We start from the raw sequence: 115,343 nt of genomic DNA on the forward strand, positions 1-115,343 counted from the left end.
CGAGTTCTTCGAGACGCTGACGTTGATCCAGACCGGCCGCATGGAACGCGTGCCGGTGATCCTGTTCGGCAAGGCGTTCTGGCAGCGCGCGATCGACCTCGATTTCCTGGCCGAACAAGGCACCATCACGCCCGGCGACCAGGATATCATCGACTTTGTCGACACCGCCGACGAGGCCTGGGGGATCATCAGCCGCTTCTACAAGTTGGGGGAGTAGGGGAACCGGGAATTGAGGAACTGAAGAATTGAGGAAAAGGAGGTCCGGATCGGTCTTCCTTTCACCAGTTCTTCAATTCTTCAGCTCCTCAATTCCTCCACCCCCTCCACTATCCCCGTCAGAAACGTCGCCAGATCGTCGGTGACGAAATCGACGTCGTCCTCATTGGCCGGATCGCGTTCCCAGATTTCGGCAAAGGTCGGCTCGAAATTGCGCGGCACCACCAGCACCGTGGTCATGCCCAGTGATTTCGGCACCTCGAGGTTGCGGGCGAGATCCTCGAACATCACCGCATTGTGTCCGGTGACGGCGTGCAGTTCGGCAAACTTCTCATAGGTCTGCCGCGACGGCTTCGGCGTCAGTCCGGCGGCGACGATATCGAAAATGTCGTCGAAATGGTCGAGTATGCCGAGCTGGCGCGCGGTGCGCTCGGCGTGCCTGCGGTCGCCATTGGTGAAGATGAACTTGCGGCCGGGCAGCTGGCGGATAGCGGTGCCCAGCACCGGATCCGGCACCAGCCACGAATAGTCGATATCATGCACCTTTTCGAGAAAATCGTCGGGGTCGATGCCGTGACGCGTCATCAGCCCGTTCAGCGTCGTGCCATATTCGAGATAGAGTTCCTTCTGCAGCTTGCGCGCTTCCTCGCGCGGCAGCGTGAGCAGTTCTCCGACATAGGCCGTCATCTTGACGTCGATCTGCGAAAACAGATTCGAATGGTGCGGATAAAGCGTGTTGTCGAGGTCGAACACCCAGTCGGTGACATGGGCGAAGCGGGCGGGATCGGGCAGCGTGGTCATGGCGTCCTTATGGCATGAAATATCTGCCGTTCGAACCCCTTTCTGATGTAGAGCTTATCCACAACCTATGTGCATCTAGAGTTGTAAAAATGGGCTCACCATTCAAATTTTAGCCATCACGGAAAGGTGGCCTTCAGGGCTTGCTGGCACAGAGACGGTTCAGTGGGAGCCAGCGATGAGTCGCATAGTCTTAAAGTCCGCCGCGGTCGCATTCGGCTCGGTAGCCATCTCGCTTTTGCTGACGCTGATCATCGTTCCCGCCATGGGTTTTCCGGTCGACCGCACTGTCTGGCTGACATCGACGGTGTGCCCGCTGGCGCTCGCCTGGATCGCCTGCGCCAGCACCTTCTGGCAGAGCGACCGACTGAAAAACGCGCATCGCGATCTCGCCCGCGCGCATGCCCAGCTCGCCGCCGCGCATCGGCGCCTGTCGGCGAAGGCGAGCCGCGACGACATGACCGGCATGCTCAACCGCGAGAGCTTCTTTGCCGCGTTGGACGGCTCGCGGCGCAAATCCGATCGCGGCGCGCTGCTGATCATCGACGCCGACCATTTCAAGGCGATCAACGACAGTTTCGGCCATCTGACCGGCGATGACGCACTGGTGTTGATCGCCAGCGCCATCGAGCGCGGCGTCCGCAGCGGCGACGTGCTCGGCCGCATTGGCGGTGAGGAGTTCGGCGCCTTCCTGGTCGGCGCTACGGAAGCCGAAGCCCGGCGCGTGGCCGAGCGCATCCGCCGTGAAGTCGAGCTGGTCCGCTTTCGTCCGGTCGACGAGCGCACGGTGCCGCTGACCGTCTCGATCGGCGGCATCACCTGTGCGCAAGATGCCGATGTCTCGGACCTGATGCGCGCCGCCGACCGCCGGCTCTACGAGGCCAAGCACCGCGGCCGCAATTTGTCGATCCTCGACCGGGACATTTCCGAAGCTGCCTAGGTGTTGGTGGGGCTGTTAACGGTTCGCCAACATTGTTTCCACGCAACTGCGCCGTTTACCGGGTTGTAACTCGTTTACAGGCAAGGCTTGGCACGGGAATGGCATGTCTGGCCGGTACCTGTGCCGTTCAGGGAACGCCATGCGTGGATCGAAGCCCCCATCCAGAGACGTGTCATGAGTTTCTTCATCAGGAAAATGTCGCGCCGCACCATCGTGCAGGCGCTGATTGCGATGCCGGCGCTACAGCTTTTTCGCAAGCTGCCTGACAGCGACCGCCCCCCGGCCGATCCCGACGAGATCGTCGTGGTCAATGGCTGGATCCTGAAGCGGAGCGACCTGGCATGATATTCGACAGCTATGAGGCGTTTCGAGCCTCGGATTTCAAGCCCAAGGTCTGCATTCTCGGCTCCGGGCCGGCCGGCACCACCATTGCCAGAAAGCTCGGCGCCGCCGGCATTCCGGTCGTGGTGCTGGAGGCCGGCGCACGCGAATTCAGCGACGAGTCGCAGGATTTCTACCGCGGCTCCACGGTCGGCGATCAATATTTCGATCTCGACATCACCCGGCTGCGCTTCATGGGCGGGTCGTCGAACCACTGGGCCGGCTGGTGCCGCGTGCTCGACAAGCAGGACTTTGAGCCCAAGGCATGGGCGCCGGACACCGGCTGGCCAATCGCCCGGACCGACATCGAGCCCTATCTGTCCGAGCTGCACGACATACTCGAGCTTCCCGACTTCAAGCCCGATGTGCCGATTTCAGACGACATACGCTGGGTGCAGCTGATCAAGAGCCCGGCCGTGCGCTTTGGCGAGAAATTCTCCGACGAGCTCGACAAGAGCAAGAACATAGCGCTCGTGCTCAACACCTATGCCACCGAACTTGCCGGGGACGGCAAACGAGTGACCGGCGCCAGGCTGTGGTCGAACGGCAAGGATGCCGGCGCCTTCAGCGCCGATTATTTCATCGTCTGCGCCGGCGGGCTGGAGAATTCGCGGCTGCTTCTATGGTCGAACCAGCGCTCGAATGGCGGCGTGGTGCCGAACGCCACGGCACTTGGCCGCTACTGGATGGAGCACCCGACCTTCGAGGGCGGCAATGCCATCCTGGCCGATTACAGCGAGTTCGAGGTCGATGCCGTCAACGAGGCGTTCTTCTCGCCGACGCTCGCCGCCATGGAGCGGCTGCAGATCATGAATTTCGGCATACGCCTGATCGAGACGCCCTATGCCGGCGTCAAGAGCCTGATTGCCGACCTTGCCTGCACCGCGCCCGAGGCCGCCGAATGGGTCGCCTACCAGCTCAGCCAGAACCTGCGCTGCGCCGCCCAGCTCTACGTCGCCTGGGAACAGGCGCCGCTGGCCTCGAACCATATCGAATTGTCGAAGACCGATGTCGACCGTGCCGGCGTGCCGCGCATCGAGCTGCACTGGAAGAAGTCGCCGTTGGAGCGCCGCACCATCCTCGAGGGGCTCAAGCTGTTCGGAACGACGCTGATCGAGAAGGACCTCGGCCGCGTCCGCATCATGGACTGGCTGACCAATGGCGAGGACTACCCGACGGATGAGGAACTGGCCGGCCACCACCACATGGGCGGCACGCGCATGGGCACCGATGTGAGCAAAAGCGTGGTCGACGCCAACTGCAAGGTGCACGGCATGGACAATCTCTATGTCGGCGGCTCGTCGGTGTTCTGCACGTCGGGCGAATGCAACCCGACGACGACGATCACCGCACTTGCCTGCCGGCTAGGCGACCATCTGACCAAAGTAATCACGGTGTGACGAAGTCATCCACGGTGTGACGAAGTCATTACCGTCTGATTGTCAAAAAAGCGAACGGCGCGACAGGATTGCTGCCGGCGCTACCCATGCCTTGGTGTCGAAACCCTCGAAATCAGCGCCAACGAGATCTCCGTCCTCCTTTGTGGGGAGGGATTAAGGGTGGGGGTAGGTGCCGCGCAAACCCTTTAGGATTTGCTAAACCGTCGCTGGATCCAGCGCCGGCTGCCCCTTGCGGCGGGCGATGATCGCCTTGAAATCGGCGGTCCGGAACGCATCGCGCAACACGTCGAAGGACGGCAGCACGAAATAGGCGCGCTGGAACTTGTCGATCTCGTAGCCGGTGCGCATCACCGTTTCGAGGTCGAAGGGCACGTGGTGCGCGTCCGGGCTCGCGACGGCGAACTGCAATTCGGTGAACGACGACATCAGCCCGGCACCGAAAGCTTTCCGCTTCTGGCCCTCCTCCTGTATCAGCCCGTATTCGGCGGTGTACCAGTAGAGCCGGGTGATCATCTCGTCACCGCCCAGTGCAATCACGCTCTCGGCCTTTTCGCCATACATCTGCATGAAGTCGGCAAACACCGGCTGTGTCAGGATGGGCACATGGCCGAAGAAGTCGTGGAACATGTCGGGTTCGACGATGTAGTCGAGCTCGTCCTTGGTGCGCAGCCAGTTGGTCACCGGAAAGCGCCGGTTGGCGAGATGGTCGAAGAAGGGCGCGGCCGGGATGAGGCCAGGCACGGCGACGATTTCCCAGCCGGTCAGCTTGCGCAGCTTGTCTGAGACCGCGCCGAAATCCGGGATCTTGTCGAGCAGGCCGAGTGCGGCGATCCCATCGAGATAGGAATGGTGCGCCAGCTTCTGCGTCAGCTTGGTCTGCCGGTCGCACAACGTGCGCCACACCGCCTGTTCGTCGGCGCTGTAGTTGTAGCCCTGCGCCACGGTGAAGTCGGAACGGCACACTGAATAGTCGCCACGCAGGCCTTGCGCCGCGCAATCACGGGCATATTCGGCAACGCTCATCGTCGTCATGGTTCTTCTCCCCTGATCGTGACACTTGAATCTGTCCGCAGAGTCTAGCGGCGGCCGGCGAGGCAATTCAGCTTTGATGATGGCTTGGGTCCATGATTTGAGGTAAAAATCACCAAGCAGAAGCTGAAAGAGAGTGAAAATGCCTCAGTTCGACGATTTCGAGATCAAGATGCTGGATGTTCTTCAGCGCGATGGACGCAAGCCCGTGTCCGAACTGGCGCAGGAGATCGGCCTGTCGACGACGCCTTGCGCCCGCCGCTTCGAGGCGCTGCAGGAGGCCGGCATCATCAAGGGCTTTGCCGCCGTGCTCAACCGCCGCGCCGTCGGCCTGATGGTCGAGGTGTTCATCCAGGTGCGCCTCACCAGCCACAGCGACGGTTCGCCCGAAACCTTCATCGCCGCCGTGCAACGCATGGACGAAGTGTCGTCATGCTGGACGATGACCGGCGACCACGATTTCCTGCTGCACGTCATGGTGCCGTCGGTCGACGAACTCAACGCCTTCGTCATGCACCGCCTGATGCGCCTTGCCGGCGTGCGCGACGTTCACACCCAGCTGGTGCTGCAGAACATCAAGGGCCCGGGCCACGTGCCGCTCGCCCACCTCAGGCGGTAGGACACGCATCGCCATTTCTGCGGAAAAGCTGCACGCAAACTGCTGAACGGAGCCCAAATGCGAAACTGAAACGCCGGCTACGCCATGCGGACCGTCGCTCAAAGGTCCGTCATGAACATCGTGCTGATCAATCCGCCGCACACCGCCATCGGCAGCCGCGTGCCCGATGACCATCTGCCACCGCTCGGCCTGCTGGCACTGGGCGGCCCGCTTATCGACGCCGGCCATAAAGTCCGGCTGGTCGATGCCGAATTCGGGCCGATGCCGTTGGAAACGCTGGTGCGCGATGCGCTCAGCGGCCAGCCCGATTGCATCCTGATCGGCCACTCCGGCTCGACCTCGGCGCATCCCACCGCGCTCGCGATCGCCCGCATGGTCAAGGCGCTCGAGCCGGCGACGCTGGTGATCTATGGCGGCGTGTTCCCGACCTATCACTGGCGCGACGATGCGCTGGTACACGCAAATGGGCCGCCGCGTGTGGTTCCGCGAGGTCTGGGGTTTTCTGGCCCGCGACCGCCGCCTCAAGGATGGTCAGACGCTGGCTGAGTTCTGGGGCGCGCCGCAGGATGCCGATGAGGAATCCATGGTCGTCATGCGCCCGTCGCGCAAGCCGGCCGAAGCGGCTGTCGCGATCTCGGCCGGCCCCTGACAGGCTCGCTGCCATTCGTAGATAATACCGCATGCGTATTGACATACGCAGCGTATGTATCCACCTCATGCATACGGGACGTATGTGAGTACCCGGACAATGGAGAGAAAATGACCAAACGTGACGCAATCTTTCCTGCCGGCCGGCAGGCTCTCTATGAGATCAATCGCTATTCTGCTGCAATACGATCGGGCGATCTTTTGTTCGTCTCGGGCCAGGTCGGCAGCCGCGAGGACGGGTCGCCCGAACCTGTCTTCGAAAAGCAGGTCCAGCTTGCCTTCGATAATCTCGCGGCAGTGCTGAAAGCAACGGGCGCCACGTTCGACGATATAGTCGACGTGACCACCTTCCACACCGATCCGCCAACGCAATGGCCCGTGATCGATGCCGTTCGGCTGAAGGTGTTCGGTGAACCGCCCTACACCAATTGGACGGCGGTCGGCGTCAACTGGTTAGCCGGCTTCGACTTCGAGATAAAGGTCATCGCGCGCCTGCCCCAGCCTGCCTAAGGGCTGGCCAGCCGACCAACTGGCCGCCAAGCCAGTTGCCGATCAGGGCACGATTAGCGTGCCGGCGCCGTGTTCGGTGAACAATTCCAGCAGCACCGCATGCGGCGTCTTGCCGTTGAGGATGACGACGCCTTCGACGCCGCGCTCGATCGCCTCGATGCAGGTCTCGACTTTGGGGATCATGCCGCCCGACACCGTGCCGTCCTTGATCAGCGCCTTGGCTTCGGCCACCGTCAGCTCGTCGATCAGCTTCTTGTTCTTGTCGAGCACGCCGGGCACGTCGGTCAGGAACAAAAGGCGCGTCGCCTGGCAGGCGCCGGCGATGGCGCCGGCGAAGGTGTCGGCATTGATGTTGTAGGTATGGCCATCGCGGCCGGGCGCCACCGGCGCCAGCACCGGGATCATTTCGGAGCGCGCCAGCAGGTCGAGCAGGGTGCGGTCGACTTCGACCGGTTCGCCGACGAAACCGAGATCGAGCACACGCTCAATGTTGGAATCCGGGTCGATCATGGTCTTGCGAGCCTTTTCGGCGAACACCATGTTGCCGTCCTTGCCGCACAGGCCGATCGCCCATTCGCCCTCGGCGTTGATCAGCGCGACGATCTCCTTGTTGATCGAACCGGCCAGCACCATCTCGACGATTTCGACCGTCTTCTGATCCGTGACGCGCAGTCCGCCTTCGAACTTGGATTCGATGCCCATCTTGGCCAGCATGGCGCCGATCTGCGGCCCGCCGCCATGGACGACGATCGGGTTGACGCCGGACTGCTTCAGCAGCGCGATGTCACGGGCGAAAGCCTTGCCGAGCTCGATATCGCCCATGGCATGACCGCCATATTTCACCACCACCGTCTTGTGCTCGTAGCGCTGCATATAGGGCAGGGCCCGCGAGAGCAGGGCGGCCTGCATTTCGGCGGTGGCGGTGATCTCCGTCATCGGCATGGTTCCCTGGATGCGGGTAAGGACGGCGGCGTCTTAGCGGGAATTGGCCCAGGCCGCAAACAGCTTTGCTATCACGATGATGAAATCTGCCGGATCAGGCCGGCACCTTGAGCGGCGCCCGCCGCGTCAGCCACCCGGAAACCTTCTCCATCTGCGCGGCAAGCGACAAAAGCGTCCTGCTCGTCGCCGGGGCGGCCGACGGCCTGGATGCCAAGCGGCAGGCCGGCATCGGTGACATGGACCGGCAGCGCGATCGACGGCTGGCCGCTGACATTCTGGATCGCCGGCCGGTGGGTGAACCACAGGCTCTTGTCCATCAATTGCCCAAACAGGGATCTGATCTCCAAGAGACGGGTCAGATGCAATTTGTCGAGCAGGTTTTCGATGAGCTCGTCGGCCCCCTTCGGGCCCATGGCGCCTCAGGCAAGCGGCGGATGCACAATGATCGGGTTGCCTCGGCGCGCGCGCTCGCAGCATCGACAAGGTCCGGCGGCGAGATTCGCCTCTATGCACCAGCTCCGCCAAGCCGGTCGCATCGTTCTCCCACAGCATCCGTTCGGCCGACATTGCTGTTCCCCTTTCTGCGGGAGGCTAACGACAGCCGATTTCCTTGGCACCGACCGGCGATTACTGGCGATCGGGCGCGGACATCGTTTGCGTGGACAACAAGATTTCTGCCTTTGCAAATAAATTGTGATCGCTTAGCTTGTCCGTATGACGCCGCAGGATATCTCCACCCTGATTGTCCGGACCTCGATGAAGGATCGGACTGCGTTCGATCTGCTTTACCGGCAAACCAGTGCGAAACTTTTCGGCGTGTGCCTTCGTGTATTGAAGGATCGCGGAGATGCGGAAGAAGCGCTGCAAGAGGTCTTCGTCAAAGTGTGGACGAAGGCGGATCGTTTCGCTGTTTCTGATCTCAGCCCAATCTCCTGGCTGGTGGCCATAGCACGCAATCATGCGATTGATCGCATCCGGTCGCGACGCAAGCCTGCTGCCGATATCGATGCCGCGCTCGACGTGGCTGACCCCGGTCCGGGGCCAGAGGCTATGGTTGTTGCGGGCGGTGAATCCGAGCGCATCTATCAGTGCCTTGAAGAGTTGGAACAAGACCGGGCGCAAGCCGTTCGGGGTGCTTATTTGAACGGCGAAAGTTACGCCGAGCTCGCGGAACGTCACAAGGTTCCGCTCAACACGATGCGGACATGGCTGCGCCGCAGCCTGTTGAAACTTAGAGAATGTCTGGAAAGATGACCCTGGCAGAAGAAAATGGACCGGAACGTGGAGGCGACGACCTGCTCGCAGCCGAATACGTTCTCGGCGTGCTGCCGGCGGATGAGCGCCAGATAGCCTCCGGACGCATCGACGCGGAGACCGGCTTTGCCCGTCTCGTCGATTCCTGGGAAGTAAACCTCTCGCCGATGGCTGCCGCTTATGCTGAGGTAGAGCCGCCGGCCACCATCAAGCCGGCTATCGATCGCCGGCTGTTCTCCTCCACCGCGGCGTCGATGACGGCCCCGAGCGGCAGCCTGTGGTCCAGCCTTAGCTTCTGGCGCGGCCTCACCGCAGCGGCTCTCGCGGCCCTGGTGCTCTATGTCGCCGTGCCTTACGTCAGGTCGCCGGTCGTCGTGCCGCAGGAGCGCCTCGTCGCCTCGCTGGCTGCCGAAGGCAGCGATGTCAAATACCTTGTCGTCTACGACGCTTCCCGCCGCGATGTCGGCCTGTCGCTGGTTTCGGGCGAACGCGCCGCCGGCAAGGACTTCGAACTGTGGATGATCGAAGGCAAGAATGCTCCGGTCTCGATGGGCGTCATCCCCGCCGGCCAGGTCGCCCATATCCCGGTTACCCCGGCCGTGCAGCAGAAGCTGGCGCAAGGCGCCGTGCTTGCTGTCAGCGTCGAGCCGACGGGCGGTTCGACGACGGGACAGCCGACCGGACCGGTCGTTGCCGCGGGCGACCTGAAGGGCATCTGATAAATCGTAAGATCATGACGTGACAATGAAGACAGCGGAAGTACATCTTCCGCTGTTTTCGTTTTGGATACGCTGCTGGAGATTACGGATTCGATCTCCGGAGATAATTCGGCGACAAAATAAAGGATAAATTTTTCCCGGCGCGCGGAAACTCAGGCAGTTCTATTCCGTATCTCCTCATGTTCCCGAAAGAGGAAACAATAACCCCGAGGAGTTCGAACACTATGCGTAGAATCGCCACCCTTTTGCTCGCCGGTACCATTGCCGTCTCCGCCCTCGCCACAATCGCCTATGCCGAGAATCCGATGGTTGGCGGCGCCGCCATGTACGCCAACAAGAACATCGTTGAGAACGCCGTCAATTCGAAGGATCACACGACACTGGTCGCCGCCGTCAAGGCTGCCGGCCTGGTCGAGACACTGCAGGGCGCCGGCCCGTTCACCGTGTTCGCGCCGACCAATGAGGCCTTCGCCGCGCTTCCGGCTGGCACGGTCGAGTCGCTGCTCAAGCCCGAGAACAAGGACAAGCTCACCAAGATCCTGACCTGCCATGTCATCGGCGCCAAGGCGATGGGCGCCGATGTCGCCTCGATGGCCAAGGCCGATGGCGGCACCCACAAGGTCAAGACGGTCGGCGGCTGCGAGCTGTCGCTCAAGGCTGATGGCGGCAAGGTCACCGTGACCGACGAGAACGGCAATGTCGCCAATGTGACGATCGCCGACGTCGAGCAGTCGAACGGCGTCATCCACGTCATCGACAAGGTCCTGCTGCCGAAGATGTAACAAAGCCCCTGCCGCCGACGAACAGGCGGTAAGCTCCTGCAGATTGCGCGGCCCCGCCCCCGTGGGCCGAGCAAACGACCGAGCGCTCCATCCCGTCCGCAACAAGCGCGGAGCCGGTGTGGAGCGTTCGTTTGCAGGACAACCGTCACCGGCTTTTGATTTTCCAGTGGCGGCCAAATTTGGCAAAACAACCCGCAGGAGGATTTCTGTCATGAACCGTCGAGATTTGCTTTTGAGCGGCGCCGCCCTCGCTGCCGTGGCCGGCGCGGCGGCAACGTTGCGCATGGGCGGGCCCGCTAAGGCTGCCGAAACCTTCGAGGTCACCAAGACCGACACCGAATGGCACGCCATCCTGTCCGACGAAGCCTTCAACGTGCTGCGCAAGGAAGGCACCGAGTATCCCGGCACCAGCCCGCTGCTGAACGAGCATCGCAAGGGCATTTTCGCCTGCGCCGGTTGCGACCTGCCGGTCTACCCCTCAGACACCAAGTTCGAGTCCGGCACCGGCTGGCCGAGCTTCTGGCAGGAGATTGCCAACGCCGTCGGCAAGACCGAGGACCGTTCGCTGGGCATGACCCGCACCGAGGTCCATTGCCGCCGCTGCGGCGGTCATCTCGGCCATGTCTTCGATGACGGTCCCGCACCCACCGGCCTGCGCCATTGCATCAACGGCGTTGCGCTCAGCTTCAAGCCGGCCACTGCCTGACCGTTCGGCGTCTTTAGCGGGGTGGGGATTTGGAGCCGGCGTGACGACCGCCTCTTATCTCTTGAACTGGGGCGAAAACAGTCAACTTCAAGAATTGGCAGACGGCTTTTTATGCGTAGATTCCGCAGCCCCAACGAGAGGGCCAGAACCTATGCAACCAACCAAAGCACGGGCTCGCGACGGCGAGCCCAAATCGAGCGCCAAATCGACCGACGGTGTTGATGCGGACCGGCCGCGAATATCCCATTCCGTGGTGATCACCGGCGGCGGCCCGACCGGGTTGATGCTGGGCGGCGAGCTTTCCCTGGCCGGCATCGATGTCGCCATCGTCGAGCGGCGCGAGAACCAGGACCTCGCCGGCGCGCGCTCGGGCGGCCTGCATTCGCGCACCATCGAGATCTTCGACCAGCGCGGCATTGCCGATCGGTTCCTGTCGCAAGGCCAGACCGCACAGGTCGCAGGCTTCGCCGGCGTTTCGCTTGATATCAGCGACTTCCCCACCCGCCACAATTACGGGCTGGCGCTGTGGCAAAAGCACACAGAGCGCATCCTTGCCTGCTGGGTCGATGAACTTGGCGTCACGGTCTACCGTGGCCGCGAGGTGACAGGCTTCGTGCAGGATGGCGGCGGCGTCGATGTCGCGCTGAGCGATGGCGGGTCGCTTCGTGCCGATTATCTCGTCGGCTGCGACGGCGGCAGAAGCCTCGTGCGCAAGGCGGGGGGCATAGAGTTCCCCGGTTCCGAGCCGACAACCAGCAATTTGATCGCCGAGATCGAGGTAACAGAAGAGCCGCAATGGGGTATCCACCGCGATGCCATCGGAATTCACGGCCTCAGCAGACTGGAAGACGATACGGTACGGGTGCTGGTGACCGAGCGCGAGGTCGGGGCTGGCGGCGAGCCAACTTTGCGCGATCTCAGCGAGGCGCTCATTGCCGTCTACGGCACCGATTATGGCGTCCACAATCCGACATCGCTGGCCCGCTTCACCGACATGACCCGGCAGGCAGCCGCATACCGCAAGGGGCGGGTGCTGCTGGCCGGCGACGCCGCGCATGTGCATCCACCGGACGGTGGACAGGGGCTGCAGACCGGCGTGCAGGACGCGGTCAATCTGGGCTGGAAACTTGCCCAGGTGGTCAGGAAAACTGCGCCCGAAAGCCTGCTCGACAGCTACCAGGCAGAGCGCCACCCGATTGCCGCGCGTGTGATGAAAAACACCATGGCGTCGGTCGTGCTCCGTCGCGAAGACGAGCGCACCAAAGCGCTGCGCGATACAGTGTCGGAACTTCTCGGCATGGAAGAACCGCGCAAGCGTTTTGCCGGCATGTTATCCGGCCTGGACATCCACTACGATCTTGGCGAGGGGCATCCGCTGCTGGGGCGTCGCATGCCGGATCTCGACCTCGTCACCGCTGCCGGTCCGCTGCCGGTTTTCGCCCTGCTGCACGACGCTCGGCCGCTGCTGCTTAATCTTGGTGAGCCCGGCGCTTTTGGTATCGGCCCGTGGGTGGAGCGGATTCAGCTGGTCGACGCCAGCTACGATGGCGCATGGGAGCTTCCGGTGCTGGGGGCAGTCGAAGCCCCACGCGCAGTGCTGGTCCGGCCTGACGGTTATGTGGCCTGGGTCGGCGGCCCTGAAGCAGCCGGGCTAACCGACTCGCTGACCAAATGGTTTGGGCCGCCTGCCGCAGCATAGCGCGCCGGGTGTTCGACCAAGGAGCTTGATAACGATCGATGCTTAAGCGTGACCCCGGAAATCGGGGGTGATTTCCGGGGTCACACACGAGGGCGCCAGGCGGGGGGTCCGGCGCGCTCAATGGCCTCCGCCACCGCTGCCCGCGGGCGGCGCCGGCTTGGCGATGACCAGGGTGAAGACCGCCATGGTCGCGAACAGCACGGTCAGCATGGTGAACACATCCATGAACGACAGCAGCGACGCCTGCTGCTGGACCATGCCCGACAGTTTGGAGATCGCCGCCTTGGTGGCGTCGAGGCCGGGAGTCTGCTGGAAGTCGAGCGTCATGTTCTGCAGCTTGGTCTGCGCCGCCGCACTGCCCCATTCCACATGCTCGGCCAGCCTGGCGTAGTGGAAGGCGCTGCGATCGATCAGCACGGTGTTGATGACGGCAAGGCCGACCGCACCGCCGAGGTTGCGGGTCAGGTTGAACAGGCCCGACGCGTTCTTCAGCCGGTCCGGCGGCAAGGTGCCGAGCGCAATGTTGTTGATCGGCACCATGCACAGCATCATCGAGCTGCCGCGCAGGATCTGCGGGATCAGCAATTCCCAGAAATCCCAGTCGGCGGTCAGATGCGTCATCCACCATGTGCCGGCAGCGAAGCCGAACAGCCCGATCATCATCATGATGCGCAAATCCATCTTGCTCGACAGGATGCCGGAAATCGGCGCAGTGACGAACATCGCCAGGCCACTGACGAACAGGGCTTCGCCGATCATCAAGGAATCGTAGCCGCGGATGCGTCCGAGGAACACCGGGTAGAGATAGGTCAGACCGTACAGGCCGATGCCTATGACGAAGGAGAACAGCGAACCGAAGGCGAAATTGACGTTGGTGAAGGCCCTGAGATCGACGATAGGCTCCTCGGCGGTGAAGGCACGCCAGAAGAACAGCGCCGCACCGACAACCATGATGATGGCGCAGATGAACACGGCCTGTTCCTGCAGCCAGTCATGGTTCGGACCTTCCTCGAGCACATATTCCATGCAGCCGAGAAACGCCGCCATGCCGGCAAGGCCCCACCAGTCGAACTTGCTGAACAGGCCGAGATTGGGCTTGTCGAAATCGATCAGGGTCCAGGTCGTGACCGTCACCAGAATGCCTGGAATGACATTGATGAGGAACAGCCAGTGCCACGACATGGCATGGCTGATATAGCCGCCGACGGTCGGGCCGATGGTCGGCGCCAGCGTCGCCACCAGGCCGATCATCGGCGACACCATGGCGCGGCGCGACGGCGGGAAGATGGTGAAGGCGGCGGCGAAAACGCTCGGGATCATGCCGCCGCCGATAAAGCCCTGGATGGCGCGGTAGACGATCATCTGGTCGATGTTGGTGGCGGTCGCGGCCAGCGCGCTGGCCGCCGTGAAGCCGGCCGCGGCGCCTGCAAACAGCACGCGCGTCGACAGCATCCGGCTGAGGAAGCCCGACAGCGGGATCATCACCACTTCGGCGATCAGATAGGCGGTCTGCACCCATGGGATTTCATCGGAACTGGCGCTGAGGCCGGCCTGGATCTCGGCCAGCGAGGCTGAGACGATCTGGATGTCGAGGATCGCCATGAACATGCCGAACACCATCGCCAGGAAGGCGATGAGGCGGCGCGTCGAGATGGTCGTCGGTACCGCCGGCATGGCAGGCACCGGCGCCCCTCCTGCTGTTATGGTTGCGGTTGCCATGGCATTGCTCCCGGCGTTCGCTCAGTTCGCCGCGGCCGGAGCCGTGCGGCTGTCGACGGCGACAACGACGCTCAGGCCGGCGCGCAGCCTGCCTGCCTTCAGCACATCGGCCGGAACGTCGATGCGAACCGGGATGCGCTGCACCACCTTGGTGAAGTTGCCGGTGGCATTTTCCGGCGGCAGCAGCGAGAACACCGCACCCGAAGCCGGCGCCAGCGACGACACCGTGCCTTCGAAATCATGGCCGTCCGTGGCGTCGACCGAGACCCGCACCTTCTCGCCGGGCACCAGCTTGGCCAGCTGCGTCTCCTTGAAGTTGGCAACGATGTAGAGCTTGTCCAGCGGCACCACGACGGCGAGCTTCTGGCCGGGGCTGACGAGGTCGCCCTGCTCGACCGAGCGGTTGCCGACGACGCCGTCATAAGGCGCCTTGAGCACGGTGAAGGACAGATCGCGCGCGGCCTTGTCGCGGTTCAGCCGCAGCGAAGCCAGCGTGCTGGCCGATTCGGCGCGCTGCGCTTCGAACACGCCGATATTGGCCTGTGCGGCTGCAATCTGCGCGTCGGCGCCGACAAGGGCTGCATTGGCCTGGTCGAGAGCGGTCTGGGCGTCGTCCAGTTGCGCCTGCGTGCCGACATGCGTCTTGACCAGTTGCGCGGCGCGCTGCTGGGCACGAGCGGCATTGTCGGCTGCCGCCTGGTCGGCGACCTTCTGCGCCTGCGCCTGTTGCAGCGAAGCGTGCGCCGCCTTGGTCTGCGCGTCGATACGGTCGAGCGTCTTGGCCAGCGTGGCGATCTGCGCCTCCGCCTGGGCAACGGCTATTCTGTAGTCGCCGTCGTCGATCGTCAGCAGCGGATCGCCGGCCTTGACCTGCTGGTTCTCCGAGACCTTGACTTGATCGACATAGCCGGAAATCTTCGGCGAGACGAACGACATGTCGGCCTGGACATAGGCATCGTCGGTCGAGATCAGGAACCGGCCGTCGGTCCAGTAATCATAGCCATACCAGGCGCCGGCGCTGAGCAGAGCGAGGCCGACGATCGGCAGCATGAACGAGCGAGCCGACCGCTTCTTCTTGGCCGGCACCTCGGCCAAAACTTCGGCGGCAGGCTTGATGGGCGCTTCCGGCGCTTCGATAACCGGCGAGACCTTCGCGTTGGGAAAGGGGCGGACTTCGGCGGTGGTTGGCGTGTTCGAGGACATGATATCTCGCTACCGTAGCTACATAAGGAAAATGTGTTATACTGAACCGTTCGGTTCGATGCGAACGTTGACATAGCGCTAAAGCAGGCCCATATCAAGAGCAATCGAACCGCTCGGTTCGAATTATTTCGCGAGGTGTGACTTTAATGGCCGACACGTTACCCGACGTCGAAAATGATCGGTGCGATGTGCTGGATAGTGCGCGTCGCGGCCGCCCGGCGGCGGGCCAGGATCCGGTCAAGCGCAGCCAGATCATCGAGGGCGCGCGGCGCGTGTTCATCGACAAGGGCTTCGAAGCGGCGTCGATGAACGACATTACCCGCGAGGCCGGCGTCTCCAAGGGCACGATCTATGTCTACTTCGCCAACAAGGAAGAGCTGTTCGAGGCGCTGATCGAGGAAGAGCGCGGCACCATCTTCAAGAACATGTACGACATGCTCGACCGCGCCGACGATCTGCGCCAGACGCTGGTGAAATTCGGCAAGGTGCTGTCGATGAAGATCACCTCGGCCAAGGTCATCCAGGCGCAACGCACCGTGATCGGCGCCTCCGACAGGATACCGGACATGGGCGCGCGGTTTTACGAACGTGGCCCCAAACGCGGCCACGACAAGGTGGTCAAGTTCCTCAATGCAGCCATCGAACGCGGCCTGCTCAAGATCGATGATGTCGATCTTGCCGCCTATCAATTCACCGAACTGTGCCTCGCCGGCCTGTTTCGCCAGTGCATCTTCGCCTACCGCACCACGGCGCCGAGCCAGGATGAAATCGACCACATCGTGCGGTCGGGCGTCAGCCTGTTCCTGAAGTCCTACGGCACCGAAAAGCTTGCCGAGGAAGAAAGCCACTAGATGATCGCCGTGGAGGCGAAGGGAAAGGCCTAGCTGGTTTGCTCAGCCGCCATTGGCGGCCAGCACGATCGCCGCGCGCAGTTCGTCCAGACCCTCGCCCTTTTCCGACGACGTGGCGAGCACGAACGGAAACGCCGCCGGTCGCTTCTTGATCTTCAGTAATGTCTCTTCGATCACCCGCGGCACGCCGGCGGCCTTGATCTTGTCGGTCTTGGTCAGCACGATCTGGTAGGACACCGCCGCCTTGTCGAGCAGCGACAGCACCTCGTCGTCCTTGGCTTTGATGCCATGCCGGGAATCGATCAGTACATAGACCCGCTTCAGCGTCACGCGGCCCTTGAGATAATCGAAGACCAGCTTGGTCCAGTCGTCCACCTTTTCCTTCGGCGCGCTGGCATAGCCGTAGCCCGGCATGTCGACCAGCGCCATTGGCGGCAGGTCGGCGCCTTCGCCGGAAAACCCGCCCGGCACGAAATAGTTGAGCTCCTGCGTGCGCCCCGGCGTGTTGGAGGTGCGCGCCAGCCCGTTATGGCCGACGAGCGCATTGATCAGCGACGACTTGCCGACATTGGAGCGGCCGGCAAAGGCGATCTCAGGCGGCCCCTCCGGCGGCAGGAACTTCATCGCCGGCACGCCGCGGATGAAGATCCACCCCTTGGTGAACAGGTCGGTGCCGATGACGGTGTTGCCCAGCGCGTTCAAATTGCTGCCTCCAGCCTCGAAATATCGGCGCCCCGGATGGCGTTGAGGTTGCGGCCGATCTTGTCCACCGGCCAATTCCACCACGCCACAGCCAGCAACCGCCGCACCGTCCTGTCGTCGAAACGCATCTTCACCACCTTTGCCGCATTGCCGGCGACGATCGCATAGGCCGGCACGTCATGCGTCACCACCGATTTCGCCGCCACGATGGCGCCATTGCCGACCGACACGCCGGGCATGATCACCGCATCCATGCCGATCCATACATCATTGCCGACCACCGTGTCGCCGCGCACTTCCTGCGACCACGTCTTCGGGTCGAAGCCTTGCTCCCAGCCATGACCGAAAATGTTGAACGGATAGGTGGAAAAGCCGGACATGGCATGGTTGGCGCCGTTCATGATGAAGCGCGCGCCCTCCGCGATGGCGCAGAACTTGCCGATGATCAGCTTGTCGCCGATGAAGGGATAATGATGCAGCACGCATCGCTCGGCGAATTTGTCCGGTCCGTCAGGATCGTCATAGTAGGTGAACTCGCCGATCTCGATATTCGGCGCGGTGACCAGGGGCTTGAGGAAGCCGACGCGGGTGTGCATCGGGATGGGGTGTTTGATGTCTGGGTTGGGTCCGTCCATGGCGAGATCCGTCGAGAGTGGCGCAAATTAAAGCCGCCATTCTAGATGGCGTGATCCGCCCTATAGCACCAATCGCCCGATGAGCGAGCCCTGCTGGGCTTCGATGTTCACTTGGTGCCGCGGCAGATCGCGATCAGGTCGACCGCAGCGCCGTCGGCTAAGGCGCCCTGAAACGAAAAACGGGGCCCTGCGAAGGACAAGCAGGACCCCGTGGTGGCGAAGGCGGCTTCAAAAGAATGGCACCTCGCCGTGAGGTGGGGAAGGCAGACCGAGAAAGCCAGTCGCAGCCCGCCGTCATCCGCCGTTCCCTAAAACCGTTACTTCGGCAACAGCACCTTGTTGACGACGTGGATGACGCCGTTCGACTGGTTGACGTCGGCGACCGTCACCTTGGCGGCGCCGCCGGACTCGTCGACGATGTAGAGCGAGCCGCCCTTGACCTCGGCGATCAGCGTGTCGCCGCTAACGGTCTTCATCTCATACTTGCCGCCCATCGCCTTGGCCTTGGTCATCATCTCCTTGGCCGAGATCTTGCCGGCCACGACATGGGCGGTCAGGATCTTGGTCAGCTTGTCCTTGTTTTCGGGCTTCACCAGCGTGGCGACGGTGCCGGCCGGCAGTTTCTTGAAGGCGGAATCGGTCGGCGCAAACACCGTGAAGGGTCCCGCGCTTTCCAGCGTGTCGACCAGGCCGGCGGCCTTGACGGCGGCAACCAGCGTCTTGTGGATCGGCGAGTTGAGGGCGTTCTCGACGATGTTCTTGGAGGTCAGCATCGCAGCGCCGCCAACGGCGGGATTGGCGAGCGTATAGGCCGTCGTAGCTGCGAGGCCCGATAGAGCCAGGCCGGCGGAAAAGCATAATGCCTTGAGGATGGACTTTGCCATTGGAGAACCCTTCTGGTGCGACAATTGTTGATTCGATTGTCGGGAAGAGTTACGCGGCAATTGCGGGAAAGTTTCGGTGAGTAAAAAATGATAATGATAACAAATACTTAAAGGCGAATGCCCATTCCACGCGCCGCATCCCCGCGGTGGACATGACGGGGTCACGGATCCAAAACAATGGTCTTCGGATTAGGGCTGATCGGTGTTGATCGGCCTTGGCGGTACAAGCAGCAGCCACGCCGGTTGCACGCCGCAAGTTTCGCGCCTCACGGGAACGTGATGCGCGCCTCGTCCACAAAAACACCGGACGAGCCGGGGCTTTGATTGCCACGCCTTTTATTCAGCCGGCGAGGGTTTCTTTCGGAACAATGCCGTCAGATTGTCCCACAATTCGATCTTGGCGCCCTGGCGCTTCATGATCACGCCCTGCTGCAGGATCGACAGCGTGTTGTTCCAGGCCCAGTAGATGACGAGGCCGGCCGGGAAGCTGCCCATCATGAAGGTGAAGATCACCGGCATCCAGGTGAAGATCTGCGCCTGCGTCGGATCCGGCGGCGTCGGGTTCATGCGCATCTGCAGGAACATGGTGATGCCCATGACCACCGCCCAGGCGCCCATATGCGGCAGGAATGCCGGTGGCGCGAAGGGCAGCAGGCCGAACAGGTTGAAGACCGAGGTCGGATCGGGCGCGGCCAAATCCTGGATCCAGCCGAAGAACGGCGCGTGCCGCATCTCGATGGTGATGTAGAGCACCTTGTAGAGCGAGAAGAACACCGGGATCTGCAGCGCCACCGGCCAGCAGCCGGCGAGCGGATTGATCTTCTCGGTCTTGTACAGCTCCATCATCGCCTGTTGCTGCTTCATCTTGTCGTCCGCGTATTTCTCGCGGATCTCGAGCATCTTGGGCTGCACCTTCTTCATGTTCGCCATCGACGCATAGGATTTGTTGGCGAGCGGGAAGAAGAGGGTTTTGACGACGACGGTGGTGGCAAGGATGGCCAGACCGAAATTGCCGAAGAATTTGTACAGCGTGTCGATCAGGTAGAACATCGGCTTGGTGATCCAGATGAACCACCCCCAATCGATCAGCCGGTCGAACAGCCTGATCTGCCGGTCCTGGGCGTAGGCGTTGATCTTGTTGACTTCCTTGGCGCCGGCGAAGATCTCGGTCTCGACCGTCGCCGACTGCCCGGCGGCAATGGTGATCGGGTCGGTGAGGAAGTCCGACTGGTAGCGCGGGCGACCATTGTCGTAATAGGCATAGTGCGGCTGGAACGGCTGCTTCTCGGTCGGCACCAGGGTGACCGCCCAGTATTTGTCGGTGATGCCAAGCCAGCCATCGGTCGATTTGCTCGGCGTATACAGCTTGTTCTTCTCGATGTCGGCGTATTTGTGCTCCTGCAGGCCTTCCGTGCCGGTGACGCCGATCAGGCCTTCATGCAGCACATAGGAGCTGGCAATGGCTGGCTTGTCGAAACGGATGACGCGGCCGTAATTGGACAGCGTGACGGGGGCCGAGCCTGAATTCTGCACCGCATCGGAAACGGTGAACATGTAGTCGCCGTCGACGGAGATCGTGCGCTTGAAGGTCAGGCCCTTGTCGTTGGTGAAGGTCAGCGTCACTGGCGTCGCCGGCGTCAGCGTCGCATTGCCGTCGACGCTCCAGACCGTTTCCGGGCCCGGCACCGTGCCGGTCGTGTCGCTGCCGACAAAGCCGATCTCGGCATAATAGCCGGTGGGCAGCGCCTGCGGATTGAGCAGCTGGATCTGCGGCGATGTCTTGTCGACCGTCTCGGTGTAGTGCTTGAGCTTTAGGTCGTCGAGGCGGGCGCCGGTGAGGTTGATCGAGCCCGACAGGCTCGGCGTGTCGATGTTGACGCGGGCCGTCTTGGCCACTTCCTGCGCGCGGCCTTCCGGCGTCGTGACATAGGTGCCGGGCGCGTTTGGAATGGCGCCGGGCGCTGCGGGCGCCGGCGTGCCGCCGGGGTTGGCGGCCTCGGCCGCCTTCTTCTGCTCCGCCGCCCGCTGCTCTTCGATGCGGGCCGCCTCGCGCTGCTGTTCGCTGCGCGGCAGCACATAGAAATATTGCCACAGCCCGAGGATCAGCACCGACAAGACGATGGTGATGTAGAAGTTCCGGTTGTTTTCCATCGAAAGCCCTTGGCCTATCGTGTTCCGCTGAGACGGCGGGAGAGTTCGGCCTTCAACTGGCCGAACGGAATGGTGAGCACGTCTTCACGCCCGACGATGACATAGTCATTGCCGGGCGCCATGTCACTTGCGGCATGGGTGCGCACGGCTTCTTTCAGCCGCCGCCTGACGCGGTTGCGGACAACCGCATTGCCGACCTTCTTGGTGACGGTGAAGCCGACGCGCGGCGGCAGGCCGTCATTGCGATCGAGAACTTCAACGAGAAAAAGCCGCCCGCGCCGCTTTTCACCGCGGCGGACGGCCAGGAATTCCGCACGTTTCAGAAGCCGCTTGGGGTTTGGTCCCACTGGCTTGCCGGTTGCGGGCAACGATCTCGTCTTCCGTTCAGGCGCTGAGCCGCTTGCGGCCGCGGTTGCGGCGAGCTGCGACGACGCCGCGACCACCCTTGGTGGCCATGCGAGCACGGAAACCGTGCCGGCGTTTGCGGACGAGTTTGGACGGTTGGTAGGTACGCTTCATTTGTTTTAATACCGCGGGGTGCGGCCCTTCTTGATTCTGTCACTGTGTAACAGGAGCTTTGCCGGGCCGGCATTGGCGCGATCGAAACCGCGCCGGGACGAATGGCCCGAGCGTGAGCGGCTTATAGAAAGAAGGGTTTTGGGAGTCAATCCAGCGCGAACTATGAGTTCGTCGCAGCGCGAACGCCAGTTCGTCGCAGCGCGAAAACCCAGTTCGAGGCGATCTTTATTGCTGGTACCATTGTCCAACGAAGGATGAAATTGGCAAAAAAGCCGCAATCGCCTAATCTCAACCGATCAAGCGTTTGTGAAGACAGGCCTTAATGAGCGAAGTTGCATCAGCGGATGAAGGGAGCGGCCCGTCGACAGCCGATGCCAGCCCGGCGACCGTTCGCCCGGTTGCGAGCCGTTCGGTGCCCAATCGTTCAGTGCCCTTGGCGCGCGGCCTGTCGACCAAGCTGCTCTTGCTCACCATTGTCTTCGTGCTCCTGGCCGAAGTCCTCATTTTCCTGCCCTGGATCGCCAGCTACCGCCTGGCCTGGCTGAAGGAGAGGCTAAGCACCGCTGCCGCGGTGTCGATCGTGCTGGTGCAGGGCGAGCCCAATTCGCTCTCCCGCGCCGCCCAGAACGACGTGCTGATGGCAATCGGCGCCAAGGCGATCGCGGTGCGCGACGGCGGCGTGTCGCGCCTGCTGGTGGTGGCCGAGATGCCGCCGCAGGTCGACGAGCATATCGATATCGCCAATGTCGGCATGATCAAGGGCATGACCGGGGCGCTGGATACGCTGTTCTTCGGCGGCAAGCGCATGCTGCGGGTGTTCGGCCCGGTCGGCGACAGCGACAAGGAATTCGAGCTGATCATGCCCGACTATTCCCTGCGCAACGCCATGCTGCGCTATTCGCGCAACGTCGCCTTCGTCTCGCTGCTGATCTCGCTGTTCACCGCAATGCTGGTCTATGCCGCGATCGACCTGATCATGATCGGCCCGATCCGCACCATGACGCGCTCGATGCTGTCCTTTTCCGAGGCGCCCGACGATCCAGGGCGCATCATCCACCCGGCCGCCCGTGCCGACGAGATCGGCGTTGCCGAGCGCGAACTGTCGCAGATGCAGGAACGGCTGCAAAAGATGCTGTCGGAGCAGAAGCACCTTGCCGACCTTGGCCTCGCCGTCTCCAAGATCAACCACGACATGCGCAACATCCTGGCCTCGGCGCAGCTGATGTCGGACCGCTTGCGCCTGGTCAAGGACCCGACGGTGCAGGCCTTCGCGCCAAAGCTGTTGCGCGCGCTCGACCGAGCCGTTTCCTATTCCGAAGGCGTGCTCCACTATGGTCGCACGCAGGAGCCGGCGCCCTCACGCCGCCGCTTGCGGCTGCGCCAGCTGGTCGACGACGTCCACGGCCTGCTCGACATCGAGGACGGCATCGAGTTCGTCAATGCCGTCGAGCTCGCTTTCGAGGTCGATGCCGATTCCGACCAGCTGTTTCGCGTGCTCACCAATCTCTGTCGCAACGCGGTCCAGGCGATGGCGGCCGACGCCGAGAGCGCGCTGGTGCGCCGGCTCGCCGTATCGGCCGAGCGCATAGGCAGCGTAAGCCGCATCATTGTCACCGACACCGGTCCCGGCCTGCCGGCGAAGGCTCGAGAAAATCTGTTCGCGGCGTTTCGCGGCTCGGCCCGCAGCGGCGGCACCGGCCTTGGCCTGGCCATCGCGCACGAACTGATCCGCGCCCATGGCGGCACGGTGGAGCTGGTCGAATCGATCGGCGGACGCACCACCTTCGCCGTCACCATCCCCGACCAGCCGGTCCGCCTCGACCAGGCCCGCAGCGGCCTGCGCCGCCCGGCCTGAGCTGTATTTGATATTCAGCCGAAGCCGGACTGAGCTGAATCTCAGCACACCTTGATCGGCACCGTCGAAAGCAGCTGCGACAAAACTTTTGCCGGATTGGCTTGCTTTTCGGAAATTCAGTCGCTAGGGAACACGTCTTGTCGCGGCCGGTCGTCAGGATCGGTTAGCGGGGCTATGTAAAGCATGGCCTGTTGCGCGCCCGTAGCTCAGCTGGATAGAGCACCAGACTACGAATCTGGGGGTCAGGAGTTCGAATCTCTTCGGGCGCGCCACTCTTCAAGCAAGTGCTTGATATCGCTTAAAGCGTTGATTTTACTGCTATCTGATCCGCACGCGTGCTACTTTCGCGTGCTACATTCGGGGTGTAAAATGGCGCGCATGAAATACATCCAACGTCGCGCGAACCGGTTCGAATTCCGATTCGCTCTGCCTGACGACATAGCCGGTCGGCCATTCCCGATGCCTTGGCCGGAAGCTATCGAATGGTGCGTGAACCGCAGGTCTGGCCGATTTAAGAACGAGCTGGTCAAATCGTTGCGAACCAACGATCAGCGAACAGCCGAACGAGCCGCCCTTCCTTTGATCGAAGAAGCCCACCGTCTCGTCGATCTTGCCAGGAAATCAATTACCGACGGGCCGCCAGCAGAGATCGCGCCCGCCACGATCGATGCGCTTGCAGCTGCTCACACCGCGAGGCTGATGAGGAACGACGATGCATTGCGCAGGAAGGGTCTTGGACTCGATCTCGACACCGGTGCTTTTTCGCCGGATGGAGCCGGGATGACTGACGGTGACATTGCGGCGTATCGGGCAATCGTATCCTCGCTTGACAAGTTGTCGCGTGATGAAGTTGCAAAAATGCGCGGCAGTGAAGCGATCCACGGGATCATCAATAAGTCGGTCGAGGACGCCGGGATAGTCCTCCACCCGGATGATCCCGCCTGGCGGCAGCTTGAGCTAGCGTTCATCAAGGCCCAGAGGAAGGCCGTGCAAGCTATTACGGCACGGCTAAACGGAGAGGAGATCGCATGCCCTGACCTCCCCACGACTAAAGCTCTGCCACTAACGGCCGCTCTAGCGAACTGGTCACAGTCGAACAGTCGGTCGGCTCGGAAGCCACGTCAGGATTCGATCAACGAAGCGACGCGGGCCGGGCAGAGGTTCGTCGAGCTGCATGGTGACCTCGACGTCGGCAAGATCACCAAAACGCACACTCGTGAATTTCGCGACGCGCTCGCTCGCGTGCCGAAGCGACTGCCACACAAGCTGGCGAAGATGCGGTTGCCCGAATTGCTGAAGAATGATCTCAGCGCCTACGAGCCAAGGGACGCTCAGACCATCAACAAGAGCCTGAATCTTCTCGCCGGTTCTGACCAAGGCTGAGAAGGACGGACACTTCGATGCCGCCTCGGGGTGGTCCAATCCGTTCTATGTAACCTTCGATGTATCAACGATGGAAAAGGGCCATTACGAGCCATTCAGCGTCGACGAGTTGAACAAGCTATTTTCTTCAGCGGTCTTCGTCGAAGGGAAGCGTCAACTCGGCGGCAAGGGCGAAGCCGCTTTTTGGTTCCCGGTCATTGCACTTTACGCCGGCGCGCGGCGATCTGAGATTGCGCAGCTCAGGCTCGGTGACATTCGTACCGGTGGCACCGGCATTGCTTTCATCGACTTCAATGACGACGGCGATGATCAGAACCTGAAGACTACGAGCTCGGCTCGGTCAGTGCCGATCCATCGCGACCTCATCGCCGCTGGTTTACTCGACTATGTCGCTGAACGAGCGAAGAAGGCAAAGGCTGACGATCCGCTTTGGGTCGAGTTCAGTTCGCCAATCGGACCAAAGGCAAAGTTGTGGTCGAAGTGGTTTGGCCGCTACTTGGGTGAGTACGCCGTCGACAGCCCGTCGAAAACATTTCACTCGTTCCGGCATACCTTCAAACGAGCTTGCCGCGAGGCCGGAATTTCCGAGGAAGTCCACCACGCGTTCACTGGCCATGCTGGTGGTGGCGTCGGCCGCAGCTATGGACGAATGCGCCGGAGCGATGGAGTTATGGATCGTGGCATCTCGCTTGAGCGGCTGCAGGCTGAGATCGATCGGGTTACTTATGATGGACTGGTGTTGCCGCCCTGGAAAAGCCACTCGTGACGTATGTACCAATTGGCCACAGATGCCTCTTCTACAGAATGGCAGCAATGGGCCGGAAGCATTAGGTCCGCTTGTGGTGCAGGGAAGAACGATTGCGGACGTCGATGCAGAGCAGCTAGCCCTTTTCCCTGGCGTCATTCTCAGCAGAATCTAAATTTGGACGCTCAATCCTTTGCGTCTCAACATTGTAGACGCGAACGTGCCCTTCGAGGCCTTTGAACTGGCGAGTACCGAGGTCAACGATCGGCGTGTTGCCAGGCAAATGGCGCGCCACGGAATAATCGATAAGGATTTGTCGATCTTCAGCGGACGAACACAGCCTCGATGCCAAGTTCACGACATTGCCAATTGCGGTGTAGTCAGCGCGGGCCTCATAGCCAATTCGACCCACCGTTGCCCACCCCATAGCGAGCCCCATGCCGAAGCCAATCTCATAACCACGCTGCCGCCACCCAGATATGAGCTCTTGTGTGGAATCCTGCATGTCGACAGCCATTTTTACGGCATGAAGCGCCGGCTCTTTACATGGAACCGGGGCGTTGATGAGAATCATCAATCCATCCGCCGAAAAACTGGTCAGCGTTGCTTCATACTTGGTGATGATCGCGCCGAGCGCCTCATAGTACTCACGCAGGACCTGCATGAGGTTCTCAGGCTCAGCGTGCGCTGAAAATGCAGTAAAGCCACGCAAGTCGCTAAAAACAGCGACTACTTCTGCGCGCTGTCCAGCGAGCATTCGCTCGTCACCGGCCTTTTCTACGAGTTCCGCAACCTGTGGTGCAAGGAAGCGCTTCAACCGCATCAGTCGCTCCGCGCGGTCGCGCGATGTGGCAAGTTCCTGCGCCATTTGGTTGAACCGAGCAGCCAACCGCTCAAGCTCGTCTCCGGTGGAGATGTTGATCCGGTGATCGAACTGTCCAGCACCGATCTTGAGAGCGCCCTCCTCCAACAGGAGGATAGGGCCGCTCATCCGTCTGGCAAGCCAATATGCGAGCACCGCCGCAAGGACTGTGGCGAGGAACAACAACCCGCCGGTCCGCCACAATGAAGCGTATAGAGGTGCAAAAGCCTCTGCCTGCGACTGCTCGACAATTACCGTCCAGCCGGCCGCGGTAATCGGCGCGCCAGCGGTCACAACGCGTTCATTCTCGGCGTTGCGGCTTGCAATCGCAGTGCCGCCTGCGGCAGCGATAGCATCCTGCAATTCGCGCAGGGCCAACGCTGCTTTCTCGTCGGCACCCTGCATCACTTTGCTGATCGCGGGGTGAGCTAGAGGCGGCCGGACTGGTCGATGACAAATCCCTGGCCGCTGCGGCCCACGCGGATTTCGGAAACGATGAGCCAGATAGGCTTCAGACTGATTTCGGCGATGACCGAGTTGGCAACGACTAAATTGTCGTAACTGGCCATCGCCATGGTTATGGAGGGTTCGGAACCCGGGTGATAAATGACTGGGCCGTACCAGACCTTCGCCGTCCTGACGCCCACGACAGCGGGATCGCCTGAGCGATCCGCCCCGCTTTCTGTCCTGTTTTTGCCAGTGCGGGAGATGTGCAGTCGCTCCGCGCCAGTACCGTCGACAATACTGATGCTGAGGATTCCCGGGGCCTGGTGCATCGCACGTACAGCAAGAAGCCGGAGCTGTTGCACGCTGGCCATATTCGACCCTTCCGGGGGGATCGTCGAGCCGAGCGCAAGCTGCATGCTGCCAAGAAAGCTCTCAATTTCGTCGGCCGCCGATGTTGCCTCGGACTGCAGCAGGGCACTGAGGATCGCATGCTCGTCGACATAGCTGAACCAAGTGTTGCTGATGCTACCGGCGGCCATCGGAAAAATGGCCGCCGCGAACAAGACTAGGAAATACTTCTGAAATAGCGATCGACGCATGCATGCGGCTTTGAGATTGGAGGAAGGTCTCCCACGTGATGCGACCCGACCATAGGTCGCGACAGCTCAGTCCCAGAAAGGTAACCTAAATTATTGCATCTTGGTATGGGCTGAGCCGTTCCCACTCATGGTCGCGTCTCGTGCCTTCCACGGAGGTCGGATAAAGGAATGTTTCCCGGATCGGGGAGAGTCGCAATCACGACCCTCAGCTTGATGGTGTCCGCTTTAGGGCAATGACGAACTTTGCCTGTTAGGCCGAGATGAGGCGCATTGCTGACCGGTAGATTTTTTGAGCCGAAAGCTGATCGACTGGTTGTAGAACAAGGTGCAGAGAAGCTGGCACTCCGCCTGCGACCCCATCTCGGACGCATCCCCTATCTGCAATAGCTCCGAAAGCCTGCGCTCAGGTGCATTGGCAAGGTGCCGCGCTGCGTCGCAAACGGGCGTTGCAGGTCACAAACTTGACGCTGGGCTGGCCAAAGCCGACACTGAGCAGAGAAAAAACAGGAGCACCTCAGTGGGAGGGCCCGACTCCGACTCTGAGATCACGATCAGCTCGCTCCGATCCGAGTTGACAGCGGCGCGCGAAGAAAATCAGGTACGCACCGCGGAGGTCGCCAATCTCCTTGAACAGCAGAATGCGACGAGTGCTATCCTCAGGGTGATCGCCGCGTCGCCGACCAACATCCAACCGGTACTGCAGACGCTAGTCGACTCGGCTATACGCCTGGCCGGGGCGGACATGGGCGCAATCACGTTGCGCGTTGGCGATACGCTGCGGTTCATGGCAGGCGGCGGGCAGGCTGCTGAGCTGCATGCATACGAACGGGCCAACCCACATGTCGTGGGACGAGCGACGTTCCAGGGCCGCGCCGCGCTGGAGGGATTGACGATCCATGTGGCGGACGCGCTTGAAGACCCGGAATACGAAAGGCCTGAAGCCGCAATCATCGGCAGTTTCCGCGGAGTACTTTCAGTCCCGCTGAAGCGGGGTCAGGAGACCATCGGCGTATTCGGCTTGGCGCGGCGGACGATCGGGCTATTTTCACCGCGTCAAGTCGAGCTGGTCGAGAGCTTCGCCGACCAGGCTGTAATCGCGATCGAAAATGCCCGGCTGATCGAGAAAGTCGAGGGGCACAATCGTGAACTGGCTGAGTCGCTGGACCAGCAGACGGCGACGGCCGAAGTGTTGAAGACGATCAGCAGTTCGGTGTTCGATCTCAATTCCGTGCTGCATACGCTTGTGAAGTCCGCGTCCGACCTCTGTCATTCCGGGATGGGCTACATCTATCTGCGCCAGGGCGACGTGTTGCAGCCGACGGTACAGATCGGATGGAGCCAAGAATTCCAGGACCACATGAACAAGCTCCCGGTCACGCCGGGCCGGGGCAGCATCGCCGCCCGCGTTGCCCAGAGCGGGTCAGTAGAGCAGATTGCCGACGTTCTCCACGATCCGGAGTATACCAACATCGAAGGCCAGCGGCTCGGCGGCTTCCGTACCCTGCTGGGCGTTCCGCTGATGCGGGACGGCGCAGTGACCGGGGTCTTCGTCCTCGCCCGCTCGTCGGTCTCGCCGTTCAGTACGCGCGAAATCGAACTGGTGCAGACATTTTCGGATCAGGCGGTCATCGCCATCGAGAACGTGCGGCTATTCGAAGAGGTCGGGTCGCGTGGCCGCGAACTGGCCGACGCGCTAGAGAAGCAGACAGCGACCGGCGCAATATTGCAAGTGATCGCCGGGTCTCCTACGGACATTCAGCCTGTGCTTGACGCCGTCGCTGAAAGTGCCGCTCGGCTGTGCGACGCCTATGACGCAACGATCTATCTGCTGCGCTCCGACAGGCTGGCTGTGGGAGCGCATCACGGACCGATTCCGATTGACAGTGCTGGCTTGCCAGTCGCGCGCGACGTCGTTACCGGCCGCGCCGTATTGGATCGGGTTGCGGTCCACGTGCACGACTTGACCATCTCTGGAGAGGAGTTTGCAACTGGCCGAATGATGGCTCAACGTCTTGGTTTTCGCGCGATTCTCGCCACTCCGCTGTTGCAGGAAGGAAAAGCAATCGGAGCGCTTATGATCCGGCGCATCGAGGCGCGACCCTTTAGCGACAGCCAAATTGGCCTGCTCAAAACTTTCGCCAACCAGGCCGTCATCGCAATCGGCAATGTGCGGCTCTTCGAAGAGTTGCAAGCTCGCACCGCCGAACTTGGCGAAGCATTACAGCAGCAGACCGCGACCGCGGATGTGCTAAAGGTCATAAGCCGCTCCGCATTCGACCTGCAGAGCGTCCTGCAGACACTTATCGATTCTGCGGTGAGGCTCTGCGGTGCGAAAACGTCTGGCATCTTTATGCGCGAAGGCGATGTCTTCCGGCTTGCGGCTGGCTACGACCAAACCCCGGAGTATCGCGCGTATGAAGAGGCGAATCCGAGTCCGATCAACCGACAATCCTGGGTCGGCCGAACAGCACTCGACAAGGCAGTGGTCCATATTCCGGATGTTACCAAGGACACCGAACATGGCCTTCCCGGAGCTCCGCGACTCGGAGGTTATTCGGCTGTGCTCTGTGTACCGCTCATGCGCGAAGGATCGGTAATTGGCGTCTTCGCAATGACGCGACCTGAACCCGGTCCCTTCACCGATAGTCAGATCGAACTTGTCCAGACCTTTGCCGACCAGGCGGTGATCGCCATCGAGAATGTGCGCCTGTTTCAAGAGGTACAGGCACGCACGGCGGAACTGAGCGAGTCACTGCAGCAGCAAACGGCGACTGCGGATGTGCTGAAGGCGATCAGCCGCTCGACGTTCGACCTGCAGGCGGTGCTCGATACGCTGACGCAATCGGCCGCACAGCTTTGCGAGGCGGATATGGCGGGGATCACCCGGCAGGGGGCGGAAGGCTTTTACTACGCCACCAACTACAATCTCTCGTCGGATTGGCAGGAGTACGTGAAGGACAAGCGCCTGGCGCCCGGACGCGGCACCGTGGTCGGGCGGGCATTGCTCGACCGCAAGATCGTGCATGTGGCCGATGTCCTGGCCGATCCGGAATACACGTTCCTGGAATCGACCAGCAAGGTTTGGTTCCGGACGGTGCTGGGTGTGCCGTTGATGCGCGAGGGAAATCCGATCGGCGTGCTCGTGCTGGCTCGTCAGGAAGTCCAACCTTTCACCGAGAAACAAATCGATCTGATCCAGACCTTCGCCGACCAGGCCGTAATCGCCATCGAAAATGCTCGCCTGTTCGAAGAAGTGGAGGCGCGCACGGCGGAATTGAGCGAGTCATTGCAGCAGCAGACGGCGACGGCCGATGTGCTCAAGGTCATCAGCCGCTCAGCCTTCAATCTAGGGGCCGTTCTCGACACGTTGATCGCTTCCGCCTGCCGACTCTGCAATGCCGAAATGGGCCTCATATTTCTGTCACGCGATGGGTCCTTCTCTCCCGAGGCGAGCCACGGCACACCCCCCGGATACTTGGAGTTCATGCGAACCCATCCGATCAAACCGGGACGCGAGACGTTCACGGGACGGGCGGCGCTGACCAAGGCAGTGGTGAACGTCGACGACGCGCTTAATGATAAGGAATTCACGTTTTCCGAAGCCCGCGACCGCGCCGGCTATCGTGCTATGCTTGCCGTGCCGTTGTTGCGGCAGGGCGAAGTGATCGGCGTCTTCGCCATGCCCCGTCGCACGCCAGGCGCGTTCAGCGAAAAGCAGGTCGAACTCGTGCAAACGTTCGCCGACCAGGCCGTAATTGCGATCGAGAACGTCCGCCTTTTCGAGGAGGTGCAGCAGCGGACACGGGAGGCCACAGAGGCGCTGGAGTACCAGACGGCGACTAGCGATGTGCTTAGCGTTATCAGCCGCTCGCCCACCGATGGGCAGCCAGTGTTTAATATGATCGCGCAAAGCGCCGCCCGTCTATGCGAAGCGCAGTTCTGCTTTGTCTACAGATTTGACGGCGAGCTTCTGCATTTCGTCGCGCATCACGGCATCACCGAAGAAAGCGTTGAGATCGTGCGCAACACCTTTCCCGTGGCACCTACTCGCGGCAGCGCTGCCGAACGGGCAATTTTATATCTTGACGTGGCGCAGATCCCGGACCTCACCTTGGATAGTGAATTCACGCATCGCGCCGCGGCGGCTTTTTCGGGCCTGCGCAGTGCTGTCGCCGTGCCGATGCTGCGTGACGGCCTGGCCATCGGTTGCATAGCAGTCGGGCGTGCTGAGACGGGCTTTCTTGCCTCTAAGCAAGTCGAACTTCTGAAGACCTTCGCCGACCAGGCCGTGATCGCCATCGAAAATGTCCGCCTGTTTGATGAGGTCAAGGCGCGGACCGCGGAGCTAAGCGAGTCGCTTCAGCAGCAGACAGCGACAGCAGACGTGCTCAAGGTCATCAGCCGGTCGGCCTTCGATCTGCAGAACGTCCTTGACACCCTGGCAGAGTCCGCCGCGCACCTCTGCGACGCGGACATTGCCGATTTCTATCGTCTGGTCGACGACGGATTTCAGTGGACCACGACCTTCAGCCGAGATCCGGAAGCGGCCCCTGCCCATACCAAGATCATGCGCCGGCCGGGGCGCGAATCGGTGTCAGGGCGCGTTCTGCTGGAACAGAAAACCGTTCACGTACCGGATTTCGAAGCCGATCCCGAGTTCACCTTCACCGACGTGGCGCGGCAGCGCGGCGTTCGCTGCATTCTCGGCGTTCCGCTCCTGCGCGGCACGGAGCTGATGGGGTTGCTTCTGGTCATGCGCAAGGCGCCCGGGCCGTTCTCGCCAAAGCAGATTGAGCTAGTCGAGACTTTCGCCGATCAGGCTGTCATCGCCATCGAGAACGCGCGGCTGTTCGAGGAGGTGCAGACGCGCACGGCGGAATTGAGCGAGTCGCTGCAGCAGCAGACGGCGACGGCCGACGTGCTGAAGGCGATCAGCCGCTCTACGTTCGACCTGCAGCCGGTTCTCGACACGCTGGTGGAATCAGCGGCCAAGCTGTGCGACGCGGACACGAGCGTCATCTTCAAACGCGACGGCGATCTCTACCGGTGGTCGGCCGAGTACGGCAATTTGCCTGAAGCCGCGGTTTTCGCCAAAGCCAATCCCTTTGCCCCTAGTCGCGACAGCATCACTGGAAGGGTGGCCCTCGAAGCCCGTGCCGTCCACGTGTCGGACGTGCTCGCCGACCCGGACTACGGGGCAACGCAGCTTCAGAAGCTCGGCGGCTACCGGACCATTTTATGCGTTCCGATCTTGCGCGAAGGCGCGCCGGTCGGCGTATTCGCGCTGACGCGGTCACAGGTACGGGACTTCACGCCGAGGCAGATCGAGCTCGTCGAGACGTTTGCCGACCAGTCCGGCATAGCGATCGAGAACGTCCGGCTGTTCGACGAGGTGCAGGCGCGTACCCGCGAATTGTCACGCTCGCTCGAAGATCTGAGGACCGCGCAGGACCGCCTTGTGCAAACGGAGAAGCTCGCCTCACTCGGCCAGTTGACCGCCGGTATCGCCCACGAGATCAAGAATCCGCTCAACTTCGTCAACAACTTCTCAGCGCTCTCCGGCGAACTCATCGATGATTTGAGCAGTGTGCTGGCCGGCGCGCCTTTGGAGGCATCCGTGCGCGAAGAGGTTGCCGAGCTGACAGGCATGCTCAAGAGCAATCTCGACAAGGTGGTCCAGCACGGCAAGCGGGCCGATTCCATCGTCAGGAACATGCTGTTGCATTCGCGCGCGGGTTCAGGAGATCATCGTCCGATCGATATCAATGCCGTCGTGGAGGAGAGCCTGAACCTTGCCTATCACGGGGCGCGCGCCGAAAAGCCAGGATTCAACATCACGCTGACGCGGAATTTCGACCCGCAGGCGGGGGATGTCGATCTCTACCCGCAGGAGATCACGCGGGTGCTTCTCAACCTCATCTCCAACGGCTTTTATGCAACGGCCAGGCAGAGCGCGGCGACGAATGGCACGGGCTATGAGCCGACGCTCTCCGCTATGACCAGAAGTCTCGGCGACCGTGTCGAAATCAGGATCCGCGACAACGGCATCGGCATTTCGCCGGAGGTGAAGGAGAAGATGTTCAATCCATTCTTCACGACCAAGCCAGCCGGCGAGGGCACCGGGCTCGGCCTGTCGCTCAGCCACGACATCGTCGTCAAACAGCATGCCGGCACGATCGACGTCGACAGCCAGCCAGGCGAGTTCACCGAGTTCCGGATTGTGCTGCCGCGCGCTGCCGCCTCGCTCGCAAAATCGGGAGGTGAAGCATGAGCCTCCTCATTCTGGTTGTCGACGACGAGCCCGACGTCGAGCCGTTATTTCGTCAGCAGTTCCGCCGCGACATCCGAGCCAGCCGCTTCACCATGGAGTTCGCGCAATCGGCGGTCGATGCGTTGGAGCAGATCGACCACGCCGAAGGGGTGACATTGATCCTGGTGCTGTCTGACATCAACATGCCCGGCATGAGCGGGCTCGAGCTGCTGCCGAAGATTAAGGTGCTGCGGCCCGACGTCCCGGTTATCATGATCACCGCCTATGGCGACGCCGAAACCAAGCGCAAGGCGTTGGAGAACGGCGCCGAAGCGCTGCTGACCAAGCCGATCGACTTTGCGACGCTCAGGCAACAGATCGAAACGCGGCTGGGAATGGTGGCGTGACGGCGCGCATCCTCGTGGTCGACGACGAGCCCGATCTCGAGGTCTTGATCGTCCAGAAGTTCCGGCGTCAGATCCGCGACGGCGCGGTCATTTTTCTCTTCGCCAGCGATGGTGTGGACGCCCTGTCCGTCATCGACGGCAACAGCGACATTGACATGGTGCTGTGCGACATCAACATGCCACGTATGGACGGCCTGTCGCTGCTGGAGAAGCTGCAGAAGGCCGAGGGGCAGCAGCTTTCGACCGTCATCGTCTCCGCTTACGGTGACATGGCCAACATCCGCACCGCGATGAACCGAGGCGCCTTCGACTTCATCACTAAGCCGATCGACTTTGCCGACCTCGAGACCACGATCGCCAAGACCTTGAAGCATCGCGAGGTGCTGCACGAGGCGCATCGGCGGCAAGCGGTCGCGGAGCGCGCGCATGCATCGCTGTCGCGCTACTTCTCGCCCAATCTGGCCGAGCGGCTGGCCGGCGACGCCGACGGGTTGGCGCTAGCCGGACAGTGGCGCGAGGTCGCCTCGCTGTTCACCGACATTACCAGCTTCACCACGCTGGTGGAAACGATCGACCCTGCCACGCTAGGCGCGCTCCTCAACGACTATTTGGCCGGCATGACAGACGTCGTGTTCGCGCATGAAGGCACCGTCGCCAAGATCGTCGGTGATGCGCTGCATGTCTTGTTCGGCGCGCCTGGCGAGCAGCAGGACCATGCGGCGCGCGCGGTTACCTGCGCGCTCGAGCTCGACGCGCTGTCGCAATCGTTCCGCAATAGCTGGCGCGACAAGGGCGTCGCGGTCGGTACGACCCGCATCGGCGTCCATGCAGGTCCGGCGCTGGTCGGAAATTTCGGCGGAGGCCGCTTTTTCGACTACACGGCTTATGGCGACACCATCAATATCGCGGCGCGGCTGGAAAGCGCCAACAAGCAGTTGGGCACGCGTATCTGCGTCAGCGGGAGCGCGGCTGCAAGGGTCGACGGCTTCCGGGGACGGCCGGTCGGCGATCTGATGCTGCGCGGCAGGGCCGAGGCGCTACGCGCGTTCGAGCCTTTGTCGTCAAAGCAGTATGATGATCCTTCGACGGCGAGCTATCTTGAAGCGTTCGGCAGATTGGAGGCCGGAGATGCAAACGCGCTTACCGCTTTCGCCGCGCAGATCGGGAAATGTCCGGACGACCAACTCGCCAGCTTCCATCTCAAGCGGCTGCTCAACGGCGCCAAGGGAACACGGATCAGCCTCGACTGATCTTTGCGCCTGTCGCGACTGCGACCGTAGGCCTCGTCGCCGGCAATGTCTGCTTTCACAGGATGGCAAAGGTGCCCTCAACGGCTGACAAGAGGCGCAAAGCAGTCGCAGATAAGGCTCACGTCATTTGCGGTGATGTGACACGAACCTCCAGCACCGGATCTAACTAAACAATTTCGTGGTGAATCGCGAATTGGATGCGTCGACGATGGGCCGCATCTCGGCTCCTGTTAAACGCGCCGTTGGCGGGAGCGTCGTCCATATATGGACCAGTCAGTTGACAACATTGCGCGCAAGCCGGTCCGCCGCCCAATCCAACGCGTTCGCGGGCGCCCGAGCCGCCTGGAACACAAAATAATCACAAGAAATATTCCGAACATATTCTACCTTCTTTTTTGTTGATTTGTCCCGCCTTACCTCGTCGATCGGCGCTTAAGCGCTGAACTGCAACAGAGGAACCATATTGAATATGAAACACGAAAATGCGAGCACACCTGCAATAGATTTGACTTCGTTAAAAAAGCAAATCGCGGGGCGCCGAAATAGGGAGGCAGCGCTGTCAGTGATTGTGCCACGACTGTTGGGGGCGCTGGTGCATTCTTCAAACGTCGAGATTAACTGCACCAGCTGTTCAGTCGTTTCTGGTGGCTTTGTCCTCCTTCTTGATGTTTGCAATCACTGGGTTGAAATCGACCTTAGGCGAGACGATGGCCGTTGGGGATCGCTTTTCCGGTGCCGATTGTTCTCAGGGTACTGCGGAAAACTCTACAACCGTCGCCTTCGAATCATTTATTGGATAAGGAAGGGCGAAGCCGCTGACTGGCAGGAGAAGATTTTCGATGTCTTCAAGCGTGACTCGAATTGGCTGCTTGACCTGCCGCAAGTGTACGAGCACCCTCTGATCGTGAATGTAGCTATCTTGGATTTGAAAAAGCGCATGGCTGCTGGCGGCATTTAGTGGAGCTGGAGCTCCGCTGTCAAATTAATCTCTATATCTGCCGCTTTGCAAGTTCGTTCGCAGAGCTCTTGCAGGCAAGCCAAGGCCCGCCTCCTTCGGAGGCGGGCCTTGCTTTGCAAAACTGATAACCTGGACGATATGCTGAGGCGGGACGGCACACCTCTCCGTAGACGCAGGTCAGACACAGCCGTCATCGCAGTTAGCGCAGACATCCTTGAACTTTGCGTGTAATTTCCGGCTACTGACAAGGCTACGCTGCCGCCTTTTACGACCCGAACCGATGGGTGTCCCAAGTCGCCGTAGCATCAGGCAAGCCCAGACGCAAATTTATCGACGGTGCAAATGCGGTGTCCTACTCCGGTAGTCGTTGAACTGATGCATCCCGCAACGAATTCCAATCCGAACCTGACAACACTGAGATGGTGATCATGCGAGACGGTAAACTGAAAAAGGGCATTTGGGTTCGTCGGCCAGGGCCTCGTACTGCCGGTTCGGCATGGCCTTGGTTTCGTCCCAGAGCGGCCTATGATCAATATATCGACGTATTGACAGCGATTGATACGCTCGGCCGAGCCCGCTTTCCGGGCAAGTGGAATCCGCCGAAAACAATGCTTGGTCATGCGATACTTTACACCCCAAGCGAACCTGCTTTCTCGTACATGGAAGTGTCACCCTCCGAACACACAGTGAAAGTCCGTCGTGTCATCCAATTTGGAGAAGACGAGATCGATGAAATGGTCGATGCCGCGAAGCGTTATCAGGCCGTCGTGGACGAGCTAATGGGGGCGCTCGGAAGTGGCCTTGTTGCCGGTCACTATCTTACGTTGGATGGCAGGGACCTCGATCCGCCGCGTGGCGCCTGGGTGATGCAAAAGATCTCTATTGCCTATTCCGGATACGCCCAAACTCGTGCCGGTGGCGCAAGCCAGTTGTGTAGGGTCTTCGTGGACAGGCAAACTTTTCGGCTCTGGTTGGAGATGAAGGATGCAAATTGCATCGCCAAAACGACACCTCGGCAAGCTCAGATTTCGAATTTGATCGGCGGTGTGGTCCAAGTGCTCAAACTTGCAAACGAGCGGGGTTATCGCATTCCCCAGAAACCGTTTGCCACCATTCTCTCACAGGCTTTCGGGCCCTTGAGTACAACTGAGCTCGACCACATCCTCAAGCATCAGTCGGTTTCGGCCCTGGGCAGGTTTTCCGAACCCGGGGCACCAACTAAGGCCGCGATAGAGCGCCGAAACGCTCATGAGGCTGAATACATAGAAATCCTCAGGAACGCCAACGGTGGCCACAGGGCTATGACCACAAATAAATAATGTGGCATTAATTGTCGGAATATTCCGAACCCTATCAGGGCGATTTGCGAGCTCATATCTGGAATGTCCGAGTGCGGCAGGCCGGGGGAGCGAGCTAGATGAAAAGAGGAACGCGAACGTCGGGGGTTCGATGGCTACGTGCTCTCCATTCGTCCTGCGACCTTCGCAAGTTGGTTGTGCAGGGCGTCGACAAACGTGGTCGCAAAGTCGGTGCGTTCGAAAAAAGGTCCGAACAGCGGGTCGAACGAGCCCAACGCATAAGTTGTCTGCGACGTGAGGGGTCCCAAGAGAGTCGCGCGCTCGCCGAGAAGCTGCAGGGCTGCCGCTACCGGATGCGGTGCCAGTCAATGGCATGTCCGGTCTGTGCTCGCTTGCGGAGGCTCAGCTATGGAGCGACGGTACTCCGCTTCCTGGCCTGCTATCCGCTCACTGAGCTGCACTTAGTTACACTCATCAACCCGAACGATGCGGTCCCAGCGGGCCAGTTGCACCACTTTGACCCGGCAAAGATGATCAGCCGGCTTCGAAGACAGCTTGAGCGCGCTGGAATAGCCAAAGGTAATGCTTTCCTCATCGGGGCGGTCGACGGCGAGTGGGACGCGGGCTGGTCTATGTTCCAGGCGCATACCCACCTGCTCGAATGGCGCGTTTCGAACGGCCCTCTGGAAGCCGTGACGACAAAATGGCCGCGTTCCATCCGAGTCCGCGTGCGCAAGCGCAGCGAACCAATCGACGATCTGGCGCGAGTCGTCGCCTATCTCGAAAAATCGTTTTGGCCGGCGATCGCCAGAAAGAAAAATCCGCTGGGCATACACCCACACGGGAAGCGCCGTCCTCCCTGCACGATTGAAGCGGAAATCTTGAGGTGGCTAGACCGCCAAAAGCCAAGTCAAATGCGAATTTTTTTCGGCGTCAAAACCTATGGACGGTCGATTATGAAAACGTAGCTGTTCACACCAAGACACGAACAGCGCAGCTCATTCGATGAAGAAAATACAATCGACGTAGAGGATCGACCAGTTTGAGGCAATTTTCGCGCGATTAGATCAAAAATCACAGGAATTCCAATGAAAACTAATGCAAACTACAACCGCATAAAAGCTAAGAACGCTAGCAAGCGACGGCCCACCAAAACGGCGGTGTGCGGTGTGCGCGGTGTACGGTCCGCCAGTCACGCTCCATCCGTTCGCCGTGTCGCAGACGCGGTGACGGTCGTTGCGGCGATCGAAAACATCGACACGGGCACCTTCAAGATCGAACTGGCATTTTCTGACTGCACCGGCGAGCCGAAGCGCTGCGAGGTAGAACGCAGCATGCTTGGGGATCCCAGGGCGATCACCCGGTTTCTTTTGGATCGCGGCGCAATCTTTCCCACTGGGACGGATTTTCCCAGTCTGATGAGCGCTGCTAAGCGTCACCGGCGCGTCACGTCTAGGATCGGCTGGCACGGGACGGATACATTTGTGCTTCCACGCGCAACTATCGGAAAGGATCTGGCTTTGATCTATGCCGGTTCGGCGACGGGAACACGCGGCATGACCGCAGGAACTTTGCCCAAGTGGAAGTCGTCGCTCTCCGACCTGTTGTCGCGATCTTCATACCTCACTTTCGGCGTGGCACTCGCCTTCGCAGCACCGCTCGCCGCGTTACTGGACCTCGAGGAAACTGCTGCCTTTCATCTGTTCGGCGAGAGCAATTCGGGCAAGACGCTGGTCGCGAAGGTCGCGAACTCGGTTACAGGGCGGGCACGGGAACGAGACCTCGTGGGTTTTGATCAAGCCGATGCCGCTCTCAACGATGTCATGTTCGACCACCACAGCACCCTGCTCGTGATGAACGAAATGAAGACCGATTCCGGAGGTGCTGCCAGGACCCTGCCGAAGCTTAGCCATACACTGACCAGCGGACTTGGTCGAAATCGTTCCGAATTCGCGAGCAGAGATCGATCGCTTCAGTTGCGTCATTGGTGCATTTTTGGCCTCACCACTATGGAGAAGTCGCTTGAAAACCTGACGAACAATGCGCGAGACAACGGTGAGCGTGCGCGGCATATCGACGTTCCAGTGCCTCCCCGCGATCAAGGCGGCATCTTCGATAGACTCGGAGGCGGTGGTCAGATCGGTGATGACGCACGGGCTATGGCTGAGCTCGTTGTGACTGCGATCAACGACAATTACGGCGTTGCTTTTCCACCGTTCGTCGAATCCATAATGGCTTCAAGAGATAAAACCCTGAAAAGGTTTCAACGCAATGTCGCGATGTTCGTTGATCGGTGCGCCATCTCAGATGATGCATGGGAAAGGCGCATCGCAATCAAGTTCGGTTACGTTTATGCGGCTGGCATAGCGGCGATACGCGCCGGTGTACTCCCCTGCACCCGCGCGCAGATGGTGTACTCATGTCGTAAACTCTATCGCGTCTCGCGGCGGAGCCTCACTGCCATTGAGACTGAAGTAAAAGTTGACATGGAAGTGTTTCGCAAAATGGTTTGCGATGACAAACGCGTCCCTCGGATCGAGAACGGAAATGTGGCTCCTGAAGGATTTGAAACCTGCCTAGGTTTCCGCAGGCGGCTTGATCTTCACGGCGACGTTGCATGCCTTCGCCCCGTTGAATTGAAAAAGGTCATGGGCTCTGAAGCGAAATATCGCGAACTTCTCTCCATTTTGAAAAGCAAGAACGCCATTGTTGGGTGTTCGAATAAGACGCCAACCACCGCGCGTGAGGTCAAAGGGTGCGGGCGGTCGAGATATCTTACTCTTAAGATCGCTTCGCTCGACCCTGCATTGTAGTCCTGAGACAGCGATGACGTTCGATCGCTCGGCACGCTTGCCTAGTGCCATCCCGAATGACCTGTGGCGCCCAGCGCCGGAGACGCACGTGCCGGCGTTGCAGAAATCGGACTCGCGCAACTATCACCGATTGACCACAAGTAAGTTGCCCCTAACGTCGTACCGCACCCTGATGTCCGCAATGCGCCTCATGCACGAACCCGCTCCGCGGGTGGGGCGCCTCGGCCTGTGATGGCGCGACAGGCATTTGGCTTGAGCGGGTAGAGGCGTCGACCTGACCATGGAGTTCCCTTCAACGAGAGGAACTCGCCATGGCTACCCTGTCGACCGGATGCACCAATCTCTCCGCTTCGCCAGAGCATGCAGCACGACATGCTCATGCGTGGCCTGGGCTCCCATACCCAGCAGGACTACGTTCGTCACGTCCGGCGCTTCGCTGCGTTCCTTGGCCGCTCGCCCGACACTGCGACGGCTGCGGACATCCGTCGATTCCAGTTGCATCAGCATGAGAGCGGCGTCGGCCCTGCGACGATCAATGGCGCGGTCTCGGCATTGCGGTTCCTGTTCCTCGTGACCTTGAAGCGGCGGGATCTGGCGTGTGCGCTAATAGCGCTTTCGGACCAATTTGGATTGAAGAGGGCGATACCTTTAGTTAGTAGCGGTCGCATCTCGCTTCGAAAAGTCTTATGCGTTGGGCATTGTGTGTAAGACTTAAAGTAAGTCGAATTGGAATGGCGCGTCGTCGAGTAAGGCATCGATGATGGCGGACGTGAGCGGGAAACCCTGGCGTTGTGTTGCGTTGCCGGTCGAGGCAGCCGGAATCCAGGCCGATAGCGCTCGCGCCGTGTCGATCCCTTCAACCGTCTCTCCGGTGAGTTCCGCCGCCATCGCCGCGCTCACCGTTCGCCCCTGTCCCAAGGCGTGGCCGAGGCGGCTGTTGCGGCCGCCGCCCACTGTGACGTGCAGGTCGCCGATCCCGGCAAGGTCGAAGGCGGTGTCTCGCCGCCCGCCAAGCCGCTCGCACAATAAGGCCATTTCGCGCGCCGCCTGGTTGAAGGCACCTGCGGTGGGATTCCTGGTGGCGCCGCCACGCTGCACATCGGTGAAGCGCGTCTGCATCGCGCTGACGCCAATGGCGAAGAAATTCTTCAACGCGGCGCAGCCTTCGACGCCGGCTGCATCATCGGTAGTCGACAATCGGTAGTAGCTGGTTTGCATCAGTCGGGCAAAACCCGTGGCAATTTTCTCGTCGGCGCAGGCATAGACGCTCGCCGTGGGAAGGCGGTTCGCCAACTCACGCGCGATGCACGGGCCGCCGATGCCGATGAAGTGCTGCATGAGTCCGACCGCGGGCGGCACCGCTTGCGCGTAGGTGGAAAGCCTCCCGTCATCACGGACCAGACCCTTAGTCACGAAGGCGATCGGCTTCGGCGTCTGAAGCATTTCGTTGAGCTGCTTGACCGCCCATGCGATGCCAGGGCTGCTGACGCCGATGACGACAAATTCCGCTTCCGCGAAATGTGTGGGGCGCAACGCACCGAAGTCGATCGGTCTGACGCCTGCGGGCAGCGGCGCGTCGAGCTTGGGGTGGACGCCGCCCGGCCGCCGCATCGCCGCAATGGCCGCACTGTCGAGATGTGTGCCGACAAGCAGCACCTCGTGGCCGTTGTCGGCCGCCGGCACCGCAAGCGCGCTGCCCATCACGCCCGCGCCGAGGATGAGGATGCGCGCCATGTCTGGATCTCCCTTCGTGTCTGTCAGCGCATCATCGCGGCGACATTGCCGCCGTCGACTGTCAACACGGCACCCGAGGTCGCCCGCGCCTTGGCCAGATGGACGAAGGCTGCCGCAACGTCGCTGCCCGTCACCTCGCGCGCGACGAGGTTCCCGCGCATATATGCTTCCGCCGACATGCCGCGGGCGCGGCTGCGCTCCTCGACCATGGCATGCGTCATCAGGCCCGTGCGGATGCGGTCGGCGTTGACCGCGTTGGAGGTGATGCCATCCGCGCCGTGTTCGATCGCGTACTGGCGCATCAGCGACATCAGCGCCGCTTTCGACGTTCCGTACGGCCCGAAGTCCGGGCCTGGATTGACCGCCTGCTTCGACACGTTGAAAACCAGCGCACCGCCCGTCGCCTGGGCGCGCATCACCTTGACGGCCGCGCGGGCGATATAGTGATGGCCCCAGAAATTGAGCGCGAAGGCTTTCTCGAAGAGCGCGTCCGATACGTCGACGAGCTTACCCTGGAAGGCCGCACCGGCATTCGAGATCACGATGTCGACGCCGCCGAAACGCGCGCTCACGGCGTCGATCGCCGCCTGGACCGATTGCGGATCAGTCACGTCGCAGACCCTCCCGAAGCCGCCCAGGCGAGCCGCCTGCGTCGCCACAGATTCTGCGTCAATGTCGAGCATGGCGATCTCAGCGCCTTCGGCGCGCAGAGCCTTGGCGATGGCGAGCCCGAGGCCGCCCGCGGCACCGGTCACCACCACGACCTGCCTGGTCAGCGGCTTCTCGACGTTCTTGGCGAGCTTGGCTTGTTCCAGCGACCAATATTCAATGTCGAACAGGTCGGCCTCTGGAAGGGCTTCGAAGGCATCGATGCCCTCGGCCTTTGTGATGACGTCGATCGTGGCCTCGACGACGTCGCCGCACACCGCCGCGGCCCTGCTGGTCGGACCGGCGGCAAAGATGCCGACGCCGGGGACGTAGAAGACACGCGGCATGGGGTCAAGCATGGTCTTGATCCCACCGCAGCGGGTATTGTTGCGCTCGAAATAGGCTTTGTAGTCGGATACGTAGGCGGCGACGGCATCGCGCACCGATCCTGCCCACGCGTCGAAGTCGTCCGCGACGGGAGCAGGCAGGGCCACCCCGAGCCGCTTGATGTGGATGACATGCTCGGGCGTCGCGTTGCCGCGCGAAACGAGACTCGCCAGGTTTGATGCATTGCAAAAGTCGAGCACCTTCGGGTTGGACCGGTGTTCAAGCACGAAACGCTTCGGCATGCCCTCGATCCCGGTATCGACAGCGATCGCGCCACGCAATATGGGCGCGATCGCTGCCGCGGTCGCCAGGTTGGAAGGCGGATTCACCACCGTAAACGGCTTGGGATTGCCCTTCGCAAGGCGGCGTTCGGCCCGGTCGATCTTGGCGATCATATCCTCGTAGGAGGTGCGGGCATCGTCCGACCACGTAAAGATGCCATGCTTGAGCAGGATCATCCCGTTGGCCTCCGGATCGGCACGGAATGCGGCGTCGCAGGCCTTGGCGAGGTCGAAACCCGGCATGACGTAGGGGACGACAATGGCCTTGGGAAACAATTCGCGGATCAGATCCTCGCCGTTGGGCTGGTTCGTCAGCGACACGATCGCATTGGCATGGGTGTGATCGATATGCTTGAAAGGAAGGATCGCGTGCAGGATCGCTTCGACGGAAGGGTTAGGGGCCGTCGGATCGAGCAGCAGCCGGCGCTGCATCATCACCATCTCCTCGTCGCTCATCGACGCGAACTTCACCAGCGCCTTGAGCGGCTGAAGCTGAACGGCGGGTAGACCCTGCGGCTCGATCGTTCCCATGTCCCAGCCGCTGCCCTTGACGCAAAGCACCTCGACCGGGGAGCCGTCGCGCTCTGTGAAAACCGTTTTCACCGAGGTATTGCCGCCACCATGGAGAACGAGCTCCGGATCCGAACCCAGCAGCCGGGTGGTGTAGGTGCGGATCGCAAGATCACGGTTCACGCCAGCCGCGACGTAGCCGTCGACGGTCGCTGCAAAGCCCGTATCGGACCATCTTGATTTCATGAAGGCTTCTCCTTCGCGCGACGTCGTGGCGCGCCTCAATAGGGTCGATGGTGACCGACGATCTAACCTAAAGCCGTCGTTCGCTTGCCGCGTCGAAGACATGAACCTTCGAAGCAGGCACGTCGAACCGGACCTCGTCTCCCTCGCGGAACGGCAAGGTCCGGTCGACGATCGCGAAGAATTCGCCAGCCGCCGCAAGTGTGCAGAGCTGGACGTCGTGGCCGAGCCGTTCGACGAGGATTGCCGTGGTGCGGATCGGTCCGTCCGCCGAGACGACGACATCTGTCGGGCGCACCCCGCACACCACCTTCTGTCCTGGTTTGGCTGTCGTCGAATCGGGCAGAAGCAAGCGGCCATTGACGGTGTCGACGGCCGCCGCGCCGTCCGCGGCCACGACGGTTCCGTCCATGAAGTTGATGGCTGACGAGCCGATGAAATCCGCGACATACTTGCTCGACGGCGTGTCGTAGACCTCGTCGGGCGATCCCATCTGCTCGATCTTGCCGGCACGCATGACGACCACCTTGTCCGCCATTGTCATGGCTTCGATCTGGTCGTGGGTGACATAGATGGTTGTCGTCTTCAGCCTGTTGTGGAGCTGCCGGATCTCGGTGCGCATATGCGCGCGCAGCTTGGCGTCGAGGTTCGATAGCGGCTCGTCGAACAGGAAGACCGAGGGTTCGCGCACCATGGCGCGACCCATCGCAACGCGCTGGCGTTGTCCGCCCGAAAGCTCCTTGGGGTAACGGCCCAGATACGGCGTGAGATTGAGGATTTCGGCGGCGCGCTCGACCTTCGCCTTAACCTCAGCGGGGGGAAGCTTCGCGACCTCCAGGCTGAAGGCGATGTTCTCGTAGACCTTCATCGTCGGATAAAGCGCATAGTTCTGGAAGACCATCGCTATGTCACGCTCGCGCGGATGCATGTCGTTGACGCGCTTCCCGCCGATCATGAGGTCGCCGGCGCTGACCGACTCCAGCCCGGCCGTCATGCGCAGGAGGGTCGTCTTGCCACAGCCTGAAGGCCCGAGCAGCACGACAAACTGGTGATCCCCGATCGAAAACGAGACGTCCCGCATGATCTGCACGGCACCGAACGATTTGCCGATGCCCCTATATTCTACCGTCGCCATGAACTGGCCTCCGCATTTCTTCTTTTCGTTGGGCGCCGGATTTCCTGGCGTCAGTATTTCTGCCGTGTCGGCGTGATGACGATTTCCTGCACGATCGCTTTCTGCGGCATTTGGTATGCGTCGAGAATGAGCTTTGCGACGACGTCGGCCGAGATACCGCCTCCGATCGCCTTCTTGTTTGCCTGGTAGCCGGCAAGTGTGTTCTTATCGTTCACATGGTCCAGAACCTCCGTCTCGATGATCCCGGGCGAGAGCACGATCACCCGCACGTCGTGCGGTGCGAGATATTCGCGAAAGCTTTCGGACACGGCATGAACAAAAAACTTGGTGCCGCAATAGACGGTATGGTCCGGGTAGACCTTCCGGCCGGCGATCGAGCTCATCATCATCAACGTCCCGTGCTTGCGCGCGATCATTCCAGACATCACAGCATGGACGCTGTTCATCACGCCCTTGGTGTTGATGTCGATCATCTCGTCCCATTCTTCCGGCGGCTGGCTCGCGATGTCGCCGAGACGCGCTATGCCGGCATTGGCGAACATCATGTCGACGGGTCCGAACTTCGCTTCGGCGTCCGATACCGCCGCGGCGATCGCCTGCCGGTCGCGCACGTCGACCCTGGCGAGCACGGCGTTGGGCAAACCGAGCGCCTCGAGCCTGTCGAGCCGCCTCGCCATCAGCAGCACGGGATGGCCGGCCGCTGAAAACGCGCGCGCCGTGGCTTCACCTATGCCCGAACTGGCGCCGGTGATCGCAACGAGCGGTCTGTCTCTAGTCATTGATGCACCCTCGCGTTGATGAAGAAACCGGGGCAGCTCGCACTGCCCCGGCGATCTGTCTCTTAGCCCTTCATCACGGCATCGACCTGGGTGGCGATGTCGTCCATGGCTTCCTTTGCCGAGCCGTAGTTGCCGGCGAAGTATTTGCCGAGCGCCACCGGAATCGTGTCGCTGGAGAGCTGTGCCCATTCCGGCAGATCCGGCTCCGAGCCCATGTGGTTGGCGATCGTCTCACGAACGACGGGCAGATGCCGTGTCGTGCCGGCCCCGACCTTCGCATTGGCCTTGACGCGCGGATCGTCATAGACGCTGGCGCGCGTCGGACCCGTGCCACCGCCGAGCGCGGTGATGAGCGCTTGCGTGTCTGCGCAGGTCGCCCACTGCATGAACACCCACGCCGCGTCCGGGCTCTTGGAGTATTTCGAGACGGCCAGGGACGAGCCGCCCTGGTGGCCGACGCCGGGGATTTCGCCGAAGCCAGTCTGGTCCTTGGTGCGCAACGAGGTCGCCTTGGGCGGAACGGCCACATCGCAGAGGCCGGAAATCTTGGTCTGCGTGGGATCGTCGAAATACGGGAAGAACTCGCCCCAGGACAGCATCGACGCCGCGACGCCCTGCGCCACTGCCTGGCCCTGTCCGTCCCATGTCCAGCCGTCGACGCCGGCCGGCATGCTCTTCTTGAGGTTCGTCCAGTATTCCATGGCCGCGAGGCCCTGCTCGTCATTGCCGACGAACTTCTTGTCGGCGTTGAAGATCGAACCGCCATGGCCCCAGAGCATCGAGGTCCATTCGCATTCGAGCGCGTAGTGGCCGGACTTCATCTGCCCGGCGATGCCCGCCATGCTCGGGCCCTTGGCGTCCATGATCGCCTTGGAGTTGTTCGCGAGCTCTTCCATCGTGGTCGGCACCTTCAGGCCCAACTCCTCATAGATATCCTTGCGGTAGATCATGATGAAGATCGGGATGTCGTAAGGGACGCCAACCATCCGGTTCTCGTACATGGCGATGCCGTCCACGAGCGCCGGGAGGAAATCGTCGATATTATAGTTCGGCATGGCGAGGTCGGGCTTGGCCTGGATCTGCTCGCGCGGGTCGAAAACGTCCTGGCTGAAGGACGCGGCCCAGCTCTGGTCGATATAATAGAGATCGTAGGTACCGAGCGACGAGGCGACGTCCAGCGTCATCTTTTGCAGGACCTGCTCCAGCGGCAGGACCTCGATCTCGACCTTGATGCCGCTCGCATCCTCGAAATGCTTCTTGAGAAACGAGTTGAGCGCATTCGACGGCGGAGTCGATTCCGTGGCGAGCTTGATGGTGGTGCCGGCGAACGGCTTGCCGACATCCGCAACCCATTTCATGATCTCCGGCGAGGGCTGTAGCGCTTCCTGGGCAGCGGCCGACGGCACGAAATTGAACAAGCCGCGGTTCATGCCCATGCCAAGTGCGCCGGCCCCGAGGCCGAGCTTGCCGGCGAGCCGCAGGAAATCGCGACGTCCCATCTCCCCCTTCACGAACCGGTCGGTAATCGATGCGAGGTGCATCTTCCGGATACTGTCTTTCATTTCACTTCCTCCAAAGTGCGGACGGCACCATTGCCATCCGTAGTCCGATAGAACCTGTCCATCCTTTGCCTACTGCTTGAGCGACCCCATTGTGAGGCCGCGCACCAGGTGGCGCTGGACGAGAAGTATGACGATAAAGGCTGGCACGATGGACGCCGCGCCGAGTGCTGCCATGTTGCCCCAGGCCGTGCCGATCGACGTCACGAAGGTCGACGAGACGACCGGCACCGTCTTCAGGCTTGTCTGTGTGAGGGTCAGGACGAACAGGAATTCCGTCCAGGAGAAGATGAAGCAGAGCACGGCGCTCGCCGCGATGCCGCCCTTGGCCATCGGCAGCACGATGCGGCGAAAGATCGTCCAGCGCGACGCGCCGTCGACCAGCGCACTTTCGTCGATCTCGGTTGGAATGTCGTCAAAGAAGCTCTTCAGCAGCAAGACCGCCAGCGGCAGGTTCATCAAGCCATGGATCAGGATCACGCCGGTGTAGGTGTCGAGCAGACTGAACTGCTTGAAGATGAAGAACATCGGGATCGCGACAGCGACCGGCGGCATCATCCGCGTCGACAGCACCCAGCTCACAAAATGATGGCGGCCACGGAAATTCATGCGCGACAGCGCGTAGGCCGCCAACGTCGCCACCACGATCGCCAGGATGGTCGAGAAGGTCGCGACGATGATCGAGTCGAGCAGCCTCGGCGCCATGTAGAAATTGCCGCCGCCGGGAGTGACGGCTTCCTGACCGCCGAAGCCGAAACCGAGCGAAATTCCGAACACCTGCTCGAAATTGCGCACCGTCGGCTCGAACGAAAAGATGATCGGCGGCCAGTTGAAGATGTCTTTCGCGTTGCGGAACGCGACCGATGTCCAGAAATAGATCGGGAAAAAGAACAGGCCGACCACGACCCAGCCCGCGATGGTGCGAAGCGCGCGCTGGCCTGATGTCTGATGCGGGAGCACGTCGGCCATCGTTACCACCGCACCTTGAAGACTTTGATGAATATGTTGGCCATGACGATAACCATGAAGAGGCTGACCAGGCTGAGCGTCGCGCCGTAACCCCACTTGGTGAAGCTGAAGGTCTGTTGCCACGCGTAATAGCTCAGCGAATAGGTGGCGGTGCCCGGACCGCCCGACGTCATCGTGAAGACGTAGTCGAAGACGCGGAACAGATCGATTCCGCGCAGCAGCACCGCCACCGCGATGACCCGCGACATCATCGGGAGCGTAAGCCGCCGGAACGTCTGCCAGGAACTGGCGCCGTCAATCATCGCCGCCTCGTATGGCTCGGAAGGCAGCGAGCGCAGGCCGGCAATGAAGATCAGCACTATGAATGGCGTCCATTGCCAGATCTCCGCGAGCAGAACCCCTGCCAGCGCAGTGCTGGAACTGGCGAGGATCGGATGTGACTTGTCGAGCAAGCCCAGCGAATCCAGCGCATAGGTGATGACACCGAATTGCGGATCCTGGAGGAGCAGGAACATCATGCCGGCGATGGCCGGCGGGATGACAAGCGTCATCGACAGAATGGCTCTAAGGGCGCCGAAACCCGGCAGTTCCGCGTCGAGCAGCATCGCGATCGCCATGCCGAGCGTCAACTCGATCACCAGCGCGATGGCGAAGTAGACGAAGGTGACGCCAAGCGAACTCCAGAATCGCGTGTCCACCCAGATCTGCTGCCAATTCTGGAAACCAACGAACGCAAGCGCGCGCTTCTTCGGCACGAACTCGTGGAAGGACAGCCAGATATTGTAGATCAGCGGGTAAATGGTGAAGACGATCAGGAACGCGACAAGCGGCAGCAGCCACGGCACGGGCGAGTCCGATATCGAGAGGCGCTTGATCTGCGCGACCGCCATAAATGTCTCCTCCCAACTCCCCGGCGGGGAGCATTCCTTGTGAAGCGGGACTAGCTCCGCGTCACTCCTTCTATCGCCTAGATAGCCAGGCGCAGACCCGTTCCCGCAGCACTCGCCGACCGGTTCCTCATCCAGCCGTCGAGTTCCTCAATTTCCTGCGCCGACATCCGCAGCCCCGATTTGGTTCTTCGCCAAACCACGTCCTCGGCTGTGCGCGCAAACTCGAAGTCGATAAGATAGCAGACCTCGGCCTCCGACAGGCTGCAGCCGAAAATTCGGCCAAGGTCGGCTTCCACGCGTGCGTTTCCCAAAATGACGCGAGCCCGCGTACCATAATGGCGTACAAGCCGCCGTGCCTCGCGCGGGTCGAGAAACGGGTAGTCCTCACGCAGGCGCCAGGCGAGCTGCTCGGCGCCGTCGATCGGGAAATCGCCGCCTGACAGTGCCTTGGTCGCCGTCCAGCCGGCATGACGTGCGACATCCGGAAACAATCCAGCCAGACGACTGAGGGCATCCTCGGCGAGGCAGCGGTAAGTCGTGATCTTGCCGCCGAAAACCGTGAGCAGCGGCGCGGTCCCTGCCGGCACATCGAGCGAAAGCACGTAATCGCGCGTCGTGGACTTCGCGTCGACAGAACCATCGTCGTAAAGCGCGCGCACCCCGGAATAGGACCAGACGACTGCATCGGTGGTGACCGGCTCGCGGAAATAGCCGGACGCGGCGCTGCATAGATAATCGATCTCGGCCGCCGAGGCGCGCACCTCATCTGCCGGACCCGCCTGATCGACATCGGTCGTGCCTATGAGGGTGAAGTCGTCCTCATAAGGGATTGCGAAGACGATGCGGCCGTCCGGCTGCTGGAAGATGTAGCAGCGATCGTGGTCGTAGATCTTCGGAACCACGATATGCGAGCCGCGCACAAGCCGCAGCTTGCCGTCAGCCAGGACGCCGGCACGCTCGATCACGTCACCAGCCCATGGACCCGCCGCATTCACTAGGCTGCGCGCGCGGATGGTCCGCCGTTCACCGGTCTCGACATCTTCCACGACGACGATCCACAGCCCGCGTTCACGCCGCGCCGCCAGGCAGCGTGTGCGCGGGTTGATCGACGCGCCCTTGCTCTCCGCGTCAGCCGCATTGAGAACGACCAATCGGTTGTCCTGTACCCAGCAGTCCGAATACTCGAAACCAATCGAGGATCGATGGCGCAGCGGCTCGCCAGAAATATCGCTGCGCAACCGCAGCGTCTTCGTAGGCGGCAGCCGCTTGCGCCCGCCGAGATTGTCGTAGATGAACAGGCCGAGCCGCAGCAGCCAGGCTGGACGCAGACCCTTGCGATGGGGAAGCACGAACCGCATCGGCCAGATGATGTGCGGTGCGATTCCCCACAAAGTCTCGCGCTCGGTCAGCGCATGCCGAACAAGTTTGAAATCATAGTGCTCCAGATAGCGGAGACCACCATGGATGAGTTTGGTGGAGGCCGAGGACGTGGCTCCTCCGATGTCGCCCATCTCGCACAGATAGACTGAGAGCCCGCGACCTGCGGCGTCGCGTGCAATGCCGCAGCCGTTCACGCCACCGCCGATGATCGCGATGTCATAGACTGCGTTCATGCTGCCACCGATCGTGACTGGCGCCTTGCAGGATCGTGTTGGCGACTTCCACGAAGCCCTCGCCACCAGGTCCGCGGGACACGAAGGCGGGCAAGGCATCGATCGCGTCGCGAAATGCCAGCACGTTGGAGACACCGCAGGCATTCGGGAAGAAGCCGAACATGGGGGCGTCATTGGGGCTGTCGCCGACGAAGACGGCAAGGTCGCGATCTCGGTCGATATCGAACCCGAGAATGTCCGCCGCAAAGCGCCGCGCGGTCGACAGCTTGTCGTAGGCGCCGAACCACCCGTTGACATGGATGGAAGATATCTTGGCGACGGCGCCTTCCGCTTCGAACATCGCCTGGATGCGGCCAGCCGCCTCGAGAGGCAGCGGCGGCACGTCTTCGCAGAAATCGATCGCCAGATCGGCCTCGCGGTAAAGCTGGTCGGAGGCGATGGCGCAGCCTGGCACCGCGCTCAGGATGCGTTCTCCGAGCGCTGCAAGCCGAGCGCGGTCGACCGCCCTTTGCTGAGTTTCGACGGCGAAAACACGACGCATGCGCCGCGCGGATCGATCATAGGCGAAGTAGAAGGCGCCATTCTCCCCGACGACCCCGTCGATAGGCCACATCCGGGCAATCATGTCGCACCAGCCCGCCGGACGGCCGGTGATCGGCGCGACCGCGATGCCTGCTGCCGAGAGTGCCTCGAGAGCGGCATAGGCCGAAGCGGGAAGCACGCCATCGTGGGTCAGTGTGTCGTCAATATCGCAGAACACAACCGCGATCCTGGCAGCAACCTCGACGGGCATGTCTGCGAGCGGACGCATTCTCTTAGAGCTCCCCGGCCGCGAAATCTTCGAGGAGGCCACTGTCGGCGGCGAGGTCAAGGAAGGAGTAACGGTTGCGCATCTCGCGACAATGGACCACCGCCTCGCGGTAGAAGTCGACGGGAAGTCCGAGATCGGCTGCCGTCAGCGGACCGCCTGCGGCAGTGAGAAGGCGGACCATTTCGGCAACCGGCAGCGTGAAGGCCAGGAGTTCCTGCCGCAACTCTGGCCACAGAGTGACGAGCGTCTCGTTCAGCGCCTCGGCACCGGCTGCGTCGAGGAGCTTTGGAGCAATCTCGGCATAGCACTGCGCGGCCGCCTCAGTGCCCATGCGTCGCGCCATGTCCTGCGGATCGATGCGCGTTGGGCGGACAAGCGGCGGCGTTTCGCTGGCAAGCATGGTCTGCTGCAGCCGCGCCATGGTGAGCGTGGCGACGCCAACCTGCTGACCATGCAGGGTGCCTGGATGCCGCTTTCCGGCGAAACAATCGATGTAGTGCGACACCTGATGCTCGCCCATCGAACCATGGTTCGACATGCCGGTGAACGAGACCCCAAGCCCACATAGCGTCAGCACGCGGTACAGATAGCCGTGAGCGGCCAGGTCGCCTTTTGGCAGGAGTGCGGCGCGAGCGTTGAGCTCGGCTTCGTCCTTGTCCTGGATGAGAAATGGCAGCGTGGCATAGAGCGTCAAAAAAAGGCGATGCGAAAGCCACCAGTCCACCTGCGCGACGGAGCGCACCAGGCAGTCTGCGAAACCGGCGGCGGCGAGGTGCTTGGGAGCGGCGGCAGACACGCCAAGATCCGCAAAGAAGCCTGCCGGGGCGTGCGAGGGCAGGGAAACCTTCAGCCCGCTCTCGAGCGTCATCGAGGCGGTGGTCGAGGTATAGCCGTTCATGGACGCAGCGGTGCCGAAGACGCAGTAGCGCCGGCCATCGAGGCCGGTGACGTATTTGCAAAGATCGTTGATGGTTCCCGAGCCCACGGCAACGACGGCCCCGACGCCCCTCAGATCGTCTGCGAGGCGCGTCGCCGTGGCGATGTCGGCATGTGGATTGTCGAGGATCAGCGTATCGACGGAACCGAGCGCCTTGAGCGCCTTTGCGATCCGCCCGCCCATGGCGTCATAGGTCGCTGCGTCGGCAACCACTTTGAAACTGGTGCCAAGCTTGAGTGCCCGAACGAGGTCCGCCTCGCGGCCTTCGAGGCTATCGGCGATCACGACGGACTCGTATGGAACCGTCTTGATCAAGCCGGTCTCGGGATTGACCCAACGACCGGCGACGATCTCACCGATGAGCTCCGACCAGTCGATGCCGGAGGGCGGCGATGATGAAGCGAAGGGCGCTGCCATGTTCATGAGAATGCCTTAGAGATCCTGCCACGACAAAAGATATCGAGATGTGGCATATGTCAAGACACTTGCCAGTCACAATTGACATAAGTCCAATTATATTCGATGAACTTGCCATGAAGCGCGAAGCGATCCCGACCAGTTCCCGTCTCGCGACCCTCGCCCCGGCGGCGGTAATCCCGACCGAATTCGACGATGCGATCGTCTGGGCGGCCTGGCTCTACTATGCCGACGAGATGACCCAGAGCGAGATCGCAAAGATGCTTGGCGTCTCACGCGCGACGATCGTCAACTACCTCCAGGAAGCACGCGCGCGTGGCATCGTGACAGTTAGGATCAGCAGCGAGGCGGGCGGGCGGACGTTGCTGGCGCGTCGCCTCAAGGAGCGGTTCGGTTTGGAAGGGGCGTTTGTCATCCCGACGGGCGACGATGCCGCGCTAGTGAAGCGACTCGGCGATGCCGGGGGCAGAGTGTTGGCCGAAATGATCAGGCCTGGCGATACGATCGGCGTGGCCTGGGGGCAAACGGTTCTTGCAGTAGCCGATTCGGTTTCGCTTCCCGCCGCGCTGGAGGGCTTGACGGTCGTTCAGGTCTCTGGAAGTTCGACGGGCAGCCCGGATTTCTCGCCAGAACTGTGCACGTCGCTTCTGTCGCGGCGGATCGCGGCGCGGTGCGTGAACTTGCTCGCGCCAGCGGTTCTGTCGACGCCTTCGCTCAAGCGACAGCTTCTCGCCGAGCCCGTGCTCCTGAAGCAGTTCGAACTGATCCACTCGGCCAATCTCATCCTGTTCGGCGTCGGCGACATCGGGCCGCGCAGCACGGTGCGGGCCTCCAATATCGCGACACAAACGGAGATGGACGCCTATGTCGCGCGCGGCGCCACTGCCGTCATCATCGGCAGGTTCATCGACCGCGACGGCAAGCCGATGTCCGGCGAGCTGGACGATCGAATGGTCGGCATCGAGTTGGAGGAACTAGCCCAAGTGCCGATTAAAGTGTGCGTCGCGGGCGGGAAATCCAAATTGCCTGCCATTCTTGCCGCTTTGAAGGGCGGCTATGTGACCCATTTCATAACCGATGCCGCGACCGCCGAGGCGCTTACGGCCTGACAATCTGAAGCCCTGGAGGAGGAGACCATGGCGAAAGACACCCGATACGTCGTCGGAATCGACTCGTCGACGCAGTCCGTCAAGGCCATCGCATGGACGCGCGACGGCATGCCCGCGGCCGAGGGCCGCGCGCCGCTCGACATCAGCCTGCCCCGGCCTCTGCATGCCGAGCAGGACGCCGACCAATGGTGGGTGGCCACCCGTACCGCGCTGAAGGCCGTGACGGCTGCCATCGACCCGGCCAGCATCGACGGCGTCGCAATCTCGAACCAGCGCGAGACCATGGTTCTCGTCGACGAGCAAAACCGTCCGCTCGCCCCGGCAACGCTGTGGCTCGACCGGCGCGCGCAGGCGATGACGCAGGAACTCAGCGACGTGTTCGGCGCCGAGACGCTGCACGGCATTTCAGGCAAGCCGGTTGGCGTCATCCCCTGCCTCTACAGGCTCGCTCATATGCGCAGGCATACGCCTGAACTTCTGGACAAGGCGCATCTCATTCTCGACGTCAACGGCTTCCTGCTTCGGCATCTTACCGGAACCTCGCACGCGACCTGGACGAGCGCGGATCCATTCGGCATTTTCGATATCCGCGAGAAATCATGGTCGCGCCCGCTGCTCGATCACCTCAAAATCCGGAAGAACCAACTCCCCGACGTTCTCGCGCCGGGTCGGCAGGCCGGCACGATCCACGCTTCGGCCGCGGCCGAGACGGGTTTGAGAGAAGGGACACCGATTTTCGCGGCTGGCGGCGACGGCCATTGCGCATCGCTCGGCGTGAACGCGGTGCGGCCCGGCATCGTTTATCTCAATCTCGGCACGGCGGTGGTCAGCGGCGTTTGGGCGGCTCAGCCGGAACTCAGCCGTTTCTGGCGAACCCTGATTTCGCCGACAGGCGAAGGCTACCTCCTGGAATCGTGCCAGCGCTCCGGCGCCTTCTTCCTCAACTGGTTCATCGACAATTTCGCCGGGGGCCGTAGCGATCAAAGGGTTTTTGCGAAACTTGACGAGGCGGCGGCTTCGATCCCGGTCGGTTCGGATGGCGTCTCGGTATGCTCCTATCTTGTCGGCTGCATGGACCCGCACTGGGATGAAGACGCGCGAGCGACTTTCACCGGCATGGCGCCCGAACATACGACCGCTCATCTCTATCGCGCCTGCCTGGAAGCCATTACGCTCGAATTCGCGCGCTCGCTTGTCGCGGTGCGCGACAAGCGCTTGGCCACGGAGCGGATTCTGGCGATCGGCGGCGGAGCCAGCAATCCTGTCTGGCTCAAGATGATTGCCGACTCGACGTCGATTCCGGTGACCCTCAGCCTCTCTAACGAAGCATCCGCCCTTGGCGCGGGCATCTACGCGGCGGTCGGGGCAGGATGGTATCAGAGCCTGCAGACCGCGGCAGAGGGTATGACACGCACCGCCGGCGAGATCGAGCCTGATCTCTCCACGGCAAGCGCGTGGGCAGCGCTTTCAGCGCGGCAGGCGCGGGTCTATGCTGCGAACCGAATGCTCGTCTGACGATCGCGGTGCGACAACAGAGATTTTGAATGGAGTGAGGTCATGCTAGCCCTGGTTCTCGAAAAGCAGCACGAACTGAGCCTGCGGGAGATTGACCTGCCGCTCGATGTCGGGCCGACCGACGTCAAGATCAGGATCGACACTGTCGGCGTATGCGGCAGCGACGTGCATTACTATACGCACGGCCGGATCGGCCCTTTCGTCGTCAACGCACCGATGGTGCTCGGCCATGAGGCGGCAGGCACGGTGATCGAGGTGGGCGGCGAGGTAACGGCGCTCAGGTTAGGCGATCGCGTCTGCATGGAGCCGGGTATTCCCGATCTCTCGTCGCGGGCATCCAAACTCGGACTCTACAACATCGACCCGACCGTGGTGTTCTGGGCCACCCCGCCGGTCCACGGCGTTCTCACCCCTGAAGTCGTCCATCCCGCCGCCTTCACCTACAAGCTGGCCGACAATGTCTCGTTCGCGGAGGCAGCTATGGTCGAGCCTTTCGCGGTCGGGCTGCAGGCGGCTGTGAAGGCAAAGATCCAGCCCGGCGATGTGGCTGTCGTCACGGGCGCCGGGCCAATCGGCATCATGGCGGCGCTGGCGATGCTCGCCGGTGGTTGCTCCCGCGTTATAGTTTCCGACATCGTCGACGAGAAGCTCGCCATTGCCGCGCGCTATCCAGGCGTTTCGACGGTCAACGTTCGGAATGCGCGACTGGGAGACGCCATCGCCAAGGCAACGGACGGGTGGGGCGCGGACGTGGTGGTCGAGGCAAGCGGTGCACCGAAGGCCTATGGTGGCATTCACGACCTGATCCGGCCGGGTGGCTGTCTGGTGCTGGTCGGCATGCCGGTCACCCCGGTTGCCATCGATGTATCATCGTTTCAAACGAAGGAAATTCGCATCGAGACAGTGTTTCGATATGCTAATGTCTTCGATCGGGCGCTGGCCATGATCGCTTCCGGAAAAGTGGACCTCAAGCCGCTGATCAGCGCGACGTTCCCGTTCGAACAGAGCATTGCCGCATTCGAGCGCGCTGCGGAAGGACGGCCCGGAGACGTGAAGCTGCAGATCAATCTGTGACGATAGGCCGCTGAACTGGCAATGGCTTTCCATGACCGTTGGATCTGCCGACCCGTCGCGGAATACACCCCCTTGGCAGTGATCGAGGTACCTCCGCCATCAGAAAGACGTCGGCATTCTTGTCGGCTTCGCGAACAATCTCTAGGATCGATGACAGCTGATCGCCGAGGATCACGCGTAACACTGAGCTCGACACTGATGCCCGCCTTTCCGTCTGGTAAGCGATAGGGCTGCCGCCGCACATCCCATCATCAAAAGTTGGGGCTTTAGGTCTGGCGTTCAAGAGGGCGGAACAATAGCTCCAACGCGCTCCGGTGGAACAGCAGCATCAGGGTAGGTCACGAAACGCCGACCTACGTAGAAATTGCTGCACAGTACTCTCAACCTCGCAAGCCGCAGCGCAGAACGAAACGCCACTGGTTGCGCCTACCTTATCTCCCTGCCGCTCGGATGATTGCGCCTTCACTATCTTCGATCGCAAGCCCGAGCATGTGGAAAGGGCGCCTTCAGTGCCCCCTTTCCGTTTCGGAAATCGTCGGAAGCTTGCGCTCGGCTCAGAGTAGCCAGTATCAGGTGCTTAATTCACCGCTTACCCTCTCTGGGGAACATTTATTCGGTTTTCCGGCGAATTGCTCTATTCCTATATCCAGTCATATTTACATCTATATTTGACTTCTCCGTTTGTTCATGCTATGTTCTATTGTGACTTAATAAAAAGCAATGGAGATTGAGATGGAGAAATTTGCCGTTATTCTTGACGGTAGCGTTGAAGGCAGACCGCGTGCGTGCACGTTCGCGGGGGATGCGATTGGCGCAGCTCTTACTGTCGCACATGCGCAAGGTGTCGCCGTGGTAGTCCCGTCGAACGACGAGCTTGTCGCCCTGGCAAAGGAGATACCGGCCGGTCGAGTGTCCCCGGCCGGCAAGGTCGTATGTGTGTTTGTAAAACACGATGTCTACGAAAAGTTCGCGGCTTTGATCGGCACCGAGCACGAGCTGCGACCAGCCGATGCCGGCAGCGCCGCCGACCAGCCTCCCGTCACGGCACCGGCGCAACAGCTGGATCTTTGGTCTAGTATTGTCGTCGGCTCGACTGTGCTTGCCACGGTCGGCCGCGAGGACGGCTGGTGGGAGGCCGTTGTCCTTGCCGCCGATCCCTCGAGCGACCGCTTGACGTTGTCGTGGCGTGATTGGCCGAACCTGCCGTCGTTTAGTACATCGCGTCGCCGCGTAGCGCTTGCTGCACAGAGCGCTTGAACTTCAGGATGCCTTCGGCGGGAACGTGCCCGCCGAAGGCACATTTATTCCGCCAAAAGCGATTGCGCAATCTCAAGTTGCATTTAAACTCATAATATGTTATAATGGTTGTGTCAACTGGTTGAGCTTTGTCGAAGATAGCCGGCCGTTTAACCGCCACCAAACACAAAAGGAATTCAAAATGCGAGGTCAGCCAGCAAAGTTGCTGCGGCCGTCGGAACTGCGCGCGCTTCTAAGCTGGAGCAAGCGAAGCCGGCTGCCGCTAAGAAACCGTGTGATTGTACTTTTGAGTTTTCGTGCGGGCCTTCGCGCCTGTGAAATCGCTGCCCTAGATTGGTCGATGGTCTCGACAGCGAATGGCAAAATCGCGCCATTAATCGAGTTGCCTGGTTGGGCGGCGAAGAAGGGGAGCGGTCGACGCATTCCGATGCACCCCGAAATCAGCCAAGCGCTAAAGCAACTCGTTCGCGGTGCCGACCTGACCGGGCCAGTCATCATATCGGAACGCAGAGACAGAATGAGTGCCAAAACCATCGTCAATTGGTTTGCTCGTGTCTATGGCGATCTAAGCCTCGACGGCTGCTCATCACATTCGGGTCGCCGGACATTTATCACCCATGCTGCTCGAATGATCCATAAGGCCGGCGGCTCGTTGCGCGACGTTCAGCAGTTGGCCGGCCACAAGTCGCTGAATACCACCCAATCCTACATCGACGGCGACGCTACCGCCCAACGCAAGCTGATGCGTCTCCTCTAACCCCTACTGAAAATCCAACGACCGTCACCTCGGCAGCAATCGCTGCCGGGTCCCCTGCGCTCGTGCTCAAAAAAGGAAAGCCTCATGACCAAGAAAGACAACGGAATGTCACCGGCTGATATCGAAATGATCCGAGGAATGCTCGATGAAAACCTAGGCAAAATCCGTCAACTCAACGACGACCTTAGGATCCGACGTCTCGGCGGAACAATTGTCATTACCGCTGGTATCGCCGGCCTCGGCGCATCGGCCGTAACAAAGGCCATCGCCGCAATCGCCGCCTTCGATGCTTTCACGCCTGAGAACGATCCCAACGGCGAGCATGACTGTGCCATCATGACCGTCGATGGCGTCAAAATCATCTGGAAAATCGACTATTACGACCTGAAACGGCAGTTTCTTTCACCCGATGCCGCCGACCGAAACGTCACCTCTCGCGTCATGACCGTCATGCGCGCCGATGAATATTGAGAGGCGCATGACGATGGTGAAAACAATTGATGACGCCCGAGCGATGATGACAGCGCTGGTCTCCCTGCCAGCCCAGTCAAAACATCATGGCAATGATCCATTGGCCCTCGGCCAATCCTCAGATGCGTCAGCGGCAATTGCCAATTCCGATACGTCGTTTCTGTACCGATCACTGATTGACGGTTTTAGCTACCAGGGAATTCGTGACTCACACGCTCGCGCCTATATCGAAAAACACGGCAACGCCGAATGGTACGGCGTCACCGCTGCGCTCAGCAGGGAGGGACGTTCCAGCGAGGAGGAACTCTGCCCGAAGCTGACCGACTTTGATAGCTATCGCGGTTGCCGTTATCGCAAGGCAACTCAGACCTGCGCTAATCCCGACAGCCTGGCCAAGTGCCCTGTGCCGAGGCTGGCATTGAGAAAAGGCGTCCTCAACGAGCAAGCTTTCTCGCTCTATCTGTTCATCCGCGACGTCTGCCGTGGCGATCTGGTTGCCTTCATCGACCGATTGCTTGATGTGACCAACACCGGCGAAGACCCGGTCTCCGCCGGGCGCGAAGAGCTTCTGGCGGCTTTCACGCAAGTCGTTGGCGTCTCACGCAAGCTTGCCGGCATGATGCTCTCACAAATCCTCCTCAACGCTGGTCCTGATCGCGAACGATGGCACGCCGTCGGCGCATCAGTCGTCGTCGTCGATTCGCTGGTGCATAACTTTCTGCACCGGACTGGCATCCATGCTGCCTATCAAGCTGATCATCTCTATGGGCAACGCTGCTACAGCGCTGTCGGCTGTGAGTTTATCTTGCGCGACCTCGCAGCAAAAATGGCTGACGAGCCGACACTCTCCAGCTCGCCACGAGCGCTGCAGCATGCGGTCTGGCGTTTCTGCGCCGCTGACGAACTATCCGTCTGCAATGGGAACAACATTCGTGACACTCTCCCCTGCGAACTCCATTGGTGCCCGCTCAGACACCACTGTAAGCGACTTGCCCTCCGACCCGCGAAGCCTGCGAGGGAGGAGGCCTGATGTCACATCACGCACCGCTGCCCTTTCGCCAAGGCGAACTTGATGGCCTCTGCGGCATTTCCGCCGTCATCAACGCAATCCGACTCGCGCTCGGCGTGCGTGCCAACCTTCTCCGGCGACCCGTTTGGCAGGATCTTTTTGTCGCACTGCTGGAATCGGTTGATCTGTCAGTAGGGGCGGCCCACGCCGCGTCGAACGGTATTGATACACAGCCTATAAGATATTTGCTGAAGGCCGCGATCTTGCATCTGGCGACCGAACACGACCTGACCATCCGAGCAAAACCCATGCTGTGTAGAGATGAACGGCCCTGTTTTGAAGAGCTCTTGCGTCGTATCGGCGATTGGGTTCGACAACCGGGTCAGGCCGTATTGTTATCGGTCTTCGGCTCGCTCAACCATTGGACGGTCGTGCGCCGTGTCAGCCACCGCTCACTCATCCTTTTCGATAGTAGCGGCTATACGCGGATCTCGCTCGATGCATGCTCTATGGCCTACGAGCGGCCAAGGCCCAAAGGACGACAGCACATCGTCCCACACGACGCCATTTTTTGCGTCGCTGCCACTCCTAGTCGCGTGGCGGCTGAACCAACTCAATGTGGCTAACCCCCAACGCTTGAGAGAGAGCGTACAGCGTCTCAACCGTAGGGTTCCGCTGGCCTCGCTCCAATCCGCTTACGTATTGCTGACTGAGGTTGGCACGTTCTGCGACGGCCTCCTGCGTCAACCCTGACTGAGCACGAAGGCGCGCAAAGTTTCGGCCTACGAGCTTGCGCATGTCCATCAGCGAGCAATCGCCGAATTCCTCGCGCGAGTTTATCAACTATAGTATGTAACGTAAAACTGGAGAAACGAGATGACATATCGATCTACCGGACGAAACGAGGAATCAAACGCGGCTGGTGCGTCCATTGGCGGCAAGTGTCTGAGCTACGAGGCTACCACGAGACGGCTTCAGGAGCCGCCAACAGCCAATTTTTCCATAGGTCAGGGCGACACTGGTGCAAGGGCACGCGATCAAATCGGCTTCCGTCGAAGCGGTTTGGCATGGCTCGGCGCGATCACTGCAGCCTTTCTAATAACCGGCACATCTTCGTCAAACGCGGCTCAAGGTGTGGACGCTCAAAAATTGCCACCTTATAACGATATGCGGGAACTCTTTTACGAGCACGCATTGCTCCTATCCAACCCGCTGACTGCTGGAGAAGCGGAAGAGAAGCTGAGGCAGCGCGGGGTGTCTCAAATGACGGCCTTTGTTGCTGGTTTCACCGAGGAGTCATCATCCTGGCTTGTCCAACTTGCCGCCGAGGTTGGACCAGCCGTTACGCCCGGAAAAGGATTCTTCTGTCGTGTGTCCATCGATGACGCAGAAAGCATGGCGCGTCTGCGGCTGGTATCGGCTATTCGACCTGGAATCGTCATCTCAGGTGAGTTGGCAGAATATAACGTCGATCTCCCGAATGGAGTGATGTCTATCGTGCTTGACCCGTGCCAGATTGTTGATCTCCCTCCCCAGTAAACCAGGTGATCGCTGGGCTTTTGATAAACAGCGCCAGTGAGAGCGCCGGGTCGGAGCTGCTCTGTGTAAGCTTGGATCGAAATGGCCTGCTGCGCCACTCTATCGGCACCCAAACCTGCGAGCTTCCAGTGCCAATGACGAGAAGATAAGGCACGACTTTGGCGCTGATTGATCGCCGAGCGTGCTTAGTTCGCCGCCGTTGCGGCAGCCGTATTTTTGTCGGGTCGATCGGCCGAAGTCCGATTTCCGAACGGCCGATTTGAGGCCGCAAGCGGACTGGCAGCTTTTCAGCAGCGGAGGTCCCAATCGGTGCAACCTGAAGGTAACTAACGAGGCAGGGAAGGATGCCGTACGCCTGTACTCCGGTCCCCAACCAAACCTACTTCATTGGCAGTCCCGCTACTACCAGGTCGGCCACCTGTCGATCAATCACTGCAGGATTGATATGGAACGTCATATCGCGCCACCGCGTGGCCTTAAGCCACGGCTGCATGGCAAGCGCCTTGAGGACTTCACTGCGTGCGTCGTCGATTTTTCCAAGATGGACATCGTCGATGGCACGTAGCAGCGGAACAGTGATCAGGAAATCTGACACCCTCGTAATCAGGGCCGCAGATTCGGCGTACTTTTCGATGTCCGTCAAGGCATTCGCCTTCATCATCATATAATAATCGGCGAAGTTTGGATCGTTCCTGAGCCCGTATTCTGCTCGCTCAATCGCCTTGTCTGTCAAGCCGCTGAAGCGGGCTGCTGATGAAAGGTCGCCGATGAGAAACGCGTCTCCCGGCGAAAGCGCAATCACCTCGTCGGCCCTGCGCAGAGAAAGATCGAAGTTGCCCTCATGAGCGCTGACGTAGACGTTTGACCATAAGCAGCTTTTTCTTGCGTCAGGTCCGAGGTTGGCCCGCGGAAGAACCTTTGCCTCCAGTTCGGACGCCATGCGCCAATGTTCGTCAGGCTTCTCGTCAAAGGCCAGGTTGGCCGCCAAGAGGTGATCCCAAGCCAGTCCGCACGACAACAGCGACGAGTCGGGAAACTTGGCCAGGCCCTCAAGAATTATGTCCGTCGCCTTCACCAGGCTCTCGGGCGTGAACTGCCCGAAGAAGAAATTGGATCGAAGGAAGAAGTCGTACTCTTCGAGATCCGGTGTGTCCTTTTCCCAGACCTTCTTGTATTCGCTGTCGTACATTTTTCCGCGCTGGCCACCGAGCGTGCCAATGATGTGTTCGATCACCTCGTCCTGAATCACAAGGGGATTGCTTCCAGAGCGATCGAACTTTTCCGCCCAGAGATTTTCGCCTGTGCGCGCGTTGATCAGCTGCGCCGTGATGCGCACCCGGTCCGTCTCCTTCCAGATGCCGCCTTCGATCACGTAGGCCGCGTTCAACTCTTGGCCAATCTGGCGGACATCGGTTGGCTTATCCTTGTAGACAAAGGTAGAGCTACGCGAGAGCACCTTAAGTTCGGTGACGCCTGCCAGCATCGAGATTAAATTGTCTGTCATGCCGTCGCTGAAGTACTCCAGCTTCGGGTCGCCGCTCATGTTCTTGAACGGCAAAACCGCCACGGTCGGGATGCCGCCTTGGCCCATCTCGCGCTTTGTTCCATAGAACTGCCACCACGCCAGGACCGCCGTGACTGTTAAAACCAGCACCAGGAAGCTCGCCACGACTGGCAGCCGCGACCGGCTGCGGCTTGCGCGCCTGGGCTTGGCCTTGCCGCCAATCGTGACACGGTATGCCTCCACCGGCTCCGCGATGTTCTTGACCTTCTGCAGACCCATCGACTGAAAGCCGAAAGCCAGCTTCTTCTCAACCTCGCGCGCGACCTTTGCAGACACCCAGATGCCGCCAGGTTCGGCAAGTTGTTCTAGTCGCGCCGCGATATTTACGCCCTCGCCAAACCGATCGTCACCCTCGACAATCACCTCGCCAAGATTGACGCCGATGCGCACCTCCACGCGCTGGTCTTTCGGCAACGCGGCGTTTCGCTCGGCCAGCCCACGTTGCAACGAAACGGCGCATTCCATCGCCTCTACGACCGAGGAAAACTCCGCCAGCAGGCCGTCGCCCATCAGCTTGAAGATAGTGCCATGATGACGCGCTACTGTCGGCTCGAAAAGTTCCTTATGACCGGCGCGCACCCGTTCATGCGTACCCGCCTCGTCGCGCTCCATCATGGCAGAATATCCGACCACGTCAGCAGCAAGGATGGCGGCGAGTTTGCGTTCCATTTCGGAGCACTCTGTCGGCAGCCAACCTCGGAGTCGAGGTGGCAAACCCTCCCGGGCTCCCGATCAGTTTCGCCTATCAGAACGTTACCCGCAAGCGGCTGCCGGTCGACGTCCCGCGAGGTTGTGCATATGAGGGAAGGATAACTCACACTATGCCAAGTTAGAACGGCATGCTTGAGTACGATTTTGCCCCTGTCACGCTTTAAGACGGAGTGCCTCGACAAGGAGAGCGAAGGCTGCAGTGTGCTTGGCGTCGGCTGGCGTAACAGAGGTGATAGCCTGGGAAGGGTTGGCACCAGTCTTCCAGTACCCGGATAAGGCCGCTCGACAGCCGGATTTCGGTCTCGATCAGATCATCGCGGCATTACACGTTTGAAAGCCAGGTTGCTCCGTTCATCGCAGACGGACGTTCTGAGCATCGATATTCCAGCGAAACTATGGGGTGTGATTCAGTCCGCCACCGGCCCGCCGGCACCATCTTCGGCGCCTGGCGGCAGTTGGCCGGGCAGTCCGCCGTGCTGACGGCTGTCGTGACCGCCGTAAAGTGCTTCGGCAGCGCCACACTGGTGTGCGGCGACGATGTCGCTCTCACTCGTCGGTTTCGGCTGGACAGGACCCTTGTCGAAGCCGCTCGGCTGCACGGTGCGGAGATCGCGCAATCCATCCCCAAGGACGCAACTCACGTGGTCGCAATTGGGCAAGCCGACGCCGAAGAGGTGTTTGTCCGATGCTGGTGGAATGGTTGGATGTCTGGCGTCCTACCGGCCTTTGATGATGAGCCAATCGGTAATTCGGACAACCCACTCGCTGGCATTTTTGCTGGCGCACTTGCCGTGCGAGAGGTCTTTGCCAAGGCCATTGGTCGGCGCCGTAGCATTGCGCGGCGTGCGACTATATCGCTCTGGAACCCCTGGCGGCTGAACGGCGATCAGAACCCGCCAACAACGCTCTCGCTGCCGGACAAGCTGTGGTTTGTCGGTCTGGGTCACCTGGGCCAAGGTTTCCTGTGGAGTCTCGGTTTCCTGCCTGTTGCTGGTTGTCATGCGGTCCTGCAGGACGATCAGGTCGTCGGCAAGGAAAACGTCGCAACCGGGCTACTGACCAGTTCCCTCGACTTCGAGACCGAGAATCACAAGACCCGCGTGGCGGCCCGCTGGCTCGAAGCCGTGGGGTGGAAAACATCAATTCTTGAACGCCGCAACTTCGGCGATCTGCGGCTGACAAGTGAGGATCCGGTTATCATGCTGATGGGACTCGATGAACCGGCCGCTCGGATCGCAATCGCCAAAGGCTGCCACGACTTCGTGCTCGACGCCGGAGTCGGGTACGGCGCAATCGACTTCGAAATTGCCCAGATCCGCGTGATCCCGCGGGGCGTCGACCCAGAAACACTTTGGTCGCGCCCCGCTGCTCCCAAGAACGTCGACGCTGTGCTGGATAAGCCCGCCTACCGCGAGCATGCCCGCAAGCACGGCAATTGTGGCACATACAGCCTTGCTGAAGCCAGCGTAGCAGTGCCTTTTGTCGGCGCCGCGATAGGAGCGTTGACGATCGCACAGCTGTTGCGCCTTGCGGCCTTGCGTCCCACCAACCAGATCAGCCAGGTCGAGCTCGGCACGGTCGAGGCCGCGAGCGCTGGCGTCTTCAATCCGGTGCCTGGCACGGGGCTGGGCGGCTTCGAGTTCTCCTTCGCGTAGCTTTGCCTTGTCCTTTGCCGGCAATTCTTGCTGAAGATCGTGGATGAAATACGCGCGGCGGCCGCCCGTCGTGATTTCATATGTCTTGCGACGGCGAAAGTCCTTTAGGCTCCACTGCGGAGGCATCAATGGTATTTCGATTCGTCCACACCGCCGACATTCATCTCGATTCGCCCCTGCGTTCATTGGCGATGAGAAACGCAACTCTTGCCGAACTCGTGGGAGACGCCAGCCGTCAGGCTTTCGTCGCAATCGTCGACCTTTGCCTGACGGAGCGTGTCGACGCTCTGGTCATTGCCGGCGATCTTTACGATGGCGACCAGACCTCGATGAAGACGGCACGCTTTCTGGCTTCCCAGATGGCGCGTCTCCATCAAGCTGGCATCAGGGTCTACATGATCCGCGGCAATCATGACGCCATGTCGCGGATTACGAAGCAGCTCATATTGCCCGATACGGTGACCACTTTTGGCGGCCGCTGCCAATCCCTGATCCAGCCTGGCGATGGGATCGACGTCGCGTTCCATGGGCTAAGCTTCGCCAGCCCCAAGGCATCCGAAAGCCTGCTGCCCAAATATGCCGCCCCACAGGAAGGAGCTGCGAACATCGGCATCATGCATACGAGCCTGGCCGGCTCCCCAGGCCATGACGTTTATGCACCTTGCAGCGTCGCCGACCTGCACGGCCACGGCTTTGACTATTGGGCGCTTGGCCACATTCACGTTCGCCAGGTGTATTCCGGTGCGAGCAGGCTGGTGATGCCAGGGATCCCGCAGGGGCGGGACATCAATGAGGCGGGCGAGAAGTCGGTTACGCTGGTCACCATTCGCGACGATCGCTCCGTCGAGATAGAGGAGAGGCTCACCAGTGTCGCGCAGTTTGAGCGGGTGAGTCTCGATCTGACCGGGGTGTCGGAATGGAGCGAGGCCATCATTCGTATCCGAGCAGGGCTGGAGCAATCCCGGGAGGGTGCCAGATCGCGCTACCTTGTTGCCCGTCTTCGCCTGGTCGGTACGTCTGCCCTTTCATGGTCGCTGATGCGCGACCGGGACCTGGCCGTGGCGGAAGCCGAACAGGCGGCCGAGCAGGTGGGCGACACCTGGGTGGAGAAGCTGGAGCTTCATCTTTCGGCTTCCGCCGTCGGAGATTTGGAAAGTGTTGCCGATCCTACCTTGGAACTCGCGCAGTCCATGCGGGCCAATGCGGGCTCAGAAGCATTTCGGTCCGAAGCTCGAGAATTCGTGTTGAAGACGATCGCAGACCTGCCGCCCGATGCCCGCGGTTTCGCAGGCAAGGATGAAGCTGGGCTGGAACGATTTCTCGACGACGTGCTTGCCGGAAGCGTCGACCTGGTCACGGCAAGGCTGAAGGCAGGGGCGACGCGATGAGATTGCGGCGCCTCGATCTGACCCGCTACGGCAAGTTTACCGACAAGGCGATCGACTTCGGAGAGAAGCCGGTTTCAGGTCCGGATCTGCATATCATTTTCGGGCTTAATGAGGCCGGCAAGTCGACCGCGCTTGCCGCCTACCTTGATCTGCTCTTTGGCATCGAAGAGCGCAGTCGCTATAATTTCCTGCACGAATATAGCTCGATGCGCATCGGCGGGCTGCTCGGTTTCGACGGACGGGCGCTCGCCGTTTCCCGCACCAAAAGCCGCAGCAACTCATTGCACGACGCCGAAGGCAGACCGCTGAGCGAGGTTGCCATTTCGGCGCAGCTCGCCGGCCTGTCCCGCGAAGCCTACAGCAGCATGTTCTCGTTGGATGACGAGACGCTGGAAGCTGGGGGCAAGGCGATCCTTGAATCGCGTGGCGATCTGGGCAAGCTCCTTTTCACCGCAAGTGCCGGGCTTGGCCATGCCAGCGATGTCTTGGCCGCACTTGAGACAGAGGCCGATCGGCTTCACCGAAGACAGGCCCAGACCACCGAAATCGCGCTGCTGAAAAAACGGTTCGCGGAACTCAAGTCCCGCAAGGAGGCGATCGACACCCTGGCCTCGACATTCGAGGCGCTCGAGGCGGAACGGGCGGAGGCCCAGGAGAAGTATGACCGCAGCTTGGCTGAACGCGCGGCGTTGTCGGCGCGGCTCGCCACGATCGAGCGAAATGCGCGCGCCGCGCCCCTCCTGGGGGAAATAAAACGCAAGGCAAGCAGGCTGGCTGAACTGCCGGACATGCCGTCTCCTGCCAGGACTTGGAGTGGTAGCGTCGCGGGCTTGATTGATCAAGACGCACGCTTAAGAACCCGTCTCCAGGCGAATGCCGATGAGATCGATCGCGCGAAGGCAAAGATCGAAGTAATCGCCGTCGAGGAGGCTGTGGTGGCGATCTCGGAGCAGGTGCGAGGACTTGCCGAGCGCAAGGCACGCTATCTGTCCGCGAGCATGGACCTGCCGACCCGCAAGATGGAAGTCCAGCTGATCGACCAGACGGTGGCCAACTGTCTCGCCGCGCTTGGAAGGGCGGCCGAACAGGATCCGTCCCGGCTCATGCTGCCGGCCGTTGTGGTCGGCTCGCTTCGCACCATGGTCGAACAACGCTCCGGCATCACGACGAGCCTGCGGATGGCCCGGGATGAAGCGGCTGCCGCGTTTGACGGGCTCAACGCTGCGCGAGGTCGCGTTGGCGAGGAGAGGGCGGTGCCCGAGCCCGCAAGAGCCAGGCTGATGGCAGCTGTGTCGGAAGCCAAGGCCAGTGGTCACAAACGCGAAATCGCAGAGGCGCGCGCGTTCGAGGACGAGCGGCAAACAAGTTTGGCCGATGCGATGCGGCGCCTTCGGCCGTGGTCGGGAGATGCGGAGGCGCTTTCGCAAATGTCGATTCCAGCGCCGATGCAGATCGCTGCTTGGAAGGAACTTGCCGGCGAACTTCAAAGGGACAAGGCAGTCTTTTCCGAGCGTCTGGCTGAGCATGAACAAAGCCGGATCTCAACGTCGGCTCGTCTGGCCGCAGTCCGCGCCTCGGCCAATATCGCCGACGACGAAACAGCCGCAGCCGTTCGCCGTGATAGGGACGAGGCCTGGCAAAATCACCGCGCAGATTTAAAGGTCGAAACCGCGGACGCATTTGCCGCGGCACTGGCCAGGGACGATCAAGTCGGTAGGGCGCGGTTGGCTCATGCGGGCGAGCTCGCGGACCTGCGCGCAATCAAGCAAAAGGCGACCGAGACCGAGGCGGCGATAGAGCGCGTCAGGGCCCAGCTCGGTGAGCTGGAAAAGCGGGCTGAAACGGCGTCAACTGAAATCAAGCAAATGGCCAGCACCCTGCTTAAGGATTGCCAAGCGCAGTCGCTCGAGCTCTTGATCGGACTTTTGGAGGAGCGGCTGTCCGCGCGCGCTGACGCGCTTGGCGCCTGGGACGACATCCTGCTCGCACGCGCGAGAATTGAACGAACAACAGCCGAAGGAGAGCGGATCCATCTAGGATTGGCCTCGGCTCTTCGAAGCGTTGGAATTCAGCCAGAAGCCAGTGAGGCCCTGGAGGCGATGGTGGTCGCTGCTGACCGCTTTCTGGACAGGCAGGCAAAGGTCGACGCGGAACGCGCGGAAGCGATGAGGGGCGTCGCCGCGAAAGAAGAGGAGCTGGCCGCCAGGCGGCTCGCTGTTGAAATTGCCGAGCGGCGAGATGCTGCATGGCAGGCCGAGGTGAAAGAAACGCTGAAGGGCACCTGGCTCGAAGACGGCATCGCCGGAACCGGGCTTGGCAGCGTGCTCGATCAGTTGTCGGAGCTGTCAAAGGCGCTGCAGGATCGTGAGGCTATGCGTAGGCGCATAGGCAAGATGGAGGCGGACAGGACTGGATTTGCTGAAGAGGTGGCCCGGCTTTTGGCGCAGGCCGGGGAGCCTGCGAACGACACGGCGCCGGAACAGGTGAGCGCCAGGCTGACCGAGCGCCTGGAGCAAGCCGAGCGTGCCCGTGAGGCGAGGGCGAATCTCCTCATTGATGTTCAAAAGTTGCAAGACATTCAGGAGGCATTGAAAGCCGAGATCGCGGCACACGAGACCACCAAGCAGCAAGTGCTCGATACCTTCGGGGTGAAAACTCTGCCCGAAGTCGCAGAGCGCGACGAGCAGCTTCGCGAGCGAGACGGCCTCCAGAGCGCAGTGGCTGAGCTTGAAGAACGACTGACGAGCGAACTCGCTCTCGATGACTTCGCCCAGGCGCGCTCATTGCTGGAGAGCGTCGATCTCGACGCGTTGGCAATTGAAAAGGCTGAAATCGAGCGGCGCCTCGCTGACCTCGATGAAGCCATACAACAGCAACTCGTCCGGCGTACCCGAGCGACCGACAAGCTCGACGCGATTGGCGGTGACAGCCAAGTTGCCCGGATCGATGCGGAGCGCCGCACAGTGTTCCTCGAAATCGAGGAGAAGGCTGCCCGCTATATCGAGTTGAAGCTCGGCGTCATGTCGGCAGCAAGCGCGCTCCGGGTCTACCGCGAACGTCACCGCTCTGGAATGATGAGCCAAGCCTCCGAGGCCTTCGCACTGATAACGCGCGGCCAATACACAGGCTTGACGACCCAGCCGGTAAAGGGCGGTGAGGTCCTCATCGCCACGCAGCGGGATGGCCAGTCCAAGATCGCAGACGCTTTGTCGAAAGGCGCGCGTTTTCAGCTCTACTTGGCTCTACGCCTCGCGGGATATTACGAGTTTGCCAAGCTCAGGCCCTCTGTTCCGTTCATCGCCGACGACATCATGGAGACCTTCGACCATCTCCGGTCGGAGGAAGTTTTCCGCCTGTTTGGCCAGATGGCTAGTGTGGGCCAGGTGATCTACCTTACGCATCATCAACACCTATGCGAGATTGCGAAGTCGGTTGTTTCTAGCGTGGCCATCCACGAGCTCGGGTAATTCAATCGGCATTGTTGGTGGCGCGTTCTCAAGATTGACCGCTTCGAGCCTCATTTCGGTCACTAAAGCGGCTGTTGCGATCGCCGAAGAACGGGCATCAGCATGTTACCGCCACACTTACGGAAAGGAGTGGCTTGCGGACTGCCTGCAGATCATCGGTATCAGTTAGCAAAGTCACTAATTGGCAGCTCTGGTCCTTTCATTGATCCAGTACTCGCTTAGGAACTTTTCGACGAATCGTCGAACTCTCACCGTCCCAAGGTCGTTCAGGATAGATCGAGGAAGCGGAGCTCCTGTGAAGAACTGGCGGGCGGGATGTCCCGGTTCGAGCATGTCGAGCACGCCAATCGCTGCCGTCTCATCTCGGCTTTTCAGCGCATGCGCCCCGACCAGGATCAAGGCTCGACGATTGTTGGAATGGCTGATGGCTTCCAACCGACTAGCCGCTTCCGCGACGGACAGGTGGGTGCACAACAACTCGATGCCGGCGACTGCCAGCGGAGGTGCTACCGACAGTATCCATTTGTTCGGGAGGCGATCGAGCAGTTGCTGCTCGACCACCGAGGCGGCGGTCAATCCCTGCAGGGCGTGGACGCGTGTCCAAGTCAGGGTCTGGTCATTGGACACGTCAAGGATGGACTGTCGCACGGCCAGCCCGCAGCGCGCGGCGGCGACCTTGAACGCAATGCGGGCCAGGCTGTTGTCAGTCGTGTCGACGGCCAGGCCGACCAAACCAGTCCCGACAGCGTCATCCAAGGTCTCGTAACGCAAAAGGGCTTCGACCGCGACACGGGCGATCGGATAGGATTCCGTATCTTCGTAGTGTGGCTCTGCATCAGACCAACGGTCGTTGGAGAGCTTGAGCAAGGCCTCGATATGGCTTGGATGCGGCCACAAGCTGACCTTGTCGACAAGCGCGCGGCGCACGCGGCTGCCGCGATCGGTCGCGAACGCCAGGAGGTCGGCAGGAACGATGCCATTACATTGCGACAATCGGTGCTCGAGCGCGGTCTGTCGGGCATCGGCGCGCGGATGCCGCAGGGCGAGGCCGATGAGTTCATCGTCATCCAGCGCTACCGCGGCTTCGGCTGCCCTGCACGCCAGGTCACGATCTTCTGTCTCCGCAAACAGCCGACGAATGACATCTATGGCCGTTGGCCCGTTCTCAAGAAAGATCGGCAACAGGCGGCTGAGCACCTTCGGTTCAGCAACGCGCGATGCCTCGATTAGCAACGAAAGCACCTCGGGGCCAACGGACGGCGGCGCCTCGCTCAGCAAGGCTTTCTGTAGCTCGCCAGCCTTTGGACCGAGGGTTTCGATCAGCGAGCAAGCGCTGCCACTCGTATCCGCCCCAGAAAAGTCTGCCACATCGTGGAGATCGATCATCAGGCAAACGAATTGCAGAGGATCGCCGTCGGATGCCCGCTCAAGCGCTCGCTTGAACGACGAGGGCGAATGGACGGCGGCACACTCGACCAACGACGCGCGAAGATCCTGGTCGTCGCCAACGGAGAGCAGGGCGGCCGTCAACCTCTTCTCGAGGGAAGCATGCCAGTGACGTTGCGCGGCATACCAGGCGCTTGGCTCTTGCCCCGATCCTCGCGTCGCATCGAGCAATGCCTCTACCTCGTCGATCGCAACGGACTTGGGAGAGTTCCGCACGGCGCGGCACCAACTGCTCGTCAGTCCCGCGACCTTCGGATGAGCGCGCAATTCGGGCCATCGCCCCGGTGCGCGCATTGCATCGACGTAGGCATCGACCAGCCGCTCCGAGGCGGCTCCGTCATCGTTCTCGTAACTGCCGTAGTACTCCTCGAAGGCTTTATCGGTTTCGCCGTCCTCGATCTGCCGCCAGGTCGGTGGCTCTTCCCTTCCCGAGCGGCTTTCCATAGCTTCCAGATAGCTCACCGCTTCCAACATGACCGACTCGAAGGCATTGAGATCGCGCACCGCACCCACCGAGATGGCATGGGTGTTGGGCTCGTGGCCCATCCCAACCACCGATCGCGCCGCAGCCAGGTAATCGGGGGTCAAATCGCTGGAAATGCGGTCCAGCTGCTGAACAAAGCGGCGACCATAGTCCCCCCGATCGGTCGGCAGCACCTCGCGTATGAAGCGCCCGGCGACCAAGCGCGAGCGCGGGTCGGATGAGATGCGATCGTACCACTGGCCGTCGAACTCCGCAGGTTTCCAATCGTCGATGAAATAGGCGGCCCCGCGTCTCGTACCGTTCATGAACCACCGTGCAAGTTCGGACAGGTTGGAGTCCTTGCTGCCGATGTCGGCGGCCAGCTGAATCAGGGAAACAAAATCGGATGGAGGATGCAGGAGCGCCTCCTCCAACCAGGCATCGATGGCCTGCAAAGCGGAGATCGAGATCTCGAGCTCGACGGCATTCTCGATCCCTTGTTGGAACTGTCGAGCGACATGCAGGACGCGCCCGGCGCTCTCCAGCCCCCATTCGTGGTGTTCCCCGGGCAGATCGGTCAGAACGACTATGAGGTGCTCCAGGGCGTTGACCTGATCGTCCCAGTTGTTCTTGACGAATTCCTCGAGGCCCGCGCGCACGCTGGGGTGGGCTAATGAGACCGCTGTCGCTGGTTGGCGGAGGTGGCGAGTCGCAATCAGCCGGTCCACTAGCTTCCCCAGTCCACCAAACCCTTCAATCTTCCGAACGCGGCCCTGAATAGCCGTCAGGTGGGACCTCTCGAACTGACCCCGCGCAAGGAGCAGGCCCCACAACATCGATGCGATGCCGTTGCTGTCGATTGACTTCAGATAGTTCTCCACGACCTGCTCGACGGCATCCCGGTGGGCTAGACCCAGGAGTCGCCGCAGAAAATCGTCTTGCGTCTCTCCGTCCGATGGCCCATCCGACAGGTTAGTGAAGAACAGGTCCAGCTCCAGCGGTGTCTGCAACTTCTCCAGCGCCTCCGATCGGAACTCGAGCGCGAACGGCTGCAGATGAACCGCAAGCAGATGCATGCGCTTGTCGTAAATCTTGGCGAACTCTCCGCCTTGGTAATGATCGGCATCCAGCTCGATCGACCACTTCTCAAGAGGCTTGGTGGCGTTCGCCTGGCCGAGCATGTCGCTGCGGGAGGTCACAACGTAGCGATGCCCCGGATGGGCTCGACCGAGAAGTTTCGGGAGTTGGGCAGTCCATGCCTCCGAACCGCTTCGCAGGCTGAACTGTCCCCAGGGATCCTCGACGTAGAAGAGCTTTGGCCCAGTGTCGATCGGACGCAATGTGGAACTGGGATCACTGTCGGCCCCGACCACTACCACGTCCAGTCGACCATCCTGCTGGCGCGCTGCGTCGCATAGGGCCACTGCCGCCAGGGTCTTGCCCGTCCCTGATGGACCCTTGATGATGATGGCATTCCGATCTCGAAGTGCCGCTTTCATGTTCGCGAAGTTCAGGGGCGGCACGAATGCTTCCAATTCAATCGCGCTCGCCAAATAGCCCCCGTGAACCCGGACGGTCCCCTGGAGGTCCTCGCGCGTCCAGACCCCCGCGACGGCGCCTCGCATCCGTCGCTTCGCCTCCTTCTGCAGGTCGTTCAGACATGCTTCGTGGTTGGAAAGCGGAATGCGCAAGGTCTTGTTGAGGATCTCGGCCAGTTCGAGTTCCAAACGCCGTGCGGCAAGGCCGCCCCAGATGGCGACCCGGCCCTCTGGCGAGGTTTTGAGGACCTTTCGAAGCGATGCCGGCAATGCTGATGGGTCGCTGGTCTCCTCGAAGTCGTCCACGAGCAAGCTGCGGGCTTCTCCTGTGGCATCGGCATTGGTGACGAGCAGATAGTGAACGGACGCGTCGCCCAGATGCTCGATCGCCGGCTTTCGTCTCTTGCCGTGTTTCAGCAAAGCTTTGAACTTGGCCAGCGACCATGGATCGCCGCTGGTGTATTTGACCTGAACGACCAGCTTGTGCCCATTCGCCAGGCTGGCGCTGGGCTCGACGCGGCCGGGACCGGGATCATCGATGTCTGCCTGAAGATCCTCTTCGTTGGACGGCTCGAGCACGATCCGGCTTGCGGACTTGGTTATCAACAGCATCCGCAAAGCTGCCAGCACCGATACCGACAGCTGATATTCGTATCCTGCCAACGCTGCTTCGGCACCCGATGCTGGCCCGCCGGCAGCTGCTTCCTTGTCCGTCATGGAACGCCCAACTCCTGAAGTGACCGGCCCGGACATGAAGGAAGGGCGCGCAGGGATACCATCAGCCACATCTCGCAGCCATCGAATACAACGCTCCGGCGAACGACCGATTTCACAGCGCACCTGCGTCGATCTCCGCGCTGTCGTCAACCTCGCGTCCTCAGCTTGGTCGTTCAACACAGCATAGTCCCGCCTAGAAGCGGATATTCGAGCAGCTGAGGACATTGATATCTTCGCGCCGGGAGCGCCCTAGCCTGCGCCAACGGGTATCTGCTATGCGCCCATGGAAATAGGATTGGAATAATGCGACTGGAGCAAGCTTGACGTCGAGGGCGCGGCTCAGCTGCGGCAGGTGAAGTCCGAGCAAAAAAATCTGGAAGATTCCCAACTTACAAGCGCGAGGAGCTCCCCGCCCGGCTAGCAACAGTGCTCAAAATCGTGGATGCTTAGGGCCGTGCGCCAGAGAAGATTCTAATAGGTTGCTTGGGGGGAATATTGCTTCTTAAAATTAACAAGGTAAGAAACCTAGGCGTATTCTCCGACTTCTCCTGGGATGCCGAGCTGCCCGCGTTTGAGCGCTTCAATGTTGTGTATGGAGAGAACGGGACAGGGAAGACAACGCTCTCCCGGCTATTCGACTGCCTCAAAACAGGGTTGCATGAAGAGTACCCAGCTTTAGAGTTCAAGATTTCGTCGCAGACTGGCGATCTCACACATGGCACCGCAGCCGCGAGGAAGGTGCGCGTGTTTAGCGCCGACTATGTGCAGCTGAACATTGGTCAGCTCGACGGAAATCTGAAACCTATCCTCGTGGTCGGAGAGGAGAACAAAGCCCTTAGCGAGGCGCTGGAAAAGGATGAACAGGAGCTCGCGAAACGGAATGCTGTGATCGTCGGCGCGAAAGCGCGCATCGCGCAGCATGAGACAGCACGAGGAAAACTGTTCACCTCTGTTGCCGCCACGATCAGCGAGGCCACGAGCGGCACCATCCAGCGCAGCTACAGAAAGAACAACGCAGAAGCCGCTTTCCGGGCACTTGCGGTAAGCGATGGGCTGACCGAGGCGCAGCTTGGTGCCCACCGCGCGACCCTACGACAGGAAGCGATGGACAGGATCGAAGCCGCCACCACGAAGACCATCGTATTCGGCGGGAAGGATCACTCTCTTGATCTGGGCGCCAAGGCGATCGAAACGACCGTCTCATCGTTATGCGGGAGAGCGGTCATCAGCGACGCTATCGCGCGATTGGAGGACTCTGCTGAGATCGCGAGCTGGGTCGAACAGGGCCATGCGCTTCACAAAAAGCTCGGCCACCAGACCTGTCAGTTCTGCGAGCAGGCTCTGCCTGCAGATCGCTGGCGCAGGCTCGAAGCCCACTTCAACAACGAGGATCAGGCGCTAAAGTCCGAAATCGAACGCGCCATCGACGAGATTGACCGACTGAAAAGTTCCTTACAGTACACACCGCTTCCGGACAGGCTCGCGTTCTACAGCGAATTCAGGGACCGTTATGATCGGGCCAGGGAAGCGTTGGTCGCTGAAGTTGACGCGGCTATCGCCGCACTCGGCCAGATAACAGCTAAGCTCACCGAAAAGTTGGGCGCGCGAACTACTTCGCTTCCGTTCGACGGACGCCTGAACTTTGGCAGGCTGGCCGAGGCCATGAGCGCCGTTCCAGCGCTGGTTGATGATCACAACAAAAAAACCGAGGGGTTCGCTGATGCGAAGGATGCCGCGAAGACGGCCGTCGAAGGCCACTACCTCTGCGGTATAAAGGCTGACGTAGCTGGATACGTGGCGAAGATTCTCGAGGAAGACGCGCTCATCAAACGGAATACAGAAGGGGATGAGGGCGCCGGTATGGTCGCGCTCACCACGCTTGAGGCTGCCATCGCCGAAAGGAAGTCACAAATCTCCAATGCCCACAAAGCAGGAGAAGACCTGACTAGTTTGCTGCAGACCTTCCTCGGGCGTAGTGAGCTTGTCTTCGAGTCTGGCGACCATGGCTACCGCGTGAAAAGAAACGGCAAGGACGCGAAGCGCCTCAGTGAGGGCGAGCGAACTGCCATCGCGTTCATATATTTCATCGTTCAGCTGAAGGATCAGGAGTTCGATTTGGCCGAAGGGGTCGTTGTCATTGATGATCCGGTTTCAAGCCTCGACTCCAGTTCAGTGTACCAGGCCTTCGCGTTTCTCAAGAACGCGGTGAAAGATGCAAAGCAGGTCTTCCTGCTGACCCACAATTTTTCGTTTCTTCGCCTGCTCATAAACTGGCTGCAGCACGACCCGGCTGCGAAGAAAAAAAACAAGATGTACATGCTGGTCTGCCGCAATGACACAGCCGGGCGCCATTCTATTATCGTGCCCCTTGATCAGGCGCTCATCGATCACCCAACCGAGTATCATTTCCTATTCAAGACGCTCGCAAACTTCAAAGGGGATGGCACCATCGCCGAGTGCTATCATATCCCCAACGTTACGCGCAAAGTACTGGAGACGTTTCTCGACTTCTTTGTTCCGGGAAAGAACTCTCTGTATGTAAAACTTTCGCAGGTCGCCTTTGACGAAAACAAGAAGACCGCGATTTACAAATACGCGAATGACAACTCTCACTTCACCGGCCAGGGCTTCGAGCCCGGCCTCGTTCAGGAGAGTCAGAAGAACGTCACCTACCTTCTGGAAATGATCAAAGCGCTCGCTCCCCAACACTATGATGGAATGGTCGCGGCGACTTCATGAAAGCTACAACCGCGCCCCCGCGCTGCCGGGCATTTCCATGACCTACAGTTTCGCAAATTTAGCGCCGGCCGATTTCGAGGACCTCGCGCGAGACCTAGTCGGAGCGGAGCTCGGCATGCGCTTTGAGGCATTCGGCCCCGGTCCGGACGGAGGCATGGACGGGCGCCATGCCAAGGGCTTGAGCAAGACCATCCTCCAGGCCAAGCACTACGAGGGATCATCCGCGAGAGCACTTACTGCCGCGATGAAGCGTGAGCGGGATTCGATCGACCGACTGGCGCCGTCCAGATACTTGCTGGCCACGTCCCGATCGCTCTCGCACAAGAGTAAGGCGCAGCTGGCGAGTATCATGGGTCCCGCGCTTCGCGCGGAGAATGACATCTTCTCGAAAGGGGACCTCAACGGCCTGCTCCGCAAATTTCCGCAGGTCGAGAAAGCCCATATCAAGCTTTGGCTATCCAGTGTCGCGGTCCTTGAACGGGTGACCCGCGCAGCGGCTCACGCCTTCACGGCGACGACCAATGCCGAGATTGCCGCCAAGGTCCGCGTTTACGCGCAGAACCCGAGCTTCAAGGCTGCGCGCGATACACTGGAGGAACAGCATGTCCTCATCATATCCGGGCCGCCAGGGGTGGGCAAAACGACGCTCGCGGAGATGCTGTCCTACGCCTATGCGGGCGAGAACTGGGAACTCGTGCCTATAAGAAGCCTTGAGGACGGGTTTGAAGCGATCGTCGATACAAAGAAGCAGATTTTCTATTTCGACGATTTCCTGGGCACGATAGCTCTCGACAGGAACGCCCTAGCTTCTAAAGATTCTCACCTGGCGCGCTTCATGAAGCGCATACGGCATTCCCCGAATGCGCGTTTCATCCTCACGACCCGTGCGTATATCTTTGAGGAGGCGCGGAGGGTATCTGAGCATCTTGCCGATCAGCGGCTCGACATCAGCAAGTATGTTTTGGATGTCGGTGTTTACACAAGGCGCATCAGGGCACGCATCCTCTACAATCACCTGCTCGTCGCTGGCACGTCCGCGTCGTATATCCGAGCTCTGATTGAGAGCGGCAAGATCGCAAAGATCGTGGACCATGCGAACTATAATCCCCGCATCGTCGAGTGGATGACCGATGGGGTGCGCTTGGCATTGGTCCCGCCCGAGGACTACGCCGACGCTTTTCTTGCCGCCATGGCGAACCCTTCGCAGCTTTGGGACACTGCCTTCCGAACGCACATACCCGAGAAATGCAGGCACCTCCTGTTCGCGCTGTTCTTCGGGTCTCAATACGGCGAGGACATCGCTGACTTGCGCGTGGCCTATCAGGCACTCCATCCGGATCTGTGCGCACGCTTCGGGCAAGCTCACGACGCCAGAGACTTCGAGGAATCGCTTCGGATTTTGGAGGGGGGCTTCATCACGATCGAGAGTGGAACCGTCTCATTCGTGAACCCGTCGGTCAGGGATTATCTGGCCGCGTATCTGAACGATATTGTGATGCTCCGGGAGTTTGCGTTAGCTTCAAAGCAAGGCAAGTGGGCGCGCTTGGTTTGGGAGCACGGCGTCAAGCTTTCCGAAGAGAAGGCAGAAATTGCGAATTTTGCGAGCGCGTTCCACAGCGTCGCAGCGGCTCTCCTTCACATCCCGACTTGGAAAAGATCAACGCGCTATCCGCATTCGTTCAGCGCGGCCGACCTTTCCAACTGCGATCGCATCGAGCTGCTGCTGAAGTGGTGGGAAGCATCTGAACTGGAGGATTTCGCGGACTTAGCGATCGCTCTTGCCCGCAATCCGGTCGATGGATTCAATTCACACCGCGACGGCCGTGATCTGGTCGAACTCATCGAGAATCTACGTCTCGGCTACTACTACGGTTTTCCGTTTCTTGATGATCTGCTGGCCGAGCTGGAGGAAGGGGTCATCTCGATACTGCAATCCGGGCTGGAGACTGATGACCTGGAGACGATCGCCCGATACGTGACTGGTGCGACTTACCAGTTCAGTGATGATGTCGTAACGGCGGCCAAGAAGGCGATCCGGAGGGAGTTCGATGAAATCGAACGGACGACCGCCGAAACGGATTCGGAATACACTCTGACGGATCGGGTAAAGGCGCTCCAAAATCTTGCTGAGATCGCCGGGGTGTCGCAGGCTGTGCTCACGTCAGCCCTGAAAACGGTCAACGACCGGATCGCCGCGATTGCCGGTGAAACTGAACCAGCTGAACAGCCGACCTTTACAGGCGGAGCACCAGCCGCTCCCGACAAGTTCGATGATCAGCAATTGGCAAATCTGTATTTGCCACTGCTTGCTTTATCGGTATGGCGTGCGTCCACCGCTCGAGGATAAAGATTGCAGAAATTTGGTATCGACCCGCATTCTCCTTACGTGCCTATTCGGGCACGAGAGCGTTTGGATATCATGGCTGATGATGTCTTCTGCAACGACCGCTAATCGCGGTCTACACCCGAAAGCTGCCGAACAGCTGTCCGCCCTTCCAGCCATTTATGCTGGCCGCCGATCGCCGAACTGAGCCAAAGCTGCTGACGTCGAAACACATAGGCGCTAATTGTGTTCGCCTTTTGTGCTTCGAAAGTCGCATAAATGGCAGTCTGGAATTGGGAGGGAAATCTCCAGAGGCCGAAACCCAAGGCGGACATGACGGCTGTTGCCAGCTCGCGGTGATATCGATAACATCTCGAAGTCGACCCGATTCTGAGAGGTGGTGCATGGACGCGGCCGGACGCCAGACAAACCCCGTGACTGAGTGTCTGGCGCTTACCTCTGTCAGGCCGGCGCGGCCGGCCGATAGAGAGCGCTGATGGCCAAGGCAGCCTCATCGAAACCGAGCGAGAGCTACGCTCCAACGATGGTCGACGTGGCGCTGCGGGCGGGTGTGTCGACCATGACGGTTTCGCGGGCCCTGAAGGAAGGCGGTCGCGTTTCCAAGGCGACGCGGGAAAAGATCATGGTCGCGGTCAACGACCTCGGCTATGTGCTTGACCAGTCGGCCGGCAGCCTTTCCTCGCGCAAGACTGGATTTGTTGCCGCGATGGTTCCGTCACTCAACAACTCCAACTTCGCCGACACGGCGCGCGGCATTACGGATGAACTGGAGAGCACGGGGCTCCAGCTTCTCCTCGGCTACACCGACTATACGGTCGAGAAGGAGGAAAAGCTGATCGAAGCGATGCTCCGTCGGCGGCCGGAAGGAATCATCCTGACCGGCGGCGCTCACACGGATCGCGCCCGCCGCCTTTTGAAAAGCGCCGGCATTCCAGTGGTCGAAACCTGGGAGTTGCCGGTAAAGCCGATCGATCAAGTGGTTGGTTTCTCCAACGAGGAGGCGATGGGGCTTCTCGTCAAGACGCTCGCCAGGAAGGGTTACCGAAAATTCGGTTACATCGGTGGCACGACGTCGCGCGACACGCGCGGCAGCCAGCGGCGCGAAGGCTTTGTCAGAGCCATCGAGGAGCTCGGCCTGTCGACCGGGCGCCTCGTTTCCTTTGGCGTGCCGCCGATATCCATCGAGCAGGGCGGCCAGGCCGTCGTCAGCATGCTGGAGCGTTGGCCGGACACGCAAGCCGTACTCTGCGTTTCGGACCTTTCGGCCTTCGGCGCACTGATGGAATGCAAGCGCCGGGGCATGCGCATCCCGCAGGACATCGCAATTGCCGGCTTCGGCGACTACGAGATAGCCGCCTTTTGCCATCCCGGCATCACCACCGTGAATGTCGACTGCTACGGGATCGGGCAACAGGCCGCCCGCAGATTGATCCAGGTGATCCGAGGCGACGAGAAACGACACGGCCAAGAAATCGTGCTCACCGGCTATCGCGTCGTCGAGCGCGAAAGCACCTGAGTTCTTTCATCGATTCAAACGCAGCGAAGGGCAGCCCAATAGCGATGTTTCGCGAGACCATCAGCCTCACACATGACGGCGCCTTGAAAGCCGTCGCTGCCGGGGCCGCGCGCGCTGTGACGATGGGCGTGCCGCAATGTCTTGTGGTCGTCGATGCGAGCGGCGAGACCTCGCCAGCCTGCATATGGACGGCGCACGGATCATTCGGTACGCCCTGTTCGAAGGCGAAATCCAACCCGGACGCGAGAGCGAATTCCGGCGCTTCGTCAGGGAAAGGCTAGTGCCGCTGTGGACACAATTTCCTGGGGCGGAAGAGGTGCGCGTTCTGGATGGCACCGAGCGGGACGACGGCGCCCCCGTCTATGCCATGGTGCTTGCCATTCGCTATCCCGACATGGACACCTGCAGCCGGGCGCTTCAATCCGATGTCAGATTTCAAAGCCGCGAGTTGACCGGAGAGCTGCTCGAGATGTTCACCGGCCGCGTTCATCACCATGTTTTCGAGGCTAACGAGTATCCAACCGCTCGATAGGATGATCCAAAAGGCTTCACACGACAAGCGCCGCCGCACGTCCGAAACTAGACACCAACGGCATCTCAGACGGTTCACCCGTCGGTGTTCGTTTTGCAACAGCTCGATCGTGCCAAGGTCCGCCACGCCAGCACCTGCTCCTCGCGCATCCATGCTAGCGAGCGATGCTAGACTTTCCAGACGCTTGGCGATCGAGATGAACCCGAGTATCGGTTTTGGTTTGACCTGTTTGTAAAGCTCGTAAAGTCGGATCACGTGTTTTGGGCGTAGAGCTCGGTTACAGCTCTCGCGTAACGGTGGTGGACAGGACGTTCGCGCAGATCACGGCCGTTAAGGTGAAGCAGATCAAAGGCAACAAAATACAAGTCGTGCTGCCGGCGGGTGATAGCTCTGCGCAGCGCTGTGAAGTCCGAAAGGCCCTTGTCGTTCAGAACGACGATCTCGCCGTCGACGATGGCGCTTTCGGCACCAAGGCGCTTGGCCTCTCTCACCAGGTCGCCATATTTCGCCGTCCAGTCGTGGCCGTTGCGCGTATAAATGCGTGTGCCGTCTTCATCGATGGCCATCTGCGATCGGTAGCCGTCGAACTTGACCTCGTGGGTCCAGCCTTCACCCTCGGGAGGCTTCTCCACAAGGGTCGGCATCAACGGCTCGATGAACTTCAAACGCATGCACTGACCCACCCTCCGGCGATTCAATAAGATTAAGCTAAAATAGTTCCGAAACTGGAAATCAGCCTTTTGGTGCAACAAACACGTCAACTCGGCGTTGCGGGATGAGCGAAGGAGGAATCGATATGGCCGACGACAAGAGCAAGCGGGATTTTCGCGATCGGGACCGTGTCTCAGCCGACGAGGATTATGAAGTTGAATATTTCGCAACAAAGACCGGCATCACACCCCAGCAGGTCAAAGAGCTGATTGCGAAGCACGGCAACTAACGCGAGACGCTGGAGCGGGAAGCCAAGGCGCTGCGGAAACAATGACCAGGCTATCGGATCTCGGCAGACCACTGGTCGGGCACCGACATGAAGGCCCGCCCGCGAGCGAACTCGCGCATTTCATCCCTTGCCCTGTTTGCGGCCAGCAGATCGACATGCGCGATTTTCGCCAGGTCGCTTATCGTGCTGATCCGGAGCACGAGCCTCTCGAACGGGACGCGTAGGACCTTCGTGGGGGTAGCCCGCGCCTGCTCCCTTATCCCTTGTTGCACAGATCTGGGACACAGTCTTGCCGAGGGTTTGACCGCGTCAGCAACTCGCTGATAGCCTTACCTGTCAGTATTGGTGGAGGGAGGCATGAAACGCTGCATTCTCCTGTTTGCGGCCGTGACGCAGTCGCTTTTTGCAAGTGCCGCGCTGGCCGACAAGCATCCCGCCGGCTTCAAGAACCATAGGCTGAATGGCCCGTCGAAACCGGTGACGAAGGACGGCGTCACCACCTTCAAGATATTCGACCGGAAATGCAGCAGCGTGGATTACGGTGACGGTCGAGGTGAAAACGACTGCCACAACGGCAACATACGCGCCACGCTGATAGGTCCCGAGAGCAAAACGGGCGAGAGCGTCGAGTATCGCTTCGGCCTGTGGGTCGATCCAGCGTTCAACTACCCCGGCTTTTACAATGACCACGCGATCGGCTTCCTGCCGGGCGCCTTGGACAGCCGCCTGCGTATTGCCAGTTGGGAGGGGCCGTTCATCCATAACTTTCTTTATATGCTGAAGCTCGACTCAGCCAAGGGTGTGACCTTCCTCGGCAACGAATGCCAGTCGCCTGGGCGTTTCGGTTCCTGGGTGGCCTTTTCCATGAAGATCCGATGGGCAGCCGACAAGAATGGCTGGATCAAGGTCGCTTGCGACGACAAGGTGATCTATTCGGCCGAGAATCTAGCCACCAACCAGGCACCGCATTGCTACATCACCAATCAGTGCGAACCCGGCGTAGCCAAGAATCCGATGCGGTTTACCTTCATCGTTGGCCCGGTGATGGCGGGCTTCGGGCCAGAGTGGAAGAAATACGGGCTCGTCTCCCAGTTCACTGCGATTCAGCCCGAGGGCATCACCGTCAAGCTGCGCAACCTTTCGGCGAGGAAAGGTGCCAAGCCGTAAACCGGTAAATTTTCGGCGACCTATCGGGCGCGAGCAGAGCGATGCGGGTGAAGCTTGGAATGGGGCGGCCACCCCTCGGGTGCAAGACTCCCGGTCTTCGCTTTCGCTCGCTTATGTCAGCTACCGTCGCAAGCGCGCCACGCTGGCCGTCGTGTTCGAGCGGGTTCAACCCGACCTCCACCGGAATTGTCGTCCCGTTCTTGCGGCAGCCTTGCAAATCGCGACCCGCGCCCATCGGCCGGCTCTCCGGTCGACGCAGGAAGGCCAGTATGGAGTCCCGCGTGGCCGCGCCGCATCTCCTCGGGCAACAGGACTTCAATCGGCCACAGTTTGGCATTCGTGGCGTTGGCTCCTGGCTAATAACCTATTGCTTTTTTGTCACAAGCTGACGCACCAAGGCCAACGCTTGACGTTTACAACCGCTGCTCACCATCCATCCAAGAACTTCCAGCGAATTTTCAAGAACGGCGTTCTTTGGAAACCTTTTGATTTCGATCGACGCCGATGTCTTGCTGGTCTCGACGACAACAGATCTGACCTCGGGAGGAATAGGGTCTGGAAGAGAGTACGTCGGTTTGCCGGCGCTCCAGACTATGCCGTCGAGCGGCTCACTGCTGCCGATGCGAATCGAGAAAACCGCGCTCTGCCCTATGCCCGCGCGCGCCAGAACCATTTCACCATCGCGGATGCAGCCAGGAGCGGATTCTTCGATGGACACTGCCCAAGGGTCGTCGAGGCCGCTCGGCGTGGAATGGTCGGTAGTGGTGCGCGAACCGCCGATGGACTCTGTTCTCTTGCGCTCATTTGCCAAGAGGACGGCTATCAGGCCAAGTTTTGAAGGCCCTTCGTTCGCGTTGGGAGTCCCCTGTAAACTGCCGTACGCCAATGCATCCTCCGTAACCACGAAGGAACTTGGACCCGAAAGCGCGTTCACGCTGCCGTCTTCGCCGAGCAGAGTGACGACCGTACCGGCTGGAACGTTGATGACGTCGCTTGGCATAAAGAGCTTGCCTGGCGGCAGTTCATCCACCACCGGCTGAGTCGACAGGACCACGTACTGGCCGCCGGCTGCCGCAGGTTGCGCCGTCACAAGGACGGTCGTGCCGACGATCAGGGAGGCGATCTGCAAAGTCGAACGCCGGAGGCTCATGTCGCGATGACCTTATTTCCCGACGAGATGAATGTCTGCTCCGAACTCTCCGCTTGCAAGACGGTTATGGTGAAAAGCGATCAGGCCGTCTTGCGGGTAGTTTTTGACCAACAACTTAAATGCCGCTATCGCACGCGTGTCCCCTGCGGCAAGTAGGGCATACGCGTTCAAATACTCCTCGTAGAGTATCGTATTTTCTGGATGACGTGTCATTGCCTCGAAAGTTTCGATGCCTTGGTTCTTGCCCTTAAGGTGTAGAACTCCAGCAGGGCGCAACAGGAAGTGCGTCGTCTGCCTCGCCACTTCGGAGCTGATGCAGTTTTTGGTGCCGATGTACTTGTTCGCTCCCTCAAGCCGGGCTGCGGCATTTACAGTATCTCCAATAGCTGTGTAATTGAAGAACCGATTTCCCCCGAAGTTGCCGACGATTGCCGGCCCGCAATGAATACCTATGCGGGTGGATCCGAGTGAATGGCCCCGTCGTGCCGATTTCTCGCGCAGCCGCTGCGCGTGGTCCTGCACAGCAAGTGCCAGAGACACCGCCCGCTCCGCTTGGTCATTTTGTGCTGCCGGAGCCCCGAAGAAGCCGACCACCGCATCGCCGATGACCTTGTCGATGGTTGCACCATGCTCGATAAATAACTCGCAGAGCCCGTTCAGATATTCGTTCAATACATCTGCGAGCACCTCTGGCGCGAGTTGCTCGCTGAATGACGTAAATCCCTCGACATCCGTGAATACACAGGTGAGCTCACGCTTCTCGCCACCGAGATGGAGAGCGTTTGGTTCCTTGACAATCGCTGCAACAACGGCCGGACTGACATATTTCGAGAACGCGTTCTGAATGAACTGGCGAGCCCGGGCGTCCCGTCTCCAAGCCAGGAAGCCAACGAACGCCGACAGGCCTACCACAAGCAATGCAGGGGCGACCATCGGAACGAGGATTGCGAACCGCGCGAACGCCCACGCCTCACTGATCCATACCAGCAGCACCGTACAAGCGACCGCGACAGGTTTGAAGACCACCGGGATCGGCCGCGAAACGATCCATAAGCAAAACAGCCCGACAAGAAGCATTGGCGCATAGCCCACTGCAGGGCAAGGGGTCGTTATCCGATTCCCGGACACGAGCCTGGCTAACGAATGGGCGTGGATCGCGACGCCAGGGAGGACACCGATTTTCGCCCCGCTCAACAACGCGAACGGTGTCGGATGTCGGTCTATTTGCTGTAGGTCTACACCGATAAGAACATATTTCCCCTCGAACCAGCTGAGCGGTGCCAGCGGAACGGCCTGTGCCGGATAGGTTGGAAAGCTGAAGGGCAGGCTGTTCCCCGTGCGGTAGTAGACCATCTCCTCCGGCGAGTGGCCGCCACCAACTCCGGTTGATGCTGCGATCACTGCAACAAAACTTGGCATCCAAGCGCCGCCGCCTTCTCGACCGGGAAAGGCCCCACGGACCACGCCGTCGAGATTGTCATGCAGCAATGCTGCAAGGCCCCGCTTTGCCGACGGAGCGAACGCGTTTAGATAGTCGGATTGTCTTTCGGTAAGGCCGTCAGTCCGCGAAGCCGAGGCGATCACCACAGGCACACGGGCGGTTTCAATGGCAGTTTCGAGGCGGGCATCCTTTTCCGGCTCTGTTGCCTGGTCGAACAGTAGGTCGATGCCGATGGCAAGAGGGCGGGCGGACTCGATCCGGGCCACCATGTCGGCCAAGAAGCCACGGTCCAGTGGCGAGCGGTATGGAAAATTCGCCAGGGTCTGTTCTGTAATTGAGACCACAACGATGTTGGTTGGAGCATGGGTGAAGGGCGAGATGGAGACCATCATCACGTCGTGAACGATATTTTCCAACGGCGGTGAAACGAGAGCAATCGAGAGACCCAGCAGAACCAGATAGGCGAGCGATGCGGCAATCCCACCTCGCTGCAGGCTGACGATCCGGCCAAGTGTCCGCACGCCGAAAATAGACCCCCAAACCAGTGGAAGCGCCGCTCCCTACCAGCATACCCGTTCACGCGCCTCAAGCAAACCATCGCCCGTTTACATGGGAATGCGACTCCAGCACCGAACCGGTGTCCACCAACAACCATCTCGCGGAGCAGAAGGTCACTCGTCCCCAGCCGGGAGCATCAGCTCTTTTCGATCACATTAGCCTCTGCTACAGTTCCGTTGGGGAGGCGGTTCTGCCATGCGCAGCGCTTTCATTCTCTTGGTTTTATTGTTTGCCGCTTTTTCGGGACGGGCAGTCGCCGACAAACGCGTAGCTTTGGTGATTGGCAATTCGGCCTACCAGCATGCGGTGCAACTCGCCAATCCGAAGAACGATTCGTCCGACATGCATGCCAAGCTTGAAAGCCTTGGCTTCGAGGTCGTCAGCGGCCAGGAACTCGACCTCGCTGGAATGCGTCGCACGGTGCGCCAGTTCCTGGAAAAGCTCGACGGTGCCGATATGGCGCTGTTCTTCTATGCCGGGCACGGCCTGCAGGTGAATGGCATCAACTATATGTTGCCGGTGGACGCACAATTGTCCAGCTATAACGACCTCGACTTTGAGGCCCTTCCGATGGACCTCGTCCTTTCGGCGATGGACCGCAGCACGAAGGTTAACCTCGTCTTCCTCGATGCCTGTCGGGATAATCCGTTTGCGGAGAAGCTTTCCCGCTCGATGGGTACGCGCTCTGGTTCCTTAGGGCGTGGTCTTGCCCGACTTGGCAGCGGAGTCGGTTCGCTGATCGCGTTTGCAACGCAACCAGGTAACGTCGCGTTGGACGGAGCGGGCCGAAACTCTCCTTTCACGACTGCGCTGCTCGCGCACCTCGGCACACCTGGGCAGGATATCACGCGCGACCTCATCGATGTACGCCGCGACGTGCTGGCCGCCACGGATGGGAAGCAAGTGCCGTGGGAAAACTCCTCGCTCACGGGCGAAGTCGTTTTGAAGCCTCTCGCGACAACGGCCGAGCCGAAACAGGCGTCTGGTCCGCTTCCACAGTCTGCGCCGCCGGACAACGCGGTCGAGTTAGCGTATTGGGCAACCATCAAGGACTCAACCGACAAGAGCTTTTTCGAGGCGTATCTACAGCAGTTTCCGACGGGCGTCTTTGCGGCCATTGCCAAGCTAAAGATCGATGGTATCGACAAGCGTGTTGAGGCGGAACGGCAGGCTTCTACCAAACAGGTGGCGGAACAGCCGACTGCGGAGCGCACCGCTAAGGCAACGGACGATACCAAGGCGACGGAAATCACCAGCCTTGAACAACCCAATCCGCTGGCGCAGTCACCGGCAGGCTATATAAACTCTGGCGAACTTACGCTGGCCACTCAAGCGGAACTGGTTCGCCTGGGGTGCCTGGCCGGCGATGCGGATGGCAAATGGGGCTTAGGCAGCCGCAAAGCACTTGAAGAATATGCCGACCGGCAAGGTATCAAGCTTGCATCGTTGGAACCGACGGCGGGACTTCTGAAAAGCCTAAGGGCGATCGGAGCTCGTATCTGCCCGCTTGCTTGTGAAGATGGAATGGTTGTCCAGAGGGATCATTGTGTGCCCCAGACGAGCGGGCTAAGCGCCTTTAATGGCACATGGAAATTGGTCAGACGCGCCACAACGGACTGTGGCGATTGGCGAGAACTCTCAACATCCGTTTTCATAAGTGACGGCAGAATATCATCTGGCTCCGGGTTTACAGGAAGCGTCACTAGCAGTGGTTCCGTAAATATAAAACACACATTTGTATATAAAGGAAGAACAGGCGGGAACACGCTGACTGGCGTCATAAAGGGTGACAACGGGACCGGTAAATTTAAAGGTACCGGAGTTGGCAGCGGGTGTTCAGGAAAAATCATAATGGAGAGAATGTAGAAACGGAGCAGTCCATCGTCCGCATTCATGTTGGTGCTGATCGTGATTGACATTTATATGTTCTAAATTTAGCTTAAATGACTGAGATAAGGCATAGCAGCCTGGCGGCGCTCGGGCCGGAACCCGTCGGTCCGCTATCGGGGCGAGCTCGGCGGATAGCCGCCATTCGGCAGACGACCTCTGAGCGGACGTTGAGGCGGGTTGCATGCATACGGATGACCCGGGGCTGCAGGGCAGAGATGCCCTGCACGAAGTCCTTGTCGAACCGTGGCAGTGCAGGTCCGCGATCTCGAGCATCCGCTAGGCCAGATGCTGCTCCAGTGCCCCATGCGGGTAAGCTCTGCCTCGCTATCACCCCTTCACTGAGCCCCAGAGTGACGGCCGGATTCGCGCGCGCAATGGACGCGTGCGAGACGCTGTTCGATGCTGGCTCTTATGGCGCTGAGGAGGCTGCAACGTGGCGAGCGGATGCTTGCCACTTATTGCGATGCGCTCCGGCAGGCACATGATGCCATGATCGGCACCTCTGCATGCGCCAGAGCCTGATTCAACTGCTGTCGGACCTCGATGATTTCTACCGCGTCACCACGTCGGCTAAGGCATTCAAGCAGGCCGTGTAGGCTCCAGACGTTGCGTGGGTGTTGGCAAGGACGCGGCAACGTCGCATCAAGCCCAAGGTCGGCGCGATAGACAGCCTCAGCTTCGCCATATAGTCCGGCATCCATCAGCAATGCGCCAAGCGCGTGTCTCGTCGGCTGCATCCAACCCCATGGCTCATCATAGAGCAAATTGTCGTCGAGATCGACCGCACGCCGCAGGAAGTCCAGGCCTTCATGGACGCGACCGGACTTGTAGTGCAACTCCCCCAGCATCATCGCTTCGGCAACCTCGAGGATATCGGCGCATGGGTTGTTGAACAGCATGCGCTCGGGTTGCACTGCATCGCGCGCGGCCGCGAAAAGGCTAGCGCTTTCCTCTGCCTGGGGGATTTTACCGAGATTGGCCAGAGCTACGGTGCGGGCATAATGCAACAGGACGGTGCTGAACGAGTAGAGCTCAGCATCGTTAGGGAAGGCCTCTTCCAGGATGCAGGACCAGCGGCCAAAGCGGATAAGTACGTGCAACTTCATCGGCGCGAAGGCTTCAAACATCTCTGGCATGTAACGCACCACCGGCTCCGGCAGGTTTTCCGCCAGTGCCCTCGCGGCCTCGAAGGCATCCGAAGGGCGACCAAGAAACATGGCCCCGTAGATTTGAAAGTGAAGGTTGTGGATGCGGTAGACAGTGTAAAAGTTCTCACCGCCTGCATGAGCGAAATATGAACGATCCACCTGAGCCGCCTGCCAATTGCGCACCACGACTTTGTGGTAGTCGCCGCAAAGCACGTCAATATGCGTCGCCATATGCACAAGATGCCCAGAGTCTGGCACTAGGCGCACCAGCCGATCTGCATGCGGCAAGGCTTTTTCTGGCGTCGACGACATCTCCATCAGATGAATATAGAAATGCAACAACCCCGGATGTCCCCAGGCTGCTGGCTGGGTCGTGAAGGCGCGGTCCAAAGCCGCGCGCGCTTCCACCGTCGAGGTGCCAGCCGAAGGCTGCCCGGTCCGAGTATCCCACAGTGCCCAAGGCGTGCGGTTGATCAGTGCCTCGACGAAGATCGCGGTCACATCCAGATCGTCAGGGAACCTCTCGTACACTGTGCGCATCGCATCAGCGAAATCGTCATTCCAAGGGCCATAATCCGCAATCTCTGGATCCGTAGGGAAGCGCGATGTCAGCGCATCAAGCAAGGCGCGCTCGACTTCGATTGCAGACAGATCGCACGCTTCCGCCAGCAATACGTGCGCCCGCGTCAAAGCGACAATACGCTCTTCAGGCCCGAAGGAGGTCCATAGCTTGTTGTAGTTTGGACCCAGACAGTGGGCAATTCCCCACCGCGCCATGACGTTCGAAGGCGCCACCTCGAGCGCGCGCTCGTAACAGGCAATGGCTTCTTCGTGGTTAAATCCGTATTGCCAGATCAGTCCCCGGTCGAACCACATCTGCGCCTCGGAAAGCGTGTTGTCCAGCCGGCGGGAGAAGGTGCCTAGATCGAAGTACGTCATCGTATCCAACTCCATGGCTGTCGGCGACTAGCCGCCCAAACTACATCAAACCCCCGAAGGAAGGGAGTTCGACTTCAGGATGCCGCCCGATGTCACCGTGCGATCTTCATCAAGAGCCGCGACAGGTGCGCCTATCCCAGCCCCGACGCCGTTTTCGGACCGGACCGACAACGATTTCCCCTCAACGAGGAGCGATGTGGATGGACATCTCTGCATTGGCTTTGGGCGATAAGGCGGACTGAGACAGTTTACCCGATCAGCCTCAAGGGCTGACGCTTATCAATATGCGATGTGAAACACGGATCGTAGTCTGAACTGGGGCCGAGAGCGGAATGGCAGCTTCCAGCATCCAAAAGCGATGGCAGACATTCAAGCAGGTTGGGGTTGAAGTCTCTGACTGGCCCAAACACGACAGCCGACATCACGGCTAACAGGTCCGCTTGCACTAAGAAAGAAACTTCCGAAGCAAATCTCGACCAGTGGAGGGAGTGGGATTGGAACCACCGTGAACTCGTGCCCGCGTCGGGTTTTCAAGTCCGGCGCCTTGGCTCAGGCGCGTCGCGACTGAACAGATTCATGCGACGCGCCTTAGGTTATTGCTGCTATCCATCTCGTTGCACCAAAATCGCTGAGCGCTTTTGGGCGACATGTGAATTTGCGGTTCCTAGCCTTTGCGACGAGACCTGACCGCTTCCAGCAATTGGCGCTCGCCGGCGTGAGCATTTCGAAAAATGGCCACAACCATCACCGCCAGGATTTCGGCGTCCGGGTCCAAGGGGTCGAGATGCTCTTCCGCGCAGATCTGATCGAACACGCGTTCGCAAACAACCAGATCGTGGGGGCTGAGGCAGGTGCCGTTGAAGCGCCCACGCGGCATTTGCGCGAACCTTTCAGGGCCCGCTGCCCGACGAATCGCTGAGGCGACGGAATGCTCCAGCGATAATCTCGTCGACAGTGTATTGCGGTGAGTTTACTCGTTTCCTGACGATTGAGCGGTCAGCAATCCCAAAATTTCCGCGCACTCACGAGCTTTATACTGACCAATGGTCATCAGTTGGTAGTAATCATGTCGCTTGTTTTCCGGGATATGAAAGCCACGCCTAAAATCGGCCGCCTCCTGCGGAGTTCGAGTGCAGCCGATTTTACTGGCTGTGACTTTCAAACTTGCCAGTGAGCATCCGATCCTGGCCGCAATATCCTTCAACGGCTCGTTGTTAACGTATCCGTCAAGAATTATCTTGCGACGAGCTTCGCTGTTGAGCTTTGCGTTCATTTCGACGATCTCCCCAACTACGCTTCCATAATGCTCAACTCTATATGCAGCGAGCTGAAGAGTGTCGTTAGCGTCGCATCCAGAAACTTGTCTCGGGATGCATTTCTTGCTGTTACTCAGCGTGATCGCCGGGTCTGTCGAGGCGAGTTCCGCTGTAGTTGGCAGGGTTGCGGCTGTGATCATCGAACGGCTTGATCTGGCTGGTCTGTCGATATCGGCCTCAAAGTCTTGCCAGATGCGGAGGTACACCACATGATTGAGAGGGGCATGGGCATACCCGATTCGGATATGGCACCACGCGATGGACGCAAAAAGGCAAGGCAAGACCCCTGCGAAGCAGCCGCCCGAGCGTGATCGACGTCGTTGGCCGCGCGAAGCTCAACCTCATAGCGAGTCAGCTTCGCCACTCGGGCCGGCGCTCCAGCCTCTGTCCTTTTCAACGCTCGAACTGGCACCAGAGGATCAATTCGCCACTTGGCAAGCGCACATGGCACCGCTTGTCGAGGTCAAGTTGCCGGATGACAAGTCGCCGGACGATGGCTTTCCCGCCGACCACACGGCTTGGAACCTCGGTGGCATGCTGATCGTCCAACAGCACGCTCCGGCACATAGTTACATCCGCTCTGCCGCCAAGCTTCGGTCCAGTTCGATCGATCACTGGTATATCGCCTTGCCACGTACTGGCCGGTCGTGGACGGAGGTCGATCGCCGCGTTGAAGAAGGCCAGCCGGGCAAATTGGAGATCAGGTCGCTTGGCTATCCGTTTCGCGGGAGGGCAACGTACTCCGAAAGTCTCTTTCTCTATCTGCCGCGTGATTTGTTCTCTGATGTGGCCGCAACCTCGACGCGAAGAACAATTCAATTCTAATCGGCAACTTTGCCAGCCTCTTGGTTGACTACGTCAACAGCATCGAAGCAAGACTTCGCAGTCTCACGGCCGAAGATCTGCCCCGCATCGTGCACGCAACACGCAGCATGGTCATTGCCTGCCTCGCGCCGCCGGCAGAACATGCTGCCGCCGCCGAACAATTGGGTGTCGCGCTGATGGAGCGAGCGCGCCGATACGCCCAAAACAATCTGGATACGCCTCATCTGACACCGGATTCAATGTGCCGGGCGCTCGGCGTATCGCGCTCTCGTCTCTATCAGTTGTTCGAACCAAGCGGTGGTGTTCTCCATTACATACAGAGCCGCCGGCTTCTTGCAGCCCATATTGCGCTTAGCGATCCAGCGGACAGCCGGCGCATTGTTGAAATTGCCGAAGCCTTCGGGTTTAGTTCAGCCGCTAATTTCAGCCGGGCATTCAGTAAGGAATTCGGTTATAGCCCCCGCGAAGGTCGCGGCACGGTGGTGTTGCCGCGCCCTGCCCACTCTGCTTCGCTTGCCGAACACCAGAAGGCCTCTTCCTTTGAAGGTTGGCTCAAAGCGCTCGGAAGCTGAGCATAGGATCGGCGATGGTCGCCGCTTCACGGATCAGGATATTTCATGTCACGGCCACCGCGCTATCAATCATATAGCCAATTCACGTCAATTGCCGATTTATTAACCAACTGTGATTGTTGATTGTTATCGCCGAAAACCACAGCGGAGCACGCATTGCACCTACGTCGTACACGGCACTTGTTAAGACTGCGAGTTAAAAGTTTGCCAAGCTTGGCAGTTATGTTATTTCTGGACTGGGCAACGTGGATTCGCGCCGCTTATGGAGGTGGCTCTTGGTTCCAGAGGCATCAGGCGTCGGCACGAAGAGTGACCTTCCAAGTCAAGGCGAAGCGCTTCTCGCTGACCTTTTAGCGAACACGACCGAACTTTTATCGTTCTACGACCGCGACTTCTGTCTGACCCACTACGCAACCAAGCTCAGGGGCATGTACGGAGGCGCTGTGACGCCGGGTGCCGCCCTTTGGGAGATCTACCCGAGCTTCCTCGATGCGAGGTATCGCGACGAATTTCTTCGCGTGTTCCACGGCGGCTCACCGGCAAGCATCGATTTGCCGCGGTCATCGGGCGAAGTGCTGCGGTCCGTTTTTGTTTTCGCCACTGCAAATGGTGCGGGAATCATTGAATCGAGGGAGCGCGATGGGCGCAGCGTGACGGATGAGCAAGAGCATGTAATTCTGCTCCATCAGGCGACGCACGACGTGCTGACCGGACTGCACAATCGGCGGCGATTCGGCGAGCAACTGCAGCAGGCGCTGGCGGCCCTCGGCGAACTGAAGCCGAAAGCCGCCCTGCTGCAGATCGACCTTGACGATTTCAAAGCAGTCAACGACACGCTCGGGCATGGAGCAGGCGATACGCTTCTTCAGCTTGCGGCGGGCCGTATCCGCGACGCGCTGCAGGACGGCGAATCCGCATACCGGTATGCCGGCGATGAGTTCGCTGTCATCCAATTAGGAAAAGAGCAGCCAGCAGAAGCTGAGCGCCTCGCCGGATCGCTGGTCGACGCTTTCAAGAACCCGTTCGTCATCAACGGCATTCCCGTCTTCGTCGGCTCGAGTATCGGAATTGCTTTCGGGCCGGAGCACGGGACCGATGGCGAACAGTTGATGAAAGCCGCTGACATTGCTCTTTACGCGGCCAAGACGGATGGACGCGGCTGCGCTCGAACATTCAACCGTTCGATGCTTCTCTTGCTTGAGCAACGCGAGAATCTGAGACGCAGCCTTCGAACCGCGCTTGAGCGGGGCGAGCTTTATCTGGAGTATCAGCCGCTCATTCGGCCTCCCTCGTCGGTGATCGGTTTCGAAGCGTTGCTGCGGTGGCGGCACCCTGAGGTCGGAGTCATACCACCTAACGTGTTCATACCGATCGCCGAAGCCGACGGTCTGATGGACGAGATTGGACGATGGGTGCTCGAGGAAGCCTGTCGCCAGGCGTTGACGTGGCCTTCCTCGCTGACAGTCGCAGTTAACCTGTCACCAGCTCAGTTCCTTAGCGGTTCGCTGACGGACACCGTCGCCCAGATCATCGACGCAGTTGGAATCGAAGCCGACCGACTTGAACTTGAGATAACGGAGACGGTCCTACTTGAGAAGACTATCGACAATATCGATACGTTGAATACCCTGAACGTCCTGGGAATACGAATTTCGCTGGACGATTTTGGAACATACTACTCATCGTTAGGCTATCTTAAGAACTTTCCCTTCGATACTTTGAAGATCGATCAGTACTTTATTGCGGACCTGGAAACCGACCTCAAAAGCCAAACGATCGTGCGATCGATCATGAATCTGGCGCACGGCCTAGGGATAAGCGTCACCGCCGAGGGGGTCGAGACGTCGGGACAGGCGCGGTGGCTGATCAAGGAGAATTGCGATTGCCTGCAAGGTAATTACCTAGGACGGCCGCTCGGAGCCGAGGCGATCAGCGATTTCATCAAGCGGTCCCCGCCGAGGGTGGTACGAGCGATGCAGGAATCAAATCGGGCGCTCTAGTGCCTTGAACCCTTTGTTAACGATGAAGTGGAGATTTGTAGAACGATCGAGGCGGATACCGCGCAATTCTTTGGGTCGGTGCCAGACTGACTGACCACGGGCGGTGAAATTTTTCGTCGCGAGGCCATCATCCCGCGGGGGTTTAATATGGAACAAGTGAGGATGCCGATGGGACCTGTTCATCATGACCTGGCTGGCGGCGGACCGACCTTTGAACCCATGATCCAGATCGACATGGAAATCAAAGCTTTTGTCTCCGCTTGGAGACACTGCGATTATATCTCGACATACATGGCCCGGATGATCAGTCAGAACAGGTCTGACTCAGTCCGGCATTCAAATCTCTTTTCCTCCGCCTTCAACGAATTGCTGGAAGTCGCCTTTCGCACGCGCCATGCCGATGGCGAACTGGCATGTAGGGTGTCTCGCCATGGCGCGACGGATAGGATCGAGTTGACATTTCCTTGCGTGCCGGAGGAGCGCCAGTTCTACGAAGAAGCCGTGTCGCAACTTGCAGGAATAGAGGCCAGAGAGCGATACCTCAATTCGGTGTCTGGGGATCTCGCGCCGAGCCGCGAGGTCGTACTTCTGGAATTGACTGTCGACTACACCGCGACACTCTGGATCGAGGAAGCCGACGGCGATGCAATCAAGCTTGTCGTGGATCTTCCGCTCGAGGGCTTGCAAAATTGAGCCCTTACGACCTTCTCCCGCGCTTTAAGGCGCAATACGACGCGAACAACCAGGAGTTCTCCATATCGGGAGTGGTCCGGCCTCAGGCGATCGATGAGCTTGGGCCCAGCATAGCATTGCTCCGCGATGCGATCGGCCGTGTGCGCGGCATTCTCTACGTCAATGTCAGGCGCTTGACGCAGATGAACAACGCCGCTTTTCACACCTTTTCGAGGATTATGATCGACGCTTGTCGCGCTCGACCCGATCTCAAATTCGTCGTCATCACGTCAAGCGTCGTCGGATGGACCTCGCGAAAATTCGGTCGCCTGAGCGGAATTGAACCGAACATCACCGTCGAGGAGTATGACACCGAATTCTATCCAGGGCAGGGCTTCCTTGAGGAAGGCGGGTTCGTACCGATCCTGCGCACTCAGACAAAGATGACATGGCGCCACGAGCGCGCAATCTTGGCACGACACGGGATGAGGCCCGGGATCGTTATGGCCGACATCTGTTGCGGGATCGGCGATTTCGCCGTGCTCGTGCAGAAGGAATTCCAGCCATCGCGGATCGTTGCCCTCGACCACTCCATATCGAGCCTGAACTATGCCCGACAGGTGATGCGGGAGTTCGATATCCGGGGCATCGAATATACCTATGGCGATGCGTCGGAGATGCTGCTCGACGAAGCGCAGTTCGACTTGGTCACCTGCCGACATTCCCTGCAAATCTTCAATCGACCTGAACTCATCCTCAAGGAGCTCTACCGCATATGCAAGCCAGGCGGGCGGGTCTATATCACCAACGAAAAGAATTCGCATTGCCTCGGCGAGCCGCGCGCCGAAAGCATTCGCTGGACCTACGAGGAGGTGGCGAAGCTGTTCGGGCATTTCGAGATGGACGTCGAGCTTGGGCCCAAGAGTCGGCGATACCTGGTGGAAGCCGGATTCGAAGACATCCTTGTGGAGACCTTCATGGTCACTAACCTGGACGGCGATCCGCAGGATTTCGCCGATGTCATTGCAGCCTGGGCGGATGTCTATGCGGGCGAGATGGCGACCAAGCGGGGCGATGGACCGGAGTTCGTCGCACGGTTCCGGCAGGGCTTCGAGGACCACATTTTCGCCGCGCTCCACCCCAAGGGTTATGCGGGCTGGCCGATCTGGGTCGCATCGGGGCGACGGCCGCAATGAAAGCAGACAATGAGCGTACACCGCGCTTCGGCCTGCGCTCCTTTCGAGCGAAATTCGTATTGGTCGTTGGCGGCGCCGTACTGTTCGACCTCCTTTTGAGCGGTGGCCTGGCGCTTTGGAATGTTCAAAAGCTTTCGCGCGATGCCACATCGGAAGTCGGCGAGGGCCTGACTACCGCAAATCAGGAATACATTCGTTCCTATGCCGAATCGACAGCGCTGAGCGTCGACCTGCTGCTCGATCGAGTCCATGGCGACGTCAAGGCCCTGGCCGGCGTGCTACAGGCTCAAATCGACGATCCAGGCAGGCAGCAACAGGTCGGAGCCACGCTTTCGCAGGAGGCGCCCGGCTCCGTGAAGGTAGTCTACGACGCGCGGGGCGATTGGGCGCAGAACCTGCCGGGCGCGCCTTCCGTGGTCAGCGTCTGGGGCTACCTGCTGGGCGCCGACCACAGTCCGCTGCCAGGCGTTCAACGGGAAATAGAAGACAGCACCGTGTTGGACCTCGTTGCGCCGACGCTCATGGCCAGCGGGTCGTCCAAACTGCAGATGTATTATATTGGTCCAAAAGAACGGCCGATATTCAGGACCGTACCGTATACGGACCAGGCACAGACCTTCGACAAGCTCTATCCGGGCCACAACAAAGCGGAGTTCTGGGAGTTCTTCTTTCCGGGAATCTATGGTTCATGGCAGCAATGGGCCAAGGATCCAGCCTCGCGTCCGGTCCCTGACGATATCACCCAGACAGCGCCTTACACCGATGCAATCACGGGAAAGCTGATCGTCAGCTTTTTCCACCCGTTGTGGACGCGCGATCGCACCGGCATCGCCGGTACGGCGGGAGCAGACATCACTCTCGATCAACTCGCGGAAGTCGTCGAACGTGTGAAGATCGCTAAAACCGGGTTCGGCTTCCTCACGATGTCGACCGGCAACGTGGTGGCGATCAATCCGTCGGGTCAGGCGATCATCGGCCTGACGTCATCGAGCGATGCGGGCACCCAGGGCGTCACCGGCCTGGAAAGATCCCTGCGGGGAAGCAGGCAGCCAGCTATCGCGTCGCTGCCTCTCGACCAGAACAATGACGGTGTCATTCAGCATATCATGCTCGATGACAAGGGCGAACGCGTACCCTACATCGTTGTTCTCAAAAGATTGAAGCCGACCAATCTGTGGAGTTCGGGACCGATCAAGTCCGAAATGATGTCGGTCGGGATCGTCGTTCCCGAACGGGAGATCTACGCGTCCCTGTTTGCCGCGCAGCAGAGTATTTCGCGCGCAACCAATCGTATCCTGCTCTTTCAGATCGGTGCGATCATCGTTTCGCTTATGATTGTCTTCGCGGCCGTGCTCGGAATTTCGAAGCGGATCACCGCGGGCCTCAGGGCGCTTGCCAGTGCCGCCCAGCGGCTCCAGACCAAGGACTATTCAGTCCGCGTCAGCATTCCGACGCGCGACGAGGTTGGAGCCGCCGGCATCGCTTTCAACCGCATGGCCGAGCAGATCAGCTTCCACACGGAAAACCTCGAGCATCTCGTCGACGAACGAACCATGGAGCTCGGCGCCGCCAATCAGAAGATTTCCGCTCTCAACGAAAAGCTGCAGGACGAGAATGTCCGCCTCGGCGCCGAGCTCGCGGTTGCCAAGCAGATCCAGTTGATGGTCCTGCCGAAACAATTCGAACTCGAAGCGATTCCGGGGCTGGAGATCGCAGCCTACATGCGGCCGGCCGACGAGGTCGGCGGTGACTATTACGACGTCCTGCAGAACGGATCACGGACCAAGATCGGCATCGGCGACGTGACCGGTCATGGTCTCGAGAGCGGCGTGCTGATGCTGATGGTCCAATCCGTTGCACGCGCGCTGCAGGAGACCGACGAAGCGGACCCGCACCAGTTTCTGGATCGGCTGAACAGAGCGATCTACAAGAATATCGAGCGGACGAACACCGGCAAGCATCTTTCGCTGGCCTTTCTTGACTTCGAGGATGGGCGGGTAACGCTATCCGGCCAGCATGAGGACGTTCTCGTCATGCGTGCGGACGGGGAGGTCGAACGCATCGATACGCTTGATCTGGGTATGCCGGTTGGTCTGGAGAATGACATCTCGAAGTTCATCGACACGCGTGACATCCTGTTCGAGAGTGGCGATGTGATCGTGCTGCACACCGACGGTGTGACCGAGGCGGAGGATCAGGACAAAAGGCTATTCGGGTTCGAGCGCCTCTGCCAGAGCGCAAGAAAACGTTACGGCGGGAGCGCCGATGACATCAAGACCGGGATCATCGAGGATCTGATGGCCCATATCGGAGTCCAGAAGATCCATGACGACATCACCCTCGTGATCATAAGGCACACTTAGCAATGACAACGCTGTTCGGGACCCCTGATATTGCGATCGGGATGAAGGAGAGCATCAGTCGCGTGCGGCTTTTCGACGGCCCTCTCGACTTAAGTTGGCGTCATTGTGCCACGACCTCAGACTTCATCGCCGATCTTTTCGCGTTGCGCTTCCGGTCCTCCCGCAATGACTACATGGAAGTGCGGCACAGCATTGGATATCTGGTTAACGAACTCATCGAAAATGCCGTCAAGTTTCGCGCACCGGGTGAGATCGTGATCGAGGCGTCGATGGATTCGGAGTGCTTCAAGCTCAAGGTGTCGAATGACGTCGATGGTGAAGATGCGTCTGAGTTCCAAAGCCTCCTGGCGGACATCACGGTTGGCGACCCTATGGACCTGCTAATACAGCGAATTGAAGCCAATGCCGCCAACCCCGACGTGGGAGGCTCCGGACTAGGATTGCTGACGTTGATGAGCGACTACGGCGCGCGCCTGGCTTGGATATTCAGCGCCGCCGACGAAAGCGATCGGATTTGCGTGGAGACATACGCCTCTATTCCGATCTCGCAAATTCACAACTAAATGAAACGATGCCAAGCTATGGAAATCAAGACAGACGACTACCGCGTGTGGACTGAAGAAAGCGAGATTTTCTTTTATGGCGCAATGCGGCTTGCCAATTCCGACGCTGGTGCGCCTATCGCGGCGTTGGCGGCGAATGTTCTCGCCTCGAATCCCGCCTCTATTACGCTCGATCTGAAGGACCTTCACTTCCTTAACTCTTCCGGCATCAACCTGCTGGCGAAATTTACCATCGAGGTACGCAGGCATCCCGATGTTCGACTCGTCGTGCGTGGAACGCCCGACATACCTTGGCAATCGAAATCATTGCCGAACCTGAAGAAGCTGCATCCCGCCCTGGTGCTTTTGATGGACTAAGGCCTGTTGGTCTTCAGGCCTGAAGACCAACAGGCCTTAACTGGGTCGCCTAAATGGCCAAGGAAATGCGTGAGCCAGCGGCAATCCTGGGCAGCATCGGCCACTCGGTGCAAGAGCGCCGCACAGAGGTGAGATATGTACGCCAGGATAAGTATCTGGATACGAAGCTAACGACATTCCGGCCTCGTCCGTAGATGTTCGCGATAGTCCGGCGGGGGCTCGGCACAGGCGGCAGGCGTCCAGATAGCTGGGGTGTCGCTGCCTGTGCCGACAACGCCCCCCGCTAGGCGGTCAAAGGTGTCCGTCATTGAGTAAGCGTGCCAAGGTCAGCGGCGGCCGGCTGGAGTTCATTCCGCCGCAGATCCCGACTCTGGTCATGCAACCGCCCGAAGATGGGGGATGGGTTCACGAGGTCAAGTTCGACGGCTACAGGACGCAGCTCATTGTCGATCAAGGCGGCGTGCGTCTTTTCAGCAAGAACGGCCATGACTGGACCGCAAAATACTGGCCCATCGCGCTGGCAGTCGAGCTGCCATGCAGGGCTGCCATTCTCGACGGCGAGGTCATTGTAGCCGGTGAGCAGGGCGCTCCCGATTACCCTGCGCTGGAAGCCGCGATCTGGAATGAGCCGAGCCGGCTGGTGTTCGTGGCGTTCGACATCCTCCATCTCGATGGTCGCAATGTTGCCCCCTTGCCCCTGCTGCAGCGCAAGCACACGCTGTGGCAACTGGTTGAGCCTGGCGCCGGCAAGATCCGGTACAGCGAGCATTTCGAGGGCAGTGCGCCAGCGATCTTCCGCGCCATCGGGGAGATGGGACTCGAGGGCGTCATCTCGAAGCGCGCCGGCAGCCGCTACAGGAGCGGACCGTCGAACACATGGCTGAAGGCCAAATATCTCAAGGAAGCCGATTCTGAGCATCGATGACCACTTCTGGCGTCGGCACCAGCATTGTCCGCTTTTGGTAGGCGGTCAAGTCGGCCGGAATGGCCGACATTGGGCGCAAAGCTGTCGCTATCCAACGTGATCACTCACCTGTGTTCATTGGTAGCTTTCGCCATGAGTCGCTTGAGGCGTGCGCCCGAAGTACGTTCTCTTCAGAGAAACCGAGGAATCCGCGGTGTCAGCTGCCGGTTTAGCGATCGACTGTGTCGCACCTGACGGCACGAAAAGCATGTCACCAGATTGACCTGCGTTCGCACTGTTGGGCGCCGAAAGAGTGGCGCAAGGCGCTGTGGGCCTGCCCTCTCGGGCGAAGGGTGGGTGGATTGCAGGGGCTCGCGTCTCTGCCACGCGGCCCCTCGAAATTCGTACCATAGAACTATTTGCATCAGACCGAATCCGAAGGTGACGATCGGTTTGAGCGACGCATGAGGAAACAGTCGGATTGGGAGGTCAAAGTTGACAATTTTTTAGGATTGGAACAAATGTGGAACGTGCCAATTTTTTCGACTCGAAATAGCTGCTTTCGTGAAGAGCAATCGCTCAAGCCTTCTCAGGCATGGCATGCGTCGAACTGCGCAGCGGATATGAACCTGAAAGGGCGGTGCGAATGAAGCTGCCTGTGTTGCCGGTCTATTATTATCATGATCATTTCACCGAAATGCTCGACATCGTCAGCGGTACATATGGTGCGGTGCTGACGGATCGACACCGCGCGTTTATCGCTACTTTTGCTAAGATTTCGAAAGATGCGCAGTGCCTGCTGATCCGCATGATAAATCGGCGTGGTAACATTTTTCGACAGTCCACGTTTCGCTACGCCGAGATATCGAACCCTTGGCGCGCCGTCTCAGAACTCCGGGCTCTTGGATATGTGCGGTCACTCGCTGAGAACGACTATGCATCATTCATCGTCTGCCATGCGAAAGAAGCGCTCACGAAGGCTGGGAAGGACGCCGGCTTGACCGATCTGCGAACGTCCTGGGCGAAGCGAAAGGTGGTCGAGTATTATCTGGCGAACGTCTCATTTGAGGCAGCCTATCACCATTGCGGCGGCGATGATTTCATCGCGCTCGGCGACACGACCCCAGTCGAATTCCTGCTGTACTTGTATTTCGGGAAGACCGAGCGAGATTTGAAGAACTTTGCCCTGCGCGACTTGGGCATACTGCGCACCAACAAAAATGCGAACCTGAGTGCGCGCTTCACCGACGCCGACGAAGCCCATGCAAGCTTTCACTACAGCCGGCTGCTTGATCGACTCGAGATCAAATCCGAGGTTACCTTTCGCGCCTCTATTTCTGAAATTCTTGACGGTCCCGAATGCACTACCGACTACGCCGAGGAATTGAAAAGCAGAGCGGCGCACAGGGCGGGACAGTTTTTTGACAAAGGTGGCGAGAAAGAAATTGCGATACAGCTTTATCGTGCCGGCTCATCCTTTGAATGCAATGAGCGCCTGACGCGTTTGCTGTACTCAACGGGAGATAAGAAAGGGTCGGAAGAGCTTCTTCGCAGGATGATTGACGATCCAGCGAGCGATGATGAATTCGTCTTTGCAAATGATTTTTATGCCCGCAAGTTCAACGGCCGAAGAACAGGGCTTTGCACCGAACTGCTGCGGGCCGGCCGTACCGTCACAGTCGACGACAGCTGGCGCGGAAATCCAGAGGCTGGTGTAGCTGGCGTCATGCGACGGCAGGGCCGCACGGTCTTCTATGCAGAGAATCAGCTCTGGCACTGCCTGTTCGGTTTGCTGTTCTGGGAAGAACTGTTCGAGTCCGGCCAGCTGCATTCGAGCTTCGACTGGGTGCCGCATTGCCTGAAAGACAAGAGCTTCGCGCGTCTATTCACGCGCGAGATCGACGCGAAACTGTCTGCCGTGTCGTCGCGGTCCGCGCTCGCCCTAATTTTACGCACCATCGCAGGAAAGTGGGGGACGCCGAACGGGCTCTTTGCCTGGGATCATGTCGACGTGGATGCGATACGGCCCTTGCTTGCCGCTCATCCCGGCGGGGTAAGCACGATCCTTCGGCTCATGAGCGAAGATTTTCGCGCTATGCGCGACGGCTTTCCGGACTTGATGACCGAACTAAACGGCGAGGTCGCTTTTCTTGAGGTGAAGGCGGAAGGGGACGCTGTACGCCGCAATCAGCTCACACGCCTGCGTCAGCTCTCCAGCGCAGGCATCACGGCGGGAATCGTGCGGGTCGATTTTCGCTTCGATCCCGATCAAGAGTATGTCGTTGTCGACATCGAAACGACCGGAAGCTGGTCGAATGGCGACCGGGTTACTGAGATCGGTGCCGTAAAAATCCGCAATCATGAAGTTGTCGATGAATGGACTTCGCTGATCAACCCGCAGCGCTCGATCCCGGCGGCCATCACACGGCTCACTGGCATCACAAACGCCATGGTAAGAGACGCTCCGCTCTTCGCGGAGATCGCGGACAGCTTCTTGCAATTCATGGGCGACGGCATCTTCGTCGCCCACAATGTCAACTTCGACTACGGCTTTCTCTCCGGCGAATATGAACGGCTCGAGCGTCGCTTCCGGTTTCCCAAACTATGCACGTGCGCGACCATGCGCAGGCAATTCCCAGGTCATAAGTCCTACAGTCTTGCCAATCTTTGCGACGTGCACGACATCGACCTCAAAGGCCATCACAGGGCACTTTGCGACGCACGCGCCGCAGCTCATCTTCTCAACCTTATTAATGGGAAACGTGATCCCGGTCCTGCAACGCTCGCGGAGGAAGCTGCATAGGCTGGCGCAGCCGTGAGCTCGATTTGCACACGCGTCACATTGCCAGCAATCGCCGCTGTTGCGATCACGGCAGCACCAATCGCAGCGCAAATCATTGTAATCTCCGGGCCGGTGCAGGGCTCAATCATGAAGAGGATGTACTAACAACCGCTTCTGGTGAAGCGAGACCGATTGGCTCTGTCACTGCCGCGGCCCGGTATCGGGGACCGATCACCTTCTAAATCGACTTGCCAAATCAAAGCCCGCTGGCTTAAGCCGGCGGGCTTTCGACGAATTCATCGCCACGCTGGAGCGGTTGATCGGCGTCACCGCCATCCTGACCCGGCAGAGAATGAACAATGCCCGGCCGATATCGAACTTCAATGTCAACAAGGCGGTGACGGCAATGGCCTCCGACCGCAGAAACCGAGCCGCCCGCGTCTTTATGGGACTGTTCGCTGGCGGTCCGGCCAATCTGGAAGCCTATGGTTTCCATGCACGGGAGTTCTATCGCGCGATCAGCCTCCATGCTGGTCTGTCACACAACGATCAAGCCTCTGGACGGACCCTGCCGCCGGTTCTGCCGCCTGCAGGCAGGTGAAGGAGTACGAAATGCTGATCGCCAAGGACGTCATGACGTCGCCGGTCAACCTAGCGAGCAGCCTCGCAAACGAAATGCAAGAGGCACACGGAGGCGCCCCCGACGAAGGGTGCTAATGGACTCTTCACGTCAGCTTCTTGTTGACCTGCTCGTCCAGCGCCTTGCCGAAATCCTCCGCTGTCCAGCCAGCGTCCAGCGCACGATGGAACAGCGCCTGTTGCGTCTCCGGCGCAAGTCCGCCTATCGGCGGGTCGCGGTCGAGGTTGGTCGGGAAGGAATAGCCTTCGGCCGTGGAGGCGATCGCATTCGCGGCCGCATCCTTCGAGATCGCGCCCGCTGCAATCAGCTTCTTGATGATCGGATAGAGCGCGCGGCTCATTCTAGTGCGGTCGACGCTTTCCATCGCCCGGCCATAGCCTGACGAGACCTGCAGCAGATTGGCCATGCGGCGAATGTCTGAGGAGCGGTTGTTGCCGGCGCCATGGAACAGAGCCGGGTTGAAGAACGCCGCATCGCCCTTCTCCAGAGCGAGCTGAACATGATGCTCGGCGAAGTAAGCCTTGAACTCGGGAAGGCCGGTGGCGAGGTAGCCGTGCAGATATGCTTGCGAGTAGGGCAGGTAGAGCGTCGGTCCGCTCTCCAGCGGCATGTCGCAATGGGCGACGGCTCCCTGCAGAGTGAGCACCGGCGAGATGCGGTGAACATGCACCGGATAGCGCTCGATGACTTCCGGAGACTGGAAGCCGAGATGATAGTCGCGATGCGCCGACTGCGCCGCACCGCCGGGATTCACGCAATTGACCTGCGACGTCATCTGATAGGCCGGACCGAGCCAAGCCTCAGAGATGAGAGCGATGATCTCGTTGCCATAATAGGCCGCGAAGGCGGCGGGATCGCGCAGGCAGAATTTTTCCAGCGCGTTCCAGATGCGGTCATTGGCGCCCGGCTTGGCGAAATGGTCGCCGCCGCCCGTGCCAGTGGCATGTTGTTCGGCAATCATGTCGTTGAAGAGCGTCGTTGCGGCGTCGATCGGCGCGGTGTCGGCAAACGCCTTCTTGAACGCAACCACGCCCGGTCCGTCAGTCAGCGCCTCGACCCATTCGGCCAGCAGCGCCTTGCGGGTTTCGGGATCGCTCGCAGCCTCACGCACGGCGTCGCCATCATAGACCAGCACGTTCTTGTCGATGCTCGCGGCCAAGGGATAGTTGGCCGCATCCGTCTTCTGCTCGACGAGCGCGCGAAAATCCTCGATGTCGCATTGCTGTCTGGTCAGCCAGACCTTCGCGGACCTGATCCTGGCTAGATTGCCGGCCTTCATAACGCATCCTCCTGTTGCGGTTCTAATTGTGATTACCGTATACAACAGCCTGCTGTGCTGGTTGCCTCGCAAACACCTCAAAAACACCTCAAGCAATGTCCCGCGCTTTTCTTATCAAGGATATCGCCCTCCAGGCCGGGCTCAGCCTCGCAACCGTCGATCGCGTGCTGAACGACAGGCCGGGCGTACGCGAGCACACGGTGCGGCGGGTGAAGCAGGCCATTGGCGAGCTCGAACAGCAGCGCGACCAGATCGGCCTTTCCGGCCGCAAATTCGTTCTCGACATCGTCATGGAAGCGCCCACCCGCTTCAGCGAGGCGGTCCGCCAAGGGCTTGAGCAGGCGATGCCGTCCTTGCAGCCGGCGATTTTTCGCGCCCGCTATCACCTCGCCGAAACCCGCAATGTCGAAAATACCGTCGGGATCATCGATGCCTTGCAGCGCAGGGGCTCCAATGGCGTGTTCCTCAAGGCTCCGGATGTCGCGGAGGTGAGAGCTGCGGCCGCACGGCTTGTCGGCGCCGGCATCCCCGTCGTCACGCTGGTGACGGATCTCCCTGATACGGGGCGGCACGCTTATGTCGGGATGGACAACCGCGCGGCGGGCGAGACGGCCGCCTACCTCCTTGGCGAATGGCTCGGCGGCGGCCCGGCGCGCATTCTGGTGACCATCTCAAGCAACCGTTTCCGCGGCGAGGAAGAGCGCGAGATCGGCTTCAGGCAGGCGCTGCGCGAGCGCTATCCCGGGCTTGGCCTGGTCGAGGTCAGCGAAGGCCATGGTCTCGACCGCGACACCGGCCGGCTCGCGCGCGATGCCTTGCGCCAGCATTCCGACATTGCCGGCGTCTATTCGATCGGCGGCGGCAATCTGGCTGTCATCGAGGCTTTCGCTGCGCTTGGCCGCTCCTGCCGCGCCTTCGTCGGTCATGATCTCGACGCCGACAACATCGCGCTGCTCCGGGCAGGCCGCATCAGCGCCGTCCTGCATCACGATCTCGGTGAGGACATGCGCAACGCCTGCCTGCATGTCATGCGTGCGCACGGGCTGCTGCCGAAATCGCCTGTGTCAGGCATGGCCAACATCCAGATCATCACGCCGTTCAACCTGCCGCAGGCGGGGTCAGCGCCGTAGCTGCCGTCGAGGTGCAGACCGGCTCGTCATGTCGGGCTGCTGGGTTTATGTGGGCAAGGTTGGCGGCGCGCCGCTCAAAGAGGAATTCGGCAAGGCCGTCGGTGCAGATGCCTGTGGCCGCGATGCGGCCGTGGCAGTCGAGACCGCCAAGGACTACATGAAGCGCAATCGCGCTTCATAGCCCCAAGGCAATCTTCCGTCCTTCGTGGAAGGCGTAGGGCGCCTGGCGCGGGGCGACGCCATCGCCGACCTCCATGAAAGGCTGGGATGTATTTTCCAACTCTTTTGCCAGCCAATTCGTTGCCACATTGGTGGTTGCCAGAACAAGGCAATCGCCCGGCACGAGGCTTTCTTCACCGGTGTTGTGGTCGACGAGGGTCGCGCCGTCCCCGTGCCACTCTAGCACGCTGACATCCACCAGCCAATTGACGCCAAGCTGGCGCAATGTCCGTCGAAGCGGAAAATCGGCAGCGGTGCGTTGCAGTTCCTTGCCGACCAGCGGATCGGGCGTGAGAATGGTGACTTGGTGACCTTCCTCGGCAAGTTTCCAGGCTGTGCCACCGCCGCGCCAACCGCCGCCCTCGTCGAGCAAAAGCACGTGCTTACCCGGCCGCGCAACGCGGGCCATAACGGCTTCGATCGAGAAGACATTGCCTTTTTCGATGCCTGGCAGGCTCGGCATTGCCGGCAGAGCCTTCTGAAAGCCGGTTTCAGGAGACACCGATCCCGTGGCCAGGATGACAGTATCAGCCTGGAACGAGGGAATTTCCGACGCCTCGACGTAGGTGTTCAGTCGCACGTCGACGTTCAGCTTGTTGAGCTGGCGCTCATACCAACCAAGAAGGTCGAGGATCTGTCCTCGGCGCGGCTGCAGCCCTGCGAGCAGAAAGTTCCCGCCCAGCCTGCTGGAGGCTTCAGCCAGCACCACGTGGTGACCCCGCTCGGCGGCAACCCGAGCCGCTTCAAGGCCGGCGGGGCCGCCGCCGACGACAAGCACCCGTTTCTTGATGGCGGCTGCTGTGAACCGGTCACCACCCCATTCAAACTCGCGCCCTGCCGAGGGATTGATAAGACAGCTGATCCAGTAGTCGCGCGAACGGCGACCCCAACACATCTGGTTGCAGGATATGCATCCGCGCACATCCTCTGGGTGGTCTGCCGCGGCCTTGCGTGCCAGATGTGGGTCGGCGATCTGGCCCCGCACGATCGAGATTAGATCGGCAGCTTTCTCGCCGAGCACGGTTTCGGCGTTTTCGGGCGTTCGGATATGGCTTTCGGCCACTACGAGCGCCGTCTTGACTTCACCCTTTAGGGCCGCCGCGAGATCGGTGCCAAGCTTCTCAGGATAAAGAAATGGCGGAATTATCTTGTAGAAATCAAGGTAGCTCCCGGTGCCGCAGGTCACGTAATCGATCAGCCCCTGCTCATCATGCAGCCGAACGATTTCCGCCAGTTCCTGCCGACTGAGCGCGACTGTGTAGTCGGGCTCATCGCTGACCGACAATCCAACGATAAACTCTCGGCCGCATGTTTCGCGGATGCGGGTGAGGATTTCGCGGGAGATCCGCGTGCGGTTTTCGAGCGAGCCTCCCCACTGGTCTTCACGTTGGTTTGTCCAAGGTGTCCAGAACTGATCAACCAGTCCGAGATAGGCGGCCCAGACTTCGACACCATCGAAACCGGCTTCCTGACAGCGGCGCGCGGCCTGGACGAAGCCGTCGATGGTCTCCCAGATCTCGTCTTCGGACATGGCGTGGGACCCGTCGCTATCATGGTAGCTTGGAAGGCCCGAAGGCGACCAATGCGCATGAAACGAGTTGTCCGAATCCCCATGCGCACCAACGTGATAGAGCTGCTGGATGGCGATCGCTCCATGGTCCTTGATCGCGCGCGCAACCGGCTGGAAGTGTGGAATGACGCTATCGTCGCCAGGCCGAAAATTGCCGCGTGTCAGGACGGCGGCCTGATGAACGGGCATGGGTTCGACAACAATCATGCCGGCCCCACCGATGGCTCGCTCGGCATAGTAGGCGACGTGTCGTTCGGTCGGCACGCCATTCTCCGCCATGTTGGCGGTATGAGCCCCGAACACGATCCGGTTTCGCAGCGTGCGACTGCCCAGCTTTACCGGCGAGAACAGATGCGGAAAGAGTTTTGACATAAGTATCTCACCAGCGGTCGGAGGGCACGGCTCGTGCGGCAGTCAGGTGGCTTGTCCTATAGTCACGGATTTCCGAAGCGCTGCGGCAAGGCCGTCCGCCACGGCAACTTCAAACCCGGCTGCGCGCATGGCCTTGATCGCTGCAGCGGTGGTGCCGCGGTAGTCGAGGAAGGTCTGGACGATGTCTTTGGGATTGCAGCGCGCGCCGCGAGGAGTTTTCCCGTTCCAATCAGCACCGCGCTGACGCTCCTTCGGGCAATATCCGGGTTCATTCCTCGGCTGACGGAATCGTCCATCATCGCCGCCGCCAAAAGCGCCGGAAACGCCGGGCCGGAGCCGGTGAGGCCGGTCATGTAGTCGATGTCTGCTTCGGTTTTGACTTCATCTGAAGCACCACAGGCTTCCAGAATCCGGCGAACGACGTTGCGATCATCCGCCGTGACGCCCCGAGAACCGATCCAGGGCGTGTAGGAGTTGCGCACCTCTGCCGCCGCGTTCGGAAGCGTGCGGACGACGCGGTCAGTCTTGAAACGTTTGGCCAATTGATCGAGAGGGATCCCGGCCATGACCGACATCACGAGCTTGCCGGGCGCAGAAATCTCGATGGCAGGCCAATCCTGGGGTCGGACCGAGACGATGATGACATCAGATCGATCCACCAGTTCCTGATTGTCCCTGGTCCAGATAGCGTTTGGCAGAAAGCCGGGTTGCCCGCTTCTGTAAGAGAGCGCGAGGTGCTCTGCGGCAACTATTTGCGCATCGACAATGGCCTCGGCGAAGGCGCGTCCAAGCCAGCCCCGTCCACCAATTATCCCGATGCTCATGGGTTTGCTCATTGTCGCAACTCTTCCTCAGTTCGCCAAATAGTCATGTCTGGCGAAGAACCGATCCAGTTCGCGCTGCTGCGGGGCCTCGCCTGTAAAAATCTCCACGTAGCCGGGAATGCGCTTCATGCGGGCCGTGAGATCTTCCCTGGTCTGCATTGAGATGTAGCCGATCTGCGCGAGGTAGACGGTGCGCGCTCGAACATCGGCCAAGCTTTCCTTGTAACCGAAGCGGACGAACATCTGGCTCATGGCGTCGAGACGCGTCTGGTCGGCTTTCTGGACCTCCGCCAGAATGTCAGGCGATTGAATCGCCCAGCTTCTGACTGCGAATTCGAACTGGGCATCGAACAAGGATTTGTCGAGCCAGCAGTCGAAAACGTTCAGCATCGCCTCGGCAACCGTCTCGGCATAAGCCTCGGCCTGCTTGACGAGATTGCCGGTGTTCTTGTCCCGCCAACGCGTCACGAGGCCAGCCAACAGTTCCTCTCTGTCTTTGAAAAACCAATAGAAGCTGGTGCGCGACAGGCCCAGCTTCTTGGCCAGTGGCGAAATTCTCACCGTGTCGACGCCGGATTCCAGAAGCAGGTCGTAGGCGGCCTCAAGCCATCCCTCCGGCGATCCACGCCATCCGCTATCGTTCGAAATCTGCTCCATAAGCGGCCAGCCTAACAAAAGGTCAAACTGAAAACCAGCGAAATGTACACCTATGTCGACTCTGTCGACCTTGCCGAAGCTAAACTTGACATATGTGTACATTTCCGACTAGCGTTCGCGCTTGTCCTCCCAGCCCGGAGCCGGTCAGATGTCGAGCGATCCTCTTCTGCAGCCTTACAAACTCAAGCATTTGACGCTGCGCAATCGTATCATCGTGACCTCTCACGAGCCGGCTTATCCGGAGGACGGGATGCCGAAGGAGCGCTATCTCGCTTACACGCTAGAGCGGGCGCGGGGCGGTGTGGCGATGACGATGACAGCCGGGTCCGCAGCCGTCTCGAAGGACAGTCCCCCGGTTTTCAACAACCTTCTCGCCTACAAGGACGAGATCGTGCCATGGATCAGGCAGATGACCGATGCGGTGCACGAAGAGGGCGCCGCCATCATGATCCAGCTAACCCATCTTGGACGGCGTACACGCTGGGACAAGGGCGACTGGCTTCCCGTTGTGGCACCGTCCCATCACCGTGAAGCATCACACCGCGCATTTCCCAAGAAAATTGAAGACTGGGATATCGAGCGCATCATCAAGGACTTCGCGGACGCCGCCGAGCGGATGAAGGCGGGCGGGATGGATGGCGTCGAGCTCGAGGCCTACGGTCACCTGCTCGAACAGTTCACGTCTCCTCTCATGAACGACCTTGACGGCCCCTATGGCGGTTCCCTTGAGAACCGCATGCGCTTCTGCATGGACGTCTTGAAGGCGATCCGCTCAAGGGTCGGCGAGGACTTCATTCTGGGCGTGCGCTATACGGCGGATGAATGTCTCCCCGGCGGCACCGGCAAGGCGGAGGGCATTGAAATCTCCAAACGGCTTAGGGAAAGCGGACTTGTCGACTACCTCAACGTGATCCGCGGTCACATCGACACCGATGCTGGCCTGACGGACGTCATTCCGATTCAGGGAATGGCGAATGCGCCGCATCTTGATTTTGCCGGTGAGATTCGTGCGGCAACCAACTTCCCAACCTTCCATGCAGCGAAAATACCGGATGTAGCGACGGCGCGCCACGCCATTGCATCGGGCAAAGTCGACATGATCGGCATGACACGCGCCCACATGACCGACCCCCACATCGTGCGCAAGATCATCGAAAAACGCGAAGACGAAATCAGGCCCTGCGTGGGTGCCAATTACTGCCTTGACCGCATCTATCAGGGCGGGGCGGCATACTGCATTCACAACGCCGCGACCGGCCGCGAACTGACCATGCCGCACATTGTCCCCAAGGCAGAAAGCCGCAAGAAAATTGTCATCGTCGGTGCAGGTCCGGCCGGCCTCGAGGCCGCCCGCGTGGCGGGTGAGCGGGGACACGAGGTCGTGGTCTTCGAGGCCGCCAGCGACCCTGGCGGACAGATCCGCCTGACAGCGCTGAGCCCGCGCCGCAAGGAGATGATGAGCATCATCGATTGGCGCATTGCCCAGTGCGAAAGATACGGGGTGACCATCAAGTTCAATGCCTGGGCGGAAGCCGAAACCATCGAGGCGGAAAATCCTGATGTCGTCATCGTTGCGACGGGCGGGGTGGCGCACACCGACGTCCTTTCCAGGGGCAACGAGTTGGTGGTGTCTTCATGGGACATCATCTCCGGAGACGTAAAGCCGGGTAGCAATGTCCTCATCTTCGACGACGCCGGCGACCATGCCGCACTCCAGGCCGCCGAATTCCTCGCCGGTGCGGGAGCGAAAGTTGAGATCATGACGCCGGATCGGTCCTTCTCCCCCGAGGTGATGGCTATGAACCTGGTGCCCTACATGCGGTCCCTGCAAAAGCTCGATGTGACCTTCACGGTCACCTATCGGCTCGAGTCTGTGGAAAAGAATGGCAACCAGCTCATTGCAAATGTCGGTAGCGACTACGGCGGCATATCCAGGCAACGCATCGTGGATCAGGTTGTCGTCAACCACGGCACCATTCCACTCGATGACATCTATTTCGACCTCAAACCGAAATCGACCAATCACGGCGAGATTTCGCACGATGAGCTTATTGCCGGACAAGCGCAGTCGGTGGTGCGGAATCCGCAGGGCCAATTCCAGCTCTTCCGGATCGGCGATGCCGTTTCGGCTCGCAACACCCACGCCGCGATCTACGACGCACTGCGCTTGGCGAAAGATATCTGACATCCAGCAACGGACCATAGCGTGGCTCACAACAAGGGCTGCAAGATGAACAGAAGTGAGGCCCTGCAATATTTTCTAGACACCGCTTTCGTGGCGTTTGACCAGTTCTCACACGATCTGCGATCGCGCAGATCGATCATCCAGCTCTTCGCCCAATCGGAAGTTATCGGGCTGGAGCGGACCAATGCAGGGAGCCGTTTACCGGTCTGTTCCTATCTCGGCCCGGCGTTGGCGGAAGAGGTGATCCCGTCCACGCTCCGCAACTTGGTCGAACGCTTCAAGGCAATCGAGCCGCTGCTCGAATGGCGGCCGAAATCAAATCCCGCCCCGTCGGCCAGCAGCAATTTCCATGATAGTCACGCCAACGCGATGATCCTTGGCCCAGGCGGCATTGAGGAAAGGAACGATCTGTGGCTCGGCGTCACCTTGATGGCTCCTCACGCCCGGTATCCCGACCACGATCATCCGCCGGAAGAAACCTACCTCGTGCTTTCGCATGGGGAGTTCAAGCAGGCTGACAAGGACTGGTTTTCGCCTGGCATCGGTGGGTCATTCTACAATCCGCCAGGCATCAAACACTCGATGAGATCGCTGGAGACGCCGTTGTTCGCTTTCTGGGCGCTGCTGGTGGACCAGACGCATCATTGATTGGCGTTCCGGGAGCAACTCTATGGAGCTGTTCGTCGATGCCTTGGCACCATCAATCTTCGATTGAGCGCGGAGCGCCGCGCATCGAAGATGCACGGGATCGAGGTCCATCGAATGCTTTCTATGCGGCGACGCTCACACGACCGATCGGGCGAGAGCAGCAGGCAAGGATATAGCCATCGGCGATGTCCTCGTCCGTGATGCCGCCATTGTGCACCATGTGCACCTGCCCTTCGGTCTTGAGGACCTTGCAGGTTCCGCAGATTCCCATCGAGCATCCTGAAGGGATCACCAGGCCCGCAGAGCGTGCTGCTGCAAGAAGGGTATCAGTCTCGGCGCATTTCGCTATGACACCAGACGAGGCGAAGATGATCTCAGCCTGATTCTCTTCGTTTGGCACCACGTCGTCAGGTACGTCCTCGGCCTGCCCCGGCTCTGCCGCGAAGCTTTCCTGATGGTAGCGACTCATGTCGTAGCCGAGACCCGCAAGGGCCTCGCGCACGGCCCGCATGAAAGGCTCAGGTCCGCAACAGAACACCTCGCGCTCCAGATAATCCTGCGCCATCAGGCCCAGCATGATCTGGTTGAACATCCCCCGATAGCCGGTCCAGGACCGGAAGGGATCTGCCTCTTCGACGACCCATTTCAAATCGATGCCGACGAGGCGCGACGCCATCAGTTCCATCCTGTCGCGCAGGATGATGTCGGACGGGCGGCGCGCGCAGTTGATGAAAACAATGTCCGGCTCGCGCCCGGAATCGTAGAGCCAAGTGGTCATCGCAACCATCGGTGTGATGCCGGAACCGGCCGAGATGAAAAGGTATTTCTCGACCGGATGATGGACAATCGAGAATTTTCCAGTCGGCCCTATAGCCTTGATGCGCGCGCCTTTGCGCAAATTGTCGAGCATCCATCTGGTGCCGATCGACCCTTCTTGCGCCTTGACCGTGACGGTGAGGGCAGTCGGACGCGAGGGCGAAGACGAGATCGTATAGGTGCGATAGGCCGGCCCCCCAGGAATTGGCAATTCCAGGGTGACGAACTGTCCCGGTTCATGATTGAACAGCGCGCCTGACGGACTCTGAAAGCTGAAGGTCACGACATTCGGCGCTTCCGGAGTACGGGTGACGCATTCCAA

At 60.1% G+C, this 115,343-nt stretch carries 91 protein-coding genes, 1 tRNA gene and 6 pseudogenes (2 of these 98 only partly in view); 58 read left to right on the forward strand and 40 right to left on the reverse strand.

What is annotated here, in order from left to right; genetic code table 11:
• Positions 1 to 217 carry the 3' end of an LOG family protein gene (locus tag NKI15_RS00905; RefSeq protein ID WP_023681343.1) on the forward strand. It extends 629 nt beyond the left edge of the window, so only the last 217 of its 846 coding nucleotides appear in the window; its start codon lies beyond the left edge, outside the window; it ends in the stop codon at positions 215 to 217.
• An 80-nt stretch (positions 218 to 297) separates the two neighbouring features.
• Here NKI15_RS00905 and NKI15_RS00910 read toward each other — a convergent pair whose 3' ends face one another.
• Positions 298 to 1,017 carry a pyrimidine 5'-nucleotidase gene (locus NKI15_RS00910; RefSeq protein ID WP_023687469.1) on the reverse strand — a complete coding sequence of 240 codons (720 nt, stop codon included), beginning with the start codon at positions 1,015 to 1,017 and terminating at the stop codon, positions 298 to 300.
• Positions 1,018 to 1,192: 175 nt separating this feature from the next.
• Between NKI15_RS00910 and NKI15_RS00915 the strand changes: the two genes are divergently transcribed.
• The 3 genes from NKI15_RS00915 (at position 1,193) to NKI15_RS00925 (ending at position 3,735) form a co-directional block, all read left to right on the forward strand.
• Entirely contained in the window at positions 1,193 to 1,954 is a 762-nt protein-coding gene (locus NKI15_RS00915) for a GGDEF domain-containing protein (protein ID WP_023681345.1), read from the forward strand.
• Positions 1,955 to 2,128: 174 nt separating this feature from the next.
• Positions 2,129 to 2,299: a hypothetical protein gene (locus NKI15_RS00920; RefSeq protein WP_023673226.1), complete on the forward strand. Its 171-nt coding sequence runs from the start codon at positions 2,129 to 2,131 to the stop codon at positions 2,297 to 2,299.
• Entirely contained in the window at positions 2,296 to 3,735 is a 1,440-nt protein-coding gene (locus NKI15_RS00925) for a GMC oxidoreductase (RefSeq protein ID WP_023805801.1), read from the forward strand. The genes NKI15_RS00920 and NKI15_RS00925 overlap by 4 nt, the downstream gene beginning before the upstream one ends.
• A gap of 195 nt (positions 3,736 to 3,930) precedes the next feature.
• Here NKI15_RS00925 and phhA read toward each other — a convergent pair whose 3' ends face one another.
• On the reverse strand, positions 3,931 to 4,767 hold the full coding sequence (phhA, locus tag NKI15_RS00930) for a phenylalanine 4-monooxygenase (protein WP_023748259.1): 837 nt from the start codon (positions 4,765 to 4,767) through the stop codon (positions 3,931 to 3,933).
• 139 nt (positions 4,768 to 4,906) lie between these two features.
• On the opposite strand from phhA, the gene NKI15_RS00935 reads away from it, so the two are divergent.
• The 3 genes and pseudogenes from NKI15_RS00935 to NKI15_RS00945 all read left to right on the forward strand — a co-directional run bounded on the left by NKI15_RS00935 (position 4,907) and on the right by NKI15_RS00945 (position 6,541).
• A complete protein-coding gene (locus NKI15_RS00935) occupies positions 4,907 to 5,383 on the forward strand; it encodes an Lrp/AsnC family transcriptional regulator (protein ID WP_023687465.1) in 477 nt (158 codons plus the stop codon).
• Between the two features lie 111 nt (positions 5,384 to 5,494).
• Positions 5,495 to 5,827, forward strand: a pseudogene (locus NKI15_RS00940) (cobalamin-dependent protein); the annotation flags it as partial.
• Positions 5,828 to 6,142: 315 nt separating this feature from the next.
• Positions 6,143 to 6,541: a RidA family protein gene (locus NKI15_RS00945; RefSeq protein WP_023748261.1), complete on the forward strand. Its 399-nt coding sequence runs from the start codon at positions 6,143 to 6,145 to the stop codon at positions 6,539 to 6,541.
• A 42-nt stretch (positions 6,542 to 6,583) separates the two neighbouring features.
• On the opposite strand, the gene argB is transcribed toward NKI15_RS00945, so the two are convergent.
• Positions 6,584 to 7,477, reverse strand: coding sequence for an acetylglutamate kinase (gene argB, locus NKI15_RS00950; RefSeq protein WP_013528489.1), 894 nt, complete (start codon positions 7,475 to 7,477; stop codon positions 6,584 to 6,586).
• Between the two features lie 77 nt (positions 7,478 to 7,554).
• Positions 7,555 to 7,896, reverse strand: a complete 342-nt coding sequence (locus NKI15_RS00955) for an amidase family protein (RefSeq protein ID WP_023703791.1) — start codon at positions 7,894 to 7,896, stop codon at positions 7,555 to 7,557.
• Between the two features lie 301 nt (positions 7,897 to 8,197).
• On the opposite strand from NKI15_RS00955, the gene NKI15_RS00960 reads away from it, so the two are divergent.
• The 5 genes from NKI15_RS00960 (at position 8,198) to NKI15_RS00980 (ending at position 12,643) form a co-directional block, all read left to right on the forward strand.
• Positions 8,198 to 8,737, forward strand: a complete 540-nt coding sequence (locus tag NKI15_RS00960; protein ID WP_023673234.1) for a sigma-70 family RNA polymerase sigma factor — start codon at positions 8,198 to 8,200, stop codon at positions 8,735 to 8,737.
• Positions 8,734 to 9,456 (forward strand): anti-sigma factor, encoded by a 723-nt coding sequence (locus NKI15_RS00965; protein WP_023703790.1) that lies wholly within the window; start codon positions 8,734 to 8,736, stop codon positions 9,454 to 9,456. Before NKI15_RS00960 ends, NKI15_RS00965 begins: the two co-directional genes overlap by 4 nt.
• 224 nt (positions 9,457 to 9,680) lie before the next feature.
• The gene (locus tag NKI15_RS00970; protein WP_023693011.1) at positions 9,681 to 10,238 is read left to right on the forward strand and encodes a fasciclin domain-containing protein; all 558 of its coding nucleotides are present in this window, start codon (positions 9,681 to 9,683) and stop codon (positions 10,236 to 10,238) included.
• Positions 10,239 to 10,449: 211 nt separating this feature from the next.
• A complete protein-coding gene (gene msrB, locus NKI15_RS00975) occupies positions 10,450 to 10,944 on the forward strand; it encodes a peptide-methionine (R)-S-oxide reductase MsrB (protein WP_023703789.1) in 495 nt (164 codons plus the stop codon).
• 151 nt (positions 10,945 to 11,095) lie between these two features.
• Positions 11,096 to 12,643, forward strand: a complete 1,548-nt coding sequence (locus NKI15_RS00980) for an FAD-dependent monooxygenase (RefSeq protein WP_023750785.1) — start codon at positions 11,096 to 11,098, stop codon at positions 12,641 to 12,643.
• 117 nt (positions 12,644 to 12,760) lie between these two features.
• Here the strand turns inward: NKI15_RS00980 and NKI15_RS00985 are convergent, their stop codons facing one another.
• A complete protein-coding gene (locus NKI15_RS00985; protein WP_502898660.1) occupies positions 12,761 to 14,362 on the reverse strand; it encodes a DHA2 family efflux MFS transporter permease subunit in 1,602 nt (533 codons plus the stop codon).
• Between the two features lie 21 nt (positions 14,363 to 14,383).
• Positions 14,384 to 15,565 carry an HlyD family secretion protein gene (locus tag NKI15_RS00990; protein ID WP_023703787.1) on the reverse strand — a complete coding sequence of 394 codons (1,182 nt, stop codon included), beginning with the start codon at positions 15,563 to 15,565 and terminating at the stop codon, positions 14,384 to 14,386.
• A gap of 146 nt (positions 15,566 to 15,711) precedes the next feature.
• Between NKI15_RS00990 and NKI15_RS00995 the strand changes: the two genes are divergently transcribed.
• Complete coding sequence (locus tag NKI15_RS00995; protein ID WP_023750784.1) at positions 15,712 to 16,416, forward strand: TetR/AcrR family transcriptional regulator; 705 nt, start codon at positions 15,712 to 15,714, stop codon at positions 16,414 to 16,416.
• Positions 16,417 to 16,458: 42 nt separating this feature from the next.
• On the opposite strand, the gene yihA is transcribed toward NKI15_RS00995, so the two are convergent.
• The 6 genes from yihA to rpmH form a co-directional block, all read right to left on the reverse strand.
• A complete protein-coding gene (yihA, locus tag NKI15_RS01000; RefSeq protein ID WP_352885627.1) occupies positions 16,459 to 17,118 on the reverse strand; it encodes a ribosome biogenesis GTP-binding protein YihA/YsxC in 660 nt (219 codons plus the stop codon).
• Positions 17,115 to 17,753 (reverse strand): CatB-related O-acetyltransferase, encoded by a 639-nt coding sequence (locus NKI15_RS01005; RefSeq protein ID WP_023673243.1) that lies wholly within the window; start codon positions 17,751 to 17,753, stop codon positions 17,115 to 17,117. Before NKI15_RS01005 ends, yihA begins: the two co-directional genes overlap by 4 nt.
• A 317-nt stretch (positions 17,754 to 18,070) precedes the next feature.
• Positions 18,071 to 18,637 carry a fasciclin domain-containing protein gene (locus NKI15_RS01010; protein WP_023696020.1) on the reverse strand — a complete coding sequence of 189 codons (567 nt, stop codon included), beginning with the start codon at positions 18,635 to 18,637 and terminating at the stop codon, positions 18,071 to 18,073.
• 336 nt (positions 18,638 to 18,973) lie between these two features.
• A complete protein-coding gene (gene yidC / locus NKI15_RS01015; RefSeq protein WP_023709266.1) occupies positions 18,974 to 20,788 on the reverse strand; it encodes a membrane protein insertase YidC in 1,815 nt (604 codons plus the stop codon).
• A gap of 14 nt (positions 20,789 to 20,802) precedes the next feature.
• Entirely contained in the window at positions 20,803 to 21,156 is a 354-nt protein-coding gene (gene rnpA / locus NKI15_RS01020; RefSeq protein WP_023672264.1) for a ribonuclease P protein component, read from the reverse strand.
• A gap of 16 nt (positions 21,157 to 21,172) precedes the next feature.
• On the reverse strand, positions 21,173 to 21,307 hold the full coding sequence (gene rpmH, locus NKI15_RS01025; RefSeq protein WP_008833937.1) for a 50S ribosomal protein L34: 135 nt from the start codon (positions 21,305 to 21,307) through the stop codon (positions 21,173 to 21,175).
• Between the two features lie 322 nt (positions 21,308 to 21,629).
• On the opposite strand from rpmH, the gene NKI15_RS01030 reads away from it, so the two are divergent.
• The 4 genes from NKI15_RS01030 to NKI15_RS01045 all read left to right on the forward strand — a co-directional run bounded on the left by NKI15_RS01030 (position 21,630) and on the right by NKI15_RS01045 (position 25,311).
• Positions 21,630 to 23,162, forward strand: a complete 1,533-nt coding sequence (locus NKI15_RS01030; RefSeq protein WP_023703784.1) for an ATP-binding protein — start codon at positions 21,630 to 21,632, stop codon at positions 23,160 to 23,162.
• A 195-nt stretch (positions 23,163 to 23,357) separates the two neighbouring features.
• Positions 23,358 to 23,434 (forward strand) — tRNA-Arg (locus tag NKI15_RS01035).
• Positions 23,435 to 23,531: 97 nt separating this feature from the next.
• Positions 23,532 to 24,545, forward strand: a complete 1,014-nt coding sequence (locus tag NKI15_RS01040; protein WP_352514330.1) for a DUF6538 domain-containing protein — start codon at positions 23,532 to 23,534, stop codon at positions 24,543 to 24,545.
• Between the two features lie 70 nt (positions 24,546 to 24,615).
• A complete protein-coding gene (locus NKI15_RS01045) occupies positions 24,616 to 25,311 on the forward strand; it encodes a site-specific integrase (RefSeq protein WP_352514331.1) in 696 nt (231 codons plus the stop codon).
• A 115-nt stretch (positions 25,312 to 25,426) separates the two neighbouring features.
• Here NKI15_RS01045 and NKI15_RS01050 read toward each other — a convergent pair.
• Positions 25,427 to 27,198 (reverse strand): annotated as a pseudogene (locus tag NKI15_RS01050) (adenylate/guanylate cyclase domain-containing protein).
• Between the two features lie 571 nt (positions 27,199 to 27,769).
• On the opposite strand from NKI15_RS01050, the gene NKI15_RS01055 reads away from it, so the two are divergent.
• From NKI15_RS01055 to NKI15_RS01090, 8 genes are all read left to right on the forward strand, one after another.
• Positions 27,770 to 33,469: a GAF domain-containing protein gene (locus NKI15_RS01055; RefSeq protein ID WP_352885628.1), complete on the forward strand. Its 5,700-nt coding sequence runs from the start codon at positions 27,770 to 27,772 to the stop codon at positions 33,467 to 33,469.
• Positions 33,466 to 33,855 (forward strand): response regulator, encoded by a 390-nt coding sequence (locus NKI15_RS01060; RefSeq protein WP_023716288.1) that lies wholly within the window; start codon positions 33,466 to 33,468, stop codon positions 33,853 to 33,855. Before NKI15_RS01055 ends, NKI15_RS01060 begins: the two co-directional genes overlap by 4 nt.
• Positions 33,852 to 35,105, forward strand: a complete 1,254-nt coding sequence (locus NKI15_RS01065) for an adenylate/guanylate cyclase domain-containing protein (RefSeq protein ID WP_352514333.1) — start codon at positions 33,852 to 33,854, stop codon at positions 35,103 to 35,105. Before NKI15_RS01060 ends, NKI15_RS01065 begins: the two co-directional genes overlap by 4 nt.
• Before the next feature lie 469 nt (positions 35,106 to 35,574).
• Positions 35,575 to 36,063, forward strand: a complete 489-nt coding sequence (locus NKI15_RS01070) for a hypothetical protein (protein WP_352514334.1) — start codon at positions 35,575 to 35,577, stop codon at positions 36,061 to 36,063.
• Between the two features lie 419 nt (positions 36,064 to 36,482).
• Positions 36,483 to 37,382, forward strand: coding sequence for a hypothetical protein (locus NKI15_RS01075; protein ID WP_352514335.1), 900 nt, complete (start codon positions 36,483 to 36,485; stop codon positions 37,380 to 37,382).
• Between the two features lie 509 nt (positions 37,383 to 37,891).
• The gene (locus NKI15_RS01080) at positions 37,892 to 38,329 is read left to right on the forward strand and encodes a hypothetical protein (protein WP_352514336.1); all 438 of its coding nucleotides are present in this window, start codon (positions 37,892 to 37,894) and stop codon (positions 38,327 to 38,329) included.
• Positions 38,330 to 38,449: 120 nt separating this feature from the next.
• Positions 38,450 to 40,174, forward strand: coding sequence for a DUF927 domain-containing protein (locus tag NKI15_RS01085; RefSeq protein WP_352514337.1), 1,725 nt, complete (start codon positions 38,450 to 38,452; stop codon positions 40,172 to 40,174).
• A gap of 378 nt (positions 40,175 to 40,552) precedes the next feature.
• Positions 40,553 to 40,882, forward strand: a complete 330-nt coding sequence (locus NKI15_RS01090; protein ID WP_502898664.1) for a phage integrase N-terminal SAM-like domain-containing protein — start codon at positions 40,553 to 40,555, stop codon at positions 40,880 to 40,882.
• Positions 40,883 to 40,885: 3 nt separating this feature from the next.
• Here the strand turns inward: NKI15_RS01090 and NKI15_RS01095 are convergent, their stop codons facing one another.
• From NKI15_RS01095 to NKI15_RS01140, 10 genes are all read right to left on the reverse strand, one after another.
• A complete protein-coding gene (locus NKI15_RS01095; RefSeq protein ID WP_352514339.1) occupies positions 40,886 to 41,908 on the reverse strand; it encodes an NAD(P)H-dependent glycerol-3-phosphate dehydrogenase in 1,023 nt (340 codons plus the stop codon).
• A 23-nt stretch (positions 41,909 to 41,931) separates the two neighbouring features.
• Complete coding sequence (locus NKI15_RS01100) at positions 41,932 to 43,980, reverse strand: bifunctional aldolase/short-chain dehydrogenase (protein WP_352514340.1); 2,049 nt, start codon at positions 43,978 to 43,980, stop codon at positions 41,932 to 41,934.
• Positions 43,981 to 44,047: 67 nt separating this feature from the next.
• The gene (locus NKI15_RS01105) at positions 44,048 to 45,112 is read right to left on the reverse strand and encodes an ABC transporter ATP-binding protein (RefSeq protein ID WP_352885629.1); all 1,065 of its coding nucleotides are present in this window, start codon (positions 45,110 to 45,112) and stop codon (positions 44,048 to 44,050) included.
• Positions 45,113 to 45,162: 50 nt separating this feature from the next.
• Entirely contained in the window at positions 45,163 to 45,891 is a 729-nt protein-coding gene (locus NKI15_RS01110; RefSeq protein WP_023832293.1) for an SDR family oxidoreductase, read from the reverse strand.
• 62 nt (positions 45,892 to 45,953) lie between these two features.
• Entirely contained in the window at positions 45,954 to 47,453 is a 1,500-nt protein-coding gene (locus NKI15_RS01115; RefSeq protein ID WP_023832294.1) for an ABC transporter substrate-binding protein, read from the reverse strand.
• A 69-nt stretch (positions 47,454 to 47,522) separates the two neighbouring features.
• Positions 47,523 to 48,419: a carbohydrate ABC transporter permease gene (locus NKI15_RS01120; RefSeq protein ID WP_023832295.1), complete on the reverse strand. Its 897-nt coding sequence runs from the start codon at positions 48,417 to 48,419 to the stop codon at positions 47,523 to 47,525.
• Positions 48,420 to 48,421: 2 nt separating this feature from the next.
• Positions 48,422 to 49,309: a carbohydrate ABC transporter permease gene (locus NKI15_RS01125; RefSeq protein WP_023832296.1), complete on the reverse strand. Its 888-nt coding sequence runs from the start codon at positions 49,307 to 49,309 to the stop codon at positions 48,422 to 48,424.
• A gap of 77 nt (positions 49,310 to 49,386) precedes the next feature.
• A complete protein-coding gene (gene glpD, locus NKI15_RS01130; RefSeq protein ID WP_352514449.1) occupies positions 49,387 to 50,922 on the reverse strand; it encodes a glycerol-3-phosphate dehydrogenase in 1,536 nt (511 codons plus the stop codon).
• The gene (locus NKI15_RS01135) at positions 50,906 to 51,733 is read right to left on the reverse strand and encodes an HAD-IIB family hydrolase (RefSeq protein ID WP_023832298.1); all 828 of its coding nucleotides are present in this window, start codon (positions 51,731 to 51,733) and stop codon (positions 50,906 to 50,908) included. Before NKI15_RS01135 ends, glpD begins: the two co-directional genes overlap by 17 nt.
• Before the next feature lie 4 nt (positions 51,734 to 51,737).
• Positions 51,738 to 53,093, reverse strand: a complete 1,356-nt coding sequence (locus tag NKI15_RS01140) for an iron-containing alcohol dehydrogenase (RefSeq protein WP_352514341.1) — start codon at positions 53,091 to 53,093, stop codon at positions 51,738 to 51,740.
• Positions 53,094 to 53,203: 110 nt separating this feature from the next.
• On the opposite strand from NKI15_RS01140, the gene NKI15_RS01145 reads away from it, so the two are divergent.
• The 8 genes from NKI15_RS01145 (at position 53,204) to NKI15_RS01180 (ending at position 60,905) form a co-directional block, all read left to right on the forward strand.
• Complete coding sequence (locus NKI15_RS01145) at positions 53,204 to 54,196, forward strand: sugar-binding transcriptional regulator (RefSeq protein WP_050589940.1); 993 nt, start codon at positions 53,204 to 53,206, stop codon at positions 54,194 to 54,196.
• 27 nt (positions 54,197 to 54,223) lie between these two features.
• Entirely contained in the window at positions 54,224 to 55,711 is a 1,488-nt protein-coding gene (locus NKI15_RS01150) for a xylulokinase (protein WP_352514343.1), read from the forward strand.
• 42 nt (positions 55,712 to 55,753) lie between these two features.
• Complete coding sequence (locus NKI15_RS01155) at positions 55,754 to 56,785, forward strand: NAD(P)-dependent alcohol dehydrogenase (protein ID WP_352514344.1); 1,032 nt, start codon at positions 55,754 to 55,756, stop codon at positions 56,783 to 56,785.
• Between the two features lie 732 nt (positions 56,786 to 57,517).
• On the forward strand, positions 57,518 to 58,042 hold the full coding sequence (locus NKI15_RS01160) for a hypothetical protein (RefSeq protein ID WP_352514345.1): 525 nt from the start codon (positions 57,518 to 57,520) through the stop codon (positions 58,040 to 58,042).
• Positions 58,023 to 58,799: a tyrosine-type recombinase/integrase gene (locus NKI15_RS01165; RefSeq protein WP_352514346.1), complete on the forward strand. Its 777-nt coding sequence runs from the start codon at positions 58,023 to 58,025 to the stop codon at positions 58,797 to 58,799. Before NKI15_RS01160 ends, NKI15_RS01165 begins: the two co-directional genes overlap by 20 nt.
• A gap of 84 nt (positions 58,800 to 58,883) precedes the next feature.
• On the forward strand, positions 58,884 to 59,270 hold the full coding sequence (locus tag NKI15_RS01170) for a DUF3768 domain-containing protein (protein ID WP_352514347.1): 387 nt from the start codon (positions 58,884 to 58,886) through the stop codon (positions 59,268 to 59,270).
• 7 nt (positions 59,271 to 59,277) lie between these two features.
• Positions 59,278 to 60,300 (forward strand): hypothetical protein, encoded by a 1,023-nt coding sequence (locus NKI15_RS01175; protein WP_352514348.1) that lies wholly within the window; start codon positions 59,278 to 59,280, stop codon positions 60,298 to 60,300.
• Complete coding sequence (locus NKI15_RS01180; protein WP_352514349.1) at positions 60,300 to 60,905, forward strand: hypothetical protein; 606 nt, start codon at positions 60,300 to 60,302, stop codon at positions 60,903 to 60,905. The genes NKI15_RS01175 and NKI15_RS01180 overlap by 1 nt, the downstream gene beginning before the upstream one ends.
• Here NKI15_RS01180 and NKI15_RS01185 read toward each other — a convergent pair.
• Positions 60,868 to 61,083, reverse strand: a complete 216-nt coding sequence (locus tag NKI15_RS01185) for a helix-turn-helix domain-containing protein (RefSeq protein WP_352514350.1) — start codon at positions 61,081 to 61,083, stop codon at positions 60,868 to 60,870. The two genes, NKI15_RS01180 and NKI15_RS01185, sit on opposite strands and share 38 nt — an antisense overlap.
• Before the next feature lie 72 nt (positions 61,084 to 61,155).
• Here NKI15_RS01185 and NKI15_RS01190 point away from each other — a divergent pair, with 72 nt between their 5' ends.
• Complete coding sequence (locus tag NKI15_RS01190; protein WP_352514351.1) at positions 61,156 to 61,818, forward strand: hypothetical protein; 663 nt, start codon at positions 61,156 to 61,158, stop codon at positions 61,816 to 61,818.
• A 379-nt stretch (positions 61,819 to 62,197) separates the two neighbouring features.
• Here NKI15_RS01190 and NKI15_RS01195 read toward each other — a convergent pair whose 3' ends face one another.
• Positions 62,198 to 64,051 (reverse strand): adenylate/guanylate cyclase domain-containing protein, encoded by a 1,854-nt coding sequence (locus tag NKI15_RS01195; RefSeq protein ID WP_352514352.1) that lies wholly within the window; start codon positions 64,049 to 64,051, stop codon positions 62,198 to 62,200.
• Positions 64,052 to 64,246: 195 nt separating this feature from the next.
• Positions 64,247 to 64,370: pseudogene (locus tag NKI15_RS01200) on the reverse strand (LysR family transcriptional regulator); the annotation flags it as partial.
• A 118-nt stretch (positions 64,371 to 64,488) separates the two neighbouring features.
• Here NKI15_RS01200 and NKI15_RS01210 point away from each other — a divergent pair.
• The 3 genes from NKI15_RS01210 (at position 64,489) to NKI15_RS01220 (ending at position 70,603) form a co-directional block, all read left to right on the forward strand.
• Positions 64,489 to 65,748, forward strand: coding sequence for a BilD N-terminal domain-containing protein (locus NKI15_RS01210; RefSeq protein ID WP_502898661.1), 1,260 nt, complete (start codon positions 64,489 to 64,491; stop codon positions 65,746 to 65,748).
• Between the two features lie 128 nt (positions 65,749 to 65,876).
• Entirely contained in the window at positions 65,877 to 67,136 is a 1,260-nt protein-coding gene (locus NKI15_RS01215) for a metallophosphoesterase family protein (RefSeq protein ID WP_352514355.1), read from the forward strand.
• Complete coding sequence (locus tag NKI15_RS01220; RefSeq protein WP_352514356.1) at positions 67,133 to 70,603, forward strand: ATP-binding protein; 3,471 nt, start codon at positions 67,133 to 67,135, stop codon at positions 70,601 to 70,603. The genes NKI15_RS01215 and NKI15_RS01220 overlap by 4 nt, the downstream gene beginning before the upstream one ends.
• A 177-nt stretch (positions 70,604 to 70,780) precedes the next feature.
• Here NKI15_RS01220 and NKI15_RS01225 read toward each other — a convergent pair whose 3' ends face one another.
• Positions 70,781 to 74,767 (reverse strand): nSTAND3 domain-containing NTPase, encoded by a 3,987-nt coding sequence (locus NKI15_RS01225; RefSeq protein ID WP_352514357.1) that lies wholly within the window; start codon positions 74,765 to 74,767, stop codon positions 70,781 to 70,783.
• A 495-nt stretch (positions 74,768 to 75,262) separates the two neighbouring features.
• Here NKI15_RS01225 and NKI15_RS01230 point away from each other — a divergent pair, with 495 nt between their 5' ends.
• The 4 genes from NKI15_RS01230 to NKI15_RS01245 all read left to right on the forward strand — a co-directional run bounded on the left by NKI15_RS01230 (position 75,263) and on the right by NKI15_RS01245 (position 81,898).
• On the forward strand, positions 75,263 to 77,506 hold the full coding sequence (locus NKI15_RS01230; protein ID WP_352514358.1) for an AAA family ATPase: 2,244 nt from the start codon (positions 75,263 to 75,265) through the stop codon (positions 77,504 to 77,506).
• Between the two features lie 37 nt (positions 77,507 to 77,543).
• On the forward strand, positions 77,544 to 79,853 hold the full coding sequence (locus NKI15_RS01235) for an nSTAND3 domain-containing NTPase (protein ID WP_352885630.1): 2,310 nt from the start codon (positions 77,544 to 77,546) through the stop codon (positions 79,851 to 79,853).
• Between the two features lie 472 nt (positions 79,854 to 80,325).
• Positions 80,326 to 81,366 carry a LacI family DNA-binding transcriptional regulator gene (locus NKI15_RS01240; RefSeq protein ID WP_352514360.1) on the forward strand — a complete coding sequence of 347 codons (1,041 nt, stop codon included), beginning with the start codon at positions 80,326 to 80,328 and terminating at the stop codon, positions 81,364 to 81,366.
• 184 nt (positions 81,367 to 81,550) lie between these two features.
• Entirely contained in the window at positions 81,551 to 81,898 is a 348-nt protein-coding gene (locus NKI15_RS01245; protein ID WP_352514361.1) for a hypothetical protein, read from the forward strand.
• Positions 81,899 to 82,149: 251 nt separating this feature from the next.
• Here the strand turns inward: NKI15_RS01245 and NKI15_RS01250 are convergent, their stop codons facing one another.
• Positions 82,150 to 82,569 (reverse strand): ATP-dependent DNA ligase, encoded by a 420-nt coding sequence (locus NKI15_RS01250; RefSeq protein ID WP_352514362.1) that lies wholly within the window; start codon positions 82,567 to 82,569, stop codon positions 82,150 to 82,152.
• A 125-nt stretch (positions 82,570 to 82,694) separates the two neighbouring features.
• Between NKI15_RS01250 and NKI15_RS01255 the strand changes: the two genes are divergently transcribed.
• Positions 82,695 to 82,838 carry a DUF3606 domain-containing protein gene (locus NKI15_RS01255; protein ID WP_352514363.1) on the forward strand — a complete coding sequence of 48 codons (144 nt, stop codon included), beginning with the start codon at positions 82,695 to 82,697 and terminating at the stop codon, positions 82,836 to 82,838.
• A gap of 50 nt (positions 82,839 to 82,888) precedes the next feature.
• Here the strand turns inward: NKI15_RS01255 and NKI15_RS01260 are convergent, their stop codons facing one another.
• The gene (locus tag NKI15_RS01260; protein WP_352443388.1) at positions 82,889 to 83,038 is read right to left on the reverse strand and encodes a hypothetical protein; all 150 of its coding nucleotides are present in this window, start codon (positions 83,036 to 83,038) and stop codon (positions 82,889 to 82,891) included.
• Between the two features lie 157 nt (positions 83,039 to 83,195).
• On the opposite strand from NKI15_RS01260, the gene NKI15_RS01265 reads away from it, so the two are divergent.
• Entirely contained in the window at positions 83,196 to 84,005 is an 810-nt protein-coding gene (locus NKI15_RS01265; RefSeq protein WP_352514364.1) for a hypothetical protein, read from the forward strand.
• On the opposite strand, the gene NKI15_RS01270 is transcribed toward NKI15_RS01265, so the two are convergent.
• From NKI15_RS01270 to NKI15_RS01280, 3 genes are read right to left on the reverse strand one after another with little or no spacing between them, the layout of a single operon-like run.
• Positions 83,962 to 84,342 carry a PAS domain S-box protein gene (locus NKI15_RS01270; protein ID WP_352514365.1) on the reverse strand — a complete coding sequence of 127 codons (381 nt, stop codon included), beginning with the start codon at positions 84,340 to 84,342 and terminating at the stop codon, positions 83,962 to 83,964. The genes NKI15_RS01265 and NKI15_RS01270 overlap by 44 nt on opposite strands.
• A gap of 27 nt (positions 84,343 to 84,369) precedes the next feature.
• Complete coding sequence (locus tag NKI15_RS01275; protein WP_352514366.1) at positions 84,370 to 85,155, reverse strand: hypothetical protein; 786 nt, start codon at positions 85,153 to 85,155, stop codon at positions 84,370 to 84,372.
• Positions 85,156 to 85,167: 12 nt separating this feature from the next.
• The gene (locus NKI15_RS01280; protein ID WP_352514367.1) at positions 85,168 to 87,117 is read right to left on the reverse strand and encodes a CHASE2 domain-containing protein; all 1,950 of its coding nucleotides are present in this window, start codon (positions 87,115 to 87,117) and stop codon (positions 85,168 to 85,170) included.
• 232 nt (positions 87,118 to 87,349) lie between these two features.
• Between NKI15_RS01280 and NKI15_RS01285 the strand changes: the two genes are divergently transcribed.
• A complete protein-coding gene (locus NKI15_RS01285; RefSeq protein WP_352514368.1) occupies positions 87,350 to 89,020 on the forward strand; it encodes a caspase family protein in 1,671 nt (556 codons plus the stop codon).
• A 479-nt stretch (positions 89,021 to 89,499) separates the two neighbouring features.
• On the opposite strand, the gene NKI15_RS01290 is transcribed toward NKI15_RS01285, so the two are convergent.
• The 3 genes from NKI15_RS01290 to NKI15_RS01300 form a co-directional block, all read right to left on the reverse strand.
• Positions 89,500 to 91,131 (reverse strand): tetratricopeptide repeat protein, encoded by a 1,632-nt coding sequence (locus NKI15_RS01290; protein ID WP_352885631.1) that lies wholly within the window; start codon positions 91,129 to 91,131, stop codon positions 89,500 to 89,502.
• Between the two features lie 664 nt (positions 91,132 to 91,795).
• Complete coding sequence (locus tag NKI15_RS01295; protein WP_352514370.1) at positions 91,796 to 92,008, reverse strand: hypothetical protein; 213 nt, start codon at positions 92,006 to 92,008, stop codon at positions 91,796 to 91,798.
• Positions 92,009 to 92,101: 93 nt separating this feature from the next.
• Entirely contained in the window at positions 92,102 to 92,587 is a 486-nt protein-coding gene (locus NKI15_RS01300) for a hypothetical protein (protein WP_352514371.1), read from the reverse strand.
• Between the two features lie 118 nt (positions 92,588 to 92,705).
• On the opposite strand from NKI15_RS01300, the pseudogene NKI15_RS31960 reads away from it, so the two are divergent.
• From NKI15_RS31960 to NKI15_RS01355, 10 genes and pseudogenes are all read left to right on the forward strand, one after another.
• A pseudogene (locus tag NKI15_RS31960) lies at positions 92,706 to 93,844 on the forward strand (helix-turn-helix domain-containing protein).
• 398 nt (positions 93,845 to 94,242) lie between these two features.
• A complete protein-coding gene (locus NKI15_RS01315; protein ID WP_502898665.1) occupies positions 94,243 to 95,844 on the forward strand; it encodes a putative bifunctional diguanylate cyclase/phosphodiesterase in 1,602 nt (533 codons plus the stop codon).
• Between the two features lie 168 nt (positions 95,845 to 96,012).
• Positions 96,013 to 96,537 (forward strand): ubiquinone biosynthesis methyltransferase UbiE, encoded by a 525-nt coding sequence (locus NKI15_RS01320; RefSeq protein ID WP_502898666.1) that lies wholly within the window; start codon positions 96,013 to 96,015, stop codon positions 96,535 to 96,537.
• Positions 96,534 to 97,712, forward strand: coding sequence for a methyltransferase domain-containing protein (locus NKI15_RS01325; protein WP_352514374.1), 1,179 nt, complete (start codon positions 96,534 to 96,536; stop codon positions 97,710 to 97,712). The genes NKI15_RS01320 and NKI15_RS01325 overlap by 4 nt, the downstream gene beginning before the upstream one ends.
• On the forward strand, positions 97,709 to 100,075 hold the full coding sequence (locus NKI15_RS01330) for a SpoIIE family protein phosphatase (RefSeq protein WP_352514375.1): 2,367 nt from the start codon (positions 97,709 to 97,711) through the stop codon (positions 100,073 to 100,075). The genes NKI15_RS01325 and NKI15_RS01330 overlap by 4 nt, the downstream gene beginning before the upstream one ends.
• A 2-nt stretch (positions 100,076 to 100,077) precedes the next feature.
• Entirely contained in the window at positions 100,078 to 100,638 is a 561-nt protein-coding gene (locus NKI15_RS01335) for a slr1658 superfamily regulator (protein ID WP_352514376.1), read from the forward strand.
• A gap of 18 nt (positions 100,639 to 100,656) precedes the next feature.
• A complete protein-coding gene (locus NKI15_RS01340) occupies positions 100,657 to 100,995 on the forward strand; it encodes a slr1659 superfamily regulator (RefSeq protein ID WP_352514377.1) in 339 nt (112 codons plus the stop codon).
• 376 nt (positions 100,996 to 101,371) lie between these two features.
• Positions 101,372 to 101,920, forward strand: coding sequence for an ATP-dependent DNA ligase (locus tag NKI15_RS01345; protein ID WP_352514378.1), 549 nt, complete (start codon positions 101,372 to 101,374; stop codon positions 101,918 to 101,920).
• 625 nt (positions 101,921 to 102,545) lie between these two features.
• The gene (locus tag NKI15_RS01350; protein ID WP_352514379.1) at positions 102,546 to 104,702 is read left to right on the forward strand and encodes an exonuclease domain-containing protein; all 2,157 of its coding nucleotides are present in this window, start codon (positions 102,546 to 102,548) and stop codon (positions 104,700 to 104,702) included.
• Between the two features lie 295 nt (positions 104,703 to 104,997).
• Positions 104,998 to 105,282 carry a hypothetical protein gene (locus tag NKI15_RS01355; protein ID WP_352514380.1) on the forward strand — a complete coding sequence of 95 codons (285 nt, stop codon included), beginning with the start codon at positions 104,998 to 105,000 and terminating at the stop codon, positions 105,280 to 105,282.
• Between the two features lie 124 nt (positions 105,283 to 105,406).
• Here the strand turns inward: NKI15_RS01355 and NKI15_RS01360 are convergent, their stop codons facing one another.
• A complete protein-coding gene (locus tag NKI15_RS01360) occupies positions 105,407 to 106,600 on the reverse strand; it encodes a phytanoyl-CoA dioxygenase family protein (protein WP_352885634.1) in 1,194 nt (397 codons plus the stop codon).
• 95 nt (positions 106,601 to 106,695) lie between these two features.
• On the opposite strand from NKI15_RS01360, the gene NKI15_RS01365 reads away from it, so the two are divergent.
• Both NKI15_RS01365 and NKI15_RS01370 read left to right on the forward strand, forming a co-directional pair.
• Positions 106,696 to 107,730 (forward strand): LacI family DNA-binding transcriptional regulator, encoded by a 1,035-nt coding sequence (locus tag NKI15_RS01365; RefSeq protein ID WP_352514382.1) that lies wholly within the window; start codon positions 106,696 to 106,698, stop codon positions 107,728 to 107,730.
• 46 nt (positions 107,731 to 107,776) lie between these two features.
• Positions 107,777 to 107,911, forward strand: a pseudogene (locus NKI15_RS01370) (cobalamin-binding protein); the annotation flags it as partial.
• Here the strand turns inward: NKI15_RS01370 and NKI15_RS01375 are convergent.
• The 3 genes and pseudogenes from NKI15_RS01375 to NKI15_RS01385 all read right to left on the reverse strand — a co-directional run bounded on the left by NKI15_RS01375 (position 107,906) and on the right by NKI15_RS01385 (position 111,372).
• A complete protein-coding gene (locus NKI15_RS01375) occupies positions 107,906 to 109,891 on the reverse strand; it encodes an oxidoreductase (protein WP_352514383.1) in 1,986 nt (661 codons plus the stop codon). The pseudogene NKI15_RS01370 and the gene NKI15_RS01375 overlap by 6 nt on opposite strands.
• Before the next feature lie 42 nt (positions 109,892 to 109,933).
• Positions 109,934 to 110,727, reverse strand: a pseudogene (locus NKI15_RS01380) (pyrroline-5-carboxylate reductase family protein).
• Positions 110,728 to 110,742: 15 nt separating this feature from the next.
• Positions 110,743 to 111,372 carry a TetR/AcrR family transcriptional regulator gene (locus NKI15_RS01385; protein WP_352514451.1) on the reverse strand — a complete coding sequence of 210 codons (630 nt, stop codon included), beginning with the start codon at positions 111,370 to 111,372 and terminating at the stop codon, positions 110,743 to 110,745.
• Positions 111,373 to 111,520: 148 nt separating this feature from the next.
• On the opposite strand from NKI15_RS01385, the gene NKI15_RS01390 reads away from it, so the two are divergent.
• Entirely contained in the window at positions 111,521 to 113,557 is a 2,037-nt protein-coding gene (locus NKI15_RS01390) for an oxidoreductase (RefSeq protein WP_352514384.1), read from the forward strand.
• Positions 113,558 to 113,602: 45 nt separating this feature from the next.
• On the forward strand, positions 113,603 to 114,205 hold the full coding sequence (locus NKI15_RS01395; RefSeq protein ID WP_352514385.1) for a dimethylsulfoniopropionate lyase: 603 nt from the start codon (positions 113,603 to 113,605) through the stop codon (positions 114,203 to 114,205).
• 121 nt (positions 114,206 to 114,326) lie between these two features.
• On the opposite strand, the gene NKI15_RS01400 is transcribed toward NKI15_RS01395, so the two are convergent.
• Positions 114,327 to 115,343: the 3' portion of an FAD-binding oxidoreductase gene (locus NKI15_RS01400; protein ID WP_352885649.1), read on the reverse strand. 45 nt of this gene lie beyond the right edge of the window; the window shows 1,017 of its 1,062 coding nt (coding positions 46–1,062); the start codon falls outside the window, past its right edge; it ends in the stop codon at positions 114,327 to 114,329.

Source organism: Mesorhizobium sp. M0862 (genome assembly GCF_040319795.1).
Taxonomy (GTDB): Bacteria; Pseudomonadota; Alphaproteobacteria; order Rhizobiales; family Rhizobiaceae; genus Mesorhizobium.

Coding starts and splice junctions, on each gene's coding strand:
- NKI15_RS00910 (WP_023687469.1), bottom strand. CDS start 1,017: ATGACCACGCTGCCCGATCCCGCCCGCTTCGCCCATGTCACCGACTGG.
- NKI15_RS00915 (WP_023681345.1), top strand. CDS start 1,193: ATGAGTCGCATAGTCTTAAAGTCCGCCGCGGTCGCATTCGGCTCGGTA.
- NKI15_RS00920 (WP_023673226.1), top strand. CDS start 2,129: ATGAGTTTCTTCATCAGGAAAATGTCGCGCCGCACCATCGTGCAGGCG.
- NKI15_RS00925 (WP_023805801.1), top strand. CDS start 2,296: ATGATATTCGACAGCTATGAGGCGTTTCGAGCCTCGGATTTCAAGCCC.
- phhA (WP_023748259.1), bottom strand. CDS start 4,767: ATGACGACGATGAGCGTTGCCGAATATGCCCGTGATTGCGCGGCGCAA.
- NKI15_RS00935 (WP_023687465.1), top strand. CDS start 4,907: ATGCCTCAGTTCGACGATTTCGAGATCAAGATGCTGGATGTTCTTCAG.
- NKI15_RS00945 (WP_023748261.1), top strand. CDS start 6,143: ATGACCAAACGTGACGCAATCTTTCCTGCCGGCCGGCAGGCTCTCTAT.
- argB (WP_013528489.1), bottom strand. CDS start 7,477: ATGACGGAGATCACCGCCACCGCCGAAATGCAGGCCGCCCTGCTCTCG.
- NKI15_RS00955 (WP_023703791.1), bottom strand. CDS start 7,896: ATGGGCCCGAAGGGGGCCGACGAGCTCATCGAAAACCTGCTCGACAAA.
- NKI15_RS00960 (WP_023673234.1), top strand. CDS start 8,198: ATGACGCCGCAGGATATCTCCACCCTGATTGTCCGGACCTCGATGAAG.
- NKI15_RS00965 (WP_023703790.1), top strand. CDS start 8,734: ATGACCCTGGCAGAAGAAAATGGACCGGAACGTGGAGGCGACGACCTG.
- NKI15_RS00970 (WP_023693011.1), top strand. CDS start 9,681: ATGCGTAGAATCGCCACCCTTTTGCTCGCCGGTACCATTGCCGTCTCC.
- msrB (WP_023703789.1), top strand. CDS start 10,450: ATGAACCGTCGAGATTTGCTTTTGAGCGGCGCCGCCCTCGCTGCCGTG.
- NKI15_RS00980 (WP_023750785.1), top strand. CDS start 11,096: ATGCAACCAACCAAAGCACGGGCTCGCGACGGCGAGCCCAAATCGAGC.
- NKI15_RS00985 (WP_502898660.1), bottom strand. CDS start 14,362: ATGGCAACCGCAACCATAACAGCAGGAGGGGCGCCGGTGCCTGCCATG.
- NKI15_RS00990 (WP_023703787.1), bottom strand. CDS start 15,565: ATGTCCTCGAACACGCCAACCACCGCCGAAGTCCGCCCCTTTCCCAAC.
- NKI15_RS00995 (WP_023750784.1), top strand. CDS start 15,712: ATGGCCGACACGTTACCCGACGTCGAAAATGATCGGTGCGATGTGCTG.
- NKI15_RS01005 (WP_023673243.1), bottom strand. CDS start 17,753: ATGGACGGACCCAACCCAGACATCAAACACCCCATCCCGATGCACACC.
- NKI15_RS01010 (WP_023696020.1), bottom strand. CDS start 18,637: ATGGCAAAGTCCATCCTCAAGGCATTATGCTTTTCCGCCGGCCTGGCT.
- yidC (WP_023709266.1), bottom strand. CDS start 20,788: ATGGAAAACAACCGGAACTTCTACATCACCATCGTCTTGTCGGTGCTG.
- rpmH (WP_008833937.1), bottom strand. CDS start 21,307: ATGAAGCGTACCTACCAACCGTCCAAACTCGTCCGCAAACGCCGGCAC.
- NKI15_RS01030 (WP_023703784.1), top strand. CDS start 21,630: ATGAGCGAAGTTGCATCAGCGGATGAAGGGAGCGGCCCGTCGACAGCC.
- NKI15_RS01040 (WP_352514330.1), top strand. CDS start 23,532: ATGGCGCGCATGAAATACATCCAACGTCGCGCGAACCGGTTCGAATTC.
- NKI15_RS01045 (WP_352514331.1), top strand. CDS start 24,616: ATGGAAAAGGGCCATTACGAGCCATTCAGCGTCGACGAGTTGAACAAG.
- NKI15_RS01060 (WP_023716288.1), top strand. CDS start 33,466: ATGAGCCTCCTCATTCTGGTTGTCGACGACGAGCCCGACGTCGAGCCG.
- NKI15_RS01070 (WP_352514334.1), top strand. CDS start 35,575: ATGAAACACGAAAATGCGAGCACACCTGCAATAGATTTGACTTCGTTA.
- NKI15_RS01075 (WP_352514335.1), top strand. CDS start 36,483: ATGGTGATCATGCGAGACGGTAAACTGAAAAAGGGCATTTGGGTTCGT.
- NKI15_RS01080 (WP_352514336.1), top strand. CDS start 37,892: ATGATCAGCCGGCTTCGAAGACAGCTTGAGCGCGCTGGAATAGCCAAA.
- NKI15_RS01085 (WP_352514337.1), top strand. CDS start 38,450: ATGAAAACTAATGCAAACTACAACCGCATAAAAGCTAAGAACGCTAGC.
- NKI15_RS01090 (WP_502898664.1), top strand. CDS start 40,553: ATGCGTGGCCTGGGCTCCCATACCCAGCAGGACTACGTTCGTCACGTC.
- NKI15_RS01095 (WP_352514339.1), bottom strand. CDS start 41,908: ATGGCGCGCATCCTCATCCTCGGCGCGGGCGTGATGGGCAGCGCGCTT.
- NKI15_RS01100 (WP_352514340.1), bottom strand. CDS start 43,980: ATGAAATCAAGATGGTCCGATACGGGCTTTGCAGCGACCGTCGACGGC.
- NKI15_RS01105 (WP_352885629.1), bottom strand. CDS start 45,112: ATGGCGACGGTAGAATATAGGGGCATCGGCAAATCGTTCGGTGCCGTG.
- NKI15_RS01110 (WP_023832293.1), bottom strand. CDS start 45,891: ATGACTAGAGACAGACCGCTCGTTGCGATCACCGGCGCCAGTTCGGGC.
- NKI15_RS01115 (WP_023832294.1), bottom strand. CDS start 47,453: ATGAAAGACAGTATCCGGAAGATGCACCTCGCATCGATTACCGACCGG.
- NKI15_RS01120 (WP_023832295.1), bottom strand. CDS start 48,419: ATGGCCGACGTGCTCCCGCATCAGACATCAGGCCAGCGCGCGCTTCGC.
- NKI15_RS01125 (WP_023832296.1), bottom strand. CDS start 49,309: ATGGCGGTCGCGCAGATCAAGCGCCTCTCGATATCGGACTCGCCCGTG.
- glpD (WP_352514449.1), bottom strand. CDS start 50,922: ATGAACGCAGTCTATGACATCGCGATCATCGGCGGTGGCGTGAACGGC.
- NKI15_RS01135 (WP_023832298.1), bottom strand. CDS start 51,733: ATGCGTCCGCTCGCAGACATGCCCGTCGAGGTTGCTGCCAGGATCGCG.
- NKI15_RS01140 (WP_352514341.1), bottom strand. CDS start 53,093: ATGAACATGGCAGCGCCCTTCGCTTCATCATCGCCGCCCTCCGGCATC.
- NKI15_RS01145 (WP_050589940.1), top strand. CDS start 53,204: ATGAAGCGCGAAGCGATCCCGACCAGTTCCCGTCTCGCGACCCTCGCC.
- NKI15_RS01150 (WP_352514343.1), top strand. CDS start 54,224: ATGGCGAAAGACACCCGATACGTCGTCGGAATCGACTCGTCGACGCAG.
- NKI15_RS01155 (WP_352514344.1), top strand. CDS start 55,754: ATGCTAGCCCTGGTTCTCGAAAAGCAGCACGAACTGAGCCTGCGGGAG.
- NKI15_RS01160 (WP_352514345.1), top strand. CDS start 57,518: ATGGAGAAATTTGCCGTTATTCTTGACGGTAGCGTTGAAGGCAGACCG.
- NKI15_RS01170 (WP_352514347.1), top strand. CDS start 58,884: ATGACCAAGAAAGACAACGGAATGTCACCGGCTGATATCGAAATGATC.
- NKI15_RS01175 (WP_352514348.1), top strand. CDS start 59,278: ATGACGATGGTGAAAACAATTGATGACGCCCGAGCGATGATGACAGCG.
- NKI15_RS01180 (WP_352514349.1), top strand. CDS start 60,300: ATGTCACATCACGCACCGCTGCCCTTTCGCCAAGGCGAACTTGATGGC.
- NKI15_RS01185 (WP_352514350.1), bottom strand. CDS start 61,083: ATGGACATGCGCAAGCTCGTAGGCCGAAACTTTGCGCGCCTTCGTGCT.
- NKI15_RS01190 (WP_352514351.1), top strand. CDS start 61,156: ATGACATATCGATCTACCGGACGAAACGAGGAATCAAACGCGGCTGGT.
- NKI15_RS01195 (WP_352514352.1), bottom strand. CDS start 64,051: ATGGAACGCAAACTCGCCGCCATCCTTGCTGCTGACGTGGTCGGATAT.
- NKI15_RS01210 (WP_502898661.1), top strand. CDS start 64,489: ATGGGGTGTGATTCAGTCCGCCACCGGCCCGCCGGCACCATCTTCGGC.
- NKI15_RS01215 (WP_352514355.1), top strand. CDS start 65,877: ATGGTATTTCGATTCGTCCACACCGCCGACATTCATCTCGATTCGCCC.
- NKI15_RS01220 (WP_352514356.1), top strand. CDS start 67,133: ATGAGATTGCGGCGCCTCGATCTGACCCGCTACGGCAAGTTTACCGAC.
- NKI15_RS01225 (WP_352514357.1), bottom strand. CDS start 74,767: ATGACGGACAAGGAAGCAGCTGCCGGCGGGCCAGCATCGGGTGCCGAA.
- NKI15_RS01235 (WP_352885630.1), top strand. CDS start 77,544: ATGACCTACAGTTTCGCAAATTTAGCGCCGGCCGATTTCGAGGACCTC.
- NKI15_RS01240 (WP_352514360.1), top strand. CDS start 80,326: ATGGCCAAGGCAGCCTCATCGAAACCGAGCGAGAGCTACGCTCCAACG.
- NKI15_RS01245 (WP_352514361.1), top strand. CDS start 81,551: ATGGACGGCGCACGGATCATTCGGTACGCCCTGTTCGAAGGCGAAATC.
- NKI15_RS01250 (WP_352514362.1), bottom strand. CDS start 82,569: ATGCGTTTGAAGTTCATCGAGCCGTTGATGCCGACCCTTGTGGAGAAG.
- NKI15_RS01255 (WP_352514363.1), top strand. CDS start 82,695: ATGGCCGACGACAAGAGCAAGCGGGATTTTCGCGATCGGGACCGTGTC.
- NKI15_RS01265 (WP_352514364.1), top strand. CDS start 83,196: ATGAAACGCTGCATTCTCCTGTTTGCGGCCGTGACGCAGTCGCTTTTT.
- NKI15_RS01270 (WP_352514365.1), bottom strand. CDS start 84,342: ATGCCAAACTGTGGCCGATTGAAGTCCTGTTGCCCGAGGAGATGCGGC.
- NKI15_RS01275 (WP_352514366.1), bottom strand. CDS start 85,155: ATGAGCCTCCGGCGTTCGACTTTGCAGATCGCCTCCCTGATCGTCGGC.
- NKI15_RS01285 (WP_352514368.1), top strand. CDS start 87,350: ATGCGCAGCGCTTTCATTCTCTTGGTTTTATTGTTTGCCGCTTTTTCG.
- NKI15_RS01290 (WP_352885631.1), bottom strand. CDS start 91,131: ATGACGTACTTCGATCTAGGCACCTTCTCCCGCCGGCTGGACAACACG.
- NKI15_RS01295 (WP_352514370.1), bottom strand. CDS start 92,008: ATGCCGCGTGGGCGCTTCAACGGCACCTGCCTCAGCCCCCACGATCTG.
- NKI15_RS01300 (WP_352514371.1), bottom strand. CDS start 92,587: ATGATCACAGCCGCAACCCTGCCAACTACAGCGGAACTCGCCTCGACA.
- NKI15_RS01320 (WP_502898666.1), top strand. CDS start 96,013: ATGGGACCTGTTCATCATGACCTGGCTGGCGGCGGACCGACCTTTGAA.
- NKI15_RS01330 (WP_352514375.1), top strand. CDS start 97,709: ATGAAAGCAGACAATGAGCGTACACCGCGCTTCGGCCTGCGCTCCTTT.
- NKI15_RS01335 (WP_352514376.1), top strand. CDS start 100,078: ATGACAACGCTGTTCGGGACCCCTGATATTGCGATCGGGATGAAGGAG.
- NKI15_RS01340 (WP_352514377.1), top strand. CDS start 100,657: ATGGAAATCAAGACAGACGACTACCGCGTGTGGACTGAAGAAAGCGAG.
- NKI15_RS01345 (WP_352514378.1), top strand. CDS start 101,372: ATGCAACCGCCCGAAGATGGGGGATGGGTTCACGAGGTCAAGTTCGAC.
- NKI15_RS01350 (WP_352514379.1), top strand. CDS start 102,546: ATGAAGCTGCCTGTGTTGCCGGTCTATTATTATCATGATCATTTCACC.
- NKI15_RS01360 (WP_352885634.1), bottom strand. CDS start 106,600: ATGAAGGCCGGCAATCTAGCCAGGATCAGGTCCGCGAAGGTCTGGCTG.
- NKI15_RS01365 (WP_352514382.1), top strand. CDS start 106,696: ATGTCCCGCGCTTTTCTTATCAAGGATATCGCCCTCCAGGCCGGGCTC.
- NKI15_RS01375 (WP_352514383.1), bottom strand. CDS start 109,891: ATGTCAAAACTCTTTCCGCATCTGTTCTCGCCGGTAAAGCTGGGCAGT.
- NKI15_RS01385 (WP_352514451.1), bottom strand. CDS start 111,372: ATGGAGCAGATTTCGAACGATAGCGGATGGCGTGGATCGCCGGAGGGA.
- NKI15_RS01390 (WP_352514384.1), top strand. CDS start 111,521: ATGTCGAGCGATCCTCTTCTGCAGCCTTACAAACTCAAGCATTTGACG.
- NKI15_RS01395 (WP_352514385.1), top strand. CDS start 113,603: ATGAACAGAAGTGAGGCCCTGCAATATTTTCTAGACACCGCTTTCGTG.